The organism is Pseudomonas sp. MIACH (assembly GCF_001269925.1).
Lineage (GTDB): Bacteria > Pseudomonadota > Gammaproteobacteria > Pseudomonadales > Pseudomonadaceae > Aquipseudomonas.
In genome coordinates this window covers 57,672-173,014 of record NZ_LHVO01000018.1, presented here as the reverse complement: position 1 = coordinate 173,014, position 115,343 = coordinate 57,672, and the positions used below count along the sequence as shown (strand labels likewise).

Annotated in this window: 98 protein-coding genes, 1 tRNA gene and 3 pseudogenes (1 of these 102 only partly in view); 57 read left to right on the top strand and 45 right to left on the bottom strand. The window is 60.4% G+C overall.

The window, feature by feature from the left end; all coding sequences use genetic code 11:
* A protein-coding gene (locus AD670_RS07205) for an ATPase domain-containing protein (protein WP_053129800.1) crosses the window boundary here: on the top strand, positions 1-87 show its 3' portion. It extends 1,416 nt beyond the left edge of the window; 87 of the gene's 1,503 nt are visible here — the last part of the coding sequence; the start codon falls outside the window, past its left edge; its stop codon occupies positions 85-87.
* A complete protein-coding gene (locus AD670_RS07200) occupies positions 84-1,754 on the top strand; it encodes an ATP-binding protein (RefSeq protein WP_053129797.1) in 1,671 nt (556 codons plus the stop codon). The genes AD670_RS07205 and AD670_RS07200 overlap by 4 nt, the downstream gene beginning before the upstream one ends.
* A gap of 73 nt (positions 1,755-1,827) precedes the next feature.
* On the opposite strand, the gene AD670_RS07195 is transcribed toward AD670_RS07200, so the two are convergent.
* The 5 genes from AD670_RS07195 to AD670_RS07175 form a co-directional block, all read right to left on the bottom strand.
* Positions 1,828-2,205 (bottom strand): response regulator, encoded by a 378-nt coding sequence (locus tag AD670_RS07195; RefSeq protein ID WP_003217591.1) that lies wholly within the window; start codon positions 2,203-2,205, stop codon positions 1,828-1,830.
* Between the two features lie 78 nt (positions 2,206-2,283).
* Positions 2,284-3,477 (bottom strand): hybrid sensor histidine kinase/response regulator, encoded by a 1,194-nt coding sequence (locus tag AD670_RS07190; RefSeq protein ID WP_053129794.1) that lies wholly within the window; start codon positions 3,475-3,477, stop codon positions 2,284-2,286.
* Positions 3,471-4,070, bottom strand: a complete 600-nt coding sequence (locus AD670_RS07185) for a chemotaxis protein CheB (protein ID WP_053129789.1) — start codon at positions 4,068-4,070, stop codon at positions 3,471-3,473. The genes AD670_RS07190 and AD670_RS07185 overlap by 7 nt, the downstream gene beginning before the upstream one ends.
* Positions 4,067-4,897, bottom strand: coding sequence for a protein-glutamate O-methyltransferase CheR (locus AD670_RS07180; protein WP_371263174.1), 831 nt, complete (start codon positions 4,895-4,897; stop codon positions 4,067-4,069). Before AD670_RS07180 ends, AD670_RS07185 begins: the two co-directional genes overlap by 4 nt.
* Positions 4,898-8,395 carry a response regulator gene (locus AD670_RS07175; protein WP_053129788.1) on the bottom strand — a complete coding sequence of 1,166 codons (3,498 nt, stop codon included), beginning with the start codon at positions 8,393-8,395 and terminating at the stop codon, positions 4,898-4,900. It lies immediately after the preceding gene.
* Positions 8,396-8,660: 265 nt separating this feature from the next.
* Here AD670_RS07175 and AD670_RS07170 point away from each other — a divergent pair, with 265 nt between their 5' ends.
* The 5 genes from AD670_RS07170 (at position 8,661) to AD670_RS07150 (ending at position 17,025) form a co-directional block, all read left to right on the top strand.
* On the top strand, positions 8,661-12,188 hold the full coding sequence (locus AD670_RS07170) for a hypothetical protein (protein ID WP_053129785.1): 3,528 nt from the start codon (positions 8,661-8,663) through the stop codon (positions 12,186-12,188).
* 193 nt (positions 12,189-12,381) lie between these two features.
* Complete coding sequence (locus AD670_RS07165; protein WP_053129783.1) at positions 12,382-12,747, top strand: response regulator; 366 nt, start codon at positions 12,382-12,384, stop codon at positions 12,745-12,747.
* A 186-nt stretch (positions 12,748-12,933) separates the two neighbouring features.
* Positions 12,934-14,334 (top strand): DUF1254 domain-containing protein, encoded by a 1,401-nt coding sequence (locus tag AD670_RS07160; protein ID WP_053129780.1) that lies wholly within the window; start codon positions 12,934-12,936, stop codon positions 14,332-14,334.
* Between the two features lie 130 nt (positions 14,335-14,464).
* On the top strand, positions 14,465-16,012 hold the full coding sequence (locus AD670_RS07155) for a molecular chaperone DnaJ (RefSeq protein WP_053129778.1): 1,548 nt from the start codon (positions 14,465-14,467) through the stop codon (positions 16,010-16,012).
* A complete protein-coding gene (locus tag AD670_RS07150) occupies positions 16,009-17,025 on the top strand; it encodes a DUF3829 domain-containing protein (protein WP_053129776.1) in 1,017 nt (338 codons plus the stop codon). The genes AD670_RS07155 and AD670_RS07150 overlap by 4 nt, the downstream gene beginning before the upstream one ends.
* On the opposite strand, the gene AD670_RS07145 is transcribed toward AD670_RS07150, so the two are convergent.
* Positions 17,022-17,693 (bottom strand): DUF3313 domain-containing protein, encoded by a 672-nt coding sequence (locus AD670_RS07145; protein WP_053129769.1) that lies wholly within the window; start codon positions 17,691-17,693, stop codon positions 17,022-17,024. The genes AD670_RS07150 and AD670_RS07145 overlap by 4 nt on opposite strands.
* 133 nt (positions 17,694-17,826) lie before the next feature.
* Positions 17,827-18,321, bottom strand: a complete 495-nt coding sequence (locus AD670_RS07140; RefSeq protein WP_053129766.1) for a hypothetical protein — start codon at positions 18,319-18,321, stop codon at positions 17,827-17,829.
* 194 nt (positions 18,322-18,515) lie between these two features.
* Here AD670_RS07140 and ccoN point away from each other — a divergent pair, with 194 nt between their 5' ends.
* The 3 genes from ccoN (at position 18,516) to AD670_RS07125 (ending at position 20,937) form a co-directional block, all read left to right on the top strand.
* The gene (gene ccoN / locus AD670_RS07135) at positions 18,516-19,943 is read left to right on the top strand and encodes a cytochrome-c oxidase, cbb3-type subunit I (protein WP_053129763.1); all 1,428 of its coding nucleotides are present in this window, start codon (positions 18,516-18,518) and stop codon (positions 19,941-19,943) included.
* Between the two features lies 1 nt (position 19,944).
* Positions 19,945-20,154, top strand: coding sequence for a hypothetical protein (locus AD670_RS07130; RefSeq protein ID WP_053129760.1), 210 nt, complete (start codon positions 19,945-19,947; stop codon positions 20,152-20,154).
* A 90-nt stretch (positions 20,155-20,244) separates the two neighbouring features.
* Entirely contained in the window at positions 20,245-20,937 is a 693-nt protein-coding gene (locus AD670_RS07125; RefSeq protein WP_053129757.1) for an aspartate/glutamate racemase family protein, read from the top strand.
* On the opposite strand, the gene AD670_RS07120 is transcribed toward AD670_RS07125, so the two are convergent.
* The 6 genes from AD670_RS07120 to AD670_RS07095 form a co-directional block, all read right to left on the bottom strand.
* Entirely contained in the window at positions 20,934-21,446 is a 513-nt protein-coding gene (locus tag AD670_RS07120; RefSeq protein ID WP_053129754.1) for a GNAT family N-acetyltransferase, read from the bottom strand. The two genes, AD670_RS07125 and AD670_RS07120, sit on opposite strands and share 4 nt — an antisense overlap.
* A gap of 61 nt (positions 21,447-21,507) precedes the next feature.
* A complete protein-coding gene (locus tag AD670_RS07115; protein ID WP_053129751.1) occupies positions 21,508-22,572 on the bottom strand; it encodes a DUF1176 domain-containing protein in 1,065 nt (354 codons plus the stop codon).
* A 63-nt stretch (positions 22,573-22,635) separates the two neighbouring features.
* On the bottom strand, positions 22,636-23,355 hold the full coding sequence (locus AD670_RS07110; RefSeq protein WP_053129748.1) for a hypothetical protein: 720 nt from the start codon (positions 23,353-23,355) through the stop codon (positions 22,636-22,638).
* Entirely contained in the window at positions 23,352-24,626 is a 1,275-nt protein-coding gene (locus AD670_RS07105; protein ID WP_053129745.1) for an AAA family ATPase, read from the bottom strand. Before AD670_RS07105 ends, AD670_RS07110 begins: the two co-directional genes overlap by 4 nt.
* A 102-nt stretch (positions 24,627-24,728) precedes the next feature.
* The gene (locus AD670_RS07100) at positions 24,729-25,868 is read right to left on the bottom strand and encodes a glycerate kinase (RefSeq protein WP_053129742.1); all 1,140 of its coding nucleotides are present in this window, start codon (positions 25,866-25,868) and stop codon (positions 24,729-24,731) included.
* A gap of 91 nt (positions 25,869-25,959) precedes the next feature.
* Positions 25,960-27,066 (bottom strand): sugar diacid recognition domain-containing protein, encoded by a 1,107-nt coding sequence (locus tag AD670_RS07095; protein ID WP_053129737.1) that lies wholly within the window; start codon positions 27,064-27,066, stop codon positions 25,960-25,962.
* 173 nt (positions 27,067-27,239) lie between these two features.
* On the opposite strand from AD670_RS07095, the gene AD670_RS07090 reads away from it, so the two are divergent.
* The gene (locus AD670_RS07090) at positions 27,240-28,550 is read left to right on the top strand and encodes an MFS transporter (RefSeq protein ID WP_053129734.1); all 1,311 of its coding nucleotides are present in this window, start codon (positions 27,240-27,242) and stop codon (positions 28,548-28,550) included.
* 64 nt (positions 28,551-28,614) lie between these two features.
* On the opposite strand, the gene AD670_RS07085 is transcribed toward AD670_RS07090, so the two are convergent.
* A complete protein-coding gene (locus AD670_RS07085; RefSeq protein ID WP_053129731.1) occupies positions 28,615-29,319 on the bottom strand; it encodes an SDR family oxidoreductase in 705 nt (234 codons plus the stop codon).
* A gap of 102 nt (positions 29,320-29,421) precedes the next feature.
* Between AD670_RS07085 and AD670_RS07080 the strand changes: the two genes are divergently transcribed.
* The 3 genes from AD670_RS07080 to rarD all read left to right on the top strand — a co-directional run bounded on the left by AD670_RS07080 (position 29,422) and on the right by rarD (position 32,506).
* Complete coding sequence (locus AD670_RS07080) at positions 29,422-30,324, top strand: LysR family transcriptional regulator (RefSeq protein ID WP_053129728.1); 903 nt, start codon at positions 29,422-29,424, stop codon at positions 30,322-30,324.
* A gap of 81 nt (positions 30,325-30,405) precedes the next feature.
* The gene (locus tag AD670_RS07075; RefSeq protein WP_053129724.1) at positions 30,406-31,416 is read left to right on the top strand and encodes an aldo/keto reductase; all 1,011 of its coding nucleotides are present in this window, start codon (positions 30,406-30,408) and stop codon (positions 31,414-31,416) included.
* Positions 31,417-31,624: 208 nt separating this feature from the next.
* Positions 31,625-32,506: an EamA family transporter RarD gene (gene rarD / locus AD670_RS07070; protein WP_053129721.1), complete on the top strand. Its 882-nt coding sequence runs from the start codon at positions 31,625-31,627 to the stop codon at positions 32,504-32,506.
* Positions 32,507-32,513: 7 nt separating this feature from the next.
* Here rarD and AD670_RS07065 read toward each other — a convergent pair whose 3' ends face one another.
* The 7 genes from AD670_RS07065 to AD670_RS07035 all read right to left on the bottom strand — a co-directional run bounded on the left by AD670_RS07065 (position 32,514) and on the right by AD670_RS07035 (position 41,034).
* Entirely contained in the window at positions 32,514-33,263 is a 750-nt protein-coding gene (locus tag AD670_RS07065) for a molecular chaperone (protein WP_053129718.1), read from the bottom strand.
* Positions 33,260-34,309: a fimbrial protein gene (locus AD670_RS31405; protein ID WP_156338136.1), complete on the bottom strand. Its 1,050-nt coding sequence runs from the start codon at positions 34,307-34,309 to the stop codon at positions 33,260-33,262. Before AD670_RS31405 ends, AD670_RS07065 begins: the two co-directional genes overlap by 4 nt.
* Before the next feature lie 44 nt (positions 34,310-34,353).
* Positions 34,354-37,038: a fimbria/pilus outer membrane usher protein gene (locus AD670_RS07055; RefSeq protein WP_082340923.1), complete on the bottom strand. Its 2,685-nt coding sequence runs from the start codon at positions 37,036-37,038 to the stop codon at positions 34,354-34,356.
* 68 nt (positions 37,039-37,106) lie between these two features.
* Positions 37,107-37,898, bottom strand: coding sequence for a molecular chaperone (locus AD670_RS07050; RefSeq protein ID WP_256243876.1), 792 nt, complete (start codon positions 37,896-37,898; stop codon positions 37,107-37,109).
* A gap of 93 nt (positions 37,899-37,991) precedes the next feature.
* Positions 37,992-38,555, bottom strand: a complete 564-nt coding sequence (locus AD670_RS07045) for a fimbrial protein (protein WP_032885692.1) — start codon at positions 38,553-38,555, stop codon at positions 37,992-37,994.
* A gap of 233 nt (positions 38,556-38,788) precedes the next feature.
* Positions 38,789-39,865, bottom strand: coding sequence for a 4-hydroxyphenylpyruvate dioxygenase (hppD, locus tag AD670_RS07040; RefSeq protein ID WP_053129715.1), 1,077 nt, complete (start codon positions 39,863-39,865; stop codon positions 38,789-38,791).
* Between the two features lie 245 nt (positions 39,866-40,110).
* Complete coding sequence (locus AD670_RS07035) at positions 40,111-41,034, bottom strand: DMT family transporter (RefSeq protein WP_053129712.1); 924 nt, start codon at positions 41,032-41,034, stop codon at positions 40,111-40,113.
* 77 nt (positions 41,035-41,111) lie between these two features.
* On the opposite strand from AD670_RS07035, the gene AD670_RS07030 reads away from it, so the two are divergent.
* The 3 genes from AD670_RS07030 to AD670_RS07020 all read left to right on the top strand — a co-directional run bounded on the left by AD670_RS07030 (position 41,112) and on the right by AD670_RS07020 (position 44,173).
* On the top strand, positions 41,112-42,023 hold the full coding sequence (locus AD670_RS07030) for a LysR family transcriptional regulator (protein WP_053129708.1): 912 nt from the start codon (positions 41,112-41,114) through the stop codon (positions 42,021-42,023).
* Between the two features lie 44 nt (positions 42,024-42,067).
* Positions 42,068-43,609 carry an EAL domain-containing protein gene (locus tag AD670_RS07025; RefSeq protein ID WP_053129705.1) on the top strand — a complete coding sequence of 514 codons (1,542 nt, stop codon included), beginning with the start codon at positions 42,068-42,070 and terminating at the stop codon, positions 43,607-43,609.
* A 198-nt stretch (positions 43,610-43,807) separates the two neighbouring features.
* Complete coding sequence (locus tag AD670_RS07020) at positions 43,808-44,173, top strand: histone-like nucleoid-structuring protein, MvaT/MvaU family (protein ID WP_053129702.1); 366 nt, start codon at positions 43,808-43,810, stop codon at positions 44,171-44,173.
* 110 nt (positions 44,174-44,283) lie between these two features.
* Here AD670_RS07020 and AD670_RS07015 read toward each other — a convergent pair whose 3' ends face one another.
* Entirely contained in the window at positions 44,284-44,820 is a 537-nt protein-coding gene (locus tag AD670_RS07015; protein ID WP_053129699.1) for a DUF4946 domain-containing protein, read from the bottom strand.
* 198 nt (positions 44,821-45,018) lie between these two features.
* On the opposite strand from AD670_RS07015, the gene gloA reads away from it, so the two are divergent.
* On the top strand, positions 45,019-45,540 hold the full coding sequence (gloA, locus tag AD670_RS07010) for a lactoylglutathione lyase (protein ID WP_053129696.1): 522 nt from the start codon (positions 45,019-45,021) through the stop codon (positions 45,538-45,540).
* Between the two features lie 63 nt (positions 45,541-45,603).
* Here the strand turns inward: gloA and ahpF are convergent, their stop codons facing one another.
* From ahpF to AD670_RS06995, 3 genes are all read right to left on the bottom strand, one after another.
* Positions 45,604-47,169: an alkyl hydroperoxide reductase subunit F gene (gene ahpF, locus AD670_RS07005; protein WP_053129693.1), complete on the bottom strand. Its 1,566-nt coding sequence runs from the start codon at positions 47,167-47,169 to the stop codon at positions 45,604-45,606.
* 130 nt (positions 47,170-47,299) lie between these two features.
* Positions 47,300-47,863, bottom strand: coding sequence for an alkyl hydroperoxide reductase subunit C (gene ahpC, locus AD670_RS07000; protein WP_003173835.1), 564 nt, complete (start codon positions 47,861-47,863; stop codon positions 47,300-47,302).
* A 133-nt stretch (positions 47,864-47,996) separates the two neighbouring features.
* On the bottom strand, positions 47,997-48,929 hold the full coding sequence (locus AD670_RS06995; protein ID WP_053129691.1) for a site-specific integrase: 933 nt from the start codon (positions 48,927-48,929) through the stop codon (positions 47,997-47,999).
* 170 nt (positions 48,930-49,099) lie between these two features.
* On the opposite strand from AD670_RS06995, the gene AD670_RS06990 reads away from it, so the two are divergent.
* Positions 49,100-50,107: a DNA-binding protein gene (locus AD670_RS06990; protein WP_053129689.1), complete on the top strand. Its 1,008-nt coding sequence runs from the start codon at positions 49,100-49,102 to the stop codon at positions 50,105-50,107.
* Here the strand turns inward: AD670_RS06990 and gorA are convergent, their stop codons facing one another.
* Both gorA and galU read right to left on the bottom strand, forming a co-directional pair.
* A complete protein-coding gene (gorA, locus tag AD670_RS06985) occupies positions 50,108-51,466 on the bottom strand; it encodes a glutathione-disulfide reductase (protein WP_053129686.1) in 1,359 nt (452 codons plus the stop codon).
* Positions 51,467-51,581: 115 nt separating this feature from the next.
* Entirely contained in the window at positions 51,582-52,421 is an 840-nt protein-coding gene (gene galU / locus AD670_RS06980; RefSeq protein WP_003212579.1) for a UTP--glucose-1-phosphate uridylyltransferase GalU, read from the bottom strand.
* Between the two features lie 310 nt (positions 52,422-52,731).
* Between galU and AD670_RS06975 the strand changes: the two genes are divergently transcribed.
* Complete coding sequence (locus AD670_RS06975) at positions 52,732-52,917, top strand: hypothetical protein (RefSeq protein WP_003191311.1); 186 nt, start codon at positions 52,732-52,734, stop codon at positions 52,915-52,917.
* A 142-nt stretch (positions 52,918-53,059) separates the two neighbouring features.
* Positions 53,060-53,341, top strand: coding sequence for a hypothetical protein (locus tag AD670_RS06970; RefSeq protein WP_053129683.1), 282 nt, complete (start codon positions 53,060-53,062; stop codon positions 53,339-53,341).
* Positions 53,342-53,348: 7 nt separating this feature from the next.
* Here AD670_RS06970 and AD670_RS06965 read toward each other — a convergent pair whose 3' ends face one another.
* Together AD670_RS06965 and AD670_RS06960 are read right to left on the bottom strand one after the other, a co-directional pair.
* On the bottom strand, positions 53,349-53,579 hold the full coding sequence (locus AD670_RS06965; protein ID WP_053129680.1) for a hypothetical protein: 231 nt from the start codon (positions 53,577-53,579) through the stop codon (positions 53,349-53,351).
* A gap of 21 nt (positions 53,580-53,600) precedes the next feature.
* Entirely contained in the window at positions 53,601-53,951 is a 351-nt protein-coding gene (locus AD670_RS06960) for a hypothetical protein (protein ID WP_053129677.1), read from the bottom strand.
* Between the two features lie 212 nt (positions 53,952-54,163).
* Between AD670_RS06960 and AD670_RS06955 the strand changes: the two genes are divergently transcribed.
* From AD670_RS06955 to AD670_RS06910, 11 genes are all read left to right on the top strand, one after another.
* Positions 54,164-54,466, top strand: coding sequence for a DUF1883 domain-containing protein (locus AD670_RS06955; protein ID WP_034105160.1), 303 nt, complete (start codon positions 54,164-54,166; stop codon positions 54,464-54,466).
* Positions 54,467-54,491: 25 nt separating this feature from the next.
* Positions 54,492-54,659 carry a hypothetical protein gene (locus tag AD670_RS31625; RefSeq protein ID WP_163001886.1) on the top strand — a complete coding sequence of 56 codons (168 nt, stop codon included), beginning with the start codon at positions 54,492-54,494 and terminating at the stop codon, positions 54,657-54,659.
* A gap of 4 nt (positions 54,660-54,663) precedes the next feature.
* Complete coding sequence (gene alkB, locus AD670_RS06950; protein WP_053129675.1) at positions 54,664-55,329, top strand: DNA oxidative demethylase AlkB; 666 nt, start codon at positions 54,664-54,666, stop codon at positions 55,327-55,329.
* A 76-nt stretch (positions 55,330-55,405) separates the two neighbouring features.
* Positions 55,406-56,452, top strand: a complete 1,047-nt coding sequence (ada, locus tag AD670_RS06945) for a bifunctional DNA-binding transcriptional regulator/O6-methylguanine-DNA methyltransferase Ada (protein ID WP_053129672.1) — start codon at positions 55,406-55,408, stop codon at positions 56,450-56,452.
* 117 nt (positions 56,453-56,569) lie between these two features.
* Positions 56,570-57,628 (top strand): nitronate monooxygenase family protein, encoded by a 1,059-nt coding sequence (locus AD670_RS06940; RefSeq protein WP_053129669.1) that lies wholly within the window; start codon positions 56,570-56,572, stop codon positions 57,626-57,628.
* A gap of 119 nt (positions 57,629-57,747) precedes the next feature.
* A complete protein-coding gene (modA, locus tag AD670_RS06935) occupies positions 57,748-58,506 on the top strand; it encodes a molybdate ABC transporter substrate-binding protein (RefSeq protein ID WP_053129667.1) in 759 nt (252 codons plus the stop codon).
* Positions 58,507-59,187 carry a molybdate ABC transporter permease subunit gene (modB, locus tag AD670_RS06930; protein WP_053129666.1) on the top strand — a complete coding sequence of 227 codons (681 nt, stop codon included), beginning with the start codon at positions 58,507-58,509 and terminating at the stop codon, positions 59,185-59,187.
* Positions 59,188-59,192: 5 nt separating this feature from the next.
* Positions 59,193-60,272, top strand: a complete 1,080-nt coding sequence (gene modC, locus AD670_RS06925; RefSeq protein ID WP_053130111.1) for a molybdenum ABC transporter ATP-binding protein — start codon at positions 59,193-59,195, stop codon at positions 60,270-60,272.
* A gap of 78 nt (positions 60,273-60,350) precedes the next feature.
* On the top strand, positions 60,351-61,400 hold the full coding sequence (locus tag AD670_RS06920) for a DNA topoisomerase IB (RefSeq protein ID WP_053129665.1): 1,050 nt from the start codon (positions 60,351-60,353) through the stop codon (positions 61,398-61,400).
* Between the two features lie 124 nt (positions 61,401-61,524).
* Positions 61,525-63,147 (top strand): ABC-F family ATP-binding cassette domain-containing protein, encoded by a 1,623-nt coding sequence (locus tag AD670_RS06915; RefSeq protein WP_053129663.1) that lies wholly within the window; start codon positions 61,525-61,527, stop codon positions 63,145-63,147.
* 69 nt (positions 63,148-63,216) lie between these two features.
* Positions 63,217-63,921, top strand: coding sequence for a YoaK family protein (locus AD670_RS06910; protein WP_053129661.1), 705 nt, complete (start codon positions 63,217-63,219; stop codon positions 63,919-63,921).
* Between the two features lie 144 nt (positions 63,922-64,065).
* Here AD670_RS06910 and AD670_RS06905 read toward each other — a convergent pair whose 3' ends face one another.
* From AD670_RS06905 to AD670_RS06890, 4 genes are all read right to left on the bottom strand, one after another.
* Complete coding sequence (locus AD670_RS06905; protein ID WP_053129659.1) at positions 64,066-64,419, bottom strand: hypothetical protein; 354 nt, start codon at positions 64,417-64,419, stop codon at positions 64,066-64,068.
* A gap of 171 nt (positions 64,420-64,590) precedes the next feature.
* On the bottom strand, positions 64,591-64,902 hold the full coding sequence (locus AD670_RS06900; RefSeq protein WP_053129657.1) for an AzlD domain-containing protein: 312 nt from the start codon (positions 64,900-64,902) through the stop codon (positions 64,591-64,593).
* On the bottom strand, positions 64,899-65,594 hold the full coding sequence (locus AD670_RS06895) for an AzlC family ABC transporter permease (RefSeq protein WP_053129655.1): 696 nt from the start codon (positions 65,592-65,594) through the stop codon (positions 64,899-64,901). Before AD670_RS06895 ends, AD670_RS06900 begins: the two co-directional genes overlap by 4 nt.
* A 71-nt stretch (positions 65,595-65,665) precedes the next feature.
* Complete coding sequence (locus tag AD670_RS06890) at positions 65,666-65,881, bottom strand: hypothetical protein (RefSeq protein WP_005788169.1); 216 nt, start codon at positions 65,879-65,881, stop codon at positions 65,666-65,668.
* Positions 65,882-66,058: 177 nt separating this feature from the next.
* Between AD670_RS06890 and AD670_RS06885 the strand changes: the two genes are divergently transcribed.
* The 8 genes and pseudogenes from AD670_RS06885 to AD670_RS06850 all read left to right on the top strand — a co-directional run bounded on the left by AD670_RS06885 (position 66,059) and on the right by AD670_RS06850 (position 73,695).
* Complete coding sequence (locus tag AD670_RS06885) at positions 66,059-66,415, top strand: metalloregulator ArsR/SmtB family transcription factor (RefSeq protein WP_053129654.1); 357 nt, start codon at positions 66,059-66,061, stop codon at positions 66,413-66,415.
* A gap of 19 nt (positions 66,416-66,434) precedes the next feature.
* Positions 66,435-67,718 carry an arsenic transporter gene (locus tag AD670_RS06880; protein WP_053129652.1) on the top strand — a complete coding sequence of 428 codons (1,284 nt, stop codon included), beginning with the start codon at positions 66,435-66,437 and terminating at the stop codon, positions 67,716-67,718.
* 13 nt (positions 67,719-67,731) lie between these two features.
* The gene (locus tag AD670_RS06875; protein ID WP_053129650.1) at positions 67,732-68,202 is read left to right on the top strand and encodes an arsenate reductase ArsC; all 471 of its coding nucleotides are present in this window, start codon (positions 67,732-67,734) and stop codon (positions 68,200-68,202) included.
* Between the two features lie 128 nt (positions 68,203-68,330).
* Positions 68,331-68,942 carry a LysE family transporter gene (locus AD670_RS06870; protein ID WP_053129647.1) on the top strand — a complete coding sequence of 204 codons (612 nt, stop codon included), beginning with the start codon at positions 68,331-68,333 and terminating at the stop codon, positions 68,940-68,942.
* A gap of 725 nt (positions 68,943-69,667) precedes the next feature.
* Positions 69,668-72,382 (top strand): magnesium-translocating P-type ATPase, encoded by a 2,715-nt coding sequence (mgtA, locus tag AD670_RS06865; RefSeq protein ID WP_053129645.1) that lies wholly within the window; start codon positions 69,668-69,670, stop codon positions 72,380-72,382.
* A 65-nt stretch (positions 72,383-72,447) separates the two neighbouring features.
* Entirely contained in the window at positions 72,448-72,795 is a 348-nt protein-coding gene (locus AD670_RS06860) for a DUF2493 domain-containing protein (RefSeq protein ID WP_053129643.1), read from the top strand.
* 18 nt (positions 72,796-72,813) lie between these two features.
* Positions 72,814-73,068 (top strand): annotated as a pseudogene (locus tag AD670_RS06855) (hypothetical protein); the annotation flags it as partial.
* 99 nt (positions 73,069-73,167) lie between these two features.
* Complete coding sequence (locus tag AD670_RS06850; RefSeq protein ID WP_053129639.1) at positions 73,168-73,695, top strand: DinB family protein; 528 nt, start codon at positions 73,168-73,170, stop codon at positions 73,693-73,695.
* Between the two features lie 2 nt (positions 73,696-73,697).
* Here AD670_RS06850 and AD670_RS06845 read toward each other — a convergent pair whose 3' ends face one another.
* Positions 73,698-74,156 carry a GFA family protein gene (locus AD670_RS06845; RefSeq protein WP_053129637.1) on the bottom strand — a complete coding sequence of 153 codons (459 nt, stop codon included), beginning with the start codon at positions 74,154-74,156 and terminating at the stop codon, positions 73,698-73,700.
* Positions 74,157-74,351: 195 nt separating this feature from the next.
* On the opposite strand from AD670_RS06845, the gene AD670_RS06840 reads away from it, so the two are divergent.
* A complete protein-coding gene (locus AD670_RS06840) occupies positions 74,352-74,633 on the top strand; it encodes a hypothetical protein (RefSeq protein WP_053129634.1) in 282 nt (93 codons plus the stop codon).
* A gap of 93 nt (positions 74,634-74,726) precedes the next feature.
* Here the strand turns inward: AD670_RS06840 and AD670_RS06835 are convergent, their stop codons facing one another.
* Positions 74,727-75,191, bottom strand: coding sequence for a hypothetical protein (locus AD670_RS06835; protein WP_053129633.1), 465 nt, complete (start codon positions 75,189-75,191; stop codon positions 74,727-74,729).
* Positions 75,192-75,416: 225 nt separating this feature from the next.
* Here AD670_RS06835 and AD670_RS06830 point away from each other — a divergent pair.
* Positions 75,417-75,503 (top strand) — tRNA-Leu (locus AD670_RS06830).
* Positions 75,504-75,934: 431 nt separating this feature from the next.
* Here AD670_RS06830 and AD670_RS06820 read toward each other — a convergent pair.
* The 5 genes from AD670_RS06820 to AD670_RS06800 all read right to left on the bottom strand — a co-directional run bounded on the left by AD670_RS06820 (position 75,935) and on the right by AD670_RS06800 (position 94,944).
* The gene (locus tag AD670_RS06820) at positions 75,935-76,342 is read right to left on the bottom strand and encodes a hypothetical protein (protein WP_053129631.1); all 408 of its coding nucleotides are present in this window, start codon (positions 76,340-76,342) and stop codon (positions 75,935-75,937) included.
* 10 nt (positions 76,343-76,352) lie between these two features.
* The gene (locus AD670_RS31400) at positions 76,353-91,571 is read right to left on the bottom strand and encodes a filamentous hemagglutinin N-terminal domain-containing protein (RefSeq protein ID WP_053129630.1); all 15,219 of its coding nucleotides are present in this window, start codon (positions 91,569-91,571) and stop codon (positions 76,353-76,355) included.
* Positions 91,572-91,604: 33 nt separating this feature from the next.
* Positions 91,605-93,326, bottom strand: coding sequence for a ShlB/FhaC/HecB family hemolysin secretion/activation protein (locus AD670_RS06810; protein WP_053129628.1), 1,722 nt, complete (start codon positions 93,324-93,326; stop codon positions 91,605-91,607).
* 190 nt (positions 93,327-93,516) lie between these two features.
* The gene (locus AD670_RS06805; protein WP_053129625.1) at positions 93,517-93,837 is read right to left on the bottom strand and encodes a hypothetical protein; all 321 of its coding nucleotides are present in this window, start codon (positions 93,835-93,837) and stop codon (positions 93,517-93,519) included.
* Between the two features lie 171 nt (positions 93,838-94,008).
* Positions 94,009-94,944: a helix-turn-helix domain-containing protein gene (locus AD670_RS06800; RefSeq protein ID WP_053129622.1), complete on the bottom strand. Its 936-nt coding sequence runs from the start codon at positions 94,942-94,944 to the stop codon at positions 94,009-94,011.
* A gap of 251 nt (positions 94,945-95,195) precedes the next feature.
* Between AD670_RS06800 and AD670_RS06795 the strand changes: the two genes are divergently transcribed.
* The 11 genes and pseudogenes from AD670_RS06795 (at position 95,196) to AD670_RS06745 (ending at position 105,864) form a co-directional block, all read left to right on the top strand.
* On the top strand, positions 95,196-96,254 hold the full coding sequence (locus AD670_RS06795; RefSeq protein WP_053129619.1) for a phenylacetaldoxime dehydratase family protein: 1,059 nt from the start codon (positions 95,196-95,198) through the stop codon (positions 96,252-96,254).
* A gap of 97 nt (positions 96,255-96,351) precedes the next feature.
* The gene (locus tag AD670_RS06790; protein WP_053129616.1) at positions 96,352-97,221 is read left to right on the top strand and encodes a transporter; all 870 of its coding nucleotides are present in this window, start codon (positions 96,352-96,354) and stop codon (positions 97,219-97,221) included.
* A 184-nt stretch (positions 97,222-97,405) separates the two neighbouring features.
* Positions 97,406-98,920, top strand: coding sequence for an amidase (locus AD670_RS06785; RefSeq protein WP_053129614.1), 1,515 nt, complete (start codon positions 97,406-97,408; stop codon positions 98,918-98,920).
* 84 nt (positions 98,921-99,004) lie between these two features.
* A complete protein-coding gene (gene nthA / locus AD670_RS06780) occupies positions 99,005-99,604 on the top strand; it encodes a nitrile hydratase subunit alpha (protein ID WP_053129612.1) in 600 nt (199 codons plus the stop codon).
* A 41-nt stretch (positions 99,605-99,645) separates the two neighbouring features.
* Positions 99,646-100,308: a nitrile hydratase subunit beta gene (gene nthB, locus AD670_RS06775; RefSeq protein ID WP_053129609.1), complete on the top strand. Its 663-nt coding sequence runs from the start codon at positions 99,646-99,648 to the stop codon at positions 100,306-100,308.
* Positions 100,305-101,564 carry a GTP-binding protein gene (locus AD670_RS06770; RefSeq protein WP_053129606.1) on the top strand — a complete coding sequence of 420 codons (1,260 nt, stop codon included), beginning with the start codon at positions 100,305-100,307 and terminating at the stop codon, positions 101,562-101,564. The genes nthB and AD670_RS06770 overlap by 4 nt, the downstream gene beginning before the upstream one ends.
* 19 nt (positions 101,565-101,583) lie before the next feature.
* Positions 101,584-102,582 (top strand): annotated as a pseudogene (locus AD670_RS06765) (PAS domain-containing protein); the annotation flags it as partial.
* A pseudogene (locus AD670_RS32215) lies at positions 102,583-102,852 on the top strand (methyl-accepting chemotaxis protein); the annotation flags it as partial.
* Positions 102,853-102,954: 102 nt separating this feature from the next.
* Positions 102,955-104,595: an AMP-binding protein gene (locus AD670_RS06760; protein WP_053129601.1), complete on the top strand. Its 1,641-nt coding sequence runs from the start codon at positions 102,955-102,957 to the stop codon at positions 104,593-104,595.
* Positions 104,596-104,660: 65 nt separating this feature from the next.
* The gene (locus tag AD670_RS06755) at positions 104,661-104,906 is read left to right on the top strand and encodes a hypothetical protein (protein WP_053129599.1); all 246 of its coding nucleotides are present in this window, start codon (positions 104,661-104,663) and stop codon (positions 104,904-104,906) included.
* A 508-nt stretch (positions 104,907-105,414) separates the two neighbouring features.
* Positions 105,415-105,864: a response regulator gene (locus AD670_RS06745; RefSeq protein ID WP_053129594.1), complete on the top strand. Its 450-nt coding sequence runs from the start codon at positions 105,415-105,417 to the stop codon at positions 105,862-105,864.
* A gap of 88 nt (positions 105,865-105,952) precedes the next feature.
* Here AD670_RS06745 and treS read toward each other — a convergent pair whose 3' ends face one another.
* Together treS and AD670_RS06735 are read right to left on the bottom strand one after the other, a co-directional pair.
* Positions 105,953-108,016: a maltose alpha-D-glucosyltransferase gene (treS, locus tag AD670_RS06740; RefSeq protein WP_053129591.1), complete on the bottom strand. Its 2,064-nt coding sequence runs from the start codon at positions 108,014-108,016 to the stop codon at positions 105,953-105,955.
* A gap of 123 nt (positions 108,017-108,139) precedes the next feature.
* The gene (locus tag AD670_RS06735; RefSeq protein WP_053129588.1) at positions 108,140-108,907 is read right to left on the bottom strand and encodes an AraC family transcriptional regulator; all 768 of its coding nucleotides are present in this window, start codon (positions 108,905-108,907) and stop codon (positions 108,140-108,142) included.
* Positions 108,908-109,118: 211 nt separating this feature from the next.
* On the opposite strand from AD670_RS06735, the gene AD670_RS06730 reads away from it, so the two are divergent.
* Genes AD670_RS06730 through AD670_RS06720 form a run of 3 tightly spaced genes read left to right on the top strand, consistent with a single transcriptional unit; the run spans position 109,119 to position 112,287 of the window.
* A complete protein-coding gene (locus AD670_RS06730) occupies positions 109,119-110,045 on the top strand; it encodes a 4-hydroxyproline epimerase (protein ID WP_053129585.1) in 927 nt (308 codons plus the stop codon).
* Between the two features lie 40 nt (positions 110,046-110,085).
* On the top strand, positions 110,086-111,024 hold the full coding sequence (locus AD670_RS06725) for a dihydrodipicolinate synthase family protein (RefSeq protein WP_053129583.1): 939 nt from the start codon (positions 110,086-110,088) through the stop codon (positions 111,022-111,024).
* Positions 111,025-111,027: 3 nt separating this feature from the next.
* A complete protein-coding gene (locus tag AD670_RS06720) occupies positions 111,028-112,287 on the top strand; it encodes an FAD-dependent oxidoreductase (RefSeq protein WP_053129580.1) in 1,260 nt (419 codons plus the stop codon).
* A 271-nt stretch (positions 112,288-112,558) separates the two neighbouring features.
* Here AD670_RS06720 and AD670_RS06715 read toward each other — a convergent pair whose 3' ends face one another.
* The 3 genes from AD670_RS06715 to AD670_RS31620 form a co-directional block, all read right to left on the bottom strand.
* A complete protein-coding gene (locus tag AD670_RS06715; RefSeq protein ID WP_082340922.1) occupies positions 112,559-113,566 on the bottom strand; it encodes a GlxA family transcriptional regulator in 1,008 nt (335 codons plus the stop codon).
* Positions 113,567-113,881: 315 nt separating this feature from the next.
* On the bottom strand, positions 113,882-114,490 hold the full coding sequence (locus AD670_RS06710) for a LysE family translocator (RefSeq protein ID WP_053129574.1): 609 nt from the start codon (positions 114,488-114,490) through the stop codon (positions 113,882-113,884).
* A 282-nt stretch (positions 114,491-114,772) separates the two neighbouring features.
* On the bottom strand, positions 114,773-114,931 hold the full coding sequence (locus AD670_RS31620; protein WP_167361111.1) for a hypothetical protein: 159 nt from the start codon (positions 114,929-114,931) through the stop codon (positions 114,773-114,775).
* Positions 114,932-115,084: 153 nt separating this feature from the next.
* Here AD670_RS31620 and AD670_RS06705 point away from each other — a divergent pair, with 153 nt between their 5' ends.
* Positions 115,085-115,342 carry a hypothetical protein gene (locus AD670_RS06705; RefSeq protein ID WP_053129569.1) on the top strand — a complete coding sequence of 86 codons (258 nt, stop codon included), beginning with the start codon at positions 115,085-115,087 and terminating at the stop codon, positions 115,340-115,342.
* The last annotated feature ends 1 nt before the right edge of the window (position 115,343 follow it).

Genomic DNA, 115,343 nt, shown 5'->3' with positions numbered 1-115,343 from the left:
CCGCTGGATAACTTCCAGGGTGTCTTGCGCGGGATCCCGACCTACATGGGCGCGGGCTCCCCTTTGCTCAAGGAAGAGGGCGTGTGACGGCGATTTCCCCTCTATCCGAGCGCGCAATTGTCCTGGCGCCAATGGGCCGTGACGGCTCGTTGGCCCTGATGATGCTCAACGAGGCCGGCTACAGCGGGGTCATCGCCAGCAACCTGACGGTGCTGTGCGAAGCCCTGGAACAAGGCGCCGGCCTGTTGATCATTGCGGCCGAAGCGTTGCGTGGCGCGGACCTCGAACCCCTGCTGGAACATCTGCATCAGCAGCCCGCATGGTCTGACCTGCCGATCGTGCTGATGACCCACCATGGCGGTACCGAGCAGAACGGCTCATCCCACCTCAGCGGCTTGCTGGGCAACGTAACCTTCCTGGAGCGGCCGTTCCATCCGGTCACGCTGATCAGCCTGGTGAGCGCCGCCCTGCGCGGCCGGCGCCGGCAATATGATGCGCGCGACAGGCTGATCGACCTGAGCGAAAGCGAACTGCGCCTGCAGCGCACCCTGGAGACCCTTGAACAGCAAGTCGAGGAGCGCACGGCGCAGTTGCGCAGCAACGAAGAAGCCCTGCGCCAGTCGCAAAAAATGGAAGCCGTCGGCCAGTTGACAGGCGGTATCGCCCACGACTTCAACAATATGCTGACCGGCATCATCGGCAGCCTGGAGCTGTTGCGACGGCGCGTGTCCCGCGGCAAGTTGGACGACCTCGACAGCCTGATCGACCTCGGCGTGACCTCCGCCAACCGCGCCGCCGGCCTGACCCACCGCCTGTTGGCGTTCTCGCGGCGGCAGTCGCTGGATTCCAAGCCGGTTCAGATCAACCAGTTGGTCACGTCCATGGGCGAGTTGCTGCAACGCAGCCTTAACGAAAGCATCGTCTTGGACATGCGCCTCGACCCTCTGTTGTGGACCGCCGAAGCCGATCCCAATCAACTCGAAAGCGCCCTGCTCAACCTGGCCCTCAACGCCCGGGATGCCATGCCGGGGGGCGGCCGGCTGATTGTCGATACCAGTAACCGCCATCTTGACAGCGTGTTCACCGCCGCCTACGGCACACTCACGCCCGGCGACTATGTGGAGCTGAGCGTCAGCGACACCGGCTGTGGCATACCGGAAAGCCTGCTTGGCCGGGTATTCGACCCCTTCTTCACCACCAAGCCCATCGGCCAGGGTACCGGCCTGGGCTTGTCGATGATCTACGGTTTTGCGCGCCAGTCACGCGGGCATGTCACCCTGCACAGTGAGGTGGGCAAAGGCACCACGGTGAGCCTGTTCCTGCCGCGCTTTATCGGTGAAGTCACCGCAGACACGCCGTTGGACCCTGCCCTGCTGCCCGTCGCCACTACCGGTGAAACCGTGCTGATCGTCGAGGACGACCCGGCGGTGCGCGTGCTGGTCAGCCAGGTATTGAGCGAACTGGGCTATGCGTTTGTCGAGGCGGGGGATGCTGACACGGCATTACCCATCATCGAGTCCGGCCAGCGCATTGACCTGATGATCAGTGATGTGGGGCTGCCAGGGATGAATGGACGGCAACTGGCAGAGATCGGCAGGCAGGTTCGCCCGGACCTTAAGGTGTTGTTTATTACCGGGTATGCCGAACATGCGGCAGTGCGTGGCGGGTTCCTGGATCCAGGCATGCAGTTGATCACCAAGCCCTTCACCTTTGATTTGTTGACCGCCAAGGTGCGGGAGATGATCCGGGCGTGAATGACTATTAGCCCAATAGCGTCATTCAGGCTCGTGAGAGCCTGATACGCCATCAGACTGGGACTGGCTCACCTTACGCCAACAACCGCTGGATATGCTCCTGCAACGTATCCAGATCAAACGGCTTGGCCAGGATCGGTGCATTGCGCGTGATCGGGCTGTTGCAGTCGAGAATTTCCTGCGGATAGCCGCTGATAAAAATCACCTTCAGCTCCGGGCGCAACTTGATCGCCGGCTCGGCGATCTGCACTCCGGAAATGCCGCCCGGCAGGCGGTAGTCGGTGACCATCAGGTCCAGGTGCGGCTTGGTGGCCAGGATTTCGAAGGCCTGCTCGCCATCGATCGCCTTCAACACCCGATACCCGAGGCCAGCCAGGTACTCACCCAGCACAAACATAATGGATTCGTCGTCCTCGACGATCAGAACGACATCTTGTGCATCTTCACTCATGGGAAGCCTTTGTCCGGTCAATTGCTGCAATTACGACCATGGGGTCACGCAGAGGTTGCGTCGGGGTGACGATTGATTTCATGCCGACGGTTCCAGGGGCAGGCACACCCGAAACAAGGCGCCCTCGCCTATCCGGCTCTCAACCTCAATGGTGCCGCCATGGGCCGCAACGATCTGCTCTGAAATAAACAGCCCGAGGCCCAGTCCGGCCGCTACCTGGCTGGCCGAGACACGCTCGAACTGTTGGAAAATGCGCTTCTGGTTCTCTTCACTGATGCCGATCCCGCGGTCACGCACTTCCACTCTGGCTTCGCCATGCTCGGCATACACGCGCACATCCACCGGGCTCTTGGCTCCGTAGCGCAAGGCGTTGGTCAGCAGATTGGTGACCACCTGCTCAATGCGGAATTCGTCCCAGTTGCCTTCCACGGGCTCTTCGGCCACCAGCTGCATGGACGAGTCCGCCGCCGCCACTTGCGGCGCGAAGTTCTCCACCAGGTTGCGTACCAGTTGCGCCAGGTCGAAGCGCCCGGGGCGAATCGACAGTTTGCCGGTGCGGATGCGCGACACATCGAGCATGTCTTCGATCAGGCGGATCAGGCTCTGGATCTGCCGCTCATCGCGGTCGACCATGGCGTGCATCTTGTCCAGGGTAAACGCGGCGGCATTGTCCCGCGCCAGGTGCATCTTGCGCAGCTGGGTTTCGAGGATCAGGCCGTTAAGCGGCGTACGCACTTCATGGGCGACGATCGACATGAAGTCATCACGCATGCGCACCGCCTGCTCCAGCTCGGCCTGGGTGGCCTGCAGGCGAGTGAGCAACAGCTCCTGCTCGCGGCGACTGCGCTCCAGGGCCTCCACTTGCTGCTTCATCGCCTTGCTCTGGCGATACAGGTCGACGAACACATTGACCTTGCTCTTGACCGCGTGGATATCCAGCGGTTTGTGCAAAAAGTCTACAGCGCCGCTTTCATAGCCTTTGAACGCGTAATTAAGCTCACGGCCGGCGGCACTGACGAACACAATCGGAATGTTCTTGGTTTTTTCGGTGCCGCGCATCAACTCGGCCAGCTCGAAGCCGTTCATACCGGGCATCTGCACGTCGAGAATCGCCATGGCGAACTCGTGCTCCAGCAACAGGGACAAGGCCTCGTCGGCACTCAGTGCCTTGAAGACCTGGCGATCCTCGCGCTTGATCAGCGCTTCGAGGGCCAGCAGGTTTTCCGGCAGATCGTCGACGATCAGCAGTTTGGCCTGGACAGTACTTAACATGGTGAGGATTCCAGGGAAGCCAGCAATGCGGCAATGCGGCTCAAGGTCAGAATATGGTCAGGTGTATGCAGGGCCAGGGCTGCCCGCGGCATCACGGCAATCCGCGCTTCGCTGGGGTCCTGTACCACTGTGGTGCCGCCCGATTGCTTGACATGGGCCAGCCCGTGGGCGCCGTCCTGGTTGGCCCCGGTCAGCAGAATCGCCATCAGGCCCTTGCCATAGGCATCGGCGGCGGAGGCGAAGAGGTAATCGATGGCCGGCCGGGAATGGTGTATCCGATCTTCCTGGCTCAGGGACAGGCTGCGGTCATGCTCTACGGAAAGGTGATAGCCGGGACCGGCGAAATACAACGTGCCCGCCTGGATCACCTCCTTGTCCTGCCCTTCCCGCACCGGAATCGCCAGGCGCCGCGCAAAGACTTCCGCCAGTTGGCTACGGCGCTCATCCGGCAGATGCAGCACGGCAATGATCGGCAGGCCAAAGGTGTCAGGCAGCGCGGCAAAAATATTCAGCAAGGCCTCGACGCCGCCGGCGGAAGCGCCGACGACGATGGCTTCAATCCCGCGAATCGGGTTGGCTGCAACGTCGTTCATGATTTTCGGTAGATCCGTTCCTGCTTGACCAAGGGTTCGAACTGCTTGCTGTAGGCGGAAAAATCCAGGGTTTCCTTACTGCCCAGCACCAGGAAGCCGCGATGGCACAGCGACTCATGAAACAATCCGAACGCCCGATCCTGCAACTTTTTATTGAAATAAATCAATACGTTACGACATGAAATTAATTGAGTCTCTGAAAACACACTGTCGGTCGCCAGGCTGTGGTCGGCGAACGTCACGTTTTCGCGCAGCGTCTTGTCGAAGATGGCGTAATCGTAGGCCGCCGTGTAGTAGTCGGCAAATGATCGCTGCCCCCCGGCCTGCTGATAATTGGCCGTGTAGGCGCGCACATTCTCCAGCGAGAAAATGCCCTGCTTGGCTTTATCCAGCGACGCCGGGTTGATGTCCGTGGCGTAGATGATCGTGCGCTCCAGCAGCCCCTCTTCACGCAACAGGATGGCCATGGAGTAGACCTCCTCCCCCGTGCTGCAGCCGGCGATCCAGATCTTGATCGACGGATACGTCTTGAGCAGCGGCACCACTTCCTGACGGATCGCCAGGAAGTGCGAAGGGTCGCGAAACATCTCGCTCACCGGGATCGTCAGAAATTGCAGCAACTGCATAAACGCTGCCGGATCGTGCAGCACCCGCTCCTGCAGCGCAGAAATGGTCGCGCAGTCAAACTGGCGCAAGGCATGGGCCACGCGACGTTTGACCGACGCACCGGAGTAGTCGCGAAAGTCGTAGCTGTACTTGAGGTAAATCGCCTCGATCAACAGGCGCAGCTCAATATCGCTGCTCTTCTCCAAAAAACGTCGCTCCACTTAAATACGTTCCATCTTCGGCAGCCACACGCGAATCAGCGAGAACAGGCGATCCAGGTCGATCGGCTTGGCCAGGTAGTCGTTGGAGCCCGCCGCGAGGCAACGCTCCTGATCGTCCTTCATGGCCTTGGCCGTCACGGCGATGATCGGCAACTTCTTCCAGCGCGGGTCCTGGCGGATCAAGGCGGTAGCCTCGTAACCGTCCATCTCCGGCATCATCACGTCCATCAGCACCAGATCGATATCGTCGACTTCGTTGAGTTTCTCGATGGCTTCGCGACCATTACGTCCGATTACCACCACGGCACCTTTGTGTTCCAGGGCGCTGGTCAGGGCGAAGATGTTGCGCACATCGTCGTCCACCAACAGGATCTTGCGCCCCTCGAAGACCTTATCGCGGCTGCGAGCGGTCTTGAGCATCTTCTGGCGATCATGGGACAGCTGGGATTCGACTTTGTGCAGAAAGAGTGTGACTTCGTCGAGCAGGCGCTCTGGCGAACGAGCGCCCTTGATGATGATCGAGCGCGAATACTTGCGCAGTTCGGCCTCTTCATCGCGAGTCAGATTGCGCCCGGTGTAGACGATTACCGGCGGGAACGAGCAGATATCTTCGGTGGCCATGCGCTTGAGCAACTCGTTGCCGAGCATGTCCGGCAGCTTGAGGTCGATGATCATGCAGTCGTAGACGTTGGTGCGCAGCAGCTCCAGGGCGGCTTGGGCATAGCCAACATCGGTGATCTCGATATCATCATCGCCGATCAGGCGGGCAATGCTGTCGCGTTGCAGGTCATCGTCCTCCACCAGCAGCACGCGCTTGACCTTCTGGGTCAGCTTGGCTTCCAGGCGGGCAAACACGTCCTTGAGCTCTTCGCGGGTGGTCGGTTTTACCGCATAACCGATGGCGCCCATGTGCATGGCGGCTTCGACGCGGTCTTCCACGGAAATCACATGCACCGGGATGTGGCGGGTGTTGGCGTGCTCCTTGAGGCGTTGCAGCACGGTCAGCCCGGAATGGTCCGGCAGGCGCATGTCGAGCAGGATCGCGTCGGGAATGAATTCCTCGGCCAGGCTGTAGCCCTCGTCCGCACCATGGGCCACCAGGCACTGGTAACCCAGCTCATGGGCCAGGTCGAACAGAATGCGCGCAAAGTTCGGCTCATCCTCCACCACCAGGATGCAACGGGTGGCGAACGGAGCCTTGTCGCGGTCGTCGGCAAAGCGCGGGATCTGCTTGGCGTCGGCGATTGGCAGCGGAGACACCGCGATGGGCTTGGGCGCGGGGGCGGCCACGACCTGGCGCGGTTGCTCGATCGGCGCGGCATCATCCTCGCGTTCGACATACTGCTCTGGCAGTACCAGGGTGAAGGTGCTGCCTTTACCGGGTTCGCTGGTCACGCTGATATAACCGCCGAGCAACGCGGCCAGGTCGCGGGAAATCGACAGGCCCAGGCCGGTGCCGCCATAGCGGCGGTTGGTGGTGCCATCGGCCTGGCGGAAGGCTTCGAAGATGCTTTCCTGCTGGTCCGGCGCAATGCCGATGCCCGAATCACGCACGGTAAAGGCAATGCCTTCCCCCGGCGCACGGGACACCGACAGGCTGACCTCGCCTTGCTCGGTGAACTTGATCGCGTTGGACAGCAGGTTCTTGAGAATCTGCTCCAGGCGCTGGCGGTCGGTAAACAGCATGATCGGCGCACCTTCCTGCACCTGCACCTGGAACCCCAGCTTGCGGTCGGCGGCCAGCGGTTCGAACATCCCGCGCAGGCCATCGACCAGGCGCGTCACGCTGGAATTCTCAGGGCGCATTTCCAGCTTGCCGGCTTCTACTTTGGAAATATCCAGAATGTCGTTGATCAGGTTGAGCAGGTCATTGCCCGCCGAATAGATCGACTCGGCAAACTTGACCTGTTCGGCGCTGAGGTTTTCCTGGGGGTTTTCCGCCAGCAACTTGGCCAGGATCAGCGAACTGTTCAGCGGCGTGCGCAGTTCGTGGGACATGTTGGCGAGGAATTCGGATTTGTACTTGCTGGAGCGCTGCAATTCATCGGCACGGTCTTCCAGCTCCAACTGGGCCTGGTTGAGTTCAACGTTCTTGCGGTCCATGGCATCGCGCTGGTCGGCCAGGATCTGGGTCTGTTCGGCCAGTTGCTCGTTGGTCTGCTCCAGCTCTGCCTGCTGAGTTTCCAGGTGGGCCTGGGATTCCTTAAGGATGCGCGACTGCTCTTCGAGTTCTTCGTTGGCGGTCTTGAGCTCTTCCTGCTGCACTTGCAGCTCTTCGTTGAGCTGCTGGGTCTCGGCCAGCACTTCCTGCAAACGCTGGCGATAACGCGCGGCCTCGATAGAGGTGCCGATATTGCCGGCGATCAACTCCAGCAATTCGACATCACGCTCACTCAGCGGTCGCAAAAAGCCCAGCTCGATCACGCCATTGACGCGGTCGTCATCGCTGGTGGGCATCACCAGGACGCTGCGGGTTGTCCCTTCGCCCAGGCCGGAACTGACCTTGAAGTAATCCACCGGCACATCGTCCAGGCGAATCAGGCGATCGAGCTGGGCGGCCTGCCCAACGATGCCCTCATCACTGTAAATCGACTGCTCCTGCTGCTCCTGCTCGCGGGAGAAGCCATACGTGGCCACGCGCTTGAGACCGCCATGTTCTTCGCGCACATACAGCGCCGCAACCACAGAGCCCATGTATTGGGCGAAGAATTGCAGGATATTGCGACCGAGCATGTTGAGGGTGAGCTGGCCAAGTACCTGTTCAGCCAGCTCGGTCTGGCCATTGCGTAGCCAGGCCTGCTGTTCGAGGCGCAGCGCGATCCTCTCTTGCGACGCGAGGTTCTTGCTGTAACTTTCTGATAATTCTAATAAATTTTTACGACCCCGATACGCCAGGAAGCCACTCAAGCCCAATACAAAGGCCAGGTACAGCGTGACGCTGAGCACCGTAGTGCGGGTGACTTCTTGATTGCGGGTGATACGGAACTGCTGCTCCATAGCCACCGCATCCTCGTATTCCTTGCGAATTTCGTCGGTCAGGCGCTTGCCGCGCCCGGCCTTGACCGCGCCGCGGTAATCGCCACTCTCGCGCTGCATATCAATCATCGACTGGGCGTATTTGTTCCACTCCAGTTGCAACGCTTCCAGGCGTTTGAGGCGATCCACCTGCTGCGGATTGTCGGCGACCAGGTCCTGCAAATTGCGTAGATCGGCAATGATTCGCGGCTTGGCCACTTCGTACGGGTCGAGAAAGTGCTCATCGCCGGTGATCAGGAATCCGCGCATGCCGGTTTCCAGGTCCACCGTCAGCTTTGACGACTCGTTGAGGTTATTGATGACCCGATCGGTGTGTTCGACCCACTGGATCACCGACAACAGGTAGGTGATCAGGATGACGAAAAACACCGCGCTGAGCACGCCCACGCCCAGGGGCAACGCTACGTTTCGGCTGAGCAGTGTACGAAAGCTCTTTTCATCGACGGACGACGCGGGAGTCATGGGCATGCCTTGGCCAAGTAGGGAAAAACCGGGAGTTTGCCCCAAAGTGCCAGTAGAGGGCTACGTTTCTGATGCGTATTGAGGTTTAAACCCATGAACACTCCAGACTTCCCGCCACCCACACCCGGTCGGCTGCGGCGTTTTATGCATACGATTTCTGACGATTCCGGTCCCATTGCTGCGGGAACACCTTGGCGCGATCTCGACACTCAGTTCAAGCCCGAATCAGGCCCTGGCAGGGCCAGTCAACTAACAGGTAATGAAGATGAAGTCCTCGTTGAGCCTCCAGCCACGCCCACTGGTTATCGATCACGCTGTTCCACCCGCGCAGGCCACACCCGCCCACAGCAACCCGGCCGCCTCCCCTGCACACCTGTTCTCGGTTGAGTCGCAGCCGCTTTCGCCAGAGGCCCGCGCGCAGGGGAACTCGCAGAATTGGAAGAACCTGGCGCAACAGCTCACCGACGCCGCGAAGAGCCTGGCAGAGGATGCGACGCCCCAGGCGGTGTTGGCACATTTGAAGGCCGCTCACACTGGCATTGATCCACGCTCGGCTTTTCGCCCGTCCAGCGTATTGGGCAGCGAGTCCACCGTCAGCCTGGAAAGCTTTATCAAGCAGCATGATTTACCTACCCCTGAAACCCGAGCGGAGTTGATTCACTTGGCCGACGCAGCTAAGGCCAGAGCCCTGGAGCAGCCGTTGGGCGATCTCGGCGGGGGCTTGTCCTGGCCCCTGCCCTTGACCCAGGAACAGCAACGCAACGTACGGGGCATCGTCGATTCCAGCATCCTGCGCCGTAATGCCCAGACAGAGCCTGCGCTGGCCCGGGCAGAGCTGGCCAAAGGGGCGCTGGGGGCCCTGATCAGGGCCAGCGCGCTGTCGGATGTCGAACTGCAAGATTCGAGCAAGGCGCTCGATACCCTGCTCAAATCCTCCAAGGCCCAGGCGATGGGGCAAGCGATCCAGGAAGGGCTGGGAGGGATTGCCACGCCCACCAGCATCAGCGATTACGTGCTGGCCGCCCTCCACGTCAGCCTTGATCGTGAATCTGTCGAGTCGCCCGCCAGGCATTCAATTGCCGGCTTTGATTTGGGCCACCCCGACTATTGGGGCAAGCCACCGTCAGCCATCGTCACCGGACTCAGCGAGCATCTGGTGGCTAAGGGCCGGGCCACGCAAGCCTCGGCCAAGCTGGCCACCCACCTGTTGCTGTCACGCACAGCGCCTCAATTCCTGGTCAAGGACATCCCCGACACGGTGGTCAACGGCAGCCAGGCCTGGGTGAGTTTCTGCCTTGCGGTGGCCAAGGTCGAAGCGCACGCACCGGGTACCGCAGCACAGATGAGCTACGGCCAGGTCATGAGTGCCGCACAAGCCTTGAATGATCCGGCGGAACACATCACCAAAACCTTGTTGCTGGACTGGGGCGTGACCCATGGCCTGGTCGTGAAGAAGGACGATGCCCTCTACACCCCCCAGGAAGTGGACCGTGTCCGGACCGCGTTCAATGAGCAGTTAAGTGCCAGGATCAAGGCGTCCAAATCAATCACTGCGCAGATTCCAAGTAGAAAAGCCATCGCCCTGGAAAAGCTCAAGGAGCACTTTGGCGAAGGCGTTGCGTTTGAATCGAAAAGCCTCTCAACCGTCTCCGATGACAAATCCAAGCAATTGGACGGCAAGCACTCAATGCTGGATATGGCCATGATGGGTATCAACGTCAGGTGGAAAACCGACGATCCTGAACTCCCCATCGACGCGATTAACGAGCAGCCCAGACTAAACGTCAACGGGATATTCATGGAGCAATACGAGGCGGCAGTCGCACCACTTAAAGAAGGTGTGCAGACCCAGGTAAAACACCTGATTTGCGAACTTCCGTTGAAAGATCGGGAAAACCTGGAGTTCGGTAAAGTCGATTTTTATCAGTACAACCGATACAAGATTGACACCGGTTTTTTCAACCCTCCCGGCTTCGATTCGAAACTCAATCAATTGCTGGTAAGAACGGAAAGGCACGTTGATGGAAAACCCGAGGTGGGTGTTTATGAGATCGACCTCAACAACAGACGCATCGTCAAGCGCCAGGAGGCAGTTATCACCGGGGAGGCTTGGCGCAACGGCAGTCTCTTGACCAAAGTGGAACACTTCACCCCTGAACACCATGACCGCCATGGAAGCGAGCAACCCCAGGACAACCCGGCGATTGCGCCCTCAAGCTTTACCTCGTCCCGCACCCACTACCTGGCGGACGCTTTTCTTGAGCACCTTGATATCGGCGGTCAGGGCCAATGGCGGCAAGCCAAGGGAGTCACGACATTCGATGAGCAGAAAGACGGCGATGAGCGCGTCAGGCAGTTTTTTCTCAACTTGATTCCCTTGAGATCGGCCATTGTCAATTTTCGCGACGGTGACTATGACTCAGGCATTGTCGACCTTGGCCTGGATGCGTTCGGGCTGGTGACCGCAGGTTACGGCGCGAGCGCAAAGTTAGCCAAGGTGGCGTCATCCGCGACATCCGCGTCTGTGAAGGCACTGCAGGGCGCACGCGTCATCGGCAGTGGTCTTATCAGCACGCTCAACCCCTTGAGCGGAGCCAGGAGCCTGGTGACAGGAACCGCCGGGCTGGCCACGCGCGGGGCCAGATTTCTGAATGAATCCGGGCAGGCGCTGATCAACAAGGTCCGTGGCCCATCGGGAAGCTATGACCTGCTGAAGGCGGCCAACCAGGAATATGGCCCGACGCTGATCGGCTCCTATAAGGTCGCAGAGCAGAGCGTCGAAGGCGTCGCCGTGCTGAAAAATGGCCAATGGTATAGCTATGACCCTTTTCGAAACGTGCCCTATGGCCCGCCCATCGGGAATTTCTCGCCCCTGCGCAACGGTCTGTTCGATGCCAGCGTAGATGCACACCTGATCAGCGTAGGAGCGAATATCGCCAGCGCGAGAACCCCCGCGACCCTGTCGAAATTCAACCAAGGGTATCGAAGCGGCGCATTGGATGACCTGTCGGATTACGCTGGAAAACGTAGCTTTCCAGCATTGGTCGAGCTGGCCGCAAAACCCGGCCGGACGCCGGAAGAAATGGGGGTTCTGGCCAGGGAGATGAAGAAGGAAAGAATGGAAGTCGGCCGTTACTTCAGCCACCAACTTGCCAGCGACGTCGCTGGCCCCGGCGTTTCCATCGATCGCTTTGCCCAAGCAGACTACCTTGCCCGTGTTGACCTGGCCTCCAAGGGCGACTGCGCCGGTATGGTGAACGCCATGGCACTCGCCCTGCATCGCGGTGACGAAACCGTATTCCTCGAAAACCTTCGCAGGGCCTCCACCACGCAATCACCCTCTTCGCTGCACGCTAAATTCAATCACGATATAAAAAAGCTGCAGGATGCCGTGAACCAAAAGGAGACGTTCCATATAAACGGCGCTCCCTCACTGGTTACGCATCAGCAGATCATTGACGACCTGAGCACGTCCGCAACCACCAAATACGTGAGAATCAGCACGCAAGATCACGCCATGCTGGCGGGCATCAGAGTCAAGGATGGCCGCAAGGAATGGTTTTTCTTCGAACCCAATGGCGGGCTGGTCAAGTTTGACAATGCGAAGTCCATGCAAGCCGGCATTGAAAAAACATTAAACAGTGGCGCAATGGGCGCTACGCTACAGCCGTGGATGTCGACGCAGGGCATCCGGCAATTCCACGTGAGCTATTTCCACCCCAATCACATCGTCACAGACAAGATCGACAGTTTTGCAGTTTCAATGATGGTATCCGAGCCTTTGTCGGCGTGACTCAACGGGTTGACCCCAGCCCTGCAACAGGCTGGGGCAGCCTGCGTACACTCACTGTGCTGGCGGGACATTTTCCGTTATACCCGTCACAATGCGCCCGCCAACGGAACTTGCCGAGATTGACGCGACTCATTAGAGCATGGTCTTTCAACCGCTAAAGACCTGCACCTCCATTTTTTCGGGAACCCTCATTATGTCCGCAGTCTCCTCCACCATCCTTGTCGTCGAAGACGATGCCATCGTGCGTATGCTGATCGTTGATGTGCTCGAAGAGTTGGAGTTCCTGGTGCTTGAAGCTGCCGACGCTGAAGAAGCCTTGAAGACCGTTGAAAATACCGCTCAGGTCATCGACCTGATGATGACCGACGTCGGCCTGCCGGACATGGACGGCAAGCAATTGGCGGCCAAGGTACGTGAATTGCGCCCCACCCTGCCTATCCTGTTCGCCAGCGGCTATGCCGAGAACATCGATGTGCCCACAGGTATGCAAGTGATCGCCAAGCCGTTCTCCATTGATCAATTGCGCGACAAGGTCAAGTCGATGCTGCCTGCCGCCTGACCCGTCGCCGGTATAGCACCACCCAGCCAGGCGAGGCAGGAATAAGCAGGTTCAAGTCGCCGTAGAGGTCGGCATTGATGAGTTCACGTTATTCGCAGGGATTAACGTGACGTTCGGGAAATAAAACAGGAAACTCGTCGCCTTTATTCCCCGTCAGTCAAACGAACTTTGGAAGGACGCAACAACATGATTGGAAAACCGACGCGCCTGCTGTTGGCGAGCCTCTCGATACTCATGAGTACCGGCGCCTGGGCTGATTTCACCGCCACGCCCAGCGAAGCCCGTGCCATTGCCAAAGAAGCCTACCTGTATGGCTTCCCGGTGGTGGAGATGTACAAGACGCTCTACACCCAGGCCGTCGACAAGGGCGGTGCCAACTTCAAGGCACCGTTCAATCACATCGGCAGCACTGCCCAGGTCTTCACCCCCAAGGACAGCGCCGGCGTCACCCCGAACCCGGACACGCCCTACTCCTTCGTCTGGCTGGACCTGCGCAGCGAGCCCCAGGTCCTGACGCTGCCCAAGATCGAAGACGACCGTTACTACTCGGTGCAGTTGATCGACCTCTATACCCAGAACTTCGCCTACCTGGGCACCCGCAGCACCGGCAACAATGGCGGCCATTACATGATCGCCGGCCCTGACTGGAAAGGTCAGCAGCCGGTCGACGTGGACCGTGTGGTGTACAGCGAAAGCAACATTGCCTATGCCTTGTACCGCACGCAGTTGTTCGACGAGAAGGACCTGAACAAGGTCAAGCAGATCCAGAACGGCTACAAAGTGCAGTCCTTGAGTAACTACGTCAAACAAGCCGCACCGCCCAAGGCGCCGAAGGTCGAGTGGCCCAAGCCGATGGCCGCCATGACCGAAGGCCCGCAGCTGTTTCGCTACCTGAACTTCATGCTGGCCTTCGCCGCGCCCCAGGACAGTGAGAAAGACCTGCTGGCGCGCTTTGCCAAGATCGGCATTGCGCCAGGCGCGCCCTTCAAGGTCAACCAGTTGACCGCCGAACAGCGCAAGGCCCTGGATGACGGGATCTCCGATGCCCGCGCCGAGTTCTCCGCGTTCAAAAAGGACAAGCTCGACACGCACCAGGTCACCAATGGCGACTTGTACGGCAGCCGCGACCACCTGAACAACAACTACCTGTACCGCTATGCCGGCGCCGACCTGCGCATTTTCGGCAACTCCAGCGATGAAGCCGCGCACCTGAGCTACGTCGTCGACAGCGAAGGCAAGCCCGCCAACGGCGCACGTCACAGCTACACCGTGCACTTCGCCAAGGACCAACTGCCACCAGCCGACGCGTTCTGGTCGCTGACCATGTACGACGCCAAGACCAAGCAACTGGTGCCCAACCACAAGAAACGCTACCTGATCAACTCGCGCATGCTCTCCAGCCTCAAGCGGGACGCCGACGGTGGCCTGACCCTGGCTTTGCAGCACCACGAGCCACCGAAGGCCGAGCAGAGCAACTGGCTGCCGGCCCCACCGGGTCCGTTTTACGCCGTACTGCGGATTTACCTGCCCAAGCCTGAAGTGGGTAACGGCCAGTGGAAGCTGCCGCCGTTGACGCCGCTTAAGTAACACCCGTGCCCGGTCGCCGCAGGGCCAGACCGGGCCAGTCCTGCCGCGAGCGCTAACCCCGCCTACCGCTGGTTTATCGACCCGTAAAACAGGTAATGTGCGCGCGATTGCCTAAGGAGTTGCACTGCACATGACTTGCTGGAATGTCCTTGGCCTGGCGCCGGATGCCGATAGCCGCACGATCAAGCGCACCTATGCGGCGCTACTGAAGAAAACCCGGCCGGATGACGACCCCGAAGGTTTCCAGCGCCTGCGCGAAGCCTACGAGGCTGCGCTGGAGTGGAGCCAAAGCCGGCAGGACGCTGACGAAGTCGTTATCGAAACCCGGGGCGCTAGCCTGGGCGGGCAGTATCAAGCGGCAATGGCCAATGGCAGTGCGCTGCACTTTGAAATCCATCTATTGCTGCGCGCTATCGAGGGGCATCTCACCCCCGAAGAAGCCCGCTGGGCCTTTGAAACCTTCAACTGGCTGACGGCCTGGCAACGCCTGGAGTTGCCCGACGAGCTGATCGAAAAGCTCGAGCGCAAGCACCGCAGCGCCCTACAGAACCCGTTGCGCCAGGCTCTGGAGCAACAGGACGAGGCCGCTTTCCTGGCTGCCTATGCCGCACGTTCCGAACATCCCTGGGTGAACAATCATCCCCATGCCGAGTGGTTCAACCACTGGCTGGCCCGCCTGCTTGCACAGAGTCACTACTGGTCGAGCGCAGTGTTCGACACGGTGTGCGCCGGCCAGCACTGGCATGGCGGCGCCGGTCATGACTGCCCGGCGGGGGATTGGGCGCGGCTGTTGCAGCGCCAGCAAGGCCCGATTTTCCTCGCCCACCAATACGCGCTGGCCGCCGAACCGCCCAACAGCCCGCAGCAACGCGCCGCGCGGCTGCTGTTGGCGCCCATGAGCCTGGGCCAGCGCCGCGCCTTTGCCCAGCGCTTCAACGACAGCGACTGGGAAGCGTGCCAACGCCTCAGCGCAACCCTCTACGCTGACCATGTCGCGTTGGTCGAAGCCATGCCCGGTGGCAGCGTTTATTTCTGGCAAGGCTGGGACTCGGCCCTGGACACCTGGCCCTGGATCGTTGCGCTGGTGCTCAGTTGCGTGGCGGGGACCCTGGTGAATGCCGAGACCTTGGCCGGTAACCTGCTGCCCACGGTGGGCAAAGGACTGCTGTGGTCACTGGTGGCGGTGGTTGGTGCCGGACTGGCCTGGCATATCTGGCGCCCGCTGGCGCACCAATACCGCGTGCAGGACGAACACCTCAGCCAACGCCTGCCACGGGGCTTAAGCCCAACACATTTGCCGCTGTTGCCGCTGCGCGACCTGCTGCCCGGCATGGTGTTGGTGGCGCTGCTGAGCTACCTGTTCAACCCACTCGCCGGCCTCACGCTGGTGGCCGTGCTGGCTGTCATCGGCCTGGTCAAACGCCCTTTTACGAACAGGCATACACCCTGGACCGCCGAACAGCCGCGATTGGCAAAGGTGACCAGGGTATTTTGCGTGGTTGTTGTTATCAGCGTTTTCGCCGGGTTGAAGCTGTATGACAACCAGTACCGGGTCACCCGCAACCAGGGCCTGCAACAGTGGACCGAACGCCTGTGCAGCCGCATGCCGCGTAGCGCAGAACACTGCCAGGCCCCCGCGACCCAGGCACAGTGGTATGGCCAGGAGGCCGGACGATGAATTCCAATTGGTTTATTGCCTTGGGTATTGCACTGGTCATGGGGCTCTTCGGCCTTGCATCTGCGGGCAAGCAAGTGCACCTGGTCGAGTTGTGGTGGAACCAGCGCGACGGCCCCCAAACCGCAACCGCCAGCGCCCTGGCGCCGATCATCGATTGCGTCAACCGAGTCGACCGAGACACTCGGCTGACGTACTACCGGCTCATCACCCCTGAACGCAACGAGCGACAGCCAGACCTGCCGGCCGTCGCCTACCCCAATAATCGCGACGAGTTCGGCGACACCACCGAGCCCCGGGCGCGGCTGATCCAAAAGGACATCTGCGGCCCCAGGATCAGCCTAAAACTTGAACATCAACAGCCCGGCAGCCGCTTGGTCGGGGTGACCGACCGTTTCGTGGCGAGCCTGGATATCTTTACGCCCATCGCCACGGATAACGCACCATCGAATCCGACCACCCAGTCGGCGGCCTATAAACGGCTTTTCAACGAAAACATGGAGGCATTGCTCAGGAAAGAGCTGATCAGCAAGGGCACCGACTACACCTCGATATCCGCCGAGCTGCGCCGTTCCCTGGACCGTGAAGAACAGCGCCTGCGCCCGGCACAGCTGGCCTTGCTGGAGGCGCGTTTCGGTCAGGACCTGCATTGGCATGTGCTCAATTACATGATCGTGGCGCGTCAGGCGGTCAACCAGATCGACCAGGGTGTACGCAACGCCAGCCTGACGCCGCAGGCCCTGGCGGCACTGACCAACAGCGTGCAGCAGGCCGGCGATGGCAGTGAGGCGTTCCTGAACAGCCTTCCGCGTAAAGACCGTAATGATGACGCCGCTTACCTCTGGTACAGCGTGAAGCCCAATGTCGACGCGTACCTTGAGGCACTGCAAACGCTGCACAAGGATTGGCTGGCGCATGCTGCGCCACAGCAACTGAGTGACGACTACTACGTCGTCACCCGTCGCTACGACGCCCTGCTCAGCTACTACAACCGCCAGGCACGCAATGGGTTTTAGTGTTTTTTCAGCTTCACATACGACTGATGCAGGTCCGACGCCCAGCCATCGATCACGCCTTTCACGTCATCGGCCTTCATCACCTGCGAGTCGTTGGACAGCGGCTTGCCCGTGCCTTTTCGCACTACCTGGGCAAGCACCTTGCCGTTGGCGCCGTCGAGGAACTGCGCCTCGGTGCCGAGGGTGGTTTCCTGGTCGCGGATGCCGGCGCCGGTACTCACCGCCGCCGCCACCAGGGCCACAGGCACGAATTCATAGGGTTTGAGGCTCTCAGTCTTGCTGCTGACGGCGGTGATCGCCGCGCGCACTACCATCACACCGGGGCCGGGACCGTTGGCCAGGGGCAGTGACTTGCCCAGCTCACGCTTAAGCGCCTGGTTGAAGTAGGTGTTGATGCCATTGAGCGTGCTGTCGGGGATTTTCGCGGTGGCCTGGGGCTTGGGGTAGAACTGCGTCCGTTCGATGTACACCGCGGTGTAGCGACTCAGGTCCAGCTTGGGATCGACCCAGCGCATCACCTCGGCCCCCGACGGCGACTTGGCTTCCTTGAGTTGGCTGTAGTCGGAGAGAAAGCCCGAGTACTCGTCCGGTTGGGTGACCTTGCTGGCGCAGCCAGCCATAGCAATTGACGCGACGCACAGCGTACTGATCATTAGCCTTAGTTTCATCATTGAACTCCTTGGCGATCATCATTGAGGCATTGAGCTGTGGGTATAGCCAATCCTGGGCAAAAAATGCTTATTTGCACCCAATGTTTGACACACCCGCAGCCCGCCTCAACGCTGTACGAAGCGGTCGCCCTCAGCAGCGTTCGCGGGGGATCAGGCTCTGCAACTGCGAGGCCAGGAAGTTGGCGTCAAAGCTAAAGGTGTCCGGGTCTTTCAGGCCGTTGGTTTTTTTCCACAACCAATCGTTTTTTTCAGCTGGCAGCACCAGCGATACGCTGCCGTGCCGGGCAGCGGTCAAGCCCATCACCGACACCGAGATCAAGCCACCCACCCCCATAACCTCGGGCACGAACTCCACGGTTTTACCGGTGATCTGCACCAGCAGCTTCTGGGTCTTGAAGGTCGAGGTCTCCACCGGCACGCTCGGCCCGCTGGCGACATAGGCTTCACGGTGCACCTCCAGCAAGCCGACGGTTTTGACCGGCTCAAGCCATTGCTCGATCTGCCCGAACAACTCGTCGAGCTTTTGTGCCCAGCGGGCCGACTGCACATCGAACTGCTGCTTCTTGTGCGCTTCGCTGTCGGCGTAATGACGAAGCATCTCGCCCAGTTGCTGTACATCGTCCATTGCGGATTTCCTTGGGTGTGCCAGATTGCGATGCCCGATCATGGCAGATGCGGCCGCTCACCGTACGATTAACGCTGACAGGCCAGTGGGCGTGCTTGTCGACTGATCCGCTGTAATGAGCTTTTTCTGAGCCTGTTTTGTTTTTCCCGCGTTTCCTACAGTGCCCGCCACTTGGAACCGTGGGAGGACTGAGCATGAGCACCGCAACAATCGAGCAGGCCTATAACTATAAAGTCGTCCGCCAATTCGTGATCGCCACCCTCGTATGGGGTGTGGTGGGCATGGCCATGGGGGTGTGGATCGCGTCGCAATTGGTGTGGCCCGAGATGAACCTGGACTTGCCCTGGACCACGTTCGGCCGGCTGCGGCCGTTGCACACCAGCCTGGTGATCTTTGGCTTCGCCGGCAGCGCGCAATTTGCCGCCAGCTATTACGCGGTGCAACGGACCTGCCAGGTACGCCTGTTTTCCGACCGCCTCGCCGCGTTTACCTTCTGGGGCTGGCAGTCGGTGATCGTGATCATGCTGGTCAGCCTGCCCCTGGGCTACACCACCACCAAGGAATACGCCGAGATCGAGTTCTCCGGCGCGGTGTGGATGACCGTGGTGTGGCTGGCCTACGCCATTGTGTTTTTCACCACGGTGGTACGGCGCAAGACCCAACATATCTACGTGGGCAACTGGTTCTTCGGCGCCTTTATCGTGGTGATCGCCATGCTGCACGTGGTCAATCACCTGGCAATCCCGGTGGATTGGTTCAAGTCCTACCCGGTGTATTCCGGCGCGACCGATGCGATGGTGCAGTGGTGGTACGGGCATAATGCCGTCGGTTTTTTCCTGACCACCGGCTTTCTGGGGATGATGTATTACTTCGTACCCAAACAGGTCGGGCGGCCGGTGTACTCCTATCGCCTGTCCATCGTGCATTTCTGGGCCTTGATCACCTTGTACATTTGGGCCGGCCCGCACCACTTGCACTACACCGCGCTGCCCGACTGGGCGCAGTCGCTGGGCATGGCGATGTCGCTGATCCTGCTGGCGCCCAGTTGGGGCGGGATGATCAACGGCATGATGACCTTGTCCGGCGCCTGGCATAAATTGCGCACCGACCCGATCCTGCGCTTCCTGGTGCTGTCCCTGGCGTTCTATGGCATGTCGACCTTCGAAGGCCCGATGATGGCGATCAAGACCGTCAACGCCCTCTCCCACTACACCGACTGGACCATCGGCCACGTACACGCCGGTGCGCTCGGCTGGGTGGCGATGATCACCTTTGGCTCGCTGTACCACATGATCCCCAAGGTCTTCGGCCGCGAGCAGATGCACAGCGTGGCGCTGATCAACCTGCACTTCTGGCTGGCGACAATCGGCACGGTGCTGTACATCGCCTCGATGTGGGTCAACGGCATTACCCAAGGCCTGATGTGGCGCGCGGTAAACGACGACGGCACCCTCACCTACTCGTTTGTCGAAGCCTTGCAGGCCAGCCATCCGGGGTTTGTGGTGCGGTTTGCGGGGGGAGTATTTTTCCTCACGGGCATGTTGCTGATGGCCTACAACACTTGGCGCACCGTGCGGGTTGCAGACCTGAGCGTGGCCCAGCTTGATGCGCGGATCGCCTGATATGTGGGGCTTCCTGATTGTGGTGTGCCTGTACGCTGCGGTGGAGTATTGCCTGCGTGGGCAATCCGAGACGAGCCTGGACGAAGCCAGTATGTTGCCGTTCGCCGACGACCCGGAGGTGGCTCGGCGCGTCGAGCAAGCCACAGGGAAACCCATCCAGGCAGTTGCAGCGGAGCAACCCCGGCCGGGCTGGGTCAACCTGGACATGTGAAACTGCTCCGGTCATTTGGCGGGCAACTGCGTATGACTATTCAGCGGCCGATGGGTAAGGTGAAGCGACTTTCCCTGTCAGGAGCATCGCATGCGCACCATCGGCCTTATCGGCGGCATGAGCTGGGAGTCCAGCGCCGAGTACTACCGCATCATCAACCAGCGCGTGCGTGACCAACTCGGCCCGCTGCGCTCGGCGCAGGTGTTGATGTACAGCGTGGACTTCGGCCCGGTGGAACAAGCCCAGCATGCCGGGCGCTGGGATGACGCCGCGCTGATCCTGGAAGACGCCGCGCGCCGTTTGCAGGCGGGCGGCGCAGAGTGTGTGGTGCTGTGTACCAACACCATGCATTTGGTGGCGCCGCGTATCGAAGCGGCGGTGTCGATTCCGTTCCTGCATATCGCCGATGCGACCGCTGCGGCGGCGGTGGCAGCCGGTACCCTGACCGTCGGTTTGCTCGGCACCGCGTTCACCATGGAGCAGGATTTTCTCAAGTCGCGACTGGCCGCCCAGGGCCTCACCGTGCTGGTGCCGGACGCGGAGGAGCGCCGCGCCGTGCACCGGATCATCTATGAGGAGTTGTGCGTCGGCGTGATCAGCGAGGCGTCACGCCAAGTCTACCTGCGGGTCATCGAGTCCCTGGCCGCACGCGGCGCTCAGGCGGTCATCCTCGGTTGCACGGAAATCAGCCTGTTGGTCAAGCCCGAACACAGCGACCTGCCGCTGCTGGACACCACCGAGCTGCATGCGCAGGCTGCGGTGGCGTTTGCGCTGGAGGGTTAAGCCGACTTGCGCAGGCGCGCCATGCTGAGGGTGTCGACAAACACCCCATCGCGCAGGGCGTAGTCACGCAAGCGCCCTTCGACCTCGAAGCCGAACTTGCGGTACAGGTGGTGCGCGGCTTCGTTGTCGGCGTACACCGTGAGTTCCACCCGGTGCAGGTTCATCCAGTTGTCGGCCACGTCCAGCGCGGCCGTCAACAACCGCGAGCCGACGCCCTTGCCCTGCCAGGCCGTCGCCACGCCCATGCCGAACGACCCGACATGGGCCTGACGTACGCGCAGGTACTGTTCCAGGCCCAGTTGGCCAATCACCTCACCGCCGTGCACCGCCACCAGTTGCAGGCGCCGTTCGTTGTCGGTGACCAGGCGTTTGCGCCAGACATCCACCGACTGGAACGGCATCTGCAGCACCTGCCGGCACACGGCCGGTTCGTTATAGAGCGCCGCCACACCGTCAAGGTGGGCCTCGGTAAAGCGCTGGATCACGATGTGGGGTTCAGGTGTGTGCATTGTGTTTCATCCTTTGAAATACAAGTGGCCGGCCAGTGTAGAGGCCATGCCCGCCCCCTGGCTAGGGCGCTGGCGCAGTCGTCCACAACGACGGCCAATCGCCGTAACCGACACCGGTGCAGCGCGGCATCATATGAAACTCACTGAGCTGGAACGCCTTGCCGTCAAACACCCAGACGCCACCGCCGCCACAGTCACCGATCCCGCGCTGCTTGTAGAAATAACTCAGGGTGCCAGTGGCTTCGTCATACCCCACCCAGCCTTGCAGCGCGGCGCCATCCAAGGGCAAGGGCTCAAGCTCCAGCGGCGTTTGGGCATAGGGCGCCTGACGCTGGCGGCTGACCACATCGAACTCACAGTTGTAGGCCGCGCAGTCGTAACGCACCACCGTCATCGCCTGTTGTGCCGTCAGCGCCCCGGCCTTTGCCTCGGGCTCCCCCTCCTCCGGCGTCACGGCCTGCAACGCGGCGGCCACCAGACCGGCCTGCTCTTGCGCGGTCAACGCCGGCGGCGCAGGGAACTTGCGCAACACCGGCGTCGGCAAGCGCGGCGGTACCTCACTGGCCGGAGCTTTTCCGGGGCGTGCCAGCGCCGTCACGTTATCCACCCGCCCCTGCACCGCATCCATCAACAGCAGCGAAGCGCTCAGGCCGCTCAGCGACACATGCGCCTGCTCATCCCCCGGCAATTGCAGGCGCTGGCCACTGCGCAAACGCTGCAACCAGCGCCGCGCCGCTGCGTCCTCGATCACACCGTAAGACTGCACCTCGGGATCGCCGCCCTGATCATCCAGCTCTACGTGCAAATCCCGGGTCAGCTCCAGGACCAGCGGCTGACCGTCCAACAGCAAGGTCGACAGGTCCAACGCTTCACCGCGATGGTCAAAGCGCAAGCGTAGATGCCCTTCGGGACCGGCCTGATGCCAGATATGTAAGGTCAGGCCGCTGTAGTCTTCTTCATTAACGCCACTGGGTGCGCTGAGGGCATGGCAATTGCGCAGGTTGTCGCAACCGGTGACCCAGTTTTTGATTTCCCGCAGCAACGGCACGGATTCAGCGGCAGGTTGAGCGAAGGCATGGGTGGCGGTGCCGGTCAGCAGCAGAGCCAGGAGGACGGGGCGCAGCATGGGGACTCTCCGTGTCGAAAAAGACGCGGATTGTCCCATGTTCACTGTTTAAGACGGTAGTACTCAGGGCCTGGCTTGGCCGCGAACCCGGGCTGCATACTTTTCGAGACGCTGTGCGTGACGTTCAGCCTGTTGCTTGAGTGCCTGGCAGTATTCGGGAAGGCAATGCTGGGCATCGGGTGAATTGACGTCGTCTGCCAGGCGCCGGGCAGCAGCGGCAGTGATCGGAGTGCCGCGTGGTCGCAATCGACCTCTAATAACGGCGGCCCTATCGTTTACCAGCGTTGGGTGATTGAGTTTAAGAACCTCGACGGTGGCAACAGCGTCAGGTGTCAGACCTTCTACGTAGCCATCACTGGAATATCGAAACTGGCGCTCGACATTGGCTGACAGCGGAGAAACGAAGGGCTTTCGGGCCACATCGTAGTCGGCTTTTTCCACGGCACCATAACCACAAGCCATCTTGGTTTGGCTGGATGGATAACACGCCACCAAATTGTCGTAGGCGATGCTGTCAGCCTCGTGATGCGTTTGTGCAAGGACATGCTCAATGTGGCAGCTGAATTGTGTGCCCTGCCCCTTTGCCTGGCATTCGGTCGCAGTGGGCAACCGCCGCAAGGTGTAGGCGCACAAATGAAACTGCTCCTTCAGGAGTGCCTGACGAACGTGCTCACTCGGGAAGCTGCTGCCCCTGCCGTAGTAGAGGTTATGCGGCGTATTGCGGTTTTCTCTTTTCCATTCAATCAGCGCGCGTGGCTCGGCGCCTTTTTTGATAGACCTCACGCGCCGCCCTCTTCTAGCGACCTCAGAGAGTCAATACTGGCTTGGGCTTCAAGGACATCAGGGATTTTTCCGACCTGTTCGCGCAATTTCGCGAGTTTAGCCTGGGCGGATTCAAGATTGTCGTCGTCGAGGTCAAGGTGGATTGTTCTGAGTTGCTGGCTGACGTCTTGGTTTTGGGCCAACCCACCCATCAACTCCTCTATGACCTCCCCACTTCGAAGGCCCAGTGAGCGCTCCGGATGACCGAAATAGTTGCCCTCCTTGAGCAGCATCACCGCCTCAGCAGGAAGTTCACCCAGTATTTGCGGAGAGTGGGTGGTGATAATGAATTGGCAGTTGGGGAAGGTTTTTTCCAGGTTGGCGACAACGGTGCGTTGCCAACCTGGGTGGAGGTGAAGGTCCAGTTCGTCGATTAGGACAACACCCTTTCCTTCTAATGGATCAATTACTTCACAATTAAGCAATGTAAGTCGGCGGGCAAGGTCTCCGACCAATGCCAACAAACATTTCTCTCCATCCGAAAGCTGCAACACGTTGAATTCAAGGCTGCCTTTTAGGACGGTCATTCTCAATGCTGGCTTACGGCGAATCCGCACATCCTTGAATCCAGTAAAGGTTTCAATTGCCCGGCGAACAACAGAAAGCGCAGGGTCTCTATAGCCAGGGGTATCCCTGCTGTTTTCATTTTCCAGGTCTTCTTGATTACGGAACCAGATAAAGAACCGTTTGAAGTCGGCGCCGCCATGCCCGAGCGCGTCGTCATACCCTTCAGCAATAGCATTTTCCAGACGTTCGCGGACGCGTAAGGGTACGTCTAACACCGCTCGATGAACGTCATAGTAAACGGCCAACGGCAATTCTATTGGTCCGCCCCCCTCAAACTCGCGCTGATTGATGCCATATTCAACGCCATCAGCAGCGTCATTCAATCGAGACAAATCACTGCTGCGCTCACGTGGATGTTTGCCGGCTTTTCGATTCAGGGCAATTGCCCAATCTACGTCGTAGTTTTCAAACAGCTTTGTCTCCACGTGCAAGCGTGTGTATTCGGCCCCAACCTTGATGTCGTCTTTCGAGATCGTCCTTGATTTAGAAGGTTGACCAACCATACGTGCCGTCAAATTCGAAAGCGTAATCGCCAACGCATCCAGAATCGAAGACTTGCCCACCCCATTGACGCCCACCAAAGCGACAGTCTTCTTACCCTCGAAATCGAGCTCCATGTGCTCGATACCGCGGAAATTGACGAGAGTAAAACGCTTGATCTGCATGATCGGCTTCCAACGTGCCCGGCCAGGTCAGCCAGTCTTCAAAGTAAGCACGGATCATAGTAATTATCGACAGATCTGTCACGACGCCAAGGTCTGCCTCTATCAGCCCCGCGCCGCCACGCGCCACACCCGCGCAATATCCGCCGCGCGCTCGCGCAGCAAACGCGGGGCCTCGCTGCAGGCCTGCTCCAGACTCATCGGGCCGCTTGGCAAGGCGAAGGCTGCATCCACGCCATGGGCGTACATCTGCTCATAGCCGTCGCCCAGGGTGCCGGCGATGACGATCACCGGGACGCTGTGTTGCCGGGCGATACGGGCCACGCCGAAGGGGGTTTTGCCGCGCAGGGTCTGGGCGTCGAAGCGGCCTTCGCCGGTGATGACCAGATCGGCGCCGCGGACGGCCTCGTCAAGTCCCACCAGTTCGGCGACGACTTCCACGCCCGCGCGGAACTGCGCACCGAGGAACGCCTTGGCGGCGAAACCCAGGCCGCCGGCGGCGCCGCTGCCGGGTTCGTCGCGCACGTCCTTGGGCAGGACGTTGGCGCAGTGATCGGCGAAGTGGCCGAGGGCGGCGTCCAGTTGTTGCACCTGCTCGGGGTTGGCGCCTTTTTGCGGGCCGAATATCGCCGAGGCGCCGTGAGGGCCGCACAGTGGGTTGTTCACATCGGCGGCGATTTCAAAGCGTACCTCGGCCAGGCGCGGGTCAAGGTGTTCCAGGTTGATATGCGCCAATCGTGACAAGGCCAGGCCTCCGGGTGGCAAGGCCTGTTCAGCAGCGTCGAACAGTTGCACACCCAGGGCTTGCATCGCACCCGCACCGCCATCGTTGGTGGCGCTGCCGCCAATCGCCAGGATGATGCGCTGGGCACCCAGGTCCAGGGCCGCGCGGATCAGCTCGCCAGTGCCATAGGTGCTGGTGGTGCATGCGTCGCGCTGGCCTGGAGGGACCAACTGCAGGCCGCTGGCTTCGGCCATTTCGATGATTGCGGTGTGGCTGTCGGCCAACCAGCCCCAGCGCGCTTCAACCGCAGCGCCCAGAGGCCCACGCACGGCCTGGCGGCGCAATTGGCCGTGACAGGCCGCGAGTACCGCATCCACCGTACCTTCACCACCATCTGCCATCGGACACTGGATCACCTGTGCATCCGGCCAGACCTGCGCCAACCCTTCGGCAACGGCCTGGGCGACGCCCTCGGCACTCAGGCTGTCCTTGAACGAGTCGGGGGCGATGATGATTTTCATGGGCTTTCTCCGGTTTTTATGACGCCCATGCTGCCAGTTGGCACCGCCGATGACGCCGGTCCGATGCACAAGTGCGGGTAAGGTTTGTTGTTCATTCCGACAAAGCCTGGGGCAATAGCTGCACGCCGAGGTACAGCGCCAGCATGCCATCCAGGGTCAACGGGTCGACGCCGCTGAGTTCGGCGATGCGCTCCATGCGGTAGCGCAGGCTGTTGCGGTGAATGCCCAGGGCATCGGCACAGGCCTGGCTTTGCCCGTCGTGTTCGCACCAACTGCGCAGCGTGGCGAGGAATTGCCCGTTATTGTCCTTGGCCAGCACCTTGCGCAAGGGGTTGAGCAGTTCGTCGAGGGCATCGTCGTTGCGATGACGCCAGAGCATCACGGGCAAGCGGTAACGGTTGAGGGTCAACAGCTGCGACTGCGGCAGCACATCGCGACCATAGGCCAGCAAGTCGCCGACGCGCCGATAACAACGGCGCAGGCCCGGCAGACCATCGGCCTGTCCGCCCACGGCCACGCGCAGGATGTTCCAGCCGAGGCTTTCGAGCTTGTCCAGCAGGCGCGGATTGTCGACCGGCACCGCAGCAGGTCGGCACCACAACAGGGAAAACTGCGCCGAGCTGACGCACCAACTGTCCGGGTAGCGCGACGTCAGCCAGGCGCTCAGAGCGTCCGCCGATTGCCCCACGCCCAGTTCGAACAGGTACGGCGTGCGCGTCATCTGCGGCTTGAGCCCCAATTGCTGGGCTTCATCGACCAGGCGCGGTGAGTCGCCACCGTCGGCCAGCAACAAGGCCAGTAGATCGTCGCACCGCTGGCGACGCCATTGTTGCTCAACCTGCTGATGCCGGTGGCTGACCAGCATCTCGGCGGTCATGCGCACCAACTCGGCGTACGTGCGCAAGCCCTCCGGCTCGCCGGTGATGCCCAGCACGCCGATCAAGCGCTGATCGTGCATCAGCGGCAGGTTGATGCCGGGCTGCACGCCCTTGAGATGCTTGGCAGTCTGGCCGTCGATCTCGACCACGCGACCATTGGCCAGCACCAATTGTGCTCCTTCGTGGCGGGTGTTGATCCGCTCGGGTTCGCCGCTGCCGAGGATCAGGCCTTGGCTGTCCATGACATTGACGTTGTAGGGCAGGATCGCCATGGTCCTATCGACAATATCCTGCGCCAGGTCATGATCCAGCTCGAACATGCGGCCATCTCCTTGAAAGAAAGTCCTCAAAAGCGTGGTTGTTCATCGGCACAGCGCAAAGTATCCATCACTGTGCGCAAGCACAAAGACAGCACCCCGCCACGTGACCGAGACTCGTTGGGCGATCAACGTTACCCTCGCATCGCGAAAAATCATAATAAAGAGAGATTCCCATGTCACAGAGCGCCGCTGTCACACTGGCCACCGATGACGATAAAAACGCCATCTACAAGCGCGTTACCCTGCGCTTGATCCCCTTCATTTTCATCTGCTATCTGTTCAACTACCTCGACCGGGTCAACGTTGGCTTTGCCAAGTTGCAGATGCTCGATGCACTGAAATTCAGCGAAACCGTATACGGCCTGGGTGCCGGGATCTTCTTTATCGGCTACGTGCTGTGTGGCGTGCCGAGCAACCTGGCGCTGACCCGGTTCGGTCCGCGGCGCTGGATTGCATTGATGATGATCGTCTGGGGCACACTGTCCACCTGCCTGCTGTTTGTCACCACGCCGACGCATTTCTACACCTTGCGCCTGTTTACCGGTGCGGCTGAAGCCGGCTTCTTCCCCGGTGTGGTGCTGTACCTCTCGCAGTGGTTCCCGACGTTCCGCCGTGGGCGGATCATGGCGCTGTTCATGTCGGCGATCCCGGTCTCGGGTTTGCTTGGTAGCCCGTTTTCCGGCTGGATCCTCAACCACTTCGCTGCCGGCCAAGGTGGCTTGGCGGGCTGGCAGTGGATGTTCCTGCTGCAAGGCATCCCGACTGTGATCCTCGGCGCCCTCGCCTACTTCCTCCTCAGCGACAGCTTTGCCCACGCCAAGTGGCTCAAGCCCCACGAGCGCGCAGTGCTGGAAGCCGACCAGGCCACCGACCTGGCGAACAAGCCGAAAACCAGCACCGATTCACTCGGTGAAGTGTTCAAGAACCCGGCGATCTGGGCATTCGGACTGATCTACTTCTGCATCCAGAGCGGCGTGTACGCCATCAACTTCTGGCTGCCGTCGATCATCAAGAACCTGGGCTTCAGCGATAATCTGGTGATCGGCTGGCTCAGTGCTATTCCGTATCTGCTCGCCGCCGTCTTCATGCTGCTGGTGGGTCGCTCGGCGGACTTGCGCAAAGAGCGCCGCTGGCATCTTGTCGTGCCGATGTTGATGGGCGCCATCGGCCTGGTGATCGCGGTGAACTTCGCCACAACGCCGGCTATTGCCATCCTCGGCCTGACCATCGCCACCATGGGCGCCCTCACCGGCCTGCCGATGTTCTGGCCGGTGCCGACCGCCATGCTCAGTGCCGGTGCAGCGGCCGGTGGCCTCGCGCTGATCAACTCCATGGGCCAGATGGCCGGCTTCCTCAGCCCATATATCGTCGGTTTTGTGAAGGATGCCACCGGATCCACGGATGTGGCGCTGTACCTGCTGGCGGCGGTGATTGTGGCCGGTAGTGTGTTGGCGCTGCGGATGACGCGGACCTTGAAGGTATAACGCGGTCTATGTGGGAGGGCGGTGCGACGATTCGACTTGCCCCCTCCCACATTTAGCCCCGTGTTTACAGCAGCCCGCCGCCGTCGATATCAATGACAGCACCGGTCATGTAGCCGTTTTCCATGGCCAGCACATACCCCGCCGCCACTTCCTCTGCCTGCCCGACGCGCCCCACCGGCAATGCCGCACCGGCCTTGGCAAACATCGCCAGGCGCTGGTCCTCGGCCAACCCCGCATACGCCGGGGTATCAATCACACCGGGACTCACCACGTTGACGCGGCGCGGCGCCAACTCCTTGGCCAACTGCTTGCCCAGGGCTTCAGTGGCCGCGTTGATACCGACTTTGATGAACTGGCCCGGCGCCAATTTGCGCCCCAGTTGTCCGGAGGTCAGGCTGATGCTGCCGCGCTCATCGAGGAAAGGCAGCGCCTGTTGGATCGCCCGCAGCGCCCCCCAGAGTTTCACGTTGAAGTTGTCCTGGGCCTCGTCGAGGTCGGTTTCGCTCAAGGTCTTGGCGCGCACTGAGGGACCAGAGGTGTACACCAGGTGGTCAAACCGTCCGACGGTTTCAAACAAGCGTTGCAGGGAGGCGGCATCGGTGACGTCCACGGGTTCGCTGCGCAGGCCGTTTTCGCTGCCCGACGTCACACGCCGCCCCGCCAATACCACCTGTGCGCCACGAGCGGCGGCGGCCTTGGCCACGGCGGCGCCGATCCCGCTGCTGCCGCCGATCACGATGACTGTTTTACCGTTGAGGGAAGAAGTCATGGAAGAAGTGTCCTGGGTCAGAAAGTGAGCGTTCATCTTCCCAGCTTGGCAATCGGCGAAAAATCCCGGTAAAACGACAAGATCTTTAAAGGATTTTTACAAATGAGCTCAATCCTCGACCTTGAAGTCTTCGTGCGCACCGCCGATACGGGCAGCCTGTCTGCCGCCGCACGTGGGCTGGGCCTGACCCCCGCAGCGGCCAGCATCGCCCTCAAGCGCCTGGAAACCCGGTTGGGCACCCGCCTGCTGGCACGCTCCACCCGCAGCATGCGCCTGACCGAAGAAGGTCGCCGCTACCTCGACAGCGTGCGCGAAGCGCTGGCCGCATTGGCCGAAGGCGAGCAAGCGCTCAAGCAGCAGAGCCAGGGCCTGACCGGCCTGTTGCAGTTGGCCGCGCCCTCGGATTTTGGCCGCAATGTGGTCCTGGGCTGGCTGGATGAGTTCAAGCTGGAACACCCGCACATCCGCCTGCAATTGCTGCTTAACGACAGCAATGCCGACCTGTTCCGCGATACCGTCGATATCGCCCTGCGCTTCGGCGTCCCCCGTGACTCCAGCCTGGTGGCGCTGCCGGTGGTGCCGGATCACCAACGCCTGGCCTGTGCGAGCCCCGAATACCTGGCCCGCCACGGTACGCCGCGCACACCGGCGGAGTTGGCGCAGCACAACACGCTGCGGTACATGCGCCAGGGCCGGGCCAACAGCACCTGGTACTTTCGACAAGGCACCACGTTGCAGGAAGTAGAGGTGACCGGCGACTACCTGAGCGATGACGGCGAAATTGTGCGGCGCTGGGCGCTGGCTGGCCACGGCATTGCCTACAAGGCCAACCTGGATATCGCCCGGGATCTTAAGGCCGGACGCCTGGTGCATCTGCTGCCGGACTGGCAGGGAGAACCCACCCCATTCAACCTGATGTGCCCTCATCGCCTGCAGGTGTCGGAGCGGGTGAAAGTGCTGCATCGGTTTCTACAAGTGCGCTGCCAGGCCTTGCTGAGTGCATGAAGAAACACGCGCAGGGCTTGTTCCAGAGCCTGCGAGTCTGGTATTGCATAGGTCACGTCTCACAGCCGCAAGGAGCTTTGCATGATTTACCGCACATTGGGCCAGTCCGGTTTGAAGGTCAGTGCCTTGACCCTGGGCACCATGATGTTTGGCGAACAGACCAACACCGAGGACTCGCTGCGCATCATCGACAAGGCCTGGGACCAGGGGATCAACTTTATCGACACGGCGGACGTGTACACCGGCGGGCGCTCCGAAGAACTGGTGGGCGAGGCCATTGCCCGCAATCGCCAGGACTGGGTGGTGGCGTCCAAAGTCGGTTTCGGCCCACCGGACGGCCTGCCCAACCGCAGCGGCTTGAGCCGCAAGCGGATTTTCAACGCGCTGGAAGCCAGCCTGACCCGGCTCGACACTGATTACCTGGACATCTACTACCTGCACCGCGAAGACCACAACACACCGCTGGACGTCACGGTATCGGCCATCGGCGACCTGATTCGCCAGGGCAAGATCCGTTACTGGGGCCTGTCCAACTATCGCGGCTGGCGGATTGCCGAGGTGATCCGCGTCGCCGAGCGCTTGGGCGTCGACAAGCCGGTGATCAGCCAGCCGCTCTACAACATCGTCAACCGTCAGGCTGAAGTCGAGCAGATCACTGCCGCCGCCGCGTACGGCCTGGGCGTGGTGCCTTACAGCCCACTGGCGCGTGGCGTACTCAGCGGTAAATACGCGCCGGACGTCACCCCGGAGGCCGGCAGCCGCGCGGCACGCCAGGACAAGCGCATCCTGGAAACCGAATGGCGCATGGAATCGCTGCGTATTGCCCAGCAGATTCAGCAATACACCCAGGGGCGCGGCGTGGGGATTGTCGAGTTTGCCATTGCGTGGGTGCTGAACAACGCGGCGGTGAGTTCGGCGATTGTCGGGCCGCGCACCGAGGCGCAGTGGGATGCCTACACCGGCGCGCTGGACGTGAAGATCACGGCTGAGGATGAAGCGTTTATCGATTCGCTGGTGACACCGGGGCATTCGTCTACGCCGGGGTTCAATGATGTCGGCCACTTTGTCTCGGGCCGGGTGGCGCGCGCTTAGGCTGATTGGCCAAGTTAGGGGTGCGGAGCGGGCTTACTGTGGCGAGCGGGCTTGCCCCGCGTTGCGCTGCGCAGCAGCCCCAATAACTGGCGACGAGGTTTGCCTGGAAAAACGCCCCAAAATAGCGCACCCCTCCGGCTTCAAAAGCACCATAATCCCCTCTTGAAATCCCCCCTACTGTTTTGAAATCGGTTTTCGCGAGGACAGCGTGTCTAAAGGTGTTGTGTTATCGGTGTCGGCCTCGGTGTTGTTTGCCGTGATGTATTACTTCACGTCATTGCTGACGCCATTGAGCGGCCTGGAAATTTTCGGCTGGCGCATGTTGCTGACCGTGCCGTGCATGACCGTCTTCATGATCGTCAGCGGCGAGTGGCGGCGAGTGTGGGATTTGTTGCGCAGGCTCGCGGGCCAACCCCGGCTGATCGTCGGTGTGGTGCTGTCTTCCGCCTTGCTGGGCGTGCAGTTGTGGTTGTTCATGTGGGCGCCGCTGAACGGCCGCAGCCTGGATGTGTCGGTCGGTTATTTCCTGCTGCCGCTGACCATGGTGCTGACCGGGCGCCTGGTATGGGGCGAACAGCTGTCGTACCTGCAAAAAATCGCAGTGTTTTTCGCCGGCCTGGGAGTGCTCAACGAGTTGTATCAGGCCGGTGGCTTCTCTTGGGCGACGCTGGTGGTGATCATCGGTTATCCGCTGTACTTCATCGTGCGTAAATACCTCAAGACCGATCACCTGGGCGGGCTTTGGCTGGACATGGCGCTGATGCTGCCGGTGGCCTGGTGGTTTGTGCAAAGCGGCGAGCAGGGTTTTGCGGTGATGGATGTGCACCCAAAGCTTTACGCATTGATTCCCATGTTGGGCCTGATCAGCGCCTCGGCATTGGTGAGCTACATCATCGCCAGCCGCCTGCTGGCGTTCAGCCTGTTCGGGCTGCTCAGTTATGTCGAACCGGTGCTGTTGCTGTTTGTAGCCTTGCTGCTGGGTGAAGGCATCAAGGCGGGCGAATGGCTGACCTACATCCCGATCTGGATCGCAGTCATGGTGCTAGTGTTCGAAGGGTTCAAGCACCTGGTACGCCAGCGCAGGGCTTGACCGGTCTTCACTTGGAATTGCCCAACAGCGCCGAATGCGTTTGGGTTGCACCCTGATCGTCGAGGGTGGTGAAGCGCAGTGCAGCGCTGCCCGCCCCGCCGTGGGGCAGCCTTGGCATCGCCACGACGGCGTTGGATCGAGGCGCGATCATCGGTGGGTCTTCGCTGTGGTATTCAACGCCTTCGAGCGTTACAACGATGCCGGACAGCGTGACGTGGTAATCGCCGGGATTATTCACGTGTAGCGTCGACTCATCCCCGGTAACTAGCTGCCATTGCAAGGCATTGCCCGAGCCTGCCGCCGAACCCGTTAGTTGGCTCGGCCGCAAGAACAATTTAACCCGCGTACGAAATGCCAGATTCACCTGGTTATTTTGCACAGCGGACTCGCCTGTCGGCCTGATCGCAAGCACGTTGAGCCAATACACTGATTCCAGGTCCTCGTTCGTGTGTGAAGACGATCGATGGAGCACGCGCAGCGCTCGTCCACTGCCGGCCTCCATGCGGAAAATCGGTTGAGTGACAGTGAACGGCACATCACTGTTTTCAGGTGACGCCTCGCTATCGTTGGCGTCGATCCATACCTGCACCAGCCGCGGGCCATCCGCTTCATTGGTGAGGTTGACCGTTACTTCGCGGGCCTGAGCGGGATAGATCACTCGGGTACGGTCGATGACGATTTCACCCTGAACCAGAGGCACCTGCAGCGCTATCAGCAGTCCTATCACGTTGAGCCTTCGCAGGAACATCCGGCTCATCGGTAACTCATCGTGAACGTTGCCACGCCATTTGCACTGCCTGGCGCGATCGTCTGTTGTGTCTGGATATAGCGCGCAGTCAGCGGAATTTGCACCGTGGCATTGCCCGTCGTCCCCACCTGCCATTGATTAGGGTTGCCCACGCTTGAGGAGTCCGCACCGTAACGAACCAGAATGTTGCCGCTGCGTACCAACTGCAGGGCCACGCCCTTGGCCTGGGAACTTGCGGTCAGGGACAGCACATCGCTGCGATTCGAACGAGCGGTATGGTCAGTGACGGTGATAAACACATCACGCGTGCCCCCGGTGCCGCCTTCGCAGAAGAGCGTGATATTGCGGGTTACGCTACCGGCGTGACTGCCGACGCCACGGAACGCCGTAACCGGTACGCTTCCCAAAGGCATCGCGATGGAGGGCGTCGAAACCCGGCAGGTCGGCTTGAGCGGTGGGCTAATGATCAGCGCCTGCATATTGACCGGATGATACCCAGGCGCTGAGGTATTGGTATTTTGCACCCTGTAATGCGCGACAGTGCGTGTGGGCACAGTCCCGGGTGAAATCGCCCCTCCCGTGGCCACCAGGTAAAGCCGTCCCTGCAGGCCCCAAACAACTGGCTTGGGATACTTCACCCTGAGCAGTGATGCTGCCGATTGGCCGACGGCGGCGAAGCCATGATTCGGGTCGCGGGCCATCATTGCAAACCCAACCCCGGGCACGCCTGTGGCGAACACTGGCATGGACACACCGTTGGCGTTGAATGTCCTGCCAGTGGAGCTGGAGTTGACCGCGTTGATCGTCGCCGTTACCCAGTGGAAATCGCTCCAGAAGTTGTAACGGCACTGCATGACACTTGCCGGTGCATTGAAGGGATAGCCTCCCGACAAACCGATCACTTGCCCGACCTGAGGGTTGGTCGGGGGGATGATGGGAGCAATGTTGATCGCCGTTGCCCCTTGCGGATAACAATCCCCACCTGAAAAAGCATGCGCTTGCATCGCTAGCATCCAGCCGCCCAACGTCGAGGCAGCAAGCCAAGATAAGTTCATACAAAAGTCCTCTGCTGGTGCCCCACAGATGTGGCACCGAATATTCACGGGTGCCGTTCAATACTGCCGGCTACTTGGCGAACCGAGCTGGGTACGCACAACCCTTGGAGATAGTCGACGTCTTGCTGGCGGCTGTTCGCTGCATGCGCAGCCATCTGGTAGTGGACGTCGCATCGTTCAGAAATTTTTTCACCCCATTTGACGATCAACGTGCCGGCAGCCGGGATATCGCGCACAAAAGCTTTGCTGGCTTGGCCCACTACGCCGACTTCCCGGCCTTGCTGGTCCAGAACCTGAGCCGCAAATGGCAGCGGCTTACCATTCTGCTGTTTGGCCTGGACGATCACCGCCCGCCCGCTGACGGTCTTGAACTCCACCAATTGCACTGCACCGAGGGTTGGAACGATATTCAGGCTCGACTCTTGAAGCTCCACATCCATGGACATGCCTTGCGGATCAACACTCACCGTATTGTTTTGGAATGCCCTGAGTGAAGGAACCACGGCATAGCCGCTGCTATTGATGCGTGTGACACCGTCGTGGCCCAACACTGCGCCTTCGGCATCCGGCACATGAACCAGCGCCGAGGCCTCTCCCAGGCTTTGCGAAAACGTAACGCCCCCGGCGTGAGCGACGACGCCCCCATCGGCGCCAAATGAAAGCTGCGATCTGTCGCGGCTCTGGCCATAGCCCGCACGCACGCTGGCGGAGCCGGTGCGGTACCCAGCATGGGTGTTAAGTTGCCTGGAACCCGAGTGATCACTGGTCGCGCGGCTGGCGGAAACACCGTAGTCAAACTCGGCGTTCTCGCCCAGGAAGCCGTTGATGCCCACCTGCTGCTGGCTGCCCCGTGTATCGCCGGTGTCCCGAGACAGCGAAGTATTGATGGTCGGCGACCTCGGCTCGCTCCCCAGCGGCATCGATAGCGTCAGCATGTAGCGGTTATCGATACGCCCGGGTTGGCCGATGCGCCCGAAAAACACATCGTCACTGAGCTCGCTTTGGGTCAGTTGTCGCGTGTCTTGGACCCTTGAGCGCTGCGCCGAGAGGTTCCAGTTGACCTTGTTCCAGGTCGAGCCGTAACTGGCGGTGAATGAAACCTGGCGCCCTTCCCGCCCGCCCCAATAGTCGACAGAGCTGCCGTACAGGCTCAGGGTGCCTATGCCCAACTGCTGGCTGATGGTCAGGTCGAGCCGGCTTTTTTGCCGGGCATAACCGTTGACATCACCGGACTGGCGGGCGATTTCACGCACATTCAGTGCGTCCGGAAGGTTCAGGTAACCCTCTGTAGAGAACCGGTATGCACCCAGCGCAAAATGCGTACCCGAGGCGGGCAGACTTTTGTTGTAGCCCACGCCCAGGCTTTGGCCGGACAGGCGTCCATGACCAGCTACCTGGGTATGCGAGGTAGCGCCGTCCAACGAGAAGGCACCGATGGACGTATTCAGCGCAATACCGACCTTGCCCTGCTCGTAGCCTTTGGAAAGACTGCCGCCGCCATACACCGTCAAGTCATTGGTCAAGCCGTGTTGCAGAGTGCCTTGAAAGACATTCGCGCCCTTGGCATCGATGCCCTTTTGCTGCACCTCCCCCAAAGTGACGCTGTATTTTGTCGTGTCTGCCCGCAGTAACTCCGGGGCCACCGAGTACGGCACCACGAAGGTGTTTCGACGCCCGTCGACTTCCGTCACGCTGACGATCAAATCACCGCCATAACCCGTGGCATGCAGATCACTGATGACAAAGGGGCCAGGCGCCACTGTCGTCTCATAAATGGTGTAGCCGTTCTGGCTGACCGTGACCGTTGCATTACTGTCGGCGACACCGCTTACCTGCGGTGCATAGCCTTGCTGAGTCTGCGGGCGCATGCGGTCGTCGGTGGCCAGGCTTACACCCCGCACGCGTACCCCGTCGACAATCTGTCCGTTGCTGAAGGTGTCTCCGAGGGTCAGTTGTGACTGCCAGGGGATGATGCTGCGCTGCACATAAGTGGACGTGTTCTGATAAGTCTCAAAGCCTGTGCGGTTGCTCCAAGCCTGGGCGCCCTGGTGCCGCAAGCGCCAGGCGCCCAGATTGATCCCGACATTGAGGCCCAGGTAAGTGCGACCGTCACCTTCACCTGCCGTGACCGCACTGGTACTGAAGTTATAATTGAGCAGCCCGGCGGTAATGCCCTCATCCAACAAATCGGGGTCAATGTAGCCGCGCATCGTCCGGTTCATGTAGGCCTGCGGCACGCTGGCGGCCAACTCGAGCGCACCCGGGTCGAAGGTGCTGGATGCCATCGGAATCCACTGCCCCAGGTCGCCGCAGTACTGGCCGGCTGCGGCAGGGTTCGCGAGCTCGCGCCCATGGGCCTCGGTATCGACTTTATCCATCGCGATACCGATTTTTTCCAACACTTCGCGACTCAAGCACGGCTGCGCGCCGGCCTTTGCCTGGGCTGCGACGAACTCCACCTCCCTGCGCCCCAATGCCTGGCCGTTGACCACGATATCTACGCGGTACAGGCCGGGGCTCATCTGGTTGCTGGTATTGAACCGTGATATGTCAACCGACGACGCCAGGCCACTGGAGAACGCGTTCAGATCAAAGCTCAACTCAGACGCAAGCGCGGCATCGCTTGCGATTACGGCCGCACTCATCAAACCGCCCAACATCATCTTGCGATGCTGGAATGGCAAAATCGGGGCGCAACGATGCACCCGTACTTGGATGTGACTAGGCATAGTTATGACTTCAGTGGACGCTGAGAAATGTACGTTTGCTTGCCATCAGCAACGTTCCGGGGACGTGTTCAGCGATGCAGCACAGCAGGCTGCGCCGATGAAAAGCTGCCGAAATCGTTGATGTAGGTGAAATGCACCCGCGCATCGGTGGGTATTACCTTCGCGGCGGTCGGCACCGGCACCTTCAACGTGCCTCCCGGTTCCACCATCCCCTCCGGCAGGGACAATTTTTCCGCACCGGGATGGGAGCCCATAAGCAGGGCAATGTCATTGAAGGTGACGTGATACGCCGATGGGTTGTGCACCTGTATCACGTTGTCTTGGGCGACCGGCTCCAGGGACCAGCGCAACAGCCCTGGCGCCTCCTCGGGTGTTCCAGATAACTGCGCCGGGCGAAAAAACACTTTGGTGCGGATACGGAACGCGAACTTGAAGTGATTCCGCTGGCTGTCTTCCAGCGTGGGATCAAATTCATTGGTAGCGCCAGGCACTTCAAGTACGTTCAACCAGAACAGCGACTCTCTATCCGCTGGCAGCGGTGCCTTGGTGTAGGACAAGCGAATGAACTGGCTTTTGCCGGCGTCCAGGCGAAATACCGGGGGAGACATCACAAAAGGCACGTCGCTCAGTGTCGGCGCGGCCTCGGCATCACCTGCGTCCAGCCACGCCTGGACCAGACGGGGTGCGTGTTTGTCATCATTGGTCACTCGTAGGGTGACCTCGCGTCGCTGCTCGGGGTAAATCTGTCGCGTACCGTCGATAACTACCCCCGCGTGCGCCACATGCGAGGCTATGCCCAAAGCCAGGCTCAGCGCGACCGACACCACGCGATGACGTAAGAACATCAGTAAATCCTGCATCGGGTAATCCTTGAAAACAGTTGTCCTGCGCCCGACCGCAGGGTCGAGCGAGGATCTCAGGCAACAAACGCAATGGTCATCAGCGCGGCTGCATCAAGGAAAGGTGACCGAGTACTGCACGCTGCTGGTGACATTACCCGCGCCTGCCGCTCCGCCGTTGGCGATGTAGCGTGCGTAGAACGGTAAGGTCGCCAGACCATTGGTCACGGTGGCAACGGTTGAGTTGTTACCTACGCGCAAGTCCATTGGCGTGTTGGAAGCGCCATCGAGAATTTGTACCTCCACCCGCGAGGCGGGTGTTGCTGTGGCGGTATTACGCAGGTTGCCGGTTGCCGGGTTGATGCCTGGGCTGGTTGGCTCGTAACGTACGGCGACCTTGGTACCGTTCGGGCATCCGCCCGAGCCGCCCACATAGACAAAGTAGCGCTTGCTGCCGGCCGTATCGCCTGCCGCCTTGAGGGCCGAGGTTTGCACGCGATCAAGAACTACCGGAAAGTTGGCACCTGAACCTGGCGAGGCTCCGGTACCGCCGCTGATGGTGCAGGTAGTGCCACTGACCGAGCCGGTGATCGTGATGGTACCGTCTGCCGCATAAGCGGAGCTGGCAGCGAAGCCGCACAAAGCCAGCACTGCAGCCGCCAGAGTATGTTTTGTCATAATCAGTCTTTCCTTAAAATTTGGGGTCGCGAAACGCACACTTGTGACGCAGGAGAGGATCAGCTCTTGCGTCATCCATGGGTGGGAATCTCGTAAAACTTTGTTCCACAGCCCCGAGGAATTGTCTGTTGCAAGACCTTTCGGAGGTGTTTGGCAGACAAAAAAATGCTCCGTACCTTTCGATACGGAGCATGTTCTTGAATCGCCCGAACAGCCTGCCAGGCCTTACATGGTTAGTCGGCGGTCAAGACGCCACGGCGGACTTGATCGCGCTCGATCGACTCGAACAGCGCCTTGAAGTTGCCCTCGCCAAACCCATCATCGCCCTTGCGCTGGATGAACTCGAAGAACACCGGGCCCATCAGGGTTTCCGAGAAGATCTGCAGCAGCAGGCGCTTGTCGCCTTCAATGGACGAGCCGTCCAGCAGGATGCCACGCGCCTGCAGCTGATCCACCGGTTCGCCGTGGTTCGGCAGGCGGCCTTCGAGCATTTCGTAGTAGGTGTCCGGCGGCGCAGTCATGAAGCGCATACCGATTTTCTTCAGCGCGTCCCAGGTCTTGACCAGGTCGTCGGTGAGGAACGCCACGTGCTGGATGCCTTCGCCATTGAACTGCATCAGGAACTCTTCGATCTGCCCGGCGCCCTTGGACGACTCTTCGTTCAGCGGGATGCGGATCATGCCGTCCGGGGCGCTCATGGCCTTGGAGGTCAGGCCGGTGTATTCGCCCTTGATATCGAAGTAGCGTGCTTCACGGAAGTTGAACAGTTTTTCGTAGAAGTTGGCCCAGTAGGCCATGCGCCCTCGGTACACGTTGTGGGTGAGGTGGTCGATGACCTTGAGGCCGGCGCCTTGCGGATTACGCTCCACGCCGTCGAGGTAGACGAAGTCGATGTCATAGATCGAGCTGCCTTCACCAAAGCGGTCGATCAGGTACAGCGGCGCGCCGCCGATCCCCTTGATGGCCGGCAGGTTCAGCTCCATCGGGCCGGTCTCGATATGGATGGGTTGGGCCCCCAGTTCCAGCGCGCGGTTGTAGGCTTTTTGCGAGTCCTTGACGCGGAACGCCATGCCGCACACCGACGGGCCGTGTTCGGCCGCGAAGTAGGAGGCGATGCTGTTGGGCTCGTTGTTGAGGATCAGGTTGATCTCGCCCTGGCGGAACAGATCAACGTTCTTGGAGCGGTGGGTGGCGACTTTGGTGAAGCCCATGATCTCGAAGATCGGCTCCAGGGTCCCTGGGGTCGGCGATGCGAATTCGATAAATTCAAAGCCCATCAGGCCCATTGGGTTTTCGTATTGGTCGGTCATGTCGGTGCCTCATCATTCTTGTGGGTAGCAAGTGGTTATTTGCGCGCAAGGATGAGGTCGAACGGCGGCGCACAAGACAGGCCTCGCACGCTGCGGGCGAGAAAGTCACCAAAGATGAGGGGGGAGCCGAGTAGCTTCATGATTACATCAGTCTCTGACGGCCGAGGCTTGCGTGAGCGCAAGTCCATATTCTTGTATGCGTAAATCGATTCTACACAGCGTAACTGTATTTGTCCGTACTCTTATCAAATCCCCATTGCCCTGGCCTGTGCAAGGGGTTTGTTGCACAGGTAGATGCCCAGCAGGATGACGGCCCCGCCCACCAGCATGGGCGCGGTCAGTTGCTCGCCCAGCAGCAGCGCACCGCAGATCACGGCGGTCAGCGGGTTGAGGGCGATAAACACGCCGGAGCGCGTCGCGCCGATGCGCCGGATGCCGTCGTAGTAACCGATGTACGCCAGCGCCGAGCCCAAAACGCCCAGGTAGGCCAGGCTCAACCACTGGGTCATCGCTATGTGACCAAGCGCTTCCAGGCTGACGCTTGCCGTGGCCCATGCGCTGATGGTCAGCATCAACGTGCCCAACAGCACCGACCAGGTCACCGTCTGCAATGGCCCCAGGCTTTGGTTGAGCCCACGGGCACACAGCGAATAGACGCCCCACCCTGCCACACAGCCAAGGATCAGTAGGTCGCCGATCCAGGCATCGGCGGTGGCCTGCAACAACTGCGGGTTACGGCTGACAATGACCGTCCCGGCGCCGACCAGGCACAGCAGGATACCCAGCAGCTTGATCCCGCTGAGCCGCTCCTTGAATAACAGCCAGCTCGCCAGGCCGATCACCGCCGGGTTCAACGCGACGATCAGCGAAGCCCGCGACGCATTGATGTACTGCAACCCGTAGAAGAAGCACAGGTTGTAGAAAAAGATCCCGAAGAACCCCAGCACCGCCAATTGCGCAAGCTGCCGAAGGTTCGGGCGTGCCAGGCGAATACGCGCGCAGGCCATGAACAGCAACAACGCCAGGCTGGCGAGGATAAAGCGCAGGCTGGCGGCCAGCAGCGGATTGAGGTGATCGGCCAGGAAGCGACCGGCGACAAAGGTGCCGCCCCAGATCATGGTGACGGCGGCGAGTTTGCAATAAGTCAGGCGATCAGAGGCAGGGCGCATGAGGATGGGCTCAAGGTACGGGAGAATTCGCGTATTCTTCAGCTAATAACCGATCATCGTAAAATGAGCTTTTACTCATGACCCTGACCCAATTGGAAATCTTTTCATTGGTTGCCGAGTTGCAAGGTTTCACCAGTGCGGCCCACCGCTTGGGTATCAGCCAATCGGCGGTATCCCATGCCATCAAGGCCTTGGAGCAGGAACTGGGTGTGGAGTTGTTTCGGCGCCACCAGTCGCTGGTAGAACCGAGCGACATCGGCCAGCAATTACTGGGACGTGCGCGTGCCATGCTTGGCCTGGCCAATACCCTGCAACAGGAGGCAGCCGATGCGCGCGGCATGAGGCGCGGTACGTTGCGCATCGGCTCATTCGGACCAACCGCGTCGATTCGCCTGCTGCCCGCCATCCTCAGCGAATTTCGCGCCGCGCATCCAGGGATTGAGGTGCATGTGGACGAAGGCCCCGACCGCCAGGTGCTGCAGTGGCTGGATGAGCGACGGATCGATGTGGGCTTTGTGGTGCTGGAACAGGAGCGCTTTGACACCTTTGACTTGTTCGAGGACCAGATGGTGGCGCTGCTGCCCGCAGATCATCCATTGGCTGCGCGGGACACACTGGCCTTGGAGGACCTGTGTGGCGATGCCTTTATCCTGACCGAAGCCGGCTCCTCGGAGTTGGTCACCCGCCTGTTCGACGCCAGCCAACTGCGGCCAAAGGTCCGTTACCGCTGCGCGCAACTGCTGAGCACCCTGGAAGCGGTCAGCCGCGGGGACGGCCTGAGCATCGTCGCCGAAGCGTCGCTGCCCCAGGCACAGGACTCGCGCTATGTGAGGCGAGCGCTTTCACCCCGAGTCCCGCGCCAGATTGGCCTGGCGGTGCTTGATCGCCGGCAGTCGTCACCGGCCACCCTGGCGTTTATCGAGATTGCGCAAAGCCTGGGTAAGGCGAGCAAATTTCAACCGGGCCATCTATCATCGAAGCATTCCTGACCGGCCTGCCGGTCAACCCCTCTGCGCAAAACGGCCTGGAACTCATGCCCTTCACCGTCAAAGGCCCGCGAAAGCCCTTCACCCGTTACTCGATCAGTGTGCTGTCAGGGTTGCTGCCGATCCTGCTGGGCGTGGTCATCCTGTATTGGCAAGCCGAGCGCACCCTTGAACAAAGCACGGCGCAAACCGCCCAGGAAGCCGTACGTCAATTCGACCTGATGCTCGACAATACCGCCCTCGCCGCCCAGGCCTTGCTGCCACTGGCCGGACAACCGTGTGACAGTGCCGCGCAACTGGCGCTGCGTGAGCAAGTCACGCGCCGGCCGTTTGTGCGGGCGACGATTTTATCCTGGCAGAAAAACATTTATTGCAGCTCGCTGTTTGGCAGCAATTACGAATCGCCGGTGAACCCGGATGACTACGTCGATGGGCGCCTGTGGTTGATGAGCGGCAATCCGGTTACGCCGGATACCGCGTTGTTGGTGTACCGATTGGTCGAAGGCGACAAAGCCGCGTTTGCCTCGATTGACGGCTATCACCTGACCAACGCCCTGCGCCTGATCAGCCGCTATGCGCAGCTTGTACTGCAAGTGGGACCGCACTGGCTCGGCGCCGATGGCAAAGTGCACGAGACCGCAGTCCCGGTATTTGCCGTGGCCCATCATCATCTGGCGTCCGAGCGCTACCCCTACAGCGTCGACGCCGGCATGCCGGCCGGGGAAGTGTGGCGCTATATGCAGGCTCGCTACCCCGCCCTGTTCAGCCTGGTGGTGTTCTTTGGCGTACTCGCGGGCTTGTTTGCGCACTGGCTGCAAAAGCGTTCCTCTGCCCCCACCCATGAGCTGCAACGGGCGCTGGGCGCCAATGAGTTCATCCCGTACTTTCAGCCGGTGGTTCGCGGTGATACCCGCGAATGGGCCGGCTGCGAAGTGCTGATGCGCTGGCAGCATCCCAAGGAAGGCTTGGTCCGGCCCGACCTGTTTATCCCGCTGGCGGAACACTCCGGCCTGATCGTGCCGATGACCCGCGCCCTGCTGCGCCAGACCGCAGCACAGCTGGCGCCCCATGCAACACGGTTCAGCCCTGGGTTCCATATCGGTGTGAATATCACTGCACGCCATTGCCACGACCTTGCGCTGGTGGAGGACTGCCGTGAATTCCTCGCCGCCTTCGCGCCAGGCCAGGTGACCTTGGTGCTGGAACTGACCGAGCGCGAGCTGATCGAGCCCACCGATATCACCCGCAGACTCTTCGATGCGTTGCATGCACTGGGCGTGATGATCGCTATCGATGACTTTGGTACCGGCCACTCCAGTCTGGGTTACTTGCGTAACTTCAATGTTGACTACTTGAAGATCGACCAGAGTTTTGTCGCCATGATCGGTGCAGATGCACTATCGAGGCATATTCTGGACAGCATCATCGAACTCTCCGGCAAGCTGGACCTGGGCGTCGTTGCAGAAGGCGTGGAGACCGCCGAACAGTGTGAATACCTGGCCGCTCATGGTGTGGATTTCCTCCAGGGTTACCTGTTTGGAAGGCCACTACCCTGCGATGAATTCATTAAGACCCTGGCCAGCCATTGAATAGCCACGCACTTGCAGGGTTGAAATAATGTTAATAAGACAAAAGACTTGATTTACTCGTAGCGGATTAACTACTACAATTTTTCTGGCCTGTGCAGAACTCGCAGGACGACTTCTTCTGTGAGTCGCCTTAACGCTATTGGCTTATAGCTTTGTCTGCAGTTGATATCAGCCAACTACACTATTGGAGTACAGATTTTGTCCAGACTCGCCGAATTTCGCGCAGCAGAAAAAGCCCTTCAAGAGCAGCTGGCCCAGCTGGAATCCCTGAAGAACGACGCCGGCCTGAAAAAAGAAATCGAATTTGAAGAAAAGCTTCAAGGGCTGATGAAAACCTACGGCAAAGGCCTGCGTGACATTATCCTGATCCTTGATCCAAACCCGGGCAAGACCAGCGCCGCTACCGCCAGCGCCCCCAAACAGCGCCGCGCGCGGGTGATCAAGGTGTATCACAACCCACATACCGGCGAGCTGATCGAAACCAAGGGTGGCAACCATCGTGGCCTCAAAGCGTGGAAAGAACAGTACGGCGCTGCCACTGTAGATTCCTGGCTTCGCGGCTGATCACAGCGCACTAAAAAAGAGCCCCGCACATGCGGGGCTTTTTATTCAAGGGTTCGAAACTGAACTTAAATAACATTTCATTTTGTTCAAAATCGACAGGCAAGACGCACTTAAAGTTTGAGGCTGTCGCGCACCGAACTGACTTCATCCTTGCTGGCTTCGTAAGCGTCGGCTTGACCCGCGTATGAAAAGACATACGCCTTATCGCTATCAACAGCCCCCACCAATGTTTGTGAAAGCACGTGCCGGCCGTTCTCGGTAATCACACAGGTAGTTTCCACGGCCTCAAGACGACTCAATGTTGTCGGGTGCATCTTGCTGCATACACTTTGGTAACCGCCCCGGGCAAAATCTTTCTGGATGGACTTGCGCATCTCCAGCAATACGCCCTGAAGATTAACGTTATGCCCCGTCGCGATAGGCGTGCCCGTCAACTCCATGACCATCAGGGTGTTGCCATTTTCATCGTTCTTGATTGCACGCTGGCGCGAAACCGGCTGCGGCGTCACTGGCGCTTGCCCGTCGGGCATCACCTCCTCGACTTGCCAGCCGCTGGGCCAATGAATTTCCGGGTCGCCCGCCCACACAATGGGGCTGACCAACAACAAACACAGAGCACCCAGCAGTGCTGTACGAGATTCGATCATTGCAAAAGACACCCAAGGTTCAAGCGACAAAGTGTGAGCCCCGCCACCTGCCGCTCGCAAGCGCCGCGTGAGCTTTTTCATTTGGCGCAGCAGGCGAGCCTTGCGTATCATGGTCCGGCTGCACGGACGCCAGCCGCAAGCCAAGGGAACGCTCCTCTCACCTGGAGCCGCGTTTGCCCCATTTTTTCTGGAGGGCCCATGAGCCTGCACGAACTGAACACCTTCCCGGGCGTTACCGCCCAACCTGACACCGCCACCTCGAACTTCGTGTTTAACCACACCATGCTGCGGGTCAAGGACATCACCAAGTCCCTGGATTTCTACACCCGCGTCCTGGGTTTTTCCCTGGTTGAAAAGCGCGACTTCCCGGAAGCCGAATTCAGCCTGTACTTCCTGGCCCTGGTGGACAAATCCCAGATCCCGGCCGACGCCGCCGCGCGCACCCAATGGATGAAGTCGATCCCAGGCATCCTGGAACTGACTCACAACCATGGCACCGAAAACGATGCCGACTTCGCCTACCACAACGGCAACACCGACCCACGCGGCTTCGGTCATATCTGCATCTCGGTGCCCGATATCGTCGCCGCGTGCGAACGCTTCGAAGCCCTGGGCTGCGACTTCCAGAAACGCCTGACCGATGGCCGCATGAAAAGCCTGGCGTTCATCAAGGACCCGGATGCGTACTGGGTAGAGATCATCCAGCCAGCGCCGCTGTAAGGTTTAGCGCACAACAAAAAAACCCATGATCACTCATGGGGTTTTTCATTTGCGGGCCAGTATTTACGCCGGGGCGGAGGTACGGATCAGGTGATCAAAAGCACTCAGGGAAGCCTTGGCGCCCTCGCCTACTGCGATCACGATCTGCTTGTACGGCACGGTCGTCACGTCACCAGCGGCGAACACACCTGGCAGTGAAGTCTCGCCACGGGCATCGACAATGATCTCGCCACGCGGGGTCAACTCCACAGTACCCTTGAGCCAGTCGGTGTTGGGCAGCAAGCCGATCTGTACAAAGATACCTTCCAGGTCGATGGTCTTGAACTCGCCGGTATCGCGGTCCTTATAGGCCAGGCCGGTGACTTTCTGGCCATCGCCTTTGACTTCACTGGTCAGCGCGCTGGTGATCACGTCAACGTTAGGCAGGCTGTACAGCTTGCGCTGCAATACCGCATCAGCGCGCAGCTTGCTGTCGAACTCCAGCAAGGTCACGTGGCTGACGATCCCGGCCAGGTCGATGGCCGCTTCAACGCCGGAGTTACCGCCGCCGATCACCGCCACACGCTTGCCCTTGAACAGCGGCCCGTCGCAGTGCGGGCAGAAGCACACGCCCTTGGCCTTGTATTCCTGCTCGCCCGGCACACCCATTTCGCGCCAGCGGGCGCCAGTGGCCAGGATCACAGTCTTGGACTTGAGGGTCGCACCGCTTTCAAAGCGAATTTCGTGCAGGTCACCGGGATTCTTCGCTGGGATCAGGCTGCTGGCGCGCTGCAGATTCATGATGTCCACGTCGTACTGACGCACATGGGCTTCCAGGGCGCTGGCCAGTTTCGGCCCTTCGGTTTCCTGTACCGAGATAAAGTTCTCGATGGACATGGTGTCCAGCACCTGGCCGCCAAAGCGTTCGGCGGCAACACCGGTGCGAATACCTTTACGTGCGGCGTAGATGGCGGCTGCGGAACCGGCTGGACCACCGCCGACGACGAGCACATCGAAGGCCTCTTTGGCGCTGATTTTCTCGGCGGCTTTTTCAATCCCGCTGGTGTCGAGCTTGGCGAGGATCTCTTCCAGGCCCATACGGCCCTGGCCGAAGTTCACACCGTTCAAGTAGACGCTCGGCACTGCCATGATCTGGCGCTCGTCGACTTCAGCCTGGAACAACGCGCCGTCGATAGCGACGTGGCGGATGTTCGGGTTGAGCACGGCCATCAGGTTCAGCGCCTGGACCACGTCGGGGCAGTTCTGGCAGGACAGCGAGAAGTACGTCTCGAAGCTGAACTCGCCTTTAAGAGCGCGGATCTGTTCAATCACTTCGACACTGGCCTTCGACGGGTGGCCACCGACTTGCAGCAGGGCCAGCACCAACGAAGTGAATTCATGGCCCATGGGGATGCCGGCGAAACGCAGGCTGATATCGGCACCCGGGCGGTTGATGGAGAACGATGGCTTGCGCGCATCATCGCCATCGGTCTTCAGGGTAATCAGCGTGGTGAGGCTGGTTACGTCCTGCAAAAGGGCAAGCATTTCCTGGGATTTCGCGCCGTCGTCGAGGGAGGCGACGATCTCGATCGGCTGGGTGACCCGTTCCAGGTATGACTTCAACTGAGCTTTAAGATTGGCGTCCAACATACGGGCGATTTCCTATTAATTCGGTTTATTGCAGACAAAAAAACGCCCGAGCGACTCTCGCCCGGGCGTTTTGAGGGCGGATGCAGCTTACTTAAGTGCGGAGTTCCGCCCTTGATACGTCTTCACAGACTTAGATCTTGCCGACCAGGTCCAGGGACGGAGCCAGAGTGGCCTCGCCTTCTTTCCACTTGGCTGGGCAGACTTCGCCTGGGTGGGCAGCCACGTATTGAGCGGCCTTGATTTTGCGCAGCAGCTCGGAAGCGTCACGGCCAACACCGCCGTCGTTCAGTTCAACGATCTTGATCTGACCTTCCGGGTTGATCACGAAGGTACCGCGGTCAGCCAGGCCAGCTTCTTCGATCAGCACGTCGAAGTTGCGGGAGATGGTCAGGGTTGGGTCGCCGATCATGGTGTACTGGATTTTGCCGATGGCTGGCGAAGTGTTGTGCCAGGCAGCGTGGGCAAAGTGGGTGTCGGTGGACACGCTGTAGATTTCGACGCCCAGTTTCTGGAATTCGGCGTAGTTGTCAGCCAGGTCTTCCAGCTCGGTTGGGCAAACGAAGGTGAAGTCGGCTGGGTAGAAGAACACCACGGACCATTTGCCTTTCAGGTCAGCGTCGGTCACATCTACGAAGTTGCCGTTTTTGTATGCGGTAGCTTTGAACGGTTTTACTTGGCTGTTGATGATAGGCATCGTTGACTCTCCGTCAGGGGTTAAGAAGTTGATGAGGTGAATCCTACCCACTCTCTCGGCGGATGGCTCATTGGCAAACCTGATGCTGACGATTGGTTTTCCCTATCAGGTGACGGTATTAATAGAAGAAATCTCAAAGCAGCGGTTGAGTGGCCAATGTCATGCCGAGAAAGGGCGTCGCTTCAACATAGCGCATGGCGGATTTCATGTCGCTCCAGCCGACGTAACTCATCAACGACTTCAAGTCCCAGCCGCTGCGATGGGCCCAGGTGGCAAAGCCCCGGCGCAACGAGTGGCTGGTGTATTGCTCGGCTGCGATGCCGGCACGTTCAAGCGCCTGGCGCAGCAGCGGGATCACGCTGTTGGGGTGCAAGCCCTCCTCGCCCAGGTTGCCCCAGCGATCAATGCCCCGGAATACCGGACCGCGCACCAGGGCCGACGCGCTGAGCCATTCGCTGTAGGCCTGCACCGGACACAGGCGTAGCAGTGCCGGGGTGTGATAGGTCTTGCCGAGGTTATCGCGGTCACTTTTGCTGCGCGGCAGGTACAGGCTGATGCCGGCACCGGGCGTGGCTTGCACGTGCTCGACGCTTAATCGACACAGTTCATCACTACGAAAACCGCGCCAGAAGCCCAGCAGGATCAGTGCGGTGTCACGCTTGGCGCGCAGCAATCGGGGTGAGTCCTGCGCCTCGCCTGCCTCGCGCGCTTCCGTTTCAAGGGAAGCCACGACCTGCTCCAGATGCTTGAGCTGCAACGGCTCGGCCTGTTTCTCCTGCGCCGGGTGCACCGCTCGAATCCCTTTAAGCACCTTGCGCACCACCGGCGCTTTCGTCGGGTCGGGAAAGCCCTGGCTGGTATGCCATTGCGCCAAGGCGGAGAGCCGCAGCTTCAGAGTGTTGACCGCCAGCACGCCCGCATGCGCCACCAGGTAGCGCGCCACGCTGTCGCTGGTAGCCGGCAGAAATCCGCCCCAACTGACTTCGAAGTGTTCGATGGCCGCACGGTAGCTACGGCGCGTGTTGTCGCGGGTGGCGGCGTTGAGGTAACGATCCAGATCGCTCATGGGAGGCCTATTCGTACTGCTGGCAGAGGTACAAGCGTTACAGACGCTAATGACACGGGATAATACGCCAATATCCCATCTGTTAAATCATGAATTCAAACGGATTTTTATTCGTGATATGGTACGTATCTACATAATACATACCACAGTACTAAATCGACGGAGACCCCATGGCTCGCGGCGGCATCAATAAAGCAGTAGTTCAAACGGCACGCCTGGCGATCCTTGCCCGCGGCGAGAACCCCAGCATCGACGCGGTACGCATCGAGATGGGCAATACCGGCTCGAAAACCACGATCCACCGCTATTTAAAGGAGTTGGACGACAGCGAAACCCGCCTGACCATCACCGAAGCCCCGATTGACGACGAGCTGGGCGAACTGGTTGCGCGACTGGCCCAGCGCTTGAAAGAAAAGGCTCAAGAGCCGATTGACCTGGCACAGGCGCAGTTCGAACAGCAAAAAACCGCCCTGCTCGCTCAGATAGAAGCGCTTGAAGAAGCTCACGGCGAACTCAAGCAGCAGTTCGATATCCAGGCCGCCGCCCTGGCAGAGGAAAGTGCCGCGCTGCAAACCGCCAGCACCAGCCTGCAAACCGAGCAAACCCGCAACGCCGGGCTCAGCCAGGCCTGCAGCGATTACGAGCTACGGATCAACGACAAGGACGAACAGATTCGCTCGCTGGAAGAAAAGCACCTGCACGCCCGCGAGGCGCTGGAGCACTACCGCGATGCGATCAAGGAGCAGCGCGAGCAGGAACAGCGACGCCACGAAGGCCAGTTGCAGCAGGTACAGGCAGAACTGCGCCAAGCCCAGCAAAGTGCAATGGTTCGCCAGGACGAGATCACCCAACTGCATCGCGACAACGAGCGGTTATTGATCGAGCAGCGAGTGACAGCAAAAGAATTGGCCGCGCTGCAGGAAGACATCCGCAAAGACCGGGCCCAGCAACTGAAACTGAGCGAACAAGTGAGCCAGATCGACAGCGAGCGCACGCTGCTTCAGGAGCGCCTGCGGGTAGCCCTGCTGGAAAACGAGTCACGCCAACAAGCGCTGACTGAGCACGGGCACACCAACAAGCGCCTGGAACTGGACCTGATGAAGGCCCATGCCACTATCGAAGCATTGCGCCTGGCCGCCGCCGTTGCAGCGGCGCCAGACACAACACCGTCAGCCTGATCAGTCCGCCACAGGCGTGCGCATGGTGACGAACTCTTCCGCCGCCGTCGGGTGCACGCCGATGGTTTCATCGAAGTGCTGCTTGGTCGCGCCCGCCTTGAGCGCGATCGCCAGCCCCTGGACGATCTCGCCCGCGTCCGGACCGACCATGTGGCAGCCCAAGACCTTGTCGGTGTCGGCGTCGACCACCAGCTTCATCAAGGTTTTTTCGTGGCAGTCGGTCAAAGTCAACTTCATCGGCCGGAAGCGGCTTTCGAAGATCTGCACCGTGTGCCCGTTCTTCTTCGCCTCCTCCTCCGTCAGGCCGACCGTACCGATATTCGGCAGGCTGAATACCGCGGTCGGGATCATTGCGTAATCCACCGGGCGGTATTGCTCTGGCTTGAACAAACGACGCGCTACGGCCATACCTTCGGCAAGCGCCACCGGCGTCAACTGCACGCGGCCGATCACATCACCGATCGCCAGGATCGACGCTTCGGTAGTCTCGTACTGGTCGTTCACCTGGACGAAACCGCGCTCATCCAGCTTGACGCCGGTATTTTCCAGCCCCAGGTTATCCAGCATCGGACGCCGGCCAGTGGCATAGAACACGCAATCAGCCTCCAGCACGCGACCGTCTTTCAAGGTGGCCTTGAGGCTGCCATCGGCTTGTTTGTCGATACGTTCGATATCGGCGTTGAATTGCAGGTCGAGGCCGCGCTTGGTCAGTTCTTCCTTGAGGTGCGTACGCACCGAGCCATCGAAGCCGCGCAGGAACAGATCGCCGCGATACAGCAACGAGGTATGCGCGCCCAGGCCATGGAAAATCCCGGCGAACTCAACAGCGATATACCCGCCGCCCACCACCAGCACACGTTTGGGCAGCTCTTTAAGGAAAAATGCTTCATTGGAGCCAATCGCGTGCTCACGCCCCGGAATGTCCGGAATCTGCGGCCAGCCGCCGGTCGCAATCAGGATGTGCTTGGCCGTAAAGCGCTCGCCATTGATTTCCACCTGGTGCGGGTCAACCAGGCTCGCATGACCTTCATGCAGGGTCACGCCACTGTTGACCAGCAGGTTGCGGTAGATGCCATTGAGACGGTTGATCTCGCGATCCTTGTTGGCGATCAGGGTCGCCCAGTCAAAATTCGCCTCGCCCAGTGACCAGCCAAAGCCGCTGGCCTGTTCGAAGTCTTCGGCGAAGTGCGCGCCGTACACCAACAGTTTCTTCGGTACACAGCCAACGTTAACGCAGGTACCGCCCAGGTAGCGGCTTTCCGCCACGGCCACCTTGGCACCAAAGCCCGCAGCAAAGCGCGCCGCGCGAACACCGCCGGAACCGGCGCCAATTACATACAGGTCAAAATCGTAGGCCATTTCACTCTCCTCGGCAGGACATCAGCATACCGACTTACATGGGGCTGAAAAACGAAAAAGCCACCCGAAGGTGGCTTTTTACTTACGCTGCGTACAGCAGGCAGGCAACCGTGTATCAGTAGGCCTTGCCAGTCTTGTAGAAGTGCTCGTAGCAGAAGTTGGTTGCTTCGATGTAGCCTTCAGCGCCACCGCAGTCAAAACGACGACCCTTGAACTTGTACGCGATCACGCAACCATCTTTAGCCTGCTTCAACAGCGCGTCGGTGATCTGGATCTCGCCACCCTTGCCTGGCTCGGTCTCTTCGATCAGCTTGAAGATGTCCGGGGTCAGAATGTAACGACCGATGATCGCCAGGTTCGACGGTGCATCTTCAGGCGCCGGTTTCTCAACCATGTCGCGAACACGGATCAGGCCATCACCAATGTCGTCACCGGCAATCACGCCGTACTTGTTGGTTTCTTGAGGGTCGACCTCTTGAACCGCAACGATGGTGCAACGGTATTTCTGGTACAGCTTGACCATCTGGGTCAGTACGCCGTCGCCTTCCAGGTTCACACACAGGTCATCCGCGAGTACCACGGCGAACGGTTCGTCACCGATCAATGGGCGACCGGTCAGGATGGCGTGGCCGAGGCCTTTCATCTGGGTCTGACGGGTGTAGGAGAACGAGCACTCGTCCAGCAGCTTGCGGATACCGACCAGGTATTTTTCCTTGTCGGTGCCCTTGATTTGGTTTTCCAGCTCGTAGCTGATGTCGAAGTGGTCTTCCAGTGCGCGCTTACCGCGACCGGTGACGATAGAGATTTCGTTCAGACCGGCATCCAATGCCTCTTCGACGCCGTACTGAATCAGTGGCTTGTTTACCACCGGCAGCATCTCTTTGGGCATGGCCTTGGTCGCTGGCAAGAAGCGAGTGCCGTAACCGGCTGCTGGGAACAAGCATTTCTTGATCATATAAGTCCTTACAAAGGGCTGTGCGTACGGAATTCGGCGCAGTCTAATCAGGCCGCAGTCACCTTACAATGGGTCCTGCTGGCGTTGCGATGTCATCATAGAGAAAAAATGTCGGCGTAAGTTCCGCTGATCTTACAAAGAGCGATGCAACGGTTACGGCACAAAAAGGCCGTTTCCTAATCCCTAAAGGGGCTGCAACCCTTTTAGCACGCTTTTGAGCACAGAACACCGACCTGGAATAACTTGCGCGACCCCGTGACATTTGGCGCTATCATTACCCCCTTGAACCAGACCACGAGATTGTTAATAGATGTCAGAACCAAAAGGCGTAAACGGCTACTTGATCACGAAGCGAGCAGACGGCTGGCATTTGATCAATTTCCATGGTGACAGCGTCGCGGGCGTTTTCGAGACTGAAAGCATGGCGATCGCCGTAGCCGAAGTGTTTGTGGATGAAGCGGGCCACGCGTCGAGCAAACGACCGAAGACTAAGTAAGTCTCCAGGCCCTGCGCAAAAAGCCCCGAGTCAGGGGCTTTTTTTGCGTTTGCCTGTACCTAGATGGCAGTTCGCTATAATCTTCCAAAAACGCCCCACGACAGTGTCAGCGCCCCTTCCACACCCTCGACGACGATCACACATGAACAAACTACTGGCACTGACTGCGGTACTGGCGCTTGCCGGCTGCACCACCACTTCTGATGTCTATCTTAAAAACGGCGAGCAAGGCCTGACCATCGACTGTTCAGGCGAAGCCAACTCCTGGGCCAGTTGCTATGAAAAAGCCGATGCCTCCTGCGCAGGCACCGGCTATCGCATTGTTGGCACCGAGGGCACGCCGTCGCTGAAAGAAAGCGACAAGACCCTGGGCCAGGATGTGGGCAACTTCAAAAGTCGCAGTGTGGTGGTGGTCTGCAAGTAACAGCAGACTACAAATGGATCTCGGCGAACTTGATCCCGAACTCCCGAAGGATATCGGTCAGTTCATCCAGGCTAGCAAAGGATTCGACTTCATCCTGATCGTCCACCAGGAAAAAACTGCGCCCGCCGCTTTTTTTGAAGAAGACGATCCACTCGCCAAGGTCGGCGGGGTTCTGGATGATATGGGTCGCTGAGATTTGCCCATCAGCGTGACGGGCTTTGACGTGTTCACGTTTCATATCTGATTTTCCGCAGCGGCATCAGCCGGAAATGCATTCTTCCCCGGCCTTTTTCACATCACCCGGGCGGATCGGCACGTTAGACATGCTCTCGTAGAGCTTGATACTGCTACCGCTGGAGCGCTCGTCAATTTCGAAAATAGCCGAAGGGTCGGCCGAAAATTTCTGCGGCACGATGACCCGTACGCCGTCTTTATGCGGTTCAATCTGCGGCGGCCGGCGGGTGGCGGACAATTTGTTTATCACACACGCGGCGTACTCCTGGGGTTTTTTCCCGGAAATGACCACCAACGTCGGCGGGGTCTGCTTGATATCTGCAACCGAAGCACACCCACCTATCGCCAAGGCCAGAACCAACACACTCCACTTCATATAAAACCTCCAATAAAGACCCTACGACAGCGGGGATGGTAATTTTCTCCCGCCCACGTAGGATTTATCCCTGATAACTCGGTAAATAACTGTTTTAAATTGTCGACGTCGTTGAAGACGAGCCGATAATAAACGCGCTGGGGCTGATAAACTCTATCTTAACCTACGTATCGTTCTGATTTTTCAGAAAAAGCCCTTCTGGAGACACCCTCATGAAATTCATCCACCAGCGCGAGCACCTCAACGAGGGAGATATCGTCGTCATCGAATGCTCGCAGACTTGCAATATCCGTCTGATGAGCGATGCGAATTTTCGCAGTTTCAAGAATGGCGGCCGCCACACCTACCACGGTGGCGCGTTCGACACCTTCCCCGCCAAGATCACGGCACCCAGCACCGGGTTCTGGAATATCACCCTGGACGTGGTGACACGCCGCGCAATCAGCGTCACGCGCAAGCCCGCGTTGTCCCACAAGATTCGCATCGTACGTCGCACCAGCAGCAAGCTGAGCTGACTCGAACACGCCAGAGGAAACCGCCGTGACTGCTACCACCAAATATGTCATCAAGTACAAGCTCAACGGCGAACGCCGCTTTGAGTTCGCCCAACTTACGAGCAACAGTGTGGAAGAGGCCAAGCAAGCCTTGGCGAAAATCCACGATGCCAGTGATGAAATCACCGACATCAACGTGAGCAAGGCGCTGTAAGGCAATGTCCGGCCCGACTGCCGACCTGTTCGCCGATGACGCCTTGCAACAACCCCCAAGGCGCGAGCAAATTGGCGAACAGTCCTACGTACTAAGGGGCTTTGCCCTGCCCTGGATTGACCGACTGCTGCCAGAGTTACGCCGCGTGCTGGCTCAATCGCCTTTTCGGCAAATGGTCACGCCAGGTGGCTTTACCATGTCGGCGGCGTTGAGCAGCTGCGGCGCGCTGGGCTGGACCACCGACACCCACGGCTATCGCTATAGCCCATTGGACCCCAGCAGCCAGCAACCCTGGCCGGCCCTTCCCGACGCTCTGCGCGAACTGGCCGTCTCGGCCGCGGCCGACGCCGGCTTCAGCGATTTCGCCCCCGATGCCTGCCTGATCAACCGTTATGTGCCGGGGGCGAAAATGTCCCTGCACCAGGACAAGAATGAACGCTGCTACAACGCACCGGTGGTCTCCGTATCCCTTGGCTTGGCGGCGATTTTTCTGTTCGGTGGCCATGAACGCGGCGATAAGCCCCAAAAGATCTCGCTGTTCCACGGCGACGTGGTGGTCTGGGGCGGCGTTGATCGCCTGCGCTTTCATGGGGTGATGCCGATCAAGGAAGGCGTACACCCGATCATGGGCCCGCAACGTATCAACCTCACGTTTCGCACCGCCGGCTGATTTTGACCGCAAGCTTCGGAGTGCCAGGTCGCCAAGGCACGGCTAATCTGCCCGGGCGCCTTCAAGAGTGCAGACCATGACCACCGAACAAGACCCGCGCTGGGCTGCCATCCTCGCCCGCGATCCTACCGCCGATACGCTGTTCGTCTATGGCGTGAAGACCACGGGCGTGTACTGCCGCCCCAGCAGTGCGTCGCGGATACCGCGCCGCGAAAACATCGAGTTTTTCGACACCCCGGCCCACGCCGAAGCGGCAGGTTATCGCGCCAGCAAACGCGCGACCGGGGACCAGACCCAGTTGGCGGCGCACCATGCGCAATTGGTCGCCGACGCCTGTCGACATATCGAACAGGCCGACACCCCGCCCAGCCTTAACACCCTGGCGGCACGCGCCGGGCTGAGCCCCTTCCACTTCCATCGGGTGTTCAAAGGCGTGACCGGCCTGACCCCCAAGGGCTACGCCAGCGCCCACCGCTCACGCAAGGTGCGCGACGGGCTCAAAGGCCAGCACTCGGTGACGGAGGCGCTCTACGACGCTGGCTTCAACTCCAACAGCCGATTTTATGAGTCAGCCGACCATGTGCTCGGCATGACGCCCAGTGACTACAAAGCCGGCGGCCTCAACAACGAAATCCTGTTCGCCGTCGGGCAATGCTCGCTAGGGGCAATCCTGGTGGCACAGAGTGCCCGTGGCGTTTGCGCAATTTTGCTGGGGGATGAGCCGGACAAACTGGTGCGCGACCTGCAGGATCAGTTCCCCAAGGCCCATCTGGTGGGCGCTGACCGCCGCTTTGAACAACTGATCGCCCAAGTGGTGGGATTTATCGAGGCCCCTGCCCTGGGCCTGGACCTGCCACTGGACCTTCGCGGCACGGCATTTCAGGAACGCGTGTGGCAGGCCCTGCGCGAAATCCCGGTCGGCAGCACAGCCAGCTATGCGCAGATCGCCCAGCGTATCGGCGCGCCCAAGTCGTTTCGCGCAGTGGCCCAAGCCTGCGGGGCCAACAGCCTGGCGGTGGCAATCCCGTGCCATCGGGTGGTGCGCAGCAACGGGGATTTATCCGGCTACCGCTGGGGCGTAGAGCGCAAACGCCAGTTGCTGGAGCGCGAAGGCGAGTCCTGAAGCCCAAGACCGACGACACGAATTCTCACCGTCGTCCAGTGAATAAAACAGACTGGCCGGGTGCCAAGCCCCCTGTTAAAACAGCGAAAAGCCTTACCAACGCTGGAGCCCCACCCCATGAGTACTTGGCCAGACACGCGCATTCTCGACATGCTGGGCATAGACGTGCCCATCATCCAGGCCCCGATGGCTGGCGCGACCACCGCAGCCATGGTGATCGCCGTCAATAACGCTGGCGCACTGGGTTCAATGCCAGCCGCAGCGCTGACTATCGATCAACTCCGCGAGGCATTGACCACCATTCGCCAGGCCAGCTCACGGCCCATCAACGTCAACTTCTTCTGCCACCAACCGCCCGCGGCTGATGAGGCCCGTGACAAGCGCTGGAAGGCCTTGCTGGAGCCTTATTACCGCGAACTGGGCGCCGACTTTGAGGCGCCGACGCCGGTCTCCAACCGCGCACCTTTCAACGAAGCCGCCTGCCAGGTGGTTGAGGCCTTCCGCCCCGAGGTGGTCAGCTTTCACTTTGGCTTGCCGGAAAAGTCACTGCTGGAGCGGGTAAAAGCCACCGGCGCCAAAGTGCTTTCTTCCGCGACCACCGTGGAAGAAGCCATCTGGCTGGAGCAACACGGCTGCGATGCAATCATCGCCATGGGCATTGAGGCGGGTGGGCATCGCGGCTTGTTTCTCAGCGACGACCTCAATACCCAGATCGGTCTGTTCGCCCTGTTGCCGCAAATCGTCGATGCCGTCAGCGTGCCGGTGATTGCTGCCGGCGGGATCGGCGATGCGCGCGGGATCGTGGCGGCATTTGCCCTTGGCGCATCGGCCGTGCAGATCGGCACCGCCTACCTGTTTACCCCCGAAGCCAACATCACCGCCTCGCATCATCATGCACTGCACAACGCCCAGGCCAGCGAAACGGCGCTGACCAACCTGTTTACCGGTCGCCCGGCGCGCGGCATCGTCAACCGCGTGATGCGCGACCTGGGCGCGATCAACCCGGCGGCCCCGGCATTTCCCACCTCCGGCGGCGCGTTGATACCGCTCAAGGCCAAGGACGAAGCGGGCTTCAGCAACCTGTGGTCCGGCCAGGCGCTACGCCTGGGTAAAGACACAAGCACCTATGAACTCACCCGCGAATTGGCCGAGCAGGCCTTGGCAAAGCTCAAATAGCGCCGTCACCTGTGGCAACTTTGCACTGTACCGGCAGTGGCTAACCGCTATATATTCCCATACATAGCGGTTTCACCTTCTACCTATAACAGACCGTACAGTCCCCAAGGAGCTGCTTCATGAAGATTCACGCCTCACGCCTGGCCATGCTGGTCGCTGCCCTCGCTTTCGGTTCGGCCCACGCCGATGAAGTCCAGGTCGCCGTCGCGGCCAACTTCACCGCACCGATCCAGGCGATTGCCGCCGACTTCGAAAAAGACACCGGCCACAAGCTGGTCGCAGCCTACGGCGCCACCGGGCAGTTCTACACCCAGATCAAGAACGGCGCGCCGTTCGAAGTGCTCCTGAGCGCCGACGACACCACCCCGCAGAAACTTGAAAGCGAAGGCGACACCGTCAAAGGCTCGCGCTTCACCTACGCCGTCGGCACCCTGGCGCTGTGGTCGGCCAAGGAAGGTTACGTGGACGCCAAGGGTGAGGTGTTGAAGAAGAACGAATTCAAGCACCTGTCCATCGCCAACCCGAAAGCCGCACCTTACGGCCTCGCCGCCACCCAGGTGCTTGCCAAGGAAGGCTTGACCGAGAAGGTCAAGGACAAGCTCGTCGAAGGACAGAACATCACCCAGGCCTTTCAGTTTGTCTCCACCGGCAACGCCGAGTTGGGTTTCGTCGCCTTGTCGCAGATTTATAAAGACGGCAAAGTCACCAGCGGTTCGGCGTGGATCGTCCCGGCGGCCCTGCACGACCCGATCAAACAAGACGCGGTGATCCTCAACAAAGGCAAAGACAGCGCCGCAGCCAAGGCACTGGTCGAGTACCTCAAGGGGCCGAAAGCCGCTGCGGTTATCAAGTCCTTCGGTTATGAGCTGGCCAAGTAAATGCCCCTGTCGAGTGCCGATTTTTCCGCTATCTGGTTGACCATCAAGCTGGCGTCACTGACCACCGTGATCCTGCTGGTCATCGGCACTCCGATTGCCCTGTGGCTGTCGCGTACCCGGTCATGGTGGCGCGGCCCCATTGGCGCGGTGGTGGCCTTGCCGTTGGTGCTGCCACCCACCGTCATCGGTTTCTACCTGCTGTTGACCATGGGCCCCCACGGCTACTTCGGCCAGTTCACCCAATGGCTGGGCCTGGGCACCCTCACCTTCAGCTTCGCCGGGCTGGTGATTGGTTCGGTGATCTATTCCATGCCGTTCGTGGTGCAGCCGTTGCAAAACGCCTTCTCCGCCATCGGCACTCGCCCATTGGAAGTGGCCGCGACCCTGCGCGCCAACCCTTGGGATACCTTCTTTACGGTGATCCTGCCCTTGGCGCGCCCGGGGTTTATCACCGCCTCTATCCTGGGGTTTGCCCACACCGTCGGTGAGTTCGGCGTGGTGCTGATGATTGGCGGCAATATTCCCGACAAGACTCGCGTCGTCTCGGTACAGATCTACGACCATGTCGAAGCCATGGAATACGCCCAGGCCCATTGGCTGGCCGGCTCCATGGTGGTATTCGCGTTCCTCGTGTTGCTGGCGCTTTACTCCAGCCGCAAGACCAAGATGGGCTGGAGCTGATGCCGATGATCAATGTACGCCTGAACGTGAACTACACCGGCTTTGCCCTGGATGTGGACCTGCATATGCCCGGTCGTGGCGTGACCGCACTGTACGGTCACTCGGGCTCCGGCAAGACCACCTGCCTGCGCTGCATCGCCGGCCTGGAGCGGGCCGAGGACGGGTTTATCCAGATCAACGATGAAGTCTGGCAAGACAGCCGCAACGGGCTGTTCGTGCCACCGCATAAGCGCGCACTCGGTTACGTGTTTCAGGAGCCGAGCCTGTTCCCCCACCTGTCGGTGCGCGCCAACCTGGAATTCGGCCTCAAGCGCATCCCGCGCCAACAGCGCCGCGTGGATATGGCCCAGGCCACGGAACTGCTGGGGATCGGCCATCTGCTTGAGCGACATCCCCAGCACTTGTCGGGCGGTGAACGCCAACGCATCGGTATCGCCCGTGCCCTGCTCACCAGCCCAAAGCTACTGCTGATGGATGAACCGCTGGCCGCCCTCGACAGCAAACGCAAAAGCGAGATCCTGCCCTACCTGGAGCGCCTGCACGACGAACTGGACATCCCCGTCCTGTACGTCAGCCACGCCCAGGATGAGGTGGCGCGCCTGGCCGATCACATCGTCTTGCTCAGCGACGGCAAAGCCCTGGCCAGCGGCCCCATTGGCGAAACCCTGGCACGGCTCGACCTGCCAATGGCGCGGGGAGACGACGCCGGCGTGGTGATCAACGGCAATGTCAGCGCCTACGACGAGCACTATCAACTGCTCACACTGCAACTGCCCGACAGTGTCCAGCACTTGCGCGTAGCCCATGCGCCGCTGGCGTTGGGCAAAGCGTTGCGGGTCAAGGTGCAGGCACGCGACGTCAGCCTCAGCCTGCAAGCCGAAGAGCACAGCAGCATCCTCAACCGCCTGCCCGTGACCGTTACCCAGGAGATCGCGGCGGATAACAGCGCCCATGTGCTGGTGCGCCTGGACGCCGATGGCACGCCGTTACTGGCGCGTATCACGCGTTTCTCCCGCGACCAGTTGCAACTGCACCCCGGCCAGGCGCTGTGGGCCCAGATCAAGGCGGTCGCCGTACTGGCGTAAGAAACCTTTTGGCACGACCGCACACGGCTGCGGTCAATCAGGAATACCGGCCTGATCTGTTGCCAAGGAACCCGCACCATGCCTGACTCCGCGCTGCCCGCCGACCTGCCCCGCGACCTGCATTACGTTGACGACACCCAGCCCGGCATCCGCCGCAAGAAGCTGCGCGGCAAGTTCCAGTACTTCGACGCCAAGGGCGAGCGCATCCAGGACGCCGATGAGATCAAACGCCTGAACGCCCTCGCCGTCCCTCCGGCGTATACCGATGTGTGGATCTGCGCCGACCCGCGCGGCCATCTGCAGGCCACCGGCCGCGATGCCCGTGGGCGCAAGCAATACCGCTATCACGCGCGCTGGCGTGAGGTACGTGACAGCGACAAATACGCTCGGCTGCAGGAATTCGGCAACGCCCTGCCGAAACTGCGCAAACAGCTGGAAGCGCAGATCGCCGAGCCCGGCTTCACCCGCGAAAAAGTCCTGGCCACGGTGGTGATGCTGCTGGACGCGACGCTGATTCGTGTCGGCAATACCCAATATGCGCGCGACAACAAATCCTACGGGCTGACCACCTTGCGCAACCGCCATGTGGATGTGAAAGGCAGCGAGATCCTGTTCCAGTTTCGCGGCAAGAGTGGCGTGGAGCACCAGATCAGCGTCAAGGACCGACGCCTCGCCACGGTGGTCAAGCGCTGCCTGGAATTACCCGGACAGAACCTGTTCCAGTACCTGGACGAGGACGGTGAGCGCCACACGGTCAGCTCCCAGGACGTGAATGCCTACCTGCACAGCCTCACCGGTGCCGACTTCACCGCCAAGGATTACCGCACCTGGGCCGGTACCGCCATGGCACTGGCGGTACTGCGGGAGTTGGAATGGCAGCCGGAATCCGATGCCAAACGACATGTGGTGGCGATGGTCAAGGATGTCGCCAAGCAGCTGGGGAACACCCCAGCCGTATGCCGCAAGTGTTACATCCACCCGGCCGTGCTGGAGCATTTCAGCCTCGGCGAACTTTCCAAATTGCCCAAGCCCCGACTGCGCAAAGGGCTCAAGGCAGAGGAAGTGGCCTTGGCCATGTTCCTCGAACAACTGGCCGCAGACTTGCCGAAAAAAGCCAAGACGGGTTAGGCTCTGCGGCCCTTCTGACTCCCGGGACGACCGCCGACGTGAATCACTAAGCCTTCCAAAATGTACCCGCAACGAGCCGCCTGGCGCGCTTGTTGGCCTGTCCGACATTTTTTTGGAGGTGCTGATGACTGACGTCAACCGGCTGCCCGTATTGATTTCCCTGCAACACCTGGGCTTCCAGTTCGCCAATGGCGAGACCTTGCTGGACGACTTGAACCTGTCCATCGACCACACCCCTACCGGCATCGTGGGGCGCAATGGCCAGGGCAAAAGTATCCTCGCGAAACTCATCGCCGGGGTGCTGTTACCCACCAGCGGCTCACTCGATCGCTCGGCCAGGGTGGCGTATGTACCGCAGAACGTAGTGGTCGCTGCGGGAGATACCGTCGCTCACGTCACGGGCGCCGCCGAGGCCTTGGCCGCCCTTGAGCGCATGGCCCGGGGCGCGGCGCAGGTCCAAGACCTGACGTTGATCGACGAACGCTGGGACCTTGCCGAACGCCTGCGCGCAGCCCTGGATGCCGCAGGCCTGGAGCAACTCGACGCCAAAACCCCGGCCGCGCAACTCAGCGGCGGCCAATTGGCGCGGGTTGCGGTGATCGGCGCACTGTTGGCCGCCCCCCAACTGCTGGTGCTGGATGAACCGACTAACCACCTCGACAGCGCCGGCCGCCATTGGCTGCTGCGCGTGCTGGCCGCGTGGCGCGGCGGCCTGGTGGTGGTCAGCCATGACCGGCAATTGCTCGACACCATGGGCCGCATCATCGAACTCTCGCCCCTCGGGCCACAGGTGTATGGCGGTAACTACCAGGCCTATCGCACCCAGCGCGACGGGCAGCAGCAGGCCGCCATCGCCGCGTTGGAGCACGCTCGCCAGGCACGCAGCCGCGAACGTCAGCGCCTGCAAAAAGACCACGACAACCGCCAGCGTCACGCCGCCCATTCACGCAAGCAGGCCGACACGGCCAACGTGGACCGCTTGACCAGGTCGCGCTGGAAAAGCGCCGCCACCGAGGTCGTCAGCACACTGCGCAGCGCCCACCGTGCCGACAAAACCCAGCTTGATGATCAGGTGCGCCAGGCCTATGCGCGGGTCGAGGAGAAAAAACCAACCCTGCTGGCCTTGCCAGGATCGGCGGTGCCCAATGGTCGGCAGGTGTTGTCCTTGATCCATGCCCAGCTACCGTGGCTGGACCACCCCGCGCTGACGCTCAACCTGATGGGCCCGGTGCGCGTTGCCGTGCATGGGCCCAACGGTTGCGGCAAATCCACCCTGCTCAAGCTGCTGGCAGGCCAATGGCAGCCGCTCAGCGGTGAATGCCGCGTGCATGTGCCCAGTGCCTATATCGATCAGCACCTGGCGCTGCTGGACGAGCAACGCTCCCTGGTCGAACAGCTCAACCTGCTCGACACATCGCTGGCGGAAGGCGAACTGCGCACACGCCTGGCCTTGCTGCAACTGGATGCCTTGCGGGTGACACAACCGACCGCGCACCTCAGCGGCGGCGAGCGTTTGAAAGCCGCGATGGCGATTGCCCTGTGGCGTCAAACACCCGCGCAGCTGCTGTTGCTCGACGAGCCCACCAACCACCTGGACCTGCAATCGGTGCGCGCGTTTGAGCAGGCACTGCATGCTTTTACCGGCGCCATGGTGGTGGTGTCCCATGACCAAGCGTTCGTGCAGGCGATCCAGCCGACTCACGTTTTGACCTGGGCAATCGAAGGTTGGCGCCTGGAAGGTGTCTGAGGTCATTGCGCGCGCTATCAAAGCGTCCTACGGTAGTGGCCGGATAATCTCACCGAGGAGCCCGGCCCTATGTTGCCTTCGCCCCACAAACCTTATGCCAACGCCGCACTGGCCCATCGACAGCGCTGGCGCGGCCGCGTCGGCATGATGCTGGTGGCCAGCCTTTCGGTATTGGCGGGCATGACTGACGCCATCGGCTTTATGGCCAGCGGCGACTTTGTGTCGTTTATGAGCGGCAACACCACCCGCCTGGCAGTGGCCATCAGTGTTGGCGATCTCGGCTTGACCGGACGCCTGCTGTTGCTGGTCGCAACCTTTATCGCCGGCAATGCCTTGGGGGTGGTGGTCAGCCGCGTCAGCCGGCGCCATGCCCTGCCCCTGCTGCTGTGTATTGCCGCGCTGCTCTGCGGCGCAGCCTTGCTGCCCTTCGCCGACACGTTGCCCGCGCTGCTGGCGGCGATTATTGCGATGGGCATGCTCAACGCGGCCGTGGAAGAGGTCAACGGCTTGCCGGTGGGTCTTACCTACGTCACTGGGGCGCTGTCACGCTTTGGGCGCGGACTGGGACGCTGGATGCTGGGGGAGCGCCGCAACGGCTGGCGGGTGCAGCTGATTCCGTGGGCAGGGATGTTTATCGGTGCGGTGATCGGCGCCCTGCTGGAGCAGCAGATGGGGCTGAGGGCGCTGGTGGTCAGCGGGGTTATGGCGGGGTTGTTGGGGCTGGTGTCGCTGAAGATTCCACGGCGCTGGCATTTGGGTTTTATGCCGCGATAAACAACAAAGGTGCCCGCCCGACGGTTAGGCCTCGACGTCCGTGTACTGGTAAAGAGCCATCATGTCGGGCGGGCGGATTGAATCATAAGCGAATGTCCGGCGGCTGTCCCGCCGGGCGTTTCCTAAAATGACTAAGGCAACGTATTACAGACACGTCGCGAGTGCGGCCAAACGACGTTTGGCAGGCATCGTATCTTCAGCGGCGTAGTATTTGACGGACGAACCGGCACCGGCGCTTTGCACGTCGACGAAGTAATCGCCACCCGTGGTGTAGACCGTGAAACCACCGGCACCATTCGGCTCTTTGAAGCCACCGGCGTCGACGCCAAACACGCTCTCGTCCTGCCAGCCAAACTGGATGCACTCGGCAACCACCAGCGTGGCCTTATCCGATGCCATGGCCTTGTAGGGAGCACCCGAGCGCGCCTCGTTCATCTTCGAACCTGCGCAACCGGCCAGTGCTACCACTACCAATGCGCCCATAACCACCTTGTGCATGCCATTGCCTCGTTGAAAAAAATGCGACTGTACCATTGCCGCACGGCTGACTGAGGTCCTCATGAACTTTGTTTCACTGTGCAGAGAAAATTTGCCGCCTATAGTGGCCAGGCTCATTTTTAGAAGTCTCCCTTCTGCCCGCCCTCCCGCGGGCTTTTTTTCGCCTGTGCTTCAGAACCACCAGCGGAACAGATAGAACAGCGCCATGCTCAACAGCACGGTGATCAACACGCTGCGCGTCCAGAACATCAATGCCACCGCACAGATGCCCGCCAGCAGGTAAGGGTTGGCCGGGCTCAGGTTGAGTTGGTGGTCGGCGAGGAAGATGATCGGTCCGCAGATCGCCGTGAGCATGCCCGGCACCGCAAACCCGAGAAACTCCCGCGCGCCGCGATTGAGGCGCACCGGCAGGCGCGGTTCGATAAACAGGTAGCGGTTGAAAAAAACCACCAGGCCCATGGCCACAATCATCCCGTAAATCATCGCTGCCCTACCCCCAACCGTTTGCAGGCAAACCCTGCACTCATGCCCAGCACACCCGACACCACCACGGCCGACTCCCAGTGCAGAAAGCTCAGCCATACGGAAAACAGCAATGACACGGCCACGCAGACCACTGTCGGCACGTCACGCACCACCGGGGTGATCAGCGCGATAAAGGTGGCGGCGATGGAAAACTCCAGGCCCAACTGATCGAGGCCGGGGATGCTTTTGCCCAGCACGATGCCGGCCAGGGTGAACAGGTTCCAGGCGATGTAAAACGTCAGGCCGGCGCCCAACGCGTACCAGCGATTAAAGGTTTCACGGTCATAGTGGCTGACCAGCGCAAAGAACTCATCGGTCAACAGAAAGCCCAGGCTCATGCGCCAGCGAGTCTTGAGCGGCGACAGAATCGGCCGCAGGTGCATGCCATACAGCAGGTGCTGGGAGGTCAGCAGCAAGGTGGTCAGCACAATGGAAATCAGGCTGGCGCCGCTCTTGACCATGCCAATGGCGACCAACTGCGCCGCACCGGCAAACACAATGGCAGACAACCCCTGGGCTTGCAGTGGCGTGAATTGCGCATCGATGGCCATGGAACCGGCCAGCAGCCCCCAGGGTGCACAGGCCAGAGACAAGGGAATAACGGCGATGGCGCCGCGAGCGAAGGCGTAATGAGGTAAGGCAGCAGGCATGGAAACGGCTCATCGACAGACAGTCCACAAGCATGCCAGCGCGACTAGGCGATTGTCTTGAACGATCTTGCTCAGGCGAGCCGGACCGACACCTGCTCCACTGAGTCCCGCGCTTCGCGCAGTTCGTAAGCGTCCTGGTTGAGCCGATGAATCGTGTTGAGCAAGCGCTGGCGCAGCACTTCATCGCCGAGTTTTTCGACGGCGCGCATCAGGTCGAACGCCGCGGTTTCGTTATTTTCCGCGACGGAATCCAGGGTCTTGCGCAGGTTGCGAGTGGCACGGGTCACGCGGAGTCTTCCTTCATCAGCAATGGGGAGGCACTTTAGGACATTCATGTTTCATTTTAATTTCAATCACTTGTGGTTGAATTCCCGAACTTTGATCCATATCAATTGAAACCGGATTTGACCGAAACATATGGAAATACGTATATTCGGATTTCCATATATACGCAGGCCATGGCCATGCTGGACCCCCTCTCCCCGCCCACCCTGTTCAAATGCCTGGCCGACGCCACCCGGGCACGCCTTACGTTATTGATTCAGCGTGAAGGCGAACTTTGCGTGTGCGAACTGATCCATGCCTTGGACGACAGCCAGCCGAAAATCTCCCGCCACCTGGCGCAACTGCGCAGTTGCGGGTTGCTGCTGGATCGTCGCCAGGGCCAATGGATCTACTACCGCGTCAACCCGGACCTGCCCGAGTGGGTCATCCGGGTGCTGGACATCACCCTGCAAGCCAACCAGCCATGGTTGCACAACGACGCACAGCGTCTGGGTGCAATGGGCGACAGACCACAACGAGCCAGCACCTGCTGCTGAACCACCGGAGCGTTTATTCATGCTTGTCGCAGTCGCCATTTTTATCTTCACCATCGTTCTGGTTATCTGGCAGCCCAAGGGCCTCGGCGTGGGCTGGAGCGCCACGATGGGGGCAATCCTGGCCCTGGCCTGTGGCGTAATCAGCCTGGCCGATATCCCGGTGGTGTGGCACATCATCTGGAATGCCACCGGGACGTTTGTTGCGCTGATCATCATCAGCCTGCTGCTGGATGAGGCCGGCTTCTTTGCCTGGACGGCGCTGCATGTGGCGCGCTGGGGGCGCGGGCGTGGCCGGCGACTGTTTGCCTATATGGTGCTGCTCGGGGCGTTGGTGTCGGCGCTGTTTGCCAACGACGGCGCGGCGCTGATCCTCACGCCCATCGTGATGTCGATGCTGCTGGCGCTGCGCTTTTCGCCGGCGGCGACCCTGGCCTTTGTGATGGGCGCGGGGTTTATCGCCGACACGGCGAGCCTGCCGCTGGTGGTGTCGAACCTGGTGAATATCGTCTCGGCGGACTACTTCAAGATCGGCTTCAACGAATATGCCGCGGTCATGGTGCCGGTCAACTTCGTCAGCGTCGCCGCCACCTTGGCGATATTGCTGTGGTTCTTCCGCCGCGATATTCCGCAGACCTACGACCCGGCCGACCTCGCAGACCCCGCCAGCGCGGTCCACGACCGCGCCACTTTCCGCGCCGGCTGGTGGGTGCTGGGCATCCTGCTGATCGGCTGCTTTGCTTTAGAACCGCTGGGCATTCCCATCAGCGCGATTTCCGCGGTGTGCGCCGTGCTCCTGCTGGTGATCGCCGCCAAGGGCCACAAGATCTCCACGCGCAAGGTGCTGAAGGAAGCCCCGTGGCAGATCGTGATCTTTTCCTTAGGGATGTACCTGGTGGTCTATGGCTTGCGTAACGCCGGCCTCACCACCTACCTGGCGACCTGGCTCGATACCTTCGCCACTTACGGCGTGTGGGGTGCGGCCATGGGCACCGGCGTGCTGACGGCATTGTTGTCGTCGGCGATGAACAACCTGCCGACCGTCTTGATCGGCGCGCTGTCCATCGAGTCCAGCCATGCCGTGGGCGTAGTCAAGGACGCAATGATCTACGCCAACGTGATCGGCAGCGACCTGGGCCCGAAAATCACTCCGATCGGCAGCCTGGCCACCCTGCTGTGGCTGCATATCCTGGCGCGCAAAGGCATCACCATCACCTGGGGTTACTACTTCAAGGTCGGGATCGTGCTGACCCTGCCGGTGCTGCTGATCACCCTCGCCGCCCTCGCGTTGCGCCTGAGCATCTAACGGAGAGACCGCAATGAAAGTCCTGTTCATGTGCACCGCCAACAGCTGTCGCAGCATCTTGTCCGAGGCGATGTTCAACCACCTGGCCCCGCAGGGTTTTGCCGCGGTCAGCTCCGGCAGCTTTCCCAAGGGCCAGGTCCTGCCGCGCAGCCTGAGCACGTTGCAGGCGGCGGGCATCCGCACCGAGGGGTTGTACAGCAAGGGCAATGACGCATTTGAAGGCAGCCCGCCGGATGTGGTCATCACCGTCTGCGACAAGGCGGCGGGTGAAGCCTGCCCGGTGTATTTCGGGCCGGCGGTGAAGGCGCATTGGGGCTTGGAAGATCCTTCGGATGTGCAGGGCGATGAAACCAATATCCAAGCCGCATTCGACGCAACGCTGACGACCATCGCCACCCGTTGCCGGGCGTTTTTCGCCCTGCCCTTTGCCCACCTCAGCCCTGGCGAGCTGAAGGCCGAGCTCGACCGCATTGCGCGGCTGTAAATGACCACGCCCTGACGGCAGGTTGAATCCCCCTGTGGCAAGCGGGCTTGCCACAACAGCGTGTGCAGATATGGATCGCCAACCCTCTGCCAGCGTATGCTCTCGCACTTTCCTGAAAGGACGCGGGCATGCTGACGATCTTCTTTTACGCGCTGGTTTTTGGTTTCGTGTTTTGCCTCTCCCCCGGCGCCGTACTGGCAGAGACGTTGCGCCGTGGCTTGCTCCACGGTTTCACACCCGCCTTGCTGGTGCAGTTTGGCTCGCTGGTAGGCGACGCCGTCTGGGCAGTGATTGGCCTCACCGGCATCGCGCTGTTGATCCAGCATGACGCGGTGCGCGTACCGCTGACGATCATCTGCGCGGTGTACCTCGCCTGGTTGGGCGTGCGCAGCCTGATCGACGCCTGGCACTTGCCCGAGGCGGACAGCGCGCCGGCCAGCTCCCGGCAGAATGCGCTGGCCGTGGGCGCGGCGATCTCCCTGGCCAACCCGAAAAACATTGTCTACTGGGGCGCGCTGGGCAGCGCGCTGTCCGGCATCGTCGGCGCCACCCCGAGCCATGGGCAGACGCTGATGTTTTTCGCCGGGTTCATGCTGGCTTCGGTGCTGTCGTGCTTTCTGATCGCATCACTGGTGAACCTGCTGCGCAAGAATGCCTCGCCGACTTGGCAGCGCATCAGTTATGGCACCTGCGGGTTGGTATTGATTTATCTGGCCGTGCTCGCCGCACGCGGCATATGAAGTTATATATAGGGTAACTTTCGAACGCCTCTTGTCTGAATGAACTCTGAACGCCGGGCTATTTAATTAATCATGCGTTGACATTTTGTAACTGTCTGAGTAGATTGCCCGTGCCCGCAACTGGGGCCTTTTTTAACCCTCACAAAAGAAGCCAATGGACACAGTATCTAGTCGCTGTCCGAGCACCGCCCTGGCGGGCATCGGGCGCCCAACCCAGAATATGACAGGACTCGCCTCCCCGGTCCGGTAAGCTGCGCTAGAGCTTGATGCTCCACCGTAACTGCCTCGCCGGTCGCCCGTCCGGTCCCGAGGTGTGTTATGACCTTCACAACCCTTGTTTTACCCGATGTACGTAAGCCCGTCGCAACCCTGCGAACCAGGCTCTACCGTGCCTGCGGCGTTTTTCTGCCGCGACGCACGGGCGTTGTCGCCCCCTCCCCCATAGACCCACAGAGACCGAAGGTTTTGTGCCTGGGATCCTTGTGAGCGCTCGCGCCGTTCATCCCAGCTGAAACAGCAACTTCCTGATTAACGCTCTGGAGTTCCTTTATGAACTTTTCCAGTTGTAGATCGCTGCGCATCTTTTAACTAACGCGCCTGCGGAAGTTATCTAACACCCTATTTAAACCGATCGCGAAGTCAGCGACTCGGCATGCTTTCGCTCGCCTGTATTCAGGTAAGTAACGGGTATGTTTTGTCGAGAATTGGCGACAGGAGTACACACAATGAGCGCCGTAAAAAACACCCCGCTGCACAATAAACACGGCACCGCCACCGACACCCAGCTGTCGATGCGTGCCGCCCGCGAAGCCCATAACGGCCTGTCGGCCACCCTGGCCAACGTGCGTGCCACCCAGGATGGCCTGACCGAACTGGACGCCACCGCCCGCCTGCAACGCGAAGGCCACAACGAGGTAGCCCATGACAAGCCGCCTCACGCCATCGTGCAGTTCCTGCAGGCCCTGAACAACCCGTTCATCTACGTGCTGCTGACCCTGGGCGGCATCAGCTTTTTCACCGATTGCTGGCTGCCGATGCAGGCTGGCGAAGAAGCCGACCCCACCAAAGTCGTGATCATCATGACCATGGTCCTGCTCAGCAGCCTGCTGCGCTTCTGGCAGGAACACCGCTCGGCCAAATCCGCCGAAGCGCTCAAAGCCATGGTGCGTACCACCGCCACCGTCCTGCGCCGTGAACAGGTGGGCAGCCAGCCCACCCTGCGCGAAGTGCCGATGCGCGAGCTGGTGGCCGGCGATATCGTGCAACTGTCGGCCGGTGACATGATCCCCGCCGATATCCGCCTGATCGAGTCCCGCGACCTGTTTATCAGCCAGGCCGTGCTCACCGGCGAAGCCTTGCCGGTGGAGAAATACGACACCCTGGGGGATGTAACGCAAAAGTCCGCCAGCGCCCTGGCCGCCGACCGAGACAACCTGCTGGACCTGCCGAACATCTGCTTCATGGGCACCAACGTGGTCAGCGGCCGCGCCAAAGCCGTGGTGGTGGCGACCGGGCCGCGCACCTACTTTGGCTCCCTGGCCAAAGCGATTGTCGGGTCCCGGGTGCAGACGGCGTTTGATCGCGGCGTGAACAGCGTCAGCTGGCTGCTGATCCGCTTCATGCTGGTGATGGTGCCGATCGTGTTCTTCCTCAATGGCTTCTCCAAAGGCGATTGGGGCGATGCCTTCCTGTTCGCCCTGGCGGTCGCCGTGGGCCTGACCCCGGAAATGCTGCCGATGATTGTCAGCGCCAACCTGGCCAAGGGCGCCACCGCCATGGCCAAGCGCAAAGTGGTGGTCAAGCGCCTCAACGCGATCCAGAACTTCGGTTCGATGGACGTGCTGTGCACCGACAAGACCGGCACCCTGACCCAGGACAAGATCATCCTCGAACATCACGTCAACGCCTTCGGCCAGCGTGATGAGGCGGTGCTGTCGCTGGCCTGGCTCAACAGCTACCACCAGAGCGGTATGAAAAACCTGATGGACCAGGCCGTGGTGCAGTTCTCGCAACAGAACCCCAGGTTCCAGGTGCCGTTTGCCTACAGCAAGGTCGATGAATTGCCGTTCGACTTTGTACGCCGTCGCCTGTCCATCGTGGTCAAGGACGCTGCCGACGACCATCTGCTGGTGTGCAAGGGCGCCGTGGAGGAGATGCTGGGTATTTCCACCCACGTGATGGAAGCGGGCGCCGCCGTGCCGCTGGATGAGCGCCGTCGTGAAGAATTGCTGGCCATCGCCAATGACTACAACGAAGACGGCTTTCGCGTGTTGGTCGTGGCCACCCGCAACATTCCCAAGGCCCTGGCCCGCCAGCAATACACCACCGCCGATGAACGCAACCTGGTGATCCAGGGCTTCCTGACGTTCCTCGATCCGCCAAAGGAAACCGCCGGCCCGGCGATTGCCGCGCTGCAAGACATCGGCGTGGCGGTGAAAGTCCTGACCGGCGACAACGCCGTGGTCACCCGCAAGATCTGCCGCCAGGTAGGTCTGGATCCAGGCCAGCCGCTGCTGGGGGTGGAAATCGAATTGATGGATGACGCAACCCTGGCGCGTCACGTGGAAGAGCGCACCGTATTCGCCAAGCTCACGCCGCTGCAGAAGTCCCGGGTGCTCAAGGCGCTGCAAGCCAACGGCCACACCGTCGGTTTCCTCGGCGACGGCATCAACGATGCACCGGCCCTGCGCGATGCTGACGTGGGTATCTCAGTGGACAGCGGCACGGACATCGCCAAGGAATCGGCCGACATCATCCTGCTGGAAAAGAGCCTGATGGTGCTGGAAGAAGGCGTGCTCAAAGGCCGCGAAACCTTCGGCAATATCATGAAGTACCTGAACATGACCGCCAGCTCCAACTTCGGCAACGTGTTCTCGGTGCTGGTGGCCAGTGCCTTTATCCCGTTTCTGCCGATGCTGTCGATTCACCTGCTGCTGCAGAACCTGATGTACGACATCTCCCAGCTGGCCCTGCCGTGGGACAAGATGGACAAGGAGTACCTGGCCAAGCCGCGCAAGTGGGATGCAAAGAACATCGGTCGCTTCATGATCTGGATCGGACCGACTTCGTCGATCTTCGACATCACCACCTTTGCCCTGATGTGGTACGTGTTCGCCGCCAACAGCGTGGAAATGCAGACCCTGTTCCAGTCCGGCTGGTTTATCGAGGGCCTGCTCTCGCAAACCCTGGTGGTGCATATGCTGCGCACCCGCAAGATCCCGTTCTTCCAGAGCACCGCCGCCTGGCCGGTGTTGCTGATGACCGGCGTGGTGATTGGGTTGGGGATCTACGTACCGTTCTCGCCGTTGGGCACCCTGGTGGGCCTGCAACCACTGCCACTGGCGTACTTCCCGTGGCTGGTCGGCACGCTGCTCAGCTACTGCTGCGTGGCCCAACTGATGAAAACGATCTACATCCGCCGCTTCAAGCAGTGGTACTGAGTTCCCCCGCCGTTTAAACGCTGGCGGTCGCCCGGCCGCCAGCGTGCCTTACAAGGAATAGGATCATGCGCGTCTTGATCTGTGCAGGTCGTCATTACGCCGACTGCAAAAAGTCCCGCCAAGTGCTGGACGCTTACCACCGCCTGCGCCCGGTGCAGGTGCTGATTCACGGCGGCAACCAGTTCCTCGGCAGCGACATCGAGGACTGGGCGCGGGAGCTCGGCATCGATGTGGTGCGCTATCCGCCCAACTGGCAACGCCACGGCAAGCAGGCGGAACGCCAGCGCAACCATTTCATGCTGACCGACAGCCGCGCGGATGTGGTCATCGCCCTGCCGGGCGGTGATGACACATCCGAACTGGTCTGCCTGGCCCAAGCCAGCGGCATTTCGGTGCTGAGCGTAGAAAACTGAGTTCAAGCGAGGTGCATCATGCACAAAAAACACACCCCCAAGCAGATGGATGGGTTTGCCAAATACCGTGCGCGTCACCATCGCGGCGCGCGCAAGACGTTGTTGCTGTTGCCGCCGGCAAAACAGCGGGCGCTGCGGCGCAACCTGATGTTTATCGGCGTGACCCTGGGGTTGATCCTGCTGATCGCCCTTGTGTCGAAGGCCCATGCTGCCGGTGGCGTCTACGGGGTCGACGACGGCGTGATCAACGCACTGGGCGCTGGCAACGTCGACACTGGACTTGGCCTATTGCGCCAGGTGCAGTAGCAATTGCGGGTCGTCCAGGTAATTGCCTTATGATGGTGGCACCATTGCCAACGAGGGGTGAAGCACGTGGACCGCATCGAACAAATGGCGCTGCTGGCGACCTACAACCAGTGGATGAACCGCAAGGTCTATGCCGCGGCCGCCAAGCTCACGGACGATGAATTGCGCGTGGACCGCCAAGCGTTTTTCGGCTCGATCTTCGGCACACTCAACCACCTCACGTTGGGCGACACCGTCTGGCTCAAACGCTTTGCCCTGCACCCCGTACGCTATACGGCGCTGGCGCCTCTGAGCGCCATTGCCGCCCCCTCGGACCTCAAGCAGCTGGCGTTCGTCGACCTGGGTGAACTCACGGCCCAGCGCCGTTGGCTGGACCAGTTGATCATCGATTGGGTCCAGACCCTGCGCGAGCCCGACCTCGACCATCATCTGCACTACCACAACATGCGCGGCGCGGCGGCCAGCAAGCCGTTTGGCGGCCTGCTGGTACATTTTTTCAATCACCAGACCCACCATCGAGGCCAGGTCACCACGCTGCTGACCCAGGCCGGACAGGACGTGGGCGACACAGACCTGCTCGCCTTGATTGACTGAACTCAGCGAGCGCTGAACTCGGCATAGGCCTGCAACAACCGCGCAAAGTCCTCGGGTTGCGGCAACTGCTCGAAGCTTTCGACTGCCGGAGTGGAAGCCCAGGCCAGTTTTTCGCTGGTCCAGGTCTCCATAAAGGGCACGTAATCCGCGGCGTTATCCAACAACGTCGCCCGCACATTGACGAACTCATCGATGCCATGGGGGCGGGTAAACAGCCAGCTCATGCAGTGCGGGCAGCAATAGTGACGATCGATCCCGTGCAGGCCGCCGACCACCGGGCACCCCTGGGTCACGGTGAACGCGCTGGCGGGAATCAGCGCGCTGAGGGAGAACGCGCTGGCGGTCATCTTCTGACAACCGGTGCAGTGGCACGCCATGGTAATCGCCGGCGCCTGGCTCACGCTGAAGCGCACCCGGTTACAACGGCAACTGCCTTCCAGGGGCAGGGTTTCGACGCTCATCACACACTCCTTTTCATGATCAGTGGCGTGGCAGGTTAGCGTCCAGGGGGGGTGTTGAACAGGTCCGAGGGCAAAACCGAACGCTGCTGCACCCACGGGGTCATAATTTCAGGTGCCCGGATTTTCAATCCCAGCCCTCCCCGCGTGCATCGTGGGTTTACCGATGCGCGCACCCAATAAGAAGGAGACGCTTACATGGTCATTCACTTCAAGGTCGCCGGGCATCTGGCCTGCGGTCATCACGGCAGCAATCTGCCCTCCAGCACTGAGCTGAACCGGGTCAAATGCCGCACCTGCCGCAACACCGATGCGTACAAGGAAGCACGCCGCAACCAGCGCAACGCCGCTCGCCGTTCTTCGCGCCAAGCCAAGACCCATACCAGCACCGACTGGCGCAGTGCCTGGACACAACGCCTGACCGACCTGCCAGGGCGGCAACGCCTGCCACGCGGCTTCGGCGCACAGCCCTTCGTATAAGCCAGAAATGCAGAAGCCCCGGTCAAACCGGGGCTTCGTTTTCAATCAATCATCATTGGGCACCGGCCTGTTGCGTGCATGTTAGCCCTGCGGCTACTTGACCTTGCTGCTCAAGCTATCCACGCTGCGCTTGAGATCCTCCAGGCTGCGCTTCAACCCGTCGATGTCGCTTTTCTGCCGTTCGATCGTACTTTTCTGATCGTCGATCGTGCGCTTGAGGCTCGCCAACTGACTGTCACTGGAACTGGAACTTGAACCGTCCTTGCGCTTGAACTCATCGAACGCGCGGTCCTGCCCCTCCAGCTTGCTTTTCAGGCCTTGCACCTCGCTATCGGTACGTTTCTGCGCAGCTTGCAGCTGTTCAATATCGCCCACCGAAATGCTCGACGCCTTCAACGCATACTGGTTGCCCGCCTCCAGCGAAGCCCCCGTCAACCGGTCACTACTTGACGCGCTGAAATCTCCCCACTTCACCGCACTCCCAGCCTGTGCCGTACCGGCCGACAGTGCCATGACACCTACAACCACTAGCCAAGAGCGCTTGCGAACACTGAGCATCAACTGATTCCTTTCCAGACTGCCGGGATGGCATATCGCTATGACTGTCATTTATGCAGCTTGTTCCCGTGGCGTAGGAATCCTCTGGTTCGCCTGTTAAAGCCGATGTAGATCACTGATCTGCCAAGCTTTTTCATGCGCACTCTTATGCAAGAAAGCGGCAGCCCGACCTTGCGTCGAGGCGCCTGGATCTATATATTCCCAACCCTGCTACACCGCGCTACCGCCCGAATGGCGAAACTGGTAGACGCATGGGACTTAAAATCCCCCGCTCGTAAGGGCGTCCCGGTTCGATTCCGGGTTCGGGCACCATAGATATCAAGGGCTTGCATGATGAACTTCATGCAGGCCCTTATCTTTTCTGCACCGCAATTCTCCATTCTCCGGCGTCCTGCCGACCGAACACACTCCATCACCCTGGTAGCCTTCGCAGGCCGCAACATTGCGGTTTGGGTGGCCGAAAACGAAAAAGCCCCGGCAAATGCCGAGGCTTCTGTCATGAAGCTTCTGGTTCCACGACCTGGACACGAACCAGGGACCCAATGATTAACAGTCATTTGCTAGCTGTTAGTCGCAACGGTGCCACGGAAGAACGTGGTGGAGAGATAGGGTTGCTGCATAGCGTGAGCCGCATGAGCGCAGCACGCCACGAAAGTTAGTCGGGTTGGGCTGGCTTGTCATAGCGTGGCAAAACAATGACCTGTAGAAAAAGGAGGCGCCCTCTGTCAGCTACCGAGCAACCTTCATGCCTCACTTAACTTCCTGACCAACGTAGCCGCCATTAGCTTCAACGTTCTGCTCTCTGCCTCAAACCCCTCATCTAGAGCGTGTATGACCTGCGCCCTGTCAAGAATGTAGCCAGCCAAAAAAACTGACTCAATTGATTCAATTGCATGAATGACAACCGACTCCTCTCCAGCCTTTAGAAGCGTTAGCAAAACACGCAACGCCCGCTCGTCATTCGAGTCACCGAGAGACTCCGCGCACCGACCTCGCCAGATTTCAGACTTCGCCAGAAGAGCAGATTCAAGGTCGCTCCAGCTTGAGTTATCAAACTGAGAGATCTTGGAGGCCGCGATATCAATTCCTACATCCGACCAGTAATCTTCTGAGCCTATTGAATCCAGCAAAAATTCATATTCTTTAAACATATTTCACCTATCAGAATTTCGTCGGATCCGTACAGCCTCTGCCACAAGGATAGCCAGCAGTAACGCGCTCCCCAACCTTGATGACCTCAACTTTAACCCCGTTAACTGTCGTTTGATGCAACGAGGCCCCATCGGCCCTCGTCGCAAGCGCCGGGCCATTTCCAGTAGCTCGAACGGCACTCATCGTTTGCGCATCCGACCAGGACGCGGGGAACAAGGTGCTCGTTTTAATCTTCGAAATATTCCCATCAGTAAATTGCGCCACCAATTTTGCATTTCGTGTCCCGTCAGCGTTGCTCGACAACACCTCCACAGCATAATCGGGATGCGTATTGCTTATTTCACCCGAATGAGCACCGATGATTTCGTTCTTCGGATTTCCTGAAGGAGTGGTTTTACGCTCTCCGTAAAGTATCTTCTGCTCCATTTCCTCAGGTATGAGGGTTTTGCTGATAGGTGAGTAAGGACCTACGATCTCATGCGGTGGGGGAACATCACCACCATCTGGAGGCGGCACAGGTTTCTTGCCTGGCAACAGAACCGACACCCCCTCACCACTTGCGAGTTTCGCGGCACCTTTGAACAGCGCAATTTCCATCGCTGAACGTGCGGCCGCGGTCCCATAGTCACGCATTGGGTTAACATCACCCGGGTAGGTATCAGAACTGAACGAATCAAGTACCTTTTGCCCCTGAGTGTGTTGATAAGGCGTTAGCAGTTCCCCTGTCGCCTGCATCCCATCGTGAAAGGAAAGCGCACCTCCCAATCCAGAAAGCGCTGGTGCCGCACAGCCCACAACTGTCACGCAGGCTGGTGCAGACAGTATTGCACCGCCGAATCCTCCAGCAGCCCCAATCGCCCCCAGGACAGCACGCCCCGCGTTTCCAGAACGCTTCAGCGCCTCGTCATTCTTCAGCAAGTTGTCGTTAGCTTGATCCCAGCGCCCGTAGTCATCAAAAGCGCCCGTTGCCATCAGTTGCTTCTGAGCATCTTTAAAGTTGCCGCCATCCAATTCGAGTTCGCGGATCACTTTGTAGTTAGGGTCCTCAACCGGAACGGAGGCACTGCAATGCACCAAGGCACAGGCGGCAGCTTTCAATTTATAGGCGTTGTTCGGATCGTCTTTCTGCAACGCCTCAAGGGCGATCGTCTCTTTTTGATGCAGTTGGCGGTTGTATTGATCCGCCATTTGCGACACCCAAGACGCCTTATTGACATCACCTCCTGACAAGCCTGCCGCAGTCAAACCAACAATCTGCGCGACCCCTTGCCTCAACTCCGGTTGCTTGTCGAATGTGTCGTTCAGAACCTGTGCCATTGCCTGACTTGCACCAGCAGCAATGGCCCCCGTTTTGAAGTCCCCCCCTGTGACACTCGATACCGCACCACCAAACAATGCGTGCATGGAGACACGGGCCGCACCGCCCTCAGCCCACATCGCCATGCCTGTGGTGTCCCCCGCATTCTTTGCGGCCTGCCAATGCTCTTGGGCATAACTTCCCACAAAGTTAAACGCTGTCGCAGCCGCCACGTTCCCAGCCTGGGAAACCAGACCACCCGTAACGTTCTTGCCCAGGCTTCCGCCACCAATCGCGGTTTGGATGGTGCCGGTAGCCACACCCTGAGCTCCCGCGTGAACCGCAAACCCTCCAATCCCCTCCAAGGTATTGAGATCAAAGCCTTTGGTCAGGTTATTGAACGGCTTGGTAGTTCCCCCCAGATTTGGGTCGATGACGCCCGTGGTGAAACCTGCAGCCAATCCGGAAATCAGTGCATTTTTTATGTTGTCACTGCTGAACGTATCTTTAAAAGCAGCCCCGAGATTGCCTTTGTTATTGATGACGCTGACCGCTCCCGTACCGGCTAACGACGTCAAGGCCCCTGTTGCGATAACGTTCCCGAGCCCTGCTGATGTCGCGGCAACTGCTGCACTTGTTGACGTCGCTGCTGTCGCTGTAGTGGCAGCGGCCATAGTTGAACCCGCACCTACCGCATTGCCCGCCGATGCAGCCAGTGCACTGGCACCGCCCGCCGTCAGAACAGTAACGATGATAATGATCGCCAGCATCGCCCCCTGCCCGAGGCTGGAGTTACTGTACTTATACGAGTCGTGCGTTTCCTTGATCAGTTTCCAATCAACATCTCCACGGTTCTCTGCGTCCTTCAACCACGCCATCTGCGGATCAGCCTTAACCATCGCATCAATTGCCTGGCTAACCGTCTGCTGATTGACCTGCTTGACGTCGATGTGCAAACCATCAACGGCCTTGATAACGATATTTCCCTTGGCCTCCATTTGGGTTTGTTTAAGGGTTTCATCAGTATTGCCCTTGCCGCTCATGCTGTTCCAGGCAAGGCTGCTTTTGCTCTTGGCATGACTTTCCTGATGAAGGTCTTTCACACCCTCAAAAGTCACACCACCGCCACTGGCAATGGTCAGATCATCGCCACTTTCCAACTTGGCCGCCTGGTACTTCTGGTCACCCTGGCTCTGAATCGTAAGGTCGCCACCGGTTTTTATTTCACTACCGATGTTGGTAACTTTAGTCACTTCGTCACGCTGGGTTTTCTTAGTGCCCCAACTCCCCTTCTTCTTCATGTCATACAGCGAATAATCACTGTCTTCCGCAGACAGCAGCGCCAGGTTACCGCCAGCAACCAGATATGCCTCGTCCCCGGCACTGATACGGCTGGCAATCATCGCCAGATCTTTACCCGCACCCAGCGATACATCCCCACCTGCATTCAGCGTGGTAGAAACCTGGCTGACATGATCTTCCTGACGTTTCTCTTTTTTGTTTTTGCGGGAGGAATGTTCCTCATCTGCAGCCGAAGCCAGAATCAAATCACCGCCAGCACTCATGTTGACGTCGCGCTTAGCATCGATCTGACTGGCGATCGCTGTGATGTCTCGCCCAGCCTTTATGTTGACATCGCGCCCTGCATCCACATCGGAGCCATGTTGTGTGGCGTTGCTGGTTTGCAGACGCTTGCCCATGTCCATCGCATTGCGTTCTTCGGCGGAGACTAAGTTGGCATCACGCCCCGCGACAATTGTCGTGTCGCGACCACTTTGCACGCCGCCACCGACGCTGACAAAGTCTCGCCCGGCGCTGATGTCCAGATCATTCGCGGCCTCAAACCGCGCAGCGCTATCCACATAATCGCGATGCTGCGAGTACCCTGCCCCTTTGTCATCCCAACCGGTCACGCTGCGCTCGTTGATGACATCGCCATTGATGGCGGTCAGCGTCACATCGCGCCCTTTGATGATGCCCCCCGCTTTGTTGACGATATTGTTGCCCGCCAGCAGGTCCAGGCGGCTGCCTGCTTCGATCAGCCCACTATTGGTCACATCATTGGCGGCCTTGGCCGACAGGTTGTTGGTGGCGCGTAAGGTGCCGGCGTTAACCAGGTTTTCACCGGCAATCAGGTTCAGGTCGTTACCGGCGATCAAGGCTCCGGTGGGTGCAAGACGGTTGTTGGCCTGGGCCAGGTACAGCACCGGCACCAGGACTTTTTCACCGTTCACTTCGTGTTCTTCCAGCCACACGATGTCATGCGTCAGGGCAGCCACCTGCTGCGAGGTGAGGCTGACGCCCATTGCCAGGTTCAGTTGCTGCTTGCTGCTGATGGCGTTGTCCATCAGGTACTTGAACAGTTTTTCGTCGGTGGTCTGGCCGTCGATAAAGCGTTGGCCAGTGCGCGCTTGCACGGCCTGCTGAACCAGTCGCTGTTCGTACAGGCCATCACCCAGGCGCTTCCAGCTCTCGTCTGGGTTGTAGCCCAGGCCTTGCAGCAGGTAGTCCGAGCTCATGAATTGCTTGAGGTCGGTGAGTACCGGATTGGTTTCGATCAGGTATTTGTGCGGCTGCGATACCGCACGATTTTCCGGCAGACCCTGGACGCGGCTTATGGTTTGGCTGGCCAATGCCGTGGGCTGGCTGACGGCCGGTTGTCGTACGTTACCGCCAGCGAGTACGTCCTGGGCAGCCGGGGTAAGGCCCGGCAGTTGGGTATCCGGCAGTGCAATCGCAGCAACGTCGGTACTGCGCGCAACGGTCGACAAGCCCGGCACTCTCAGATCAGGGAGAGTCCCGTCAGATGACGTGTGCACAACCCTGTCGCCTGGCGTTACAGCAGGCATGTCGATGCCCGGCCGCGAACCATCGACCGCAGGCTGGAAAACACCAGCGGAATTGCGGGCGTCAATGCCATCGACGCGGGTGATGTCGGCGACGCTGGTGCGGCCCGGTCGCTGGGTTTGCCCATCGGCGCTGCCAACACCGTCGGTATCGATGGCACTGGCGACCGCATTGATCAAACCCGCGTCACGGGCAGCCACGGCGACCTGGCGCGTGCTGGTGGTGACTTGCGCCGCGCCACCGACTTGAATCACGCGTCCATGGGTTTCAGGCAGCGCTTGCTGGCGTTGGCTCGCGTCAAGGCTGGCGCTGCCCAGCGTCCAATCCTGATTACCAGCGCCCGCCTGCCCCGTGGTGCCGCTTTGGCCACTTAAACGAAACAACCCGTTCTGCCCGCTGGGCAAACCGAAGCCCGGCAGGGTCAGGGGGTTGACCTGCTGTTGGGCAAGGTCGGGTGGCAGTTGTGCATTGAGCACCACCACCTGGGTTTTGTTGGCGCCTACGCCGGTGTCCAGCGAACGGCCACCCACCGCCAGCGCGGTTTTGATCACGTTGATGTTGTTGATGCTTTTACTGGCGGTGAGCGCAGCGTTGCCACCGGCCTGAATAATCGCCGGAGCCACCACTTGGGTGCCGCCTTGTACCGCGATGGGCTGGTTGATGCCGGGAAACAGCGACGGACTGAACCGCGTCATCAAAGCCGCGAACGCCGCTTCATCCACCGGCGAGCCCTGCGGGTGCGCACGATTATAGGCCTGCACCGCGGCGACCATCTGGTTGTACTGGCCTTTAGAGATTTTGGTGATGCCGCTGTATTCCTGGCTCTGGGAACCGGAACCACCGGTAGCTGCCTGATTGAGGATGTTCTCGCCAGTAATCGACAGGTCATTGGCGGCCGACACCACGCTGTAACGGTTGGTGAAGTTCTGCCCGGTAACCACCATGTTGCGCCCGGCGCTGAGGGTGGCCGAAGGCGAGTCGATTTCGAGCACACTCGACACGGTACGGCTCAACGTCACCGCAGGGCGTCGGTCACTCCAACCGCCGCTGCAATGCTGGGTGCACCGAATGCCCACGCCCACGGACGTCAGTTGCTGGTTGAGCTTGAATTTCTCGCGCTCGTTGACCACGTCATTGGCCGCGAGTCTAAGGTCGCCCATGCTCTCGATGCTGGCGGAAACGTTACGCACGCTCTGCGCCTGGGTTCCACCGGCTACACCAGCTACCGTGAGGTTGCCCAGGCTGTAGATGTCCGAATAATTGTTGGTCAAGCTGCCCAGGTTGAAGGTCGAGTCCTGGCCGCTGAACAGGAATCCGCGTGCGCCGACACCACTTGCAGCGTGATCGTTGAGCAGGCTCTGGGCCGTCAGCACCAGGTTCTGTGAAGCCCCCAATGTCCCGGTGTTAACAACGCTGCCGGCGTTGATACGCAGCTCGCCGCTGGAGGTCAAACGCCCACGGTTGAGCAGTTGGCCCCCGGTGGTCATTTGCGAAGCGCCACCGCCTGCCACACTGGCGGTTTCATTCACGGTTATCTGAGCGGCGCTCAGGCCCAGGTTGCCCAGGCTGCTGTAGCGCCCGTTACCGCCGTAGCTGCCGGCCAGCGTCAGATTGGCCGTGCCGTCACTGGCGATCAGGCCATCGTTGTTCCAGTTGCCGCCGTTGCCCGTCAGGCTGTCGGAGGCGAGTAACTGGCCGCTCGCGGTCTGGTTCAGGGTATTGACGTTGACCGTCAAGCGCCCGGCCTGGATCACGCTGCTGTTGGTCCAGTTGTCTGCAGCCAGGGTCAGGCCGCCTCGGGTCACTAGGTTACCGCCAGCATTGATCAAGTTGGCGGTGGCGATATCAAAAGTACCGATGCCGCCGTGCAGCAGGCTACCGCCCTGGTTCAGGAAGCCGCCGGTATTCAGGGTCAGGTCAGCGTTGGAGGTTTCCAGTCGACCATTACGGTTATCGAATGCACCACCGAGCTGGAAGTTGGTTTTGCCGCTGCGGCCCAGCGCGCGCAGTTGCCCGCCTTGGTTGTCGACGCTGCCGCCCGTCACGCTCAGGGTATTGTCGCTTTCAATCACACCGCTGCGGTTTATCAGCGAGCCGCCGGCGCTCAGCTCAACCGCACGACCTGCAATCTGCCCGGCGCTGTTGTCCAGTTGCACACCGCTGACTCGCATCAAGCCGGTGGCATACACCCCGCCATTGGCATTGGCGAAGTAGTTGGCGTTGACCACTGCATCGCCGGTCTGCGCAGCGATGAAGCCGCTCTGGTTGTCGAGGCGGTTGGCATTCAGGTTCAGGCTATGGGCCTGGAGCGTGCCGCCTTGGTTATTGAGGTCGCCGCTGATGCTCAGGCCCAGGCCGGTCTGGCCCTGCACCTTGCCGTTGGCGTTGTTCAATCCCACCGCGGTCAATTGCACATCGGCGTCCTGGCTGTAGATCAGGCCGTCAGTGTCGTTCTGCACGATACCGGTGCTGGTGATCGCTACGCGGTCTTTACCGGCGAGGGTGCCGCTGCCGCTGTTGTTCAGGCCACCGGAGAACAGCGTCAACAGACTTTGGCTGATGATTTTGCCCTTGGCGTCGTTGTTGACCTGCATCGCCCGTTGCAGCAGCAACGGGCCGGAACTGGCAATGCTACCGCCGCTGTTGTTGAGGGTGCCGAGCAGGTTGAGGGTCAGGCGGCCGTTGGTGGCCAACGTGCCGCCGTTGTTGTTCAGGTCGGTGCCGGTGACGGTCATCGTTTGTTGGGCGTTGATCGTGCTTTGGTTGGTCAGCGTTGCCGCTTGCAGATCCAGCGTGGTACCGCTTTCGATCAAACCGCCGTCAACGTTGGTCAACGCACCGGCCACGGTGAGCGTTTGCCCGTCGCCACTGGACAGTACGCCTTTGCCACCGTTATCCAGGCTGGCGGCACTGACGCCCAAACGGCCTTGGCTAACCAGCGCGCCTTCGTTGTTGTTCTGCAGCGCGCCGCTCAGGTGCACATCGATTGCACCGCTACGGCTGGAGAGCGTGCCGTTGTTACGGTTGTCGAGGTTGCCACCGCTGACGTTCAAACCTTGCCAGCCGGACAGCAGGCCGCTTGCGGAGTTGTTCATCGTGGACGCGTTGACAGTCAGCACGTGGCTGCTGATCAGCTTGCCGGCGCTGTTGTCCAGGTTGCGCGCCGTTAGGGCGAAGCTTTGCAAGCTGGAGATTTCGCCGCCCTGGTTATTCAGGTCACGCAGGTTTTTGAGGGTCAGCGGGCCGTTAGTCAGCAGCAGGCCGTTGCGGTTGTCCAAGTCGTTGTTGTTGAGGTCCAGGGTCATCCCCTGCTCGCCCACGACGCGACCGCCCACCAGAGCCAGAGCGTTGAGGTTTGCGGTCAACACGCCCTTAGCCGAGACTTCACCGCCGTTGCCAGTGTGGAGGCCGGCGGCGTTGAGGTTCAGGGTTTGCTTGGCACTGATCAAGCCTTGGTCCTGGTTGTTCAGCAGGCCATCGCTGGTCAGTTGCAAGTCGCTGCGGCTATTCAGCGTGCCGCCACGGTTGTCGACTGAGCCTGCGTGAGCGTCGAGGCTGGCGGCGCCGATCAGGCCTTTCAAGTTAGCCAGGGCTTGATTGACGCGCAAGGTCAGAGCCTGGTTACTCAGCAGCTTGCCGTTGCTGTTATCCAGACTTTGCGCGGCCAAGGTGAAGGCTTGGGCGCTGGAGATTTCACCGTCCTGATTATTGACACTGTTGAGGTTGTTGAGCGCCAGCGGGCCAATAGCGTTGATCAATCCGCCTTGGTTGTTCAGTTGGCCGTTGTTCAGGTCGAGACTCAAACCCGCATTGCTGAACAGCTTGCCGCCCTGCTGATCCAGCCCGGTGACGCTGGCGGTCAGCGCCTTGGCACTGCCGATGCTGCCGCCATTGTTCAATTGTGCGGTGGTCAGGGCCAGGGTGTCGCCGCTGTTGAGGCGGCCGATTTGGTTGTTCAGCTCACCCGTAGTGATGGCGACAGGGCCTTTGCCGCTGATGACTCCTTGCTGGTTGCCAAGATTGGCGCTTTGCAGTGTCAGGCCGCCGTCGGTGACCAATTTGCCTTCGCTGTTGTTAAGGCTGTCGGTGATGGCAACGCTCAAACCACTGGCGCTGGACAGGCTGCCTTTGCTGTTGTTCAGGCTGCGGGCTTTGACGGCCAATGCATCTTCGCTGCTAAGCACGCCCAGGCTGTTATCGAAATCGCCTGCGAGATCCAGCTTCAACGATGCCTGGCTGAGCAGCTTGCCACCGTTATTGTCCAGCATGGAGCCGGTCAGCGTCAGGCGCTGGCCGTTGAGTTCGCCGAGGGTGCGGTTGATGAGTTGATCAACGGCAAGGTTCAACGTACCGCCTGCGAACACCACGCCCTTGTCGCTGTTGTTGAGTTGTTGGCCGGTGACGCTGACGTCGGCGTTGCTGGTCAATTCGCCGGTGCGGTTGTCGAGAGTCGCCACGTCGAGTTTCAGCGCTTTTGTGGCGCCTACCAGACCGTTGCGGTTATCGAGATTTGCGCCGCTCAGGTTGAGGGCATCGGTGCTGATCAGTTTGCCGTTTTGGTTGTCGAGCTTGCTGGCGTTGATCGTCGCAAGCGCCTTGCCTGCGATCTCGCCATTGCGGTTATCCAACGCTGCGCTCGTCAGCAACAAGGCACCGTCGGCGATCACGCTGCCACGTTGGTTATCGAACAATTCGCTGGCGCTGAGGGTGACATCGCCACGCCCACTGAGCAGGCCTTCGGTATTGTCCAGGCGAGTGCTGCGGGCATCGAGGCTGGCGGCGTTGATATGGCCTTTGAGGTTGGCCAGCAGTTGGTCGACGCGCAGGGTCAGTTCCTGGTTGCTGATCAGTTTGCCGTTGCTGTTATCCAGGTTTTTTGCGACCAGGGTGAAGGCGTTTTGGCTGGAGATTTCGCCGTGCTGGTTGTTGATAGTGGCGAGGTTGTTGAGTGTCAGCAGTGGTGCGTTGATCACCCCTGCGTTGACCAGTTCGCCGTTGTGCAGGTCAAGGTTGAGTTGAGTGGTGCTGACCAGCTCGGCGCCGCCCCATTGCGTTAGGCCGGTGAGGCTGGCATTCATGGCGCCGACGCTGCCAATATGCCCGCTGTTGTTGAGCTGGGTGGCGCTGAGGTCGAGCTTATCGGCGCTGATCACGCGGCCCTCGATGCCGTTGGTGAACAGTCCGGTGTTGACCGTTGCCAGGCCTTGGCTTTTGAGCAGGCCGTTGGTGTTATCCAGGCTGGTACTGGTCAATGTGAGGTTTTGGCCGCTTTCGACGGTGCCACCTTGGTTGATTAGCGCCGCTGCGCTCGCAAGGGTCAGCGGTCCTGCGCTGGAAATCTTGCCGCGGGTGTTGTCGATGCGCTGGCCTGCCAGCTCCATCGAGCCTTCGCTGGTGAGCTTGCCGTCTGTGTTTTCCAGGCCTGCCTTCAGTTGAAGCGCCAAAGCACGCTGAGCGCCAACAGTGCCATCGGTGTTATCTACAGCCGTGCCGGTAAGCCGAGCGTCCTGGGCAAAGATCAAACCTTTGGCCTGATTGATCACCTCTGCCATGGGCAATTCCAGCCCAGTACCGGCCAACAACTTGCCGCCGCTGTTATTTAGACGCGTGCCGCTGAACTCGATGCTCTGCTGGCTGGAGATTTCCCCGCTGCGGTTGTCGGTACTGCCGACCCTGAGTTTCAGCACTTTTGTCGCGGCGAGCAGACCGCCGTTTTGGTTATCCAAGGTGTCAGCGTTGAGGCTCAGATTGCCCTGGGCGACCAACTGACCGCCCTGCTGATTCAGCACGCCAATCGTAGCGTCCAGATCATCCTGGCTGGCGATGCGCCCCTTGGCGTTTTCGACGGTATCGAGGGTCAGGCGTACGGGGCCAATCGCGCTGGTCAGGCCGCTCTGGTTGTTCAAGAACTGGCCGGCAAGTGCCAGCGCCTGCTTGCTGTTAAGCACGCCTTCGCGGTTGTCGAGTTGGCCGACGCGCAGGGTCAGCCCCTGATTGGCGCGCACCGCGCCGCCACGGTTGTCCAAGCTATTGCTGCGTAGCGTCAGCAGGTTCTGTCCGGACAGGCGACCGGTGCGGTTGTCCACACTCCCAGCCTGGATGTCCATCACGCCTTTGGCAAGCACAGCACCTTTGGCTTGGTTATCAAGCAGGCCGTCGACCTTCACCGTCAGGCTGCCATCGGTCGCCAGGCTGCCGGACTGGCTGTTATCCAGGCTGGCTGCGGTCACGTTCAGACGCTGGCCGGCACCCAAGGTGCCGCCTTGGTTGAACAGTGCGCCGATGGTGGTCAGGTCGAGGCTGATGTCGCCCATCACATGACCGTCGTTGCGGTTGTTCAGAGTCATCGCGTTGACCACTGTGACGCCGCTGCTGGAGACTTCGCCGTCGTCGTTAAGCAGGTCGGCCCCCAACGTTAACGCGAGGTCTTTGGAACTGCTGAGTACGCCGCTGGTGTTATCCAGTCGCCCCGCTTGAGCAGTCAGGCCTGCCGAAGCGATTACGCCCTTGAGGTTGATCAGCGCTTGGTCGACTTTGAGGGTCAGCGCTTGATCACTGAGCACATGGCCGTCGCTGTTATCCAGCGTTTGCGCGGCCAGGATGAAACTACGTTCGCTGGAAATTTCACCGCCCTGGTTGGCAACGGTGGAGAGGTTTTTCAACAGCAATTGCCCTGGCGCGTGGATCAGGCCACCGGCGTTATTGAGAGCGCCGAGGTTCATGTCCAGGCTTAAATCGCTGGTGCTGTAGAGCTGGCCACCGTTGCGCTGATCCAGGCCGGCGAGGCTGGCGGTAAGTGCCTTGTTACTGGCGATATGGCCGTCAAAACGGTTATCCACCTGCCCTGCCGTCAGGTTCAGGAGATCGGCACTGGTCAGGCGCCCGCCACTCTGGTTATTCAACGCGCCGGTCGTGATGCGCACAGCGCCATCACCGATCATTTTGCCGCCGCTGTTGTCGATACTGGCGCTGCTCACGGTCAACGCCATCGCGCTAAGCAGCTCGCCGCTGCGGTTGCTCATAACGCTGCTGGCGGTCAGATTCAAAGCCGAGCCGCTGCTGAGGCGGCCGCTGTCGTTGTTCAGTGTGGCGGTTTGCAGGGTTAGGCGCTTGTCACTGCGCACGGTGCCTTGCTGGTTGTTCAGTTGGTCGAGTTCCAGACTCAGTGCGCCGTTCGCTAGAAGGCGACCTTTGTGGCTGTTGTCGAACTGCTTGCCGTAGAGCGACAGGTCGGAGAGGCTGGAAACTTCACCGCCTTGGTTGTTCAGGTTATCAACCTGCATCACCAGCGACTGGCGTGCATTGAGCAAGCCACCCTCGCGGTTATCCAGTTGCGTGCCGCTTACCCGCATCGGCCCGGCTGCCGTTACGCTACCACCACGGTTATCGAATTGACCAATCGCCAGGTCCGCCTGCTGACCGCTGACAAAACGGCCGCCACGGTTGATCGCGATACCACGGGTGGTGACGTCAAGTAACCGGTCCCCTTGCAACAGCCCCTGGCTGTTATCCAGGCTCATACTGCTCAAGGTGGTGGTAGCACCGATGATTTCACCGTGGCGGTTGTCCAGGGCCGTGTCGACGGACAGCGTCAGATCATCGCGGACTTTGAGCTTGCCTTCGGCGTTAACCAGGCTGTTTGCGTGCAGGTCCAACCCCGTGGCGGCGACCAAGCCTTTGGTGTTGTCCAGCGCGTTGGCAACGCGCACCACAAGCCTTTGCTCGCTGAGCAACTTGCCGCCCCGGTTGTCGAGGCTGCCTGCGGTAAACACCAGGGCCTGGGCACTGGAAATTTCCCCGCCCTGGTTATCGACACTGCTTAAGTTGCTCAGTAGCAGTGCACCCGGCGCATGAATCAAACCGCCTTGGTTATTCAGGTGGCCGTGGTTCAGGTCCAGGTCTACACCCGCCTGACTGTGGATATTGCCTTTGGCGCTATTATCCAGGCTTGCCGCGCTCACCCGTAATGGGCCGGTTGCGCTGAACAGACCGGCCTGGTTCAGCAGGTGCGCGCTGATCAACGCGGTAAGGCGACCGTCGCTGGTCAGCTTACCGCCACTGTTGTCCAAGCGCGTCGCGGTGATGTCCATCGCCTGCCCGGCGAACAGCGTGCCCTGGCGATTGTCGACCAGGCCCAAGCTGTTGAGCGAGAGCATCGCGTCGCCTTGGACCAGGCCCTCGCGGTTATCCAGCGACGTACTGTTGACCGACGCCGTGCGCGCCAACAGCTTGCCACTGTGGTTATTCAATGCTCCGTCGATCTGCGCGATCAAGCCATCGCCGGCGCTGAGCGTGCCACCTTGGTTAGCCAGGCTGGCGGCGCGCACATCCAGGGTTTTAGCCGAGATTAAGCCTTGCGTATTATCGAGTGCATGGGCGATACGCACCGTCAAACCCTGCTCGCTGAGGAGCTTGGCGTGGTGGTTATTCAGGGTGTCCGCAGCCAGGGTGAACGCCTGGGTGCTGGAAATTTCGCCGCCCTGGTTCTCGACGCTGGCGAGGTTGCTCAGCAGTAATTGGCCAGGGGCGTTGATCGTGCCACCCTGGTTATTCAAATGACCGTTATTAAGATTGAGGCGCACATCACCCTGGCCGAAGAATCGACCATCGTTGTGCTGATCAAGACCACTGACGCCAGCATTCAGCATTTGGCCCGCGCTGATGCGGCCGCCCTCACTGTTATCCACTTGGCCGGCGTTCAAGTTAAATGCGACATCACCGCGCAAGGTGCCACGCTGGTTATTCAGCGGGCCGCTCGATTGCACAGTGAGGTTATGGGCGACGAGAGTGCCTTGTTGGTTATCAAGGCGACCCAGGTTGAGGCGTGCATCACCTTTGGCGGCAAACAGACCGGTCTGGTTGAGCAATTGCCCGGCGATCACCGCGACCAATGCGCCGTCGCTGGTGAGCGTGCCTGCGCTGTTATCCAAGCGCGATACATTGAGGATAGAGGTTTTACCTGCCGCCAATGTACCGCGCTGGTTGGACACCACACCGCTGTTGAGCACCAGGGACCGATCACCTTGCAGGCGGCCGCGGTCGTTGCTCAATTCACCCGTGGTGGACGCAAGGTCAGTGGCCAGAAGCTCGCCGCTGCGGTTGTCCAACAGGCCTGCGGTGTTCGCCGTCAGAAGATTACGTGCGCTGAGCTTGCCGCCCTGGTTGTTCAGGTTGGCAGCGTTGATGTCGAGGTTTGACGCCGAAACCAGGCCCAAAGCATTGTTCATCGCGCCGGCGATACGCAGGGTCAGATCTTGGTCGCTGAGCACTTTACCCGCGCCGTTATCGAGGCGGTTGGCGGCCAAGAGGAATGACCGCGAGCTGGAGATTTCCCCTTGGCGGTTATCGACCGTATTGAGGTTGTTAAGGGTCAATTGACCGCTGGCGTTGATCTGGCCGTTGCGGTTATCCCAGTGCCCTTGGTTGAGGCTTAACGTCAGTGAGTCTTGGCTGGTGAGCGAGCCTTTTTGGCTGTTGTCGAGGGCGCCACTATTGACCTGTACTGTCTGACGCGCTGCAATTCGGCCGCCCTGGTTATTGATCAAACCTGATGCGTTGAGGCTCAACGACTGCCCGGCCGACACCAGGCCTGCCACGTTATCCAACGCTACCAATTGCAGCGTGACCTGCGCCTGGCTCGACAGCTCGCCGCTGCGGTTGATCAATTGCCCAATACCCGCCGTCAGGTTGCCGGTGCTGGTGACCAATCCGCTTTGGCTGTTAAGCAGTTGATCCGCGTTGATGCTGAGGTTGCCCGCGCTGAGGATGCGGCCTTGGTTTTGGTTATCTACTCGTGTGGCTGTCAGTTGCGCATTGCGCTGAGCACTCAACGTGCCGCCCTGATTCGCCAGTTCACCGGTGCCGATGGTCAGGTCACGGCTGGCGATCACGGTCTTGCCGCTGTTATCGATAGTCTGTGCGGTCAAGCGCACGTCGCCTTGGGTATTGCGGCTGTTATCCGCGTTGACGCCCGCTTCGATAATCCCGTTATTGGTCAGCCGGCCACCGACGTCCAGGGTGATGCTGTCCCTGGCCGCTAGGGCCTGTTGATTGGTCAGTGCGCCTTGGGTTTTCACCGACAAATCGGTACCGGCGTAGACCGCGCCTTGCGCGTCGAGGCTCTGCGCCTTCACGTTAACAGCTGCGGCGGCGGAGGTCTGGCCCATGACCACATTTCCTGCGGCATCAATTTGGATGTCACCGCCGGCAACCATATCCCCGGACAGTTTCACCCCCACGCCCGCTTCGGTGCCCACCAGCTTCACCGCCCCCACGTACATACCGCCCAGCGCCGACGAATCAATCGCCAGATCCGGCGCCTTGCTGCCGTCCGACGCACGCGCCGTGGCGTTCAAGGTGCGTGCGTCCACATCGTTGCGACCCGCGACAACGGTGAGTTTTTTTGCCTGGATCTGCGCGTTGATGGTGGTGGCGCGGGTGATGATTTCGAACTGGTCGACGTTGCTGGCATTCAAGCCGGTGCCGTCAATGGCGACGCTGCCTTGATCGACTTGATAGCGGCTGATCTGGCCGTTTTCGATCACCGCTTTACCGGTGGTCAACGTGGCTTGCGGCGTGTTGATAAAGCCGCAACCGTTGCAGCTGATGCCATAGGGGTTGGCCACAATTACATGGGCCGACTGCCCCGCCACTTCGGTGTAGCCGCGCAACTGACTCGGACTGCCGCCGTTGACCTCGTTGAGGATCACGCTGGCTGCTGTGCCGTTGAGGTTCTGGTTGCCGAGAATGATCCCGCCCAACTGGGTCGATTGGGTGCGGCTGGTGGCGTTGTTGAGGATGACGCCCTGCTGGCCGACGTTGTAATCCTGGAACTGGTTATGGGACAACCCGCTGCCATTGGGCGCCGCGATATTGACGATGGGTACGCCGTTACCCGCCTGGCCCAGCGTTGTGCCCGGTGCGCTCACCACAATCCCATCCGCCTGCGCCAGCAACGGCTGCCAGAACATCGCGTTGGCCAGGATCAACGCCAAGCCGCGCTTGGGCAGTCCCAGGAAAGTGGAGCGCGTTTTCAAGGCCGCAGAAGGTTGGCGCGCAAGAAAGGCGAACTGACGAACGTCCATGTCAAATCCCGAGGCCCGAAGGCGGTAAACAATTTAAAGAAAGAAATCCATACGGAAATAAACCGGCGCTTCACGTTCAGTGATCGGCCCCGGGCGTTCCAAAGAGTGTGCAAAGGTCACCGTGGCGGCGACGTTCTGGCCACGCGCGAACAACTCCACGGAGTTGCTGCTCATGCGTCCGTGCTGTTCGGCGTTGTAGCGGCCATGGCTGATCACGCCTTGGTCGTAGCCGAGGCTGGTGCCGTATTCATTGAACACCGGCTGCAACCACGCGATGGTCACCGGGCGGCTCCAGCGCAGGTCGTTGCGCCAGTAGCCGCCGCTGTCGCCGGCCAGGCTTTGATCCTTGTAACCGCGAATCGACGACTGCCCGCCCAGGCTCATGCGCTGTGGGCTGAACAGCACGTCTTCGCTGCGCTGGCCGGTCATCAGGCTGCTGAAACTGAACGACTCGCCCCACAGTTTGAACGGGTACAGGTAGCTAAGGGTCGCGGTGTATTTGCGATAGCGCGCATCGGCCTGGCCGGGGCGCGGATTGTGATTGGCCTGGGCGTCGAACGCGCCAATGCCGTCCTGCATGCCCAGGTCGATGTTGAGGAATGAGCCACCGATACGTCGACCATGGTTGATGCCGAACTGGGCTTCGCTGAGGCGGTTGCTGCTCAACGCGAGCTTGCTGTCTTCGATGAAGTTGTTGGTGCGCAGGTAGGCTAGGCCGGTGCTGAGGGAGGTTTTGCTCAGGGCGTCGCGGTGAATCACGCGCTCCAGGCGCAACTGGTGGCTCTGACTGTCTCCGGACTGTTTGAAGTTGAAATTATTAGCCTGGGCCAGCGAGCGGTATTCGGTTTCGCTGTAGCTGTAATTGAGGTTCCACCAGCCGAATGGCAGGCTGTAATTGAGCATCGAGTTGCGCGAGGTTTTTTGGTGATCGCTGACCGCATCGTGGCCGCCACGCAGCGAGAGTTGGTCGGCCAGGCCCAGCGGATTGTCCCAATCCAGGCTGGCGCCCCATTGCTGTTCACCGGTGCTGCGCTGGCCGCCGTTGTGACGTGACAGACCGACGCGCCAGGGTTTCTGCGGGGTGTTTTTGACCAGCACGTCGCTGCCGCCCACTTCTTTGCCGGGCGCCAATTCCATCTGCGCCTGGTTGGACGGCAGACGGTTCAGTTGGTCGACCATCTGTTCGATTTCGCGCAGATTGAGCAACTCGCCCGATTTGCCCGGAAAGCTCATGGCCAATTGTCGATCGGTAATGCCGCTGCCCTCAGCGCCCTTCAAATGTTCCAGCTTGCCCTCGACGACTTGGATTTTGAGGACGCCAGTGGAGAGGTCTTGTTGTGGCAAGTACGCGCGGCTGGTCACCAAACCTTTGGCCAGGTAGCGATCAGTGATGACCTTGAGGACTTCGTTGAGCTGGGGCACGCCAAGGCATTGGCCGATGTAGGGCTTGATCAGGCCAGCGCGTTCGCTTTCAGATAGCGCGTCGGCGCCAGACAATTCGATGGTCTTGATCGCAAAGCAACGGGTGTCAACGGGAGCTGACGGCGTTGCTGGGGCTGGGGCTTTACCGGGTAAATCCTTTAGCTCTTCGAGGCGACGCTGCTGCTCTTCCAGCAAACGGTCCTGGCGGTCACGAATCAGGTCGGTGATACCCGGAGTGTTCTGCGGGGTAGCTGCATGAGCCAGGCCGGCAGTGCCAAGGCAAAAAAAAGCTGAAAGCAGGCCGAGCCTGGCTCGGCGTACCAAACGCCACATTAATAGATCCCTCTACATGGCACAGCGCCATCAATGGGCGGCGATGATAGGGTGGCAATATAGTGGCGTCAATTAAATGTACAGATTTGTTTCATGGAGGATACAGAGGGTTGAGGTTCATGCTCGGGCGTTAGGGAGAAATAGGTGTAACCCTATTTCAGGACTAAACAAGCTCAAACGGGTGCTTTGATCAGGCCAGTTTGGCGCCGCCAACAAACCCGAGGAAAACTAAAATCACATCGGCGGTGAAGAGCGCCTTGTAATTAGGAAGGTTCTTGACTTCATCCAAGGCCAGCTCAGCAATATCTGGACTAAACGTCGCGTGGAAGCCATTCGGTACAATGGCTAAGAAGGACAAGACGCCAAATAGCACCCAAAGGGATGCTGACTCAAAAGAGTACTCATTTTTACGCAATCTCAGGACGGCAAAGCTGATCAGGACAGCGACGAAAACCAGCCAAATATGATCAATAGCGCCACTCACCACGGCGACAATAAAGTTAAGTTCCAAGACTGCGGGCTCCTGCCATTATCGATGAAGTCACAATGACATCACAACGCAGCCGGTAAAAACAACCATGCCCGCATTAAAAGGTGCCAAATATCGGGTATTCAGCACCTGGAAGACTGCCTCGACAGCGCGAGCCGTTCGGACCGGATCCATCCAGAAAACCGTTGAGCGTCAGCTGCGAGGCAAGAGCGTGTGCGGCGCGACCCCGAAAGCCTTGCGAAAAGCATGGCTGAAGTGGGAGAAATCGGAAAATCCGAAGTCCAGTGCGGCTTGGGAAACGCTACGCACCTGACCGCACTCGATAGCCGCTCGACTTGCATTGAGCCGTTCTCTCCAGATCTCCGCGACCGGGCTTTTCTGATGGCGGGCGAATGCACGGGTCACCGTGCGTGTGGACACGTGGTGAGCTTGGGCGAGCAGTTCGATCGACAGCTCCCGTTCGGTCAGATGGCACTGGATGTAGGTCATCATCCGCGCGTACAGATCCAACTCCTGATGGGTCGTCTTCAGTTCCTGAAGTTCCAGACTGATCACCAGCAGGTCGAGAATGGTGCTGGAGTATCGGCTGCAAATCCCTTCATCTTGCACAAGTGCGGGTGTGCTGGCCGTATGGCGCAGCATCTCGCGCAACGGGACCACGCCAGGGCGGCGATCATCCAGCACCATTGCGGTGCATTCAGCAACACGTGGAAGGCGTTGCGTCAGCAACTGTCGAGGGATGCGGACCAGATGGTTTTCAGTGCCCCCCAGGCTGAATCGAAACGGCCGGGTTGCGTCATAAAGGAACAAATTGCCGGGTCCCAGTGTGGATTTACGCCCCCCTTGCTCAAGTTCGCCATACCCATTGAGCGTAAAGCCCAACCATAAATCTTCTGCCGGACCCGTGCGCAAATGTCGCTCGGAACGCACCCAGTGGTGCAGCGGGGACGACAGTTTGGAGATATCCAGCATGCCCACGCCGGTGACCTCCAGCGTTCCGTTGAAATCGCTCTGGGACGAGGGTTTGCTGTCGGCCACAAGGCAGTGGCGACACACCACTTCCTTCCAGTATTCGAAGCGACGCGGTTGCGAAACGGCAAGGGTGGAATATTGATTGTTCTGAGCCATGGCACTCACCTTAATGCAACGACTTGAAGCAGCGACACGCTGTCAGTCGAGCTGAGCAAGCAAAATCCAGACCATCGCCACGCACACTTATCACCCTCATTGGGCACTCCTGTTCAGGCAACCGGTGGCTGTCTTTTCCAACCAAACGATTGGCCTTGCGAACAAAGCGGCGTTGCACACGCCTGCCTAACGTTTACCTCACGGCCTTTGCAGCCCACTCAGCCTGAACCTAAAAAAACAAGGAGCCTCCCATGGAATCTGCGATCGACAAACACCTCAAGTGCCCACGGACGTTGTCCCGCCGTGTGCCCGAAGACTACCAGCCGCCCTTCCCGATGTGGGTCGGACGCGCCGACGAACACTTGAAACAGGTGGTGATGGCCTACCTGGGTGTGCAGTTTCGCGGTGAGGCGCACCGTGAACGCGCCCTGCAGGCGATGCGAGACATGGTCGCCAGCTTCAGCCTGCCCGACGGCCCGCTGACCCACGATTTGACCCATCACACGGACAACAGCGGCTACGACAATCTGATGATCGTCGGCTACTGGAAGGACCCGGCAGCCTACTGCCGCTGGCTGCGATCACCGCAAGTGAATGAGTGGTGGACGTCGCCGGAGCGCCTCAACGAAGGCCTGGGTTACTTTCGGGAAATCACCGCCCCGCGCGCCGAGCAATTCGAAACCTTGTACGCGTTCCAGGAACAGCTGCCGGGCGTCGGCGCGATCATGGACAAGACCAGTGGCGAGATCGAAGAGCATGGCTACTGGGGCTCGATGCGCGATCGCTTCCCCGCGTCCCAGACCGACTGGATGAACCCCAACGGCGAGTTGCAAGTGGTGCAAGGCGACCCCGCCAAAGGTGGGCGTGTCGTGGTCGTGGGCCACGACCATATCGCGCTGATCCGCTCCGGTCAGGATTGGGCGGATGCCGAGGCTGACGAACGCTCGCTGTACCTCGATGAAATCCTGCCGACGCTGCAGGACGGCATGGATTTCCTGCGGGATAACGGCGCGCCCCTGGGCTGCTACAGCAATCGCTTCGTGCGCAATATCGACCTCGACGGCAACTTCCTCGACATGAGCTACAACATCGGTCACTGGCGTTCCGTCGAGAAACTGGAACGCTGGGCAGAATCCCACCCCACCCACCTGCGAATCTTCGTCACGTTCTTCCGCGTGGCTGCAGGCCTGGTGAAGTTGCGGCTGTACCACGAAGTGTCGGTCTCGGACGCCAAGAGCCAGATGTTCGAATACATCAACTGCCACCCGCAGACCGGCATGTTGCGTGATGCAGTCGTCGCGCAGGGCTGACAGCCGCCGCCGACCAGTCCGTCTCCCCCCCGTTTAATGTTTGGCCCCTTCTCTCTAGCGCATGGGGTTGGGGCCACTTTTTGCCAGGAATTCGATCATGAAATTGAGTCGCATCGTGCTCGTGTTGGGAATGCTGCCGTTTGTCAAAAGCCACGCCATTGAGGTCGCACCAGGAGATTTCGAACCGCTGCCCGCAGGCGCCAATGCCCTGCTGTTTTACTACCAGCACGTCGAGCGGTCGGACCTTTATCAGAACGGGCACAGAACCTCCGACAACGCCAAGCTGAGCTCGGATGTAGGCATCCTTCGTTACATCCACGCCATCGGCCTGGCGGACAATCTCGTCTGGGAGCCACAGATCCTGCTGCCGTTCGGCTACATGAACGCCTCGGGAGACGTCGGGGCACTGGGTGATACCCACGGTGTCGGCGACCCGATCCTCACCGCCCCGCTGAAATGGACATTGCCGACGGCCAACAAAGATGTGTTCGCGCTGGCCCCCTATCTGTACATCCCTGTCGGCAGCTACGACAAACATGACGCCCTGAACCTGGGTGAGAACCGCTGGCGCGCGACGTTACAAGCGGCCTACATCCACCACTTCTCAGCCCAATGGGCGTTGGACACCGTCGCGGATGTGTCCTGGGTATCCGCCAATCACGACTATGGCGCGAACAGCGCGAAACTTGAAGAAAACGCTCGATACGAATATCAGACCGCGCTGCGCTACAACTGGACGCCAAGCACCACCTTTGCGGTCGGCGCCGGCTACATCACGGGCGCGGCGACAAGCGTCGACGGTGTCGATCAACACGACGGTCTTTCAACCTCCTACGGGCGCTTTACCGTCACTCACTTCGTTGATCCGACCCTGCAGATACAGGCCCAGCTAGGCCGGGATATCGAGGTCGAGCAAGGGTTCAAGGAAGGTGCACGGCTGAACCTGCGCATCTTGAAAGTGTTCTGAGCGGGCCGCCGTCCTCCGGTGTCTTTTTCAGCCAAGCGAGTGTCCTGCTCAACCAAGCAACTCGCGCCAAAGCTGCCTAATTTGTTCTCCATTGCCACCCGTAATGATCGGGTCTCGCAGGCTCGGGAAGACCTTGAACAACCCCGCGCCTGCGTGCCGATCATCGATGATATCAAGGAAAGTCATGGCCATTATTCGACCCACGCTGGATCAACTGCTGGGCATCGCATCCCAGTTGAACATGCAACTGACGGCCGAGCAGGCAGCGCTCTACCTGGAGCTGATGCAACCGAGCTTCGATGCCTACGACCTGGTCGACGAGCTGCCTGATTTCGTGCCGCCAATACGCTACGAGCGCAGTTCCGGCTACCGTCCCTCGGACAAGGAAAACCCGTTGAACGCCTGGTACTACAGGGCTGAAGTGAACGGTGCCCGCGAGGGCATACTGGCGGGCAAAACCGTCGCGCTGAAAGACAACATCGCCTTGGCGGGCGTGCCGATGATGAACGGCGCCGCACCGCTGGCCGGTTTCGTGCCGTCCTTCGACGCCACCGTCGTGACGCGCTTGCTGGATGCCGGGGCGACTATCCTGGGCAAGGCCACCTGTGAACACTACTGTTTGTCCGGCGGCAGCCACACCTCTGATCCAGCCCCCGTGCACAACCCCCATCGTCACGGTTATGCCGCCGGCGGCTCGTCCTCGGGCAGTGCGGCATTGGTCGCGGCCGGTGAAGTGGACATCGCCGTGGGGGGCGACCAAGGCGGGTCGATCCGCATCCCGTCGTCTTTCTGCGGCATCTACGGCATGAAGCCGACTCACGGCCTGGTGCCCTACTCCGGGATCATGGCGATTGAAGCCACGATCGACCATGCCGGCCCGATTACCGCGAACGTGCGCGACAACGCGCTGATGCTGCAAGCCATGGCCGGTGCTGATGGGCTGGACCCACGCCAGGCGTCGCCGCAGGTCGACGACTATTGCGCCTACCTGGCAAGGGGCGTGAAAGGCCTCAGGATCGGCGTACTGCAAGAGGGGTTCGCGCTTGCCAACCAGGATCCGCGGGTCGCTGACAAGGTGCATGACGCCATCGCCCGTCTAGCGGCGTTGGGCGCGCATGTGGAGTCGGTATCCGTTCCCGAACATAGCCTGGCGGGATCGTTGTGGCACCCCATCGGTTGCGAAGGTTTGACCATGCAGATGATGCATGGCAACGGCGCGGGCTTTAACTGGAAAGGCCTCTACGATGTCGGCTTGCTGGACAAACAGGCCGGCTGGCGCGAGCAAGCCGACCAATTATCCGCCTCGCTCAAGCTCTGCATGTTCGTCGGCCAGTTCGGCCTCACGCACTACAACGGGCGCTATTACGCCAAGGCCCAGAACCTCGCGCGCTTTGCCCGCCAGGGCTATGACAAGGCGCTGCAGGCCTATGACCTGCTGGTGATGCCGACCACACCGATCATCGCCCAACCCCACCCTCCTGCGGATTGCTCGATCACCGAATACGTGGCGCGAGCCCTCGAAATGATCGGCAATACCGCGCCGCAGGACATCACCGGGCATCCCGCCATGTCGATTCCATGCGGCCTGGTAGACGGCCTGCCGGTCGGGCTGATGCTGGTCGCGAAACACTACGCCGAAGGCACGATTTACCAGGCAGCGGCGGCGTTTGAAGCCTCTGTGGACTGGCGCACGCTCTGAGCCTTTCAACGGCTTCGCTACTGGCTGAAGAACAATAAGAAACTCAATCACCACACAACCGCGTTGACTGATAGGAGTTACCCCATGAGTACATCCATTCCCGCAGCGACCCCTTCAACGCCCGGCGAAAGAGCCTGGGCACTGTTCCAAGTGCTCAAGAGCAAGGAGCTCATCCCGGAGGGCTATGTCGAGCAGCTCACGCAATTGATGGAGCACGGCTGGAGCCCGGAAAACGGCGCCCGCGTGGTTGCCAAGGCCTGGGTCGACCCGCAGTTCCGCGCGCTGTTGCTCAATGACGCAACCGCCGCGTGTGCGCAGTTCGGGTATACCGGCCCCCAGGGTGAATACATTGTCGCGCTCGAAGACACGCCGGTGCTGAAGAACGTGATCGTCTGCAGCCTCTGCTCGTGCACGAACTGGCCGGTCCTCGGCCTGCCGCCTGAGTGGTACAAGGGCTTTGAGTTTCGTGCACGCCTGGTCCGGGAGGGACGCACCGTACTGCGCGAACTCGGCACGGAGTTGCCCAGCGACATGGTGGTCAAGGTCTGGGATACCAGCGCCGAAAGCCGCTACCTGGTATTGCCGGTAAAGCCTGAAGGCAGTGAACACATGACCGAAGAGCAGCTGCAAAAGCTCGTCACCAAAGACGTGCTGATCGGCGTCGCCCTGCCCAGCGTTGGCTGAGAACACCCCCTCATCATCGTTCAACTCCCGGAGTTTTGATTATGGATGGCTTTCACGATCTCGGCGGTTTCCAAGGTTTTGGAAAAGTACCCCACACCATCAATAGCTTGAGCTACAAGCAAGTCTTCAAGCAGGACTGGGAACACCTGGCCTACAGCCTGATGTTTGTCGGCGCCGACCACTTGAAGAAATTCAGCGTCGACGAGGTGCGTCACGCCGTCGAACGCCTGGATGTTCGTCAGCACGTCGGCACGCAATATTACGAGCGCTACGTCATTGCGACCGCCACCCTGTTGGTGGAAACGGGCGTGATTACCCAGGCCGAACTCGATCAGGCCCTGGGCTCTCACTTCAAGCTGGCGAACCCCGCCCATAGCGCAGGTCGCCAGGCGATCACAGGGCGGCCGCCCTTTGAAGTGGGCGACCGGGTGCTGGTGCGCGACGAGTATGTGGCCGGGCACGTCCGCATGCCCGCCTATGTGCGCGGCAAGGAAGGCGTGGTGCTGCACCGGACAACAGAAAAATGGCCGTTCCCGGACGCCATTGGCCATGGCGATGCGAGCGCGGCCCATCAACCGACCTACCACGTCGAGTTCCGTGTGAAAGACCTGTGGGGGGATGCCGCCGATGAGGGGTTCGTGGTGGTCGATCTGTTCGAAAGCTACCTGGACAAAGCCGCCAGCTCGCCAGCGGTGAACGCATGATTGACGGCGCCCAGGCGGGCCGCCTGCCGGTGACCGTGCTTTCCGGCTTCCTCGGCGCCGGCAAGACCACCGTACTGAACCACATCCTGCGCAATCGCGAAGGCCTGCGAGTGGCCGTCATCGTCAACGACATGAGCGAAGTCAATATCGATGCCGAAGAGGTGCAGCGCGAGGTCGCGCTGCACCATGGTCGCGATGAGTTGATCGAGATGAGCAATGGTTGTATCTGCTGCACGCTGCGCGCCGATCTGCTGGAGCAGATCAGCGCCCTGGCGCGCCAGCAGCGTTTCGATTACCTGCTCATCGAGTCCACGGGGATCTCCGAGCCAATGCCGGTGGCGGAGACGTTCGCGTTCCTTGACGCTGATGGCTTCAGCCTCAGCGAACTGGCGCGCCTGGATACGTTGGTGACGGTGGTCGATGGCAGTCGTTTCCAGGCGCTGCTCGAATCACCGCACACCGTTGACCGCGACGACGCATCGCCGGACGCCCCCGAACGCCCTCTGGCGGATCTTCTGATCGAACAGGTGGAGTACGCCAACGTCATTCTCGTCAACAAGCTGGACCTGCTCGATGAGCCAGGCTACCAGGCCGTACACGCGATCCTTACGAGCCTCAACCCGAGCGCGCGGATCCTGCCGATGACCCACGGTCACGTCGGGTTATCCAGCATCCTCGGGACCCAGCTGTTTGATTTGCCCAGTCTGGCGGCGTCGCCGGGCTGGATGCAGAAGATGGCAGCGACGGACGCGCCGCCCTCCGAGTCGGACACCTATGGGGTGACGTCCTGGGTCTACCGTGAACGCGCGCCTTTCCACCCCCGGCGATTGCTCGATTTTCTCCAGCGCCCCTGGCACAACGGGCGGCTGTTGCGCAGCAAGGGTTATTTCTGGCTTGCCAGCCGCCACTTGGACATCGGCCTGCTGGTGCAAAGCGGCAAGCAGTTCCAGTGGGATTATGTCGGGCGCTGGTGGAATTTTGTCGAGCAGCCGCAGTGGCCGCGAGATGAATACCGGCTGCAGAGCATCCTGGCCAAATGGGACAGTGTGGTCGGCGACTGCCGGCAGGAATTGGTCTTTATCGGCCAAGGGCTCGACACCGACGTGTTACAGCGCGAGCTCGACCACTGCCTGCTGAGCCCGCAGGAAATCGCCGCCGGCCCACTGGCCTGGCAGACATTCCCAGGGGCAGCAGCCTTTGACACCGGGGCCCTATCGGCATGCCCCGCGCAACCCTTGGCGGTTGCACCCATTTGATCCGAGGTAGAGGTACCCCATGCTTTTTTTCAGTCGAACCAACCGCTGGGTATTGGCGCCGCTGGCCGACAGACTGGACCAGCCTGACCAGCCGAGTACGCCGCTGTCGTCGAACAACCCACTGCTACGCCGCATCCTCGCGGGCGTCGAGACCTTGCTGCAAGAGCGGCGAGCACTGCAGGAACAGGTTCGCGCGCTGACATTGGAAACCAGCCGTCTAGCCGAACAACTGGCCGGCCGAGACACGCTTTTGCAGGAATGGGAGGCGCGTTGGACGTTGATCACCCAAGGCGCCGGTGACCTGTTCTGGGAACTGGAAACCCAGGGGCTCGCGGCACCTGCGCTGGAGTGTGCAGTGCGGTGGACCGGGGTCGCGTCGATCCAACCCCAAGGTATCGATCAGTTGGGTCGCTGGAACGAACAACTGCACCCCGCCGACCGCCAACGGCAGCTAGACGCGCTGGCCAGGCACCTGGCTGATCGCAGCGGACGAACCGCGTTTACCCTGGACGTGCGCATGGCCCTTGCCCCAGGTGACGACTATCGCTGGTGCAGGATCAATGGTGCGGCGCGCCGCGATGCGCAAGGCGTGCCGGTCGCCATCGGCGGCAGCCTGCGCGATATCCACCAACAGCATTTGCGCGACGAGGCACTCGAACTGGCGGCCACACGCTTCGAGATTTCCCGTGAAATGCTCCATGACGGGCTGTGGGATATCGAGGTGGTGGCGGGTGATCCGGCGAACCCGAAAAATACAATCTGGTGGTCGTCGCAAATGCGTCGACTGCTGGGACACACCACCGTCGAAGAGTTTCCCAACACCTTGGAAAGCTGGACGTCACGCCTGCACCCCGATGACAGCGACCGGGCAATTGCAGCGTTTGTCGCCCACGTCGACGACCGCAGTGGACAAACACCGTTCGATGTCGACTACCGGCTTAAGCACAGCAGCGGCAATTACCGCTGGTTTCGCGGCCGTGGGCAAACGCGACGCGCAGAGGATGGTTCCCCGCAAAGAGTGGTGGGCGCCATCACCGATATCCATGCCAACCATGAAGAAAGCGCGATGCGCGCGGCTCAGGAACACCAGCACCAGGTGATGCAGGAGACCTTGCGCAAACTGACGCACATTGTCGCCACCATTCAGGGCATTGCCAGCCAGACCAACCTGTTGGCGCTGAACGCCGCCATTGAGGCCGCCCGCGCTGGCGAGGCCGGACGCGGATTCGCGGTGGTCGCCGATGAAGTTCGAAAGCTGGCCACTCGCACCAGCCAGGCCACCCAGCAAGCGGCCGACATGATGGACAGCTAGCCCGCTGAACCGCGCAGCGCCGATCAATCGGCAAAGCGCGCCACAGTACCAACTCAATAAAAATAACCAGGTGTCGTTATGCGTGATTATCAATCTGTCGCCACGTCCTTCAATTATCTGCACACCGCCGAGCAGGCGTTGCAAGGCGACCTCGCGGCCTTGAACGCCTGCATCGAGTGCTGTGACCGACACGCCCACGCCGAAGCCGTGGCGTTGTATTGCGAAGCCCAGGATGGCAGCGCTACGCACTACACCTTCAAGCAATTGCAGGCAGACGCTGCACGCTTCGGCAATTTTTTGCGTGAGCAGGGTGTGCAGCCGGGAGATCGTGTTGCCGGCCTGATGCCGCGCACGGTTGAGCTGTTGATTGCGATCTTAGGCACCTGGCGGGTGGGCGCGGTCTATCAACCGCTCTTCACCGCCTTCGGTCCCAAGGCGATCGAGCAGCGATTGGACTGCTCCAACGCCCGCTGGATCATCACCGACAGCCAAAACCGCCCCAAGCTGGACGACGTTGCCAACTGCCCCAGCATCGTCGTCACCGGCGATCACCCAAAGCACCCGGGCGATTACCCGTTCTGGACCACGCTGGATCGCCACAGCGTCGAGTGCGAACCCGTGCTGCTGGACGCCAGCGCGCCGTTCCTGTTGATGTGCACGTCGGGCACAACCGGGCCGGCCAAGCCTCTGGAAGTGCCATTGCGCGCCATTCTGGCCTTCAAGGGTTACATGCGTGACGCGATTGGCCTGCGTGATGACGACCGTTTCTGGAACCTGGCCGATCCCGGCTGGGCCTACGGCCTGTATTACGCAGTGACCGGCCCGCTGGCGTGCGGTCATGCGACGCTGTTCTATAACGGCCCGTTCACGGTAGAGAGCACGTGCCGAATCATCGCCAAGTACGCCATCAGCAATCTGGCCGGTTCACCCACGGCGTATCGCCTGCTCATCGCCGAAGGGGCGGCGTTCGCCAGCGCCGTACGCGGCCACCTGCGCGCCGTCAGCAGTGCCGGCGAGCCGCTCAACCCACAAGTCATCCGTTGGTTTGCCGAGCAACTGGACGTGATCATTCACGATCATTACGGCCAGACTGAGGTCGGCATGGTGCTGTGCAATCACCACCGTTTGCGCCATCCGGTACGTGAGGGCTCGGCGGGTTATGCGGTGCCCGGCTACCGCATCGTCGTGCTGGATGACGCTTATCGGGAATTGCCGGCAGGTCGGCCGGGCGTCCTGGCGGTGGATCGCGAGCGCTCGCCCCTGTGTTGGTTCGAGGGGTATTTGAAGATGCCCACCCAGGCCTTTGTGGGTCGCTATTACCTGAGCGGCGATATTGTCGAGTTGAATGACGACGGCAGTATCAGCTTCGTCGGCCGCAATGATGATGTGATCACCACGTCCGGCTATCGCGTCGGGCCTTTCGACGTCGAAAGCGCCCTGATCGAGCACCCGGCCGTGATCGAAGCGGCCGTGATCGGCAAGCCCGACCCACAACGCACCGAGCTGATCAAAGCCTTTGTGGTGCTGAGCAACCAGTACCCACCGAGCACCGAATTGGCCGAAGCACTGCGCCTGCACGTCCGCCAGCGCCTGGCCGCACATGCTTACCCTCGGGAGGTGGAGTTCGTCGAACAACTGCCCAAGACGCCCAGTGGCAAGTTGCAGCGGTTCATTCTGCGCAACCAGGAAATTGCCCGACAGCAGTCCGCCGGTGCATGAAGCCGTTGGCACTTTTTCCAGCGCCGCCTGTCAACCCTGCATCACTGACGAGTTAGCGGGTCATCATGCACAGTTGGAAGAAGCTATCACTGACCGCGGACCTGGAGCGCAGCCTGCCCGGTCACCAGGTGGATTGCATCCTGATCAACGGCTGGACGGCTACCGTCCTGGTCAGGCAGCCCGAGCATGACGCGATGTTTTGCACGACGGGTATCAACCTGGCCACGCTTGCAGACAGCTCAAGTATTCAAAAACTGGCTGAAGAGCTGGTGTTTGAGATCGACATGTCCAAGGGCGGGAGAGTGGGCTAGCTCTCCCGTTCTGATTCATTCGGCTGTGCTTGCGAGGAATTCGCCTGCTCTGCGAACAAGCCTCCTCCATTCACTCCCATTGATGAGGCCGGTGCTCTCCATATCGTCGGCCTTCCTCAGCAATTTGAAATATTTGTCCTCAATATCCCGATCATTTACAGCCTGGGAGTAGATATCCGCCCAGGCCTTTACTGCAGAACGCCGTGTTGATTGCTGCATTTGAGCACCTGATTAAGTCCGCGGAAGTAGAGCGGTGCCCCTCAAAAATCGTTCCTATGCGCCGCTGACGATCCGACCAGCGGTGGCACTAAGCTACTACTGATTCCTATTCCAGGCTGCCATTGCAGGGTGGCGGTTATTCCTTGCGCGTAAATACAGCGCCAGGGCGCCCCCACCCAGTCCGGCTCAGTGTCCTGAGCGCGGAACTTTCAGACCCGTCTTAATCCAATCCCTGCCTGCCATCGCTACGCTGGGCCCCTACCCATCCGCACGCTGACAGGTCCTCTCCATGATCGACAAACACCTGCGCATCCTTATCGTGGATCCACTGCACGCCCATGTCCTGCAGATCGAAAAAATGCTCAACCGCATGGGTTATTACTGCATTGCGACGGCCGGCAGTGCCACCGAGGCCCTGAGAATGAGCCGCGCCGGACGGACACCGTTCGACGTGTTGCTGGCGGCCGACAACCTGGTGCGAACACCCGGGATGAACGGATCTTCGTTTGAGGTGTACGCCATCGAAAACGTGTTTATCTACAGCCGTCCGGCTGACTGTGCAGACGTGCACCTGCCCCACCAAGGTGAACGTTACTGGCGCTGCGGCTTGCCGGAATACCTGGTGCTGGAATGGTTCATGGCGCGCTCTCAACGCCGCACACCTGGGGCTACTGCCACCCGCCCCCCATCACTTTGTACAAACTCACCCGATTACTTTGCTCTGCCAGGCGCAGGGTGATATCCCCAGCCTGCGGCGCAAGCTGGAGCAGGTGTGCCTGGGGGAAACCCCTCCCACATTTGGTTCTTCGGGGCTTGGAGGATTGGAGTTACATCGGCGTGCTGCTGATAACCCGCAGCGCCAACCCCTCGTACGCATCCAGGGTAATGGTGAACTCACCCTCCGCGGTCAGGTCCCCTTCTACCCGTTCGTTGATGATGTCCACCACCATCCCGGCCGCGATGTCCGGCAGGTGCAGGGTTTCGGTGATCGGTGTGGCGCCGAAGTTCAGCGCGGTGATTTGCGTGCCTTTGCCGGCCGGCAAGTCGTGGACCATGATCAACAGTCCAGGGTTCTGGACGTCTGGCACCAGTATCTGGCGGCTGGCGGCGATGTCGTAGGCACGGCGCACGGCGAGGATTTTTTGCAGTTGCGAGGCAAACGATTCCGGGTCCTGCAACTGGCTGTTGAGGCTGCCGTAGAGGCTTTTAGAGCGCGGCATCTGACCGGCCGACAATTCTGCGTCCGGGTTCAGGTCCACCAGGTCGTAGGCGCCGCGATGAATCCAGCGGGTATCGCCATCCTGCATCAAGTGCGCGACCTCATCGGCCGCCAGCGGCAGCGCGCCTACCAGGTCCCAGCCGGACAAGGCGAACACCCCCGGCTGCATGGCGTTGTACATCACCAGCAGTAAGTGGATCTGGCGAATCTGTTGAATGTCCGCCGCACTGATCGCCTCCAGGTCACGAATGCCCAGCGCCGCCGTGATGATGCTGGCGGTGGTGCAGGACACCCCATTGGTCACGAACTTGAGGTTGTACGGCGCGTGCTCGCCGGCCAGGCGCTCGTACATCTGCTCGCGGATGTGCTCGCGCAGGATATTGCCGGGGAACGTCTGGCCCTGGTAAAGGAAGGTGTCGTGGGCGTGCAGGGTCCAGAAGTGCACCAGTTCCAGGGTCAGCTCATCGTGGTTCTGCAACGCATGGATCAGCGAGCCGGGGTCGATGCCCTGGCGGTGCATTTCGCGCAGCATCAGGCGCAGGAATTCGGCATCGCCCATCAACAGCGCGTGTTGGTACGCCGGGCGGGTGATGAAGTCATAGGACAGGTCGGCGCCGCCGTGGGACATCGACGCAATGTCATCCACCGTGAGGTTCAACTCCTGGAAGCTGAAACCGCCGGCCTTGCGAATCGCCCCGCCCAGCAACTGGTTGCCGGTAATCGACAGCGGATGGCTCTCGGACCAGGCCGTGCCATCGAGGGTGCGTTCCACACCGAGGAAGCCATTGGCGTCCAGGCGCAGGATTTTCGCGCCCATCACATCGATGGCGTGCAAGGCGTCGCCGATGATCATCTGCTGCGCGGCGAAAGTCGGGTCGAGCCAGTTCAGCGACGGCTGGCCTTCCTTGAAATAGTGCAGGTACACCCAGCGGCGCGGCTTGCCATCCACGCCGATGACCACGGGCGTGGTGCTCCAGTCGGTTTCCTTGACGCCGGGCTCGAAGAAAATCACCCGTTGCAACTGGCCGACGATGTAGTGCTTGTCGCGCAGTGCATCGACTTGCAGCGGGCTGAGGTTCTGCGCATCGCGGCCCTCGGCTACGTCGGGCAGCAACGGCCAGTCTTCCTCGCGGATCTCCACCATGTGGTAAAGGCCGGGGTAATCCTCGTAGGCCATCTCGGCCAGGCGAAAGTCCGCGCCCTTGCCGGTGTGGGACGGAATCACATCGTCAATGATCACCGCGTTGTGCGCGGCGGCCATGCGCGTCAACGCCTGCAACTGCGCCTCGGTGCCCAACTGCGGGTCGATCTCGAAGCTGATGCGGTCGAAATTGCCGTCGATGGTCGGCGTGTGCCGTGTGCCGGTGAGGCCACCGGATTTTTTCAGCGGGCCATTATGGATGCCCTGAATGCCGATCTTCGACAGTGCCTGCCACAGCGTCTCGTCCCCCAACGCCTCCAGCACCGTACCGCCCTCGCGGGTCACAATCGACGCCGGGTAGGCGGTAAACCACACCGACGACAAGGCTGAGGCATCACGGGGCCGGGTCTGCGCATACGGCTGTTGCCACAACCGGCCCTGGCCTGAATAGAGCTTGGCGCGCTGGCGTGCCGCGTGCAGCATCGATTGTTCCACCAGCCAGTTCACATGGTTGTTTTCAGCCGCGGTCATAAGCTCGGTACCTGTCGTCGTTAAACATTACTCGTGAACATATGAGGGTTCGGTGGGCCATTCGTTGCATTGCAATGTGGCTTGCCGGCGACGACCTTCGGTATCTCCACCTCTTCAGCGTGCTCAGCAGGTTTCCCGATACTGCCTCGGCGTAAACCCGGTCGACGCCTTGAACTGCCGCGTAAACGCGCTGTGGTCGGTATAGCCGCATTGCAGCGCGACTTCAGTAATCGGCATGTCGCTGTGCAATAAGCGATGGGCGTGTTCCAACCGCACTTTCTGGATCATCTGCCGGGGTGTCAGGTGGAACACGCGTTTGCAGTAGCGCTCCAGTTGCGCCACGGAAATACCGGCGATGCGCGTCAGTTCGCCGAGGGTGACGCGGCGGTTGAAGTGCGTGCGGATGTGCTCGTCCACCGCAGCCAGGCGTTGGTAGGCCGGGTGGGTTTGGCTGGCCGATTGCAGGTCGACCGAGATCCCGGCCAGGCCGATGATGCGGCCTTCGTGGTTGTACAGCGGCCATTTGTGGGTGAGGCACCAGCCGGGCTCGCGGCTGCCGTAGAGGTGCAGTTCGAGTTGGTCTTCCAGCACAAGGCCCTGCTCCAGCACGCGCCGGTCCTGCTCGGTGTAGCCCGGCCCCAATTGTGCGGGAAACACTTCGGCGCTGGTCTTGCCCAGCAACGGTTGCAACTGCTTGAGGCCGCAACGTTGCACCAGCGTGCGGTTGGCGAGGACGTAACGGGCGTCCGTGTCCTTGATGAAGATGGCGGCATTGGGGATCACGTCCAGCATCGGCAGCAACTGCGCCACACCGGCCAATAGCTGCTCGATGCTGTGGGGAGGGCTTGCCCCGAGCCCTTGGCAAAGGCTCGCAAACGCGCTTTGAAGCATGAGTGTCTCTCCCCGGCGTTCACCTTGATGGCAAGCAGATTGCCCCATGCCCGGGGTGCTGTCGAGCATGGCGGACTGTGCTGAATTCGTCATCGATGCCAGCAAAAAACATCAATCGCCGCCGCGCTTGCGCGTTCACGATAGGGCCACTGCATGCCTATCCATACACTCATAGGAAAGCACCCCACAGCTTTCATAGAGGGAGCGCGTTATGAAGCGACTGCACGTGATCGACTCCCATACCGGCGGCGAGCCCACGCGCCTGGTGATGACCGGCTTCCCCGCGCTCAAGGGCGCGAGCATCGCCGACCAGTTGGAAAACCTGCGCACAGAGCACGACCGGTGGCGCCGCGCCTGCCTGCTGGAACCGCGTGGCAATGACGTACTGGTCGGTGCGCTGTACTGCGCGCCCGTCACCCCAGGCGCCACCTGCGGGGTGATCTTCTTCAACAACGCCGGTTACCTGGGGATGTGCGGCCACGGCACCATCGGCCTGGTGGCGTCCTTGCACCACTTGGGGCGCATCCAGCCGGGCGAGCACAGCATCGACACGCCGGTAGGACCGGTCACGGCGACGCTGCACGATGACGGCGCCGTGACCCTGCGCAACGTGCCCGCCTATCGTTATCGCGAGCAGATCGCGGTATCGGTGCCGGGCCACGGCGTGGTCCAGGGCGATATTGCCTGGGGTGGCAACTGGTTTTTCCTGGTTTCCGAGCACGGTATGGCGCTGGAGATGGACAACGTCGACGCCCTCACCGACTACACCTGGGCGATGCTCAAGGCCCTCGACGCCCAGGGCATCCGCGGCCCCGATGGCGCCCTGATCGACCATGTCGAACTGTTCGCCGACGACGCCCACGCCAACAGTCGCAACTTCGTGATGTGCCCCGGCAAAGCCTACGACCGCTCACCCTGCGGCACCGGCACCAGCGCCAAGCTGGCGTGTCTGGCCGCCGATGGAAAGCTCGCCCCCGGTGCGCCCTGGATACAAGCCAGCATCACCGGCAGCCAGTTCGAAGGCCGCTATGAATGGGACGGCCAGCGTGTCATCCCTTTCATCACAGGCCGCGCCTACGTGACCGCCGACAGCACGTTGCTGATCGACGAACAAGACCCGTTTGCCTGGGGCATCTGAGCCCATCCCGTTTGATTGAACGTTGTAAGGAGCCAGGACAATGAGCGACAACATCTTCACCGGTTGCATCCCCGCGTTGATGACCCCGTGCACCGCCGCGCGCAAGCCGGACTTCGACGCGCTGGTCGCCAAGGGCCGCGAACTGATCGATATCGGCATGAGCGCCGTGGTGTACTGCGGTTCCATGGGCGACTGGCCGTTGCTCACCGAAGCCGAGCGCCAGGAGGGCGTAGCGCGCCTGGTGGCGGCCGGCGTGCCGACCATTGTCGGTACCGGTGCGGTGAACAGCCGTGAGGCGGTGGCTCACGCTGCCCACGCGGCCAAGGTTGGCGCCCATGGTTTGATGGTGATTCCGCGTGTGCTGTCCCGTGGCGCTTCGGCCACCGCGCAAAAGGCGCATTTCTCGGCGATCCTCAAGGCCGCGCCCCACCTGCCGGCGGTGATCTACAACAGCCCCTACTACGGCTTCGCCACCCGCGCGGAGTTGTTCTTCGAACTGCGCCGCGAACACCCGAACCTGATCGGCTTCAAGGAATTCGGTGGCGGCGCCGACCTGCGCTACGCCGCCGAGCACATCACCTCCCAGGACGACAGCGTGACCCTGATGGTCGGCGTCGATACCCAGGTGGTGCACGGTTTCGTCAACTGCAACGCCACGGGCGCGATCACCGGCATTGGCAACGCGCTGCCTCGCGAAGTGTTGCACCTGGTAGCCCTGAGCAGGCAAGCGGCCAAGGGCGATGCCAAGGCCCGCCGCCTGGCCCGTGAGCTGGAAGGCGCGCTGGCGGTGCTTTCATCCTTCGATGAAGGCTGCGACCTGGTGCTGTATTACAAGCACCTGATGGTACTCAACGGCGACCACGCCTACGCCCTGCACTTCAACGAGACCGACGTGCTCAGCGATGCCCAGCGGCGTTACGCCGAGCATCAATACGCGCTGTTCCGCCAGTGGTATGCCAACTGGTCGAGAGAGGCGTAGCTGATGCACGACCCTGCCCCTGCAGATATCGCCGTAATCGGAGCCGGCATCATTGGCGTTGCCTGCGCCCTGCAGCTGGCGCGACAGGGACGGCAAGTGCTGGTGATCGACCAACTGGAACCCGGCATGGGCGCCTCCTACGGCAACGCCGGGCACCTGGCGACCGAACAGGTGTTCCCGATTGCCGACCTGTCGATCCTCAAGCGCCTGCCCGCCATGCTCATGGACCCCATGGGCCCGCTGCGCCTGGACTGGAAATACCTGCCGCGCGCCCTGCCCTGGTTCATCCGCCTGCTGCTGAACCTGCGCCCGGCGAGTTACCAGCGCACGGTGACGGGTCTGCGCGCGCTCAATGAAGCGAGCCTTGGCGCCTGGCAACGGTTGCTGGCAAGCATCCAGCGCCCGGAGCTGTTGCGCGAAGATGGCTCGCTGCTGGTGTTCGAACGTTCAGACTCCCGCGCGGCCATCGATGGGTTGCAACAGCGTATGCGGCAGCAAAACGTGCCGGTGGATTTCTGGTCGGCGGATGCCATTCGAGGGATCGCCCCGCAATTGAGCGCCCGGATCCAGGGCGGCCTGTTTTTCCCGCGAACAGGGCACTTCCTCGACCCTTACCGGTTGGTCTGCGAATTGGTGGATGCGGCCAAGGCCAGTGGCGTGCAGTTCCTCCAACGCCAGGTGCTGGATGCACGGGTTGAAGGCGATGGGGTCACCGTGAGTACCGATCAAGGCACCTTTGCCGCCCGCCAGGTCCTGATCGCCTGTGGCGCCCACTCGGCCAAACTCACCGCCGCCCTGACCGGCAAAAAAGTCCCGCTGGACACCGAGCGCGGCTATCACCTGATGCTGCCCCATGAACAGCAACGCCTGCCGTTTGCCGTCACGTCCCTGGAACGCAAGTTCATCATGACCCCGATGGCAGGCGGGCTGCGCCTGGCCGGCACGGTGGAATTCGCCGGCCTCGACCGCCCACCGAACATGGCACGCGCGTGGCAGTTGCATCGGTTGAGCCAGGGGCTGTTTCGCGAGGACCTGAGTGCAGAGGATGCGACGCCGTGGATGGGATTCAGACCATCGCTGCCGGATTCGCTGCCGATTATTGATCGGGTATGTGACGGGAAGGTGCTGCTTGCGTTTGGGCATCAGCATCTGGGGCTGACCCAGGCGGCGGTGACGGCGGAGATGGTGGGGCAATTGGCGTCGGTGGCGCATGCGCTTTCAGGGTTGCCGGCGCTAGGGCCGTATCGCCTGGAGCGGTTTTGAGGAGAGCCGCGCACTCTTATTACTGGTTAAACATTTTATTGATCGAACACATTCTTGTGGCGAGCGGGCTAGCCCCGCGTTGGGCTGCGCAGCAGCCCCAAAACCAGCCTCTGCGGAATATCAGGTAGACCGTATTTGTCCTTCATTGGGGGCGCTTCGCACCCCAACGCGGGGCAAGCCCGCTCGCCACAGGGGGTTCCGTTTGCTGTGCGACAGCGCTAAGTTGGAGATTCAGCGGGACCTCCGGCATTTATTTGGATTTCCTCGCACCTTACTTGACCAACCGCTTCTCCTTGGAGGGGCGATATCCGAAATAGGAGCTGTAGCACTTGCTGAAATGGCTCGGCGAGACAAACCCGCACGCCACCAGCACTTCCACCTGTGACAGTTCGGTGTGCTGCAACAACCGGCGTGCTTCGGTGACGCGCAGTTCCATGTAGTAGCGCTGCGGCGTGGTGCCCAGTTGCTCTTTGAACAGGCGCTCCAACTGGCGGCGCGAGCGGCCGGCGTAGACGGCGAGTTGGTCGAGTTCCAGCGGTTCTTCGAGGTTGGCGTCCATCAGCTTGACCACTTCGCGCAGGGGCGCGCTGACGCTGATATTTTCGGTGGGTTTGATGCGCCGGTAGCGCGACTCTTCGAAGGCCAGGATGTCTTCGATGCCTTCAACCAGGGCTTTGTCGTGCAGACTTTTGATCCAGTCCAGGGCCATGTGGAAGGCGCCGGATGGGCTGGATGCGGTAAGGCGGTCGCGGTCGATCACGTAGGGTTCGCTGGTGACGTCGGTGGCTTTGGACACTTCTGCCAAGGCCGGACGATGTTCGGGGTGGATGGCGCAGCGGTAGCCTTGCAACAGGCCCGCGCGGCCGAGGAACCATGCGCCGTTCCACAACCCGGCCAGGCTCACGCCCTGCTCGGCGGCGCTGCGCAGCAGCTGGATCAAGTGCTCGCTGGCCTTGAGTTCGGTGCGAAAGCCGCCGCAGATCACCAGCAGATCCAGGCCTTGCAGCGCAGGGGCATCGAGACGTGCATCCGGGCGGATCACCAGGCCCAGGTCGCTGATGACTTCGCCGTCATCACACCCGAAGGTTCGCGTGGCGAACAGATCAGGGCGCAGCAGGTTGGCGGTGACCACGGTGTCGAGGGTCTGGGTGAAGGCCGGTAGGGAGAAATGTTCAAGCAGCAGGAAGCCGACGCGGATGACCGACGCCGGCTGGGAGGTTTCGTTGAGGTAGCGCAGGTTCTTGCCTTTCATGCCACCGCTGAACTGGCGTCTTTCCATCGAGGGTTGGCCCACTTTTATTGTTGATGCAATGGGCGCCATCTTAGGGGGAAAAGCCGTGGTTGTCCCAGGCACTGATCTTGAAAAAATCACAGGCCCCAAAAGCCCGTGGCAGAACACTCCCCAGCGCATCTGATACGGTTTTTTCTTTTCTATCTGCGCCTGTATTGAAATGCCGTCTGGGCGGACAATAGCCCACATCCCCACCCCCTTCCCTTTGGAGGCCTTATGACCAAGATGGCGATTTTCCTGTTCGGTTTTTTAGTACTGACCATCGGCATCGGCCTGCTGGCGACCATCTCGCCGGTCTGACGCCTAGCCGGCAAACAGCATCGGGTACAGCGACAGCACCAAAAGCCCGGCCATTGACCAATTGAACAGCCTCAACCAGCGCGGCTCGCGCAGCACATTACGCAAGCCGCTGCCACATCCGACCCACACGCACACGCTGGGCAGGTTGACCACGGCAAAGACCAGCGCAATCACCAGCACGTTGGTGACATAGCCCTCAGCCGGCGTATAGGTGGTGATGGCCCCAAGCGCCATGATCCACGCCTTGGGGTTCACCCACTGAAACGCCGCCGCACCGAGGAAGGTCATGGGTTTGCCGTGCTTATCATTGCTATCGGACATGTCGCCCGCCGTCGCGATCTTCCAGGCCAGGTACAACAAGTACGCCGCGCCCACGTAGCGCAACACCGTGTAGGCCCACGGGAACACCTTGAACACTTCGCCCAGTCCCAGGCCGACCGAAATCACCAACAGCATGAAACCGATACTGATCCCCAGTGCATGGGGCATCGAGCGGCGAAACCCGAAGTTCACTCCCGAGGCGAGCAACATGGTGTTATTCGGACCTGGGGTGATCGAGGACACGAAGGCGAACAGCACAAAGGCTGAGAGCAGGCTGGTAGACATGAACATGGAGCGGCTTCCAAGCGGTGTGATATGCCTGCGACAGTAGTGGGTTATGCCTCCCGGCGCCCCGTACAGCCAGGCACCGATCGAGGCATACACTTCCAGGTTCAAATCGCTCAGGCGCTTTCACAAACCTTTCACACACACAGCCTTATGGTGAACCCAGCTCCTAATGAACATCCCTTTTAGCCCGTGCTCCCCATCACGGGCTTTTCTTTGCCTGGGATTTATCCCGGGCAAAAAAAGAGGTGGGCCATAATTCATGGCCCACCTCTGGTTGACTAACGGTTAACGCGGACCACCCCCTGGGCCACCGCCCTGACCATGACCACCACCGCCGTGGCCACCACCCCCGCCACCGCCCGGCGGCATGAATATCCAGCAGCCCGACAAGGTCGACAACAGCGCGACAACAACAGCCGCCTTGGTTAGGTAATTCAACTTCATGACAACGCTCTCTGCTTTACAAGGTTGGGTGTACGTAAAGTAAGACCGCCGCCACTGAAGTCCGTCACGGGTTTCGTGTAACGTCTTGGTAGGGTTTGTGTAGGGGTGGATACACGTCAATTCATTGATGCGAGTTAATCCGGAGTGACGGAAATGAAAGAGTTGATACAGGGCCTGGACGGACCCAGAACGGCCCAGCAGGAATTGTTTTACGACCTGGAAGATGCAGCGGCGGTCATCGGCTGGTCCGTGGTTGAGCTGACAGCCCTGGCAACCAGCAGCAGAACGCCGAGTGAGGCGGTGGCGTTGATGAAGGTCTGTACGTTGCTGGCAACTCAGCAGGAGAAACTGGCCAAGTACGCGGGTGAAGTGAAGGAGCAGCGCATCAGCAGGTCCGAGACTGACTACTGAA

Coding starts and splice junctions, on each gene's coding strand:
- AD670_RS07100 (WP_053129742.1), bottom strand. CDS start 25,868: ATGAAAATCATCATCGCCCCCGACTCGTTCAAGGACAGCCTGAGTGCC.
- AD670_RS06790 (WP_053129616.1), top strand. CDS start 96,352: ATGAAATTGAGTCGCATCGTGCTCGTGTTGGGAATGCTGCCGTTTGTC.
- AD670_RS06835 (WP_053129633.1), bottom strand. CDS start 75,191: ATGCTCAGTGTTCGCAAGCGCTCTTGGCTAGTGGTTGTAGGTGTCATG.
- AD670_RS07055 (WP_082340923.1), bottom strand. CDS start 37,038: ATGCCTAGTCACATCCAAGTACGGGTGCATCGTTGCGCCCCGATTTTG.
- AD670_RS06900 (WP_053129657.1), bottom strand. CDS start 64,902: ATGATTTACGGGATGATTGTGGCCATGGGCCTGGTGGTTTTTTTCAAC.
- AD670_RS07115 (WP_053129751.1), bottom strand. CDS start 22,572: ATGCTGCGCCCCGTCCTCCTGGCTCTGCTGCTGACCGGCACCGCCACC.
- AD670_RS07140 (WP_053129766.1), bottom strand. CDS start 18,321: ATGGACGATGTACAGCAACTGGGCGAGATGCTTCGTCATTACGCCGAC.
- AD670_RS06885 (WP_053129654.1), top strand. CDS start 66,059: ATGCTGGACCCCCTCTCCCCGCCCACCCTGTTCAAATGCCTGGCCGAC.
- AD670_RS07125 (WP_053129757.1), top strand. CDS start 20,245: ATGCGCACCATCGGCCTTATCGGCGGCATGAGCTGGGAGTCCAGCGCC.
- AD670_RS06755 (WP_053129599.1), top strand. CDS start 104,661: ATGCACAGTTGGAAGAAGCTATCACTGACCGCGGACCTGGAGCGCAGC.
- AD670_RS07065 (WP_053129718.1), bottom strand. CDS start 33,263: ATGAGCCGGATGTTCCTGCGAAGGCTCAACGTGATAGGACTGCTGATA.
- nthA (WP_053129612.1), top strand. CDS start 99,005: ATGAGTACATCCATTCCCGCAGCGACCCCTTCAACGCCCGGCGAAAGA.
- AD670_RS06910 (WP_053129661.1), top strand. CDS start 63,217: ATGTTGCCTTCGCCCCACAAACCTTATGCCAACGCCGCACTGGCCCAT.
- AD670_RS07145 (WP_053129769.1), bottom strand. CDS start 17,693: ATGAAACTAAGGCTAATGATCAGTACGCTGTGCGTCGCGTCAATTGCT.
- alkB (WP_053129675.1), top strand. CDS start 54,664: ATGTCCGGCCCGACTGCCGACCTGTTCGCCGATGACGCCTTGCAACAA.
- AD670_RS07050 (WP_256243876.1), bottom strand. CDS start 37,898: ATGCAGGATTTACTGATGTTCTTACGTCATCGCGTGGTGTCGGTCGCG.
- ahpC (WP_003173835.1), bottom strand. CDS start 47,863: ATGCCTATCATCAACAGCCAAGTAAAACCGTTCAAAGCTACCGCATAC.
- AD670_RS06860 (WP_053129643.1), top strand. CDS start 72,448: ATGCGCGTCTTGATCTGTGCAGGTCGTCATTACGCCGACTGCAAAAAG.
- modA (WP_053129667.1), top strand. CDS start 57,748: ATGAAGATTCACGCCTCACGCCTGGCCATGCTGGTCGCTGCCCTCGCT.
- ccoN (WP_053129763.1), top strand. CDS start 18,516: ATGAGCACCGCAACAATCGAGCAGGCCTATAACTATAAAGTCGTCCGC.
- AD670_RS07030 (WP_053129708.1), top strand. CDS start 41,112: ATGACCCTGACCCAATTGGAAATCTTTTCATTGGTTGCCGAGTTGCAA.
- gloA (WP_053129696.1), top strand. CDS start 45,019: ATGAGCCTGCACGAACTGAACACCTTCCCGGGCGTTACCGCCCAACCT.
- AD670_RS06870 (WP_053129647.1), top strand. CDS start 68,331: ATGCTGACGATCTTCTTTTACGCGCTGGTTTTTGGTTTCGTGTTTTGC.
- modB (WP_053129666.1), top strand. CDS start 58,507: ATGCCCCTGTCGAGTGCCGATTTTTCCGCTATCTGGTTGACCATCAAG.
- AD670_RS06915 (WP_053129663.1), top strand. CDS start 61,525: ATGACTGACGTCAACCGGCTGCCCGTATTGATTTCCCTGCAACACCTG.
- AD670_RS06785 (WP_053129614.1), top strand. CDS start 97,406: ATGGCCATTATTCGACCCACGCTGGATCAACTGCTGGGCATCGCATCC.
- AD670_RS06745 (WP_053129594.1), top strand. CDS start 105,415: ATGATCGACAAACACCTGCGCATCCTTATCGTGGATCCACTGCACGCC.
- AD670_RS06795 (WP_053129619.1), top strand. CDS start 95,196: ATGGAATCTGCGATCGACAAACACCTCAAGTGCCCACGGACGTTGTCC.
- AD670_RS06705 (WP_053129569.1), top strand. CDS start 115,085: ATGAAAGAGTTGATACAGGGCCTGGACGGACCCAGAACGGCCCAGCAG.
- AD670_RS06955 (WP_034105160.1), top strand. CDS start 54,164: ATGAAATTCATCCACCAGCGCGAGCACCTCAACGAGGGAGATATCGTC.
- AD670_RS07080 (WP_053129728.1), top strand. CDS start 29,422: ATGAGCTCAATCCTCGACCTTGAAGTCTTCGTGCGCACCGCCGATACG.
- AD670_RS06710 (WP_053129574.1), bottom strand. CDS start 114,490: ATGTTCATGTCTACCAGCCTGCTCTCAGCCTTTGTGCTGTTCGCCTTC.
- AD670_RS07155 (WP_053129778.1), top strand. CDS start 14,465: ATGACTTGCTGGAATGTCCTTGGCCTGGCGCCGGATGCCGATAGCCGC.
- AD670_RS07160 (WP_053129780.1), top strand. CDS start 12,934: ATGATTGGAAAACCGACGCGCCTGCTGTTGGCGAGCCTCTCGATACTC.
- AD670_RS06720 (WP_053129580.1), top strand. CDS start 111,028: ATGCACGACCCTGCCCCTGCAGATATCGCCGTAATCGGAGCCGGCATC.
- AD670_RS31620 (WP_167361111.1), bottom strand. CDS start 114,931: ATGAAGTTGAATTACCTAACCAAGGCGGCTGTTGTTGTCGCGCTGTTG.
- AD670_RS06970 (WP_053129683.1), top strand. CDS start 53,060: ATGAACAAACTACTGGCACTGACTGCGGTACTGGCGCTTGCCGGCTGC.
- modC (WP_053130111.1), top strand. CDS start 59,193: ATGATCAATGTACGCCTGAACGTGAACTACACCGGCTTTGCCCTGGAT.
- AD670_RS06965 (WP_053129680.1), bottom strand. CDS start 53,579: ATGAAACGTGAACACGTCAAAGCCCGTCACGCTGATGGGCAAATCTCA.
- AD670_RS07015 (WP_053129699.1), bottom strand. CDS start 44,820: ATGATCGAATCTCGTACAGCACTGCTGGGTGCTCTGTGTTTGTTGTTG.
- AD670_RS06905 (WP_053129659.1), bottom strand. CDS start 64,419: ATGCACAAGGTGGTTATGGGCGCATTGGTAGTGGTAGCACTGGCCGGT.
- AD670_RS07085 (WP_053129731.1), bottom strand. CDS start 29,319: ATGACTTCTTCCCTCAACGGTAAAACAGTCATCGTGATCGGCGGCAGC.
- AD670_RS06995 (WP_053129691.1), bottom strand. CDS start 48,929: ATGAGCGATCTGGATCGTTACCTCAACGCCGCCACCCGCGACAACACG.
- treS (WP_053129591.1), bottom strand. CDS start 108,016: ATGACCGCGGCTGAAAACAACCATGTGAACTGGCTGGTGGAACAATCG.
- galU (WP_003212579.1), bottom strand. CDS start 52,421: ATGATCAAGAAATGCTTGTTCCCAGCAGCCGGTTACGGCACTCGCTTC.
- AD670_RS07035 (WP_053129712.1), bottom strand. CDS start 41,034: ATGCGCCCTGCCTCTGATCGCCTGACTTATTGCAAACTCGCCGCCGTC.
- AD670_RS06940 (WP_053129669.1), top strand. CDS start 56,570: ATGAGTACTTGGCCAGACACGCGCATTCTCGACATGCTGGGCATAGAC.
- AD670_RS06735 (WP_053129588.1), bottom strand. CDS start 108,907: ATGCTTCAAAGCGCGTTTGCGAGCCTTTGCCAAGGGCTCGGGGCAAGC.
- AD670_RS06770 (WP_053129606.1), top strand. CDS start 100,305: ATGATTGACGGCGCCCAGGCGGGCCGCCTGCCGGTGACCGTGCTTTCC.
- AD670_RS06760 (WP_053129601.1), top strand. CDS start 102,955: ATGCGTGATTATCAATCTGTCGCCACGTCCTTCAATTATCTGCACACC.
- AD670_RS06880 (WP_053129652.1), top strand. CDS start 66,435: ATGCTTGTCGCAGTCGCCATTTTTATCTTCACCATCGTTCTGGTTATC.
- AD670_RS07045 (WP_032885692.1), bottom strand. CDS start 38,555: ATGACAAAACATACTCTGGCGGCTGCAGTGCTGGCTTTGTGCGGCTTC.
- AD670_RS06715 (WP_082340922.1), bottom strand. CDS start 113,566: ATGGAAAGACGCCAGTTCAGCGGTGGCATGAAAGGCAAGAACCTGCGC.
- AD670_RS07185 (WP_053129789.1), bottom strand. CDS start 4,070: ATGAACGACGTTGCAGCCAACCCGATTCGCGGGATTGAAGCCATCGTC.
- AD670_RS06960 (WP_053129677.1), bottom strand. CDS start 53,951: ATGAAGTGGAGTGTGTTGGTTCTGGCCTTGGCGATAGGTGGGTGTGCT.
- hppD (WP_053129715.1), bottom strand. CDS start 39,865: ATGACCGACCAATACGAAAACCCAATGGGCCTGATGGGCTTTGAATTT.
- gorA (WP_053129686.1), bottom strand. CDS start 51,466: ATGGCCTACGATTTTGACCTGTATGTAATTGGCGCCGGTTCCGGCGGT.
- AD670_RS06800 (WP_053129622.1), bottom strand. CDS start 94,944: ATGGCTCAGAACAATCAATATTCCACCCTTGCCGTTTCGCAACCGCGT.
- AD670_RS06725 (WP_053129583.1), top strand. CDS start 110,086: ATGAGCGACAACATCTTCACCGGTTGCATCCCCGCGTTGATGACCCCG.
- AD670_RS06820 (WP_053129631.1), bottom strand. CDS start 76,342: ATGTTTAAAGAATATGAATTTTTGCTGGATTCAATAGGCTCAGAAGAT.
- AD670_RS06990 (WP_053129689.1), top strand. CDS start 49,100: ATGGCTCGCGGCGGCATCAATAAAGCAGTAGTTCAAACGGCACGCCTG.
- AD670_RS06840 (WP_053129634.1), top strand. CDS start 74,352: ATGGTCATTCACTTCAAGGTCGCCGGGCATCTGGCCTGCGGTCATCAC.
- AD670_RS31400 (WP_053129630.1), bottom strand. CDS start 91,571: ATGGACGTTCGTCAGTTCGCCTTTCTTGCGCGCCAACCTTCTGCGGCC.
- AD670_RS07195 (WP_003217591.1), bottom strand. CDS start 2,205: ATGAGTGAAGATGCACAAGATGTCGTTCTGATCGTCGAGGACGACGAA.
- AD670_RS06920 (WP_053129665.1), top strand. CDS start 60,351: ATGCCTGACTCCGCGCTGCCCGCCGACCTGCCCCGCGACCTGCATTAC.
- AD670_RS07130 (WP_053129760.1), top strand. CDS start 19,945: ATGTGGGGCTTCCTGATTGTGGTGTGCCTGTACGCTGCGGTGGAGTAT.
- AD670_RS06875 (WP_053129650.1), top strand. CDS start 67,732: ATGAAAGTCCTGTTCATGTGCACCGCCAACAGCTGTCGCAGCATCTTG.
- AD670_RS06895 (WP_053129655.1), bottom strand. CDS start 65,594: ATGCCTGCTGCCTTACCTCATTACGCCTTCGCTCGCGGCGCCATCGCC.
- AD670_RS06810 (WP_053129628.1), bottom strand. CDS start 93,326: ATGTGGCGTTTGGTACGCCGAGCCAGGCTCGGCCTGCTTTCAGCTTTT.
- AD670_RS07090 (WP_053129734.1), top strand. CDS start 27,240: ATGTCACAGAGCGCCGCTGTCACACTGGCCACCGATGACGATAAAAAC.
- AD670_RS07165 (WP_053129783.1), top strand. CDS start 12,382: ATGTCCGCAGTCTCCTCCACCATCCTTGTCGTCGAAGACGATGCCATC.
- AD670_RS07190 (WP_053129794.1), bottom strand. CDS start 3,477: ATGTTAAGTACTGTCCAGGCCAAACTGCTGATCGTCGACGATCTGCCG.
- AD670_RS07025 (WP_053129705.1), top strand. CDS start 42,068: ATGCCCTTCACCGTCAAAGGCCCGCGAAAGCCCTTCACCCGTTACTCG.
- AD670_RS07175 (WP_053129788.1), bottom strand. CDS start 8,395: ATGACTCCCGCGTCGTCCGTCGATGAAAAGAGCTTTCGTACACTGCTC.
- AD670_RS07150 (WP_053129776.1), top strand. CDS start 16,009: ATGAATTCCAATTGGTTTATTGCCTTGGGTATTGCACTGGTCATGGGG.
- AD670_RS31405 (WP_156338136.1), bottom strand. CDS start 34,309: ATGAACTTATCTTGGCTTGCTGCCTCGACGTTGGGCGGCTGGATGCTA.
- AD670_RS06845 (WP_053129637.1), bottom strand. CDS start 74,156: ATGAGCGTCGAAACCCTGCCCCTGGAAGGCAGTTGCCGTTGTAACCGG.
- AD670_RS06730 (WP_053129585.1), top strand. CDS start 109,119: ATGAAGCGACTGCACGTGATCGACTCCCATACCGGCGGCGAGCCCACG.
- AD670_RS07095 (WP_053129737.1), bottom strand. CDS start 27,066: ATGTTCGAGCTGGATCATGACCTGGCGCAGGATATTGTCGATAGGACC.
- mgtA (WP_053129645.1), top strand. CDS start 69,668: ATGAGCGCCGTAAAAAACACCCCGCTGCACAATAAACACGGCACCGCC.
- AD670_RS06975 (WP_003191311.1), top strand. CDS start 52,732: ATGTCAGAACCAAAAGGCGTAAACGGCTACTTGATCACGAAGCGAGCA.
- AD670_RS07075 (WP_053129724.1), top strand. CDS start 30,406: ATGATTTACCGCACATTGGGCCAGTCCGGTTTGAAGGTCAGTGCCTTG.
- AD670_RS07105 (WP_053129745.1), bottom strand. CDS start 24,626: ATGCAGATCAAGCGTTTTACTCTCGTCAATTTCCGCGGTATCGAGCAC.
- AD670_RS07120 (WP_053129754.1), bottom strand. CDS start 21,446: ATGCACACACCTGAACCCCACATCGTGATCCAGCGCTTTACCGAGGCC.
- AD670_RS07170 (WP_053129785.1), top strand. CDS start 8,661: ATGAAGTCCTCGTTGAGCCTCCAGCCACGCCCACTGGTTATCGATCAC.
- nthB (WP_053129609.1), top strand. CDS start 99,646: ATGGATGGCTTTCACGATCTCGGCGGTTTCCAAGGTTTTGGAAAAGTA.
- ada (WP_053129672.1), top strand. CDS start 55,406: ATGACCACCGAACAAGACCCGCGCTGGGCTGCCATCCTCGCCCGCGAT.
- ahpF (WP_053129693.1), bottom strand. CDS start 47,169: ATGTTGGACGCCAATCTTAAAGCTCAGTTGAAGTCATACCTGGAACGG.